Source organism: Litchfieldia alkalitelluris (genome assembly GCF_002153425.1).
In the GTDB taxonomy this organism is placed as follows: domain Bacteria; phylum Bacillota; class Bacilli; order Bacillales; family Salisediminibacteriaceae; genus Evansella; species Evansella alkalicola.
On the sequence record NZ_KZ119600.1, the window covers coordinates 2,807,291 to 2,922,633 of the forward strand.

Consider the following 115,343-nt stretch of genomic DNA (forward strand, 5'->3'; position numbering starts at 1 on the left):
CTAAATAGTAACACAATTTAGTAGCCCTTTCAATAAAGTTTACAATTTTTTCACAAAATTCTGAATTGTTCCCAATGCACGTTCAGCATGCTGTTCGTTTCTTTCTTTCTTGTTCCTAATCCTTTTTTCAAAAGGAGGTAATAAGCCGAAGTTAGCATTGATCGGTTGAAAGTTATCAGGATTTGCAGTAGTAATATAATGAGCCATTGCCCCAATAACTGTTTCCTCTGGGAATGTAACTGTATCTTGTCCACTAACAAATCTTGCTGCATTAATTCCTGCAACTAATCCAGCAGCGGCAGATTCCACGTATCCTTCAACTCCAGTCATTTGACCGGCAAAGAATAAATCGTCACGATGCTTATATTGATAAGTTGCATTCAGCAGGTTAGGAGAGTTTATGAAAGTGTTTCTATGCATCACACCGTACCTAACGATTTCAGCATTTTCAAGCCCAGGAATTAATTGAATAACCTCTTTTTGTGGACCCCACTTCATATGTGTCTGAAAACCAACAATATTATATAGCGTACCAGAACTATTGTCCTGACGCAATTGAACCACTGCAAATGGACGCTTATCTGTTTTTGGATCTTCCAGCCCAACTGGTTTTAATGGTCCAAACAGCATTGTTTTACGTCCCCGCTTTGCCATCACCTCGATCGGCATACACCCTTCAAAGAACATCTCTTTTTCAAATTCTTTTACAGGTACAGTTTCCGCCTCTATTAATGCATTGTAAAAGCGATCAAATTCCTCTTCCGTCATAGGACAATTTAAGTATGCTGCTTCCCCTTTATCATAACGGGATTTTAAATACACCTTTTCACGATCAATGGAGTCAGTTTCTATTATTGGCGCAGCAGCATCGTAAAAGTATAAGTATTCTTCACCTGTCAATGCCTTCAATTCATTGGAAAGACTTTCAGATGTTAGGGGACCTGTAGCAATGATAGTAGGTCCTTCAGGTATTCCAGTCACTTCTTCACTAAATACAGTAACAAGTTCATGATTTTTTACGGATTCAGTAACATGGGCTGCGAATTCATGGCGATCCACTGCAAGGGCACCTCCTGCAGGAACTTTACAATGATCTGCCGATTGTATAATTACTGAATCTAGCTTTCTCATCTCTTCCTTAAGTACACCTACAGCATTTGTAAGTGTATCAGCTCTTAAAGAGTTACTGCAGACAAGCTCTGCAAATTTATCTGTATGATGAGCAGGTGTTTGCTTTTTAGGTCTCATCTCATAAAGGTGAACTGGAATGCCCCTTTTCGCTAGCTGCCATGCGGCTTCACTCCCTGCCAATCCGGCACCAATGACATTTACATGTTGTTTCACAAATGAATCCTCCTATCAAGAAAGGCTTCAGCCAAGCGTACTGCTTTAGAAGCTCAAATCGTTAGAATATTTTTCTCTAAAAACTTCAATAAAGTTTAAAGAGCCAATGATATAGAAAAGTGCAGTGTCCCACTCAAATAGATGCCTCACTGTAAAATATCAGGCAACTACTGTCTTGGAAGACATTGCACTTTAGTAAATTAATACAGTCAATAAATAAATATACATGACTCTATTTAAACTTTCAACTTTTTAGTTTTGACTTTCTTTATAGTCACAGTGAACACATTGAACATTTGTCCCTTTTTTCGATTTCTTCTCCACTAGCATATGGTCACATTTCGGACAAGTTCGCGCAATCGGTTTATCCCAAGATAGAAACTCACACTCTGGATAACGATCACACCCATAAAAAATTCTTCGTTTTTTACTTCTGCGTTCTACGATATTTCCTTCTTTACATTCAGGACATTTCACACCGACTTCTTTTATGATCGCCTTCGTATTTCTACATTCTGGGAAATTAGAACATGCCATAAACTTACCGAAGCGTCCCATCTTGTAGACCATTTCATGGCCACATTTCTCACAGTCTTCTCCAGCAGGTTCATCTTTAATTTCCACTTCTTCCATCTCTTCTTCCGCTTTCTTCAAGCGTTTTTCGAAGTCACCATAAAAATGGTCTATAACTTTAATCCAATTCTCTTCCCCATCTTCAACAGAATCAAGATCATTTTCCATTTTCGCTGTGAAATCTACATTTAGAATCTCTGGAAAGAATTCCTCAATTAACTCTAATACTATTTCACCCAGTTCTGTTGGAATAAATCGTTTTTCTTCAAGGGCGACATACCCACGACGCTGAATCGTATCTAATGTCGGTGCATAGGTAGAAGGCCTTCCTATACCTAACTCCTCCATTGTTTTTACAAGTCTCGCCTCCGTATAACGTGGTGGAGGCTGGGTAAAGTGTTGATTAGGCTCAATCGTTTCAGATTTCACTAGCTCACCTTCATTCATTTCAGGTAGCAGTTTATCCTCTTCTTTTTTCCCATCATCATTACCTTCAATATAAACCTTCATAAATCCTGGGAATTTCAATTTAGAACCATTTGCCCTAAAAACAACACCATTATTGTCAATATCAACAGACATTGTATCGAGAATAGCAGGTGCCATTTGGCTAGCAACAAGTCTCTCCCATATAAGCTTATATAGTCTTAACTGATCTCGACTAAGGTAAGACTTCACTGTTTTAGGGTCCAACATAACAGAGGTTGGGCGGATAGCTTCGTGTGCATCTTGTGTTTTTGCACCCTTTTTTTCCTTTGCTTTCTCTGTATTTAAATACTCTTTACCATAGTTAGATTCAATGTATTGAGCTGTTTCTCCTTTAGCAGTGTCAGATATTCTAGTAGAGTCCGTTCTCATATAAGTAATGAGACCAACCGTACCTTCTTTACCTATATCCACCCCTTCATATAACTGTTGTGCTAGCATCATCGTTTTCTTGGCCCGGAAATTTAACTTCCTAGCTGCTTCCTGTTGTAATGACGATGTAGTAAAAGGAACAACAGGGTTTCTTTTACGTTCCTTCTTCTTTACTTGCGCAATTTTAAAGGAGTCACCAGACAATGCTTGTAAAACTTTGTCCACATCTTCTTTAGACTTTAAATCTTTCTTTTCACCGTTAATGGAAACAAATTTTGCTACAAACTCTTCCTTATCCTTATGGAGTTTGGCTTCAATCGTCCAGTATTCTTCTGGCTCAAAAGCATTAATCTCTTTCTCCCTATCAATAATCATCTTTACTGCCACAGACTGTACTCTTCCTGCACTTAAACCCTTTTTCACCTTTTTCCAAAGCAATGGGCTAATGTTGTATCCAACTAGTCGGTCAAGTACACGTCTTGCCTGTTGAGCATCTACAAGATTCATATCAATCTTTCGCGGTGTCTTAAAAGAGTCTTTTATTGCCTGTTTCGTAATTTCATTAAATACAACGCGACATTTTGAATCTTCATCAATTTTTAAGCTGTGAGCTAGATGCCAGGCGATTGCCTCCCCTTCACGATCGGGGTCGGCTGCAAGATAAATGCGTTTTGCCTTTTTAGCAGCTGCTTTTAATTCTTTGAGAATCGGTCCCTTGCCACGAATTGTTATATATTTAGGATTATATCCATCTTCCACATCAACACCCATTTGACTTTTTGGTAAATCAATTACATGTCCCATTGATGCTTTTACAGTATATTTTTTACCCAAATATTTTCCGATTGTTTTCGCTTTTGCGGGCGATTCCACGATCACTAAGTAATCGGACATACCCAAAATCCTCCCCCTTTAGAGGTTAACTTTATTCCTTTATCCTAATAAATCCTCACTAAAAAAATTGTAAAGTAAAATCTTCCCTATTATTAAACACTATTTCACGATTTGTCAAACATGTTTTGATTAATTTTTTGAAATTTTCTTTCCTACCCTCACTCATAACAAGGATTTTAATCAAAAAAATTATTTGAATTTTTAAATTTTGCGAACACTTAAATTCTTCACAACCTCCCCTTTTTTTTATACTATCTATTAAAAATATTCTTCCAAAATATCATTACCATGTAGTATCATTTTTGCACCTTCTTGTATTAACTTATTCGTCCCTATTGATTCTTCACTAAAAATACGCCCAGGAAAAGCATAAACATCTCGTCCTTGTTGAAGAGCTAAGTCACTTGTTATTAAGGAACCACTCCGTTCCTTTGCTTCAACAACTAAAGTCCCTCTTGAAAGACCGCTTATTAACCTGTTACGTTCTGGAAATTGCCATTTTTGTGGACGTACGTAAGGAGGATATTCCGACATGAGTAAATGATCTTTTTTCATAGATTGGAACAAATCTTTATTAGAAAGGGGATAGATATGGTCTAAACCATATGCTAAAACACCAATGGTATGTCCGTTGTATAGTATCGTAGTTTCATGGGCCATTTTATCAACTCCTAATGCCATACCACTAACGATAACAATATTCCGCTCTAGTACAGGTTGTAGAACTTTTTCTAGCTCGTCTTTTATGTAGTGACTTGGGTGTCTAGTGCCAACGACACTTAAATGATGAGGTAGTGAAAAAAGCTGTTTATTTCCTTGATAGTAAATGATTAGGGGGGGATCATAGATTGTTTTCAGTAAAGGTGGGTAATCAGCATCGAAGATAGAAATATAGTTGATACCTTTGTTATTGTATTCTATTTTCAGTTTTTCACAATTTACTTCTTTTAAAAGACGTATGAACTGTATCGCTTGTTTTTGTGGGAAATGACATTTTTTTATAAGATCCCACTCATCCATTTTATATACCTCGGTCAATGTCGGATCTTGTTGAAAAATATTTGTTACGATTCTACAATTACCGTAGCAGCAATAATGGATATGTAAAAGACGATCGATAATTTTATTCATTTTGTTTCGACCCTTCCTCACGATTATTTTTTTATCCAATTAAAAATCGCATTTCAAAATTAAACTCACTACAGAGACTCGCTTTTATCACAAGCACATGTAAAACATCTGCTCATTCTTCGCAGTGTTTGCTTTGCAGTTAATCCCACAGGAACCAGTGTAACTTCGACACCAATGCGAGATGTTTCTACTTTTCCTGATACTCCCACACCTAAAGGAATGGGGTTCTAGTTTACTTATATACTACTCCGATATTCTCACTAAAAGAGAATGAACTCTTCAAGTTACAACACATCAGAACTCATATATGTTCAACTAGGCTTTTACGAACAAAGAAAACTCTGTTTCTATTAGCATTCGTTTCGGTTCGTTCCTAAACCGATATTCATCTTTAAACGCCCATGCTAACGGGTGTTTTTTCTTTCAATTTCAACCGTACTATCTCTAAATCATGCATGGACCTAAATTGATCGAAACTCTGGTTACACCTATCTCTATCTATTTCGTTTAAGTTATTTTTACAGTTCATTAACAGTAATGCAGAGTATAAATCTCTTTGTATTTTGTAAAATCCAAAATCAATCCATCTTTCATGAAGACGTTTCTTTTCCTGTAAAAGTCTAAATTTGATTATTAAACGTTATTAGTGATTTGGGATTTTTATCGATAAGTTTCTAAGGAATAAAAAGAGGATTTAATTAATAGAAGGCCTAGATCCCCTAGAGACAAATCTAGGGGAGTAGGCAATGAAGAATCTTATTTATGTGTCACACATTGTTCGTAAAGGCCTGTTTCCTTCAGGACTTTGATTAATGTTTCACCCATAACTGCTGGCGTTTCTGCTACCTCCACACCACAAGACTGGAGTGTTTTAATCTTCTCAGCAGCTGTTCCTTTACCACCTGAAATAATAGCTCCAGCATGGCCCATACGTTTCCCAGGAGGTGCAGTTTGACCACCTATAAACCCGACTACTGGTTTTTTCATATTTGCTTTGATCCACTCTGCTGCTTCTTCCTCAGCTGTACCACCGATCTCACCGATCATTATCACAGCATAGGTATCAGGATCTTCATTGAATAGCTTCAATGTATCTATGAAATTAGTTCCATTAACTGGGTCCCCACCAATTCCTACAGCAGTTGATTGTCCAATCCCCTCTGTTGAGAGCTGATGAACCGCCTCATAAGTTAATGTACCAGATCTTGATACTACACCTACATGTCCTTTTTTATGAATATAACCAGGCATAATACCGATTTTACATTCTTCAGGTGTGATAACTCCAGGACAGTTTGGTCCTATTAATCGAGTATCCTTACCTTCCAAATAACGTTTAACCTTTATCATGTCAGTTACTGGAATACCTTCAGTAATTGTGATAACAAGCTCTACTCCTGCATCTGCCGCTTCCATAATTGCATCAGCTGCAAACGGAGGTGGAACGTAGATAACAGATGCATTTGCTCCAGTTTTTGCAACAGCGTCAGAAACCGTATCAAATACAGGTATTCCTTCCACTTCTGTTCCGCCTTTTCCTGGTGTTACACCGCCAACGATATTCGTTCCATATTCCACAGCCTGCTTAGTGTGAAATAGACCTGTAGCACCTGTAATCCCTTGAACAATAACTTTCGTGTCCTTATTGATTAAAATGCTCATATTTTATCCCGCCTTTCCTACGCTTTAACTAGAGAAACGATTTTTTCTGCTCCATCGGCCATTGAATCTGCCGCTGTAATATCTAGTCCTGATTCTTTTAAAATTTTCTTTCCTAGATCAACGTTCGTTCCTTCTAAACGTACAACGAGAGGAATATTTAATCCCACTTCCTTCGTCGCCGCTACAACACCTTCTGCGATAACATCACATTTCATAATTCCACCAAAAATGTTGACATATATTCCTTTAACATCTTCATCAGAAAGTATGATTTTGAATGCTTCTGTTACCTTTTCTTTTGTTGCGCCGCCACCAACATCAAGGAAGTTGGCAGGATCACCATTATAATGTTTGATGATATCCATCGTTGCCATTGCAAGTCCTGCACCATTTACCATACATCCGATATTACCGTCTAATGAAATATAACTTAAGTCAAACTTAGAAGCTTCTATTTCTTTAGGATCTTCTTCATCTAAATCACGATATTCTAATACAGCCTTTTGTCTGAATAAAGCATTAGAGTCAAAATTAAGTTTTGCATCCAGTGCCATTACTTTACCATCTCCTGTTGTTACAAGAGGGTTAATTTCAGCAATAGAACAATCTTTATCAACAAACACTTGGTATAGACCCATCATAAATTTAACCGCTTCCCTGACTAACTCTTTAGGAATGTTAATGTTAAATGCTAGTCTTCTAGCCTGGTATGGCATGAGTCCAACAACTGGATCTACTACTTCCTTAAATATTTTCTCAGGAGTTTTCTCAGCAACTTCTTCAATTTCAGTACCACCTTCTTCTGATCCCATCATTACAACACGATCAGTGGCACGGTCAACTACAAGTCCAATGTAATATTCACTTTTAATATCACATCCTTCTTCGATAAGCAGTCTCTTAACTTCCTTACCTTCAGGACCCGTCTGATGTGTGACTAATGTCTTCCCAAGGATGTCATCAGCGTATGTACGTACCTCCTCTAAGCTTTTAGCTACCTTAACCCCTCCGGCTTTACCTCTTCCACCTGCATGGATTTGTGCCTTTACAACGGTTACATCAGTCCCTAAAGATTTTGCAGCCTCTACTGCTTCTTCAACAGAATAAGCAACTTTACCATTCGGAACTGCCACGCCGTAGCTTCTTAGAATTTCTTTACCTTGATACTCATGGATATTCATAGCCATCCTCCTTACTGAGTAATTAATGTGAATGTTCATTCACATCACTGGTTTTGAATCATACACTTCATATTTGTATGATCTGTTCCATACATGGATTCGCTAAATTGATCACAAATCCCTTTATCAAACTATTATGCTCGGGCGAAAATCATGTGAAAATAATATGAAACACCCATTTATCACACAATGCTTATTTTACTATACTTTTCGACAATTTTGTGAATAATAAGCTCACTTTTGCATTAATACGGAATAATCTAAATAATTAAAATATTACAAATTCTAAGTTATAGGCTATATTGAAAAAAATTTGTGGAGGATTGCGGTTCGCCCGCGGCAAAGAAGACACTGCGAAGAATGAGCAGAAGTCGCACTTGTACCTTGCGTGAAAACGAGTAGACTGTAGTTTAACTTATTTTAGGGTAGCTATCTGATACTCCCACTAAAAGGAGTGGGCTTTCACGTTCGGGAAGATGTAAAAAAGCTGGGACATAAATGTATTCCATTTTACTTGTCCCAGCCTCATTCTATTGTCTTGAATTATTTCATTTTACTCTTTATCATTCCATTTTTTTTCACCAACTTGGTGTGTTGGGTGCATAAACCTTTCACCAGGCATTCCACGATAAGGCATATGTGTCTCTAACTCCATCTTTGTACTATTATCATCATTCAATAAGGGGGCTTCTTCTTCCTCCACCCAATGATCTCCAGACATGATCGCAGGGTCAATAGTATCGTCCCAATGGTCTAATGGAGTCTCTGGGTTGGGTTCGAATTCTCTCTTTTTCTTCATCCTTATCGCTTCTCTTCATTCTTTTGCTTTACTATTTTTTTTGTGACACTATTCATATGTGCTTTCTGGTCCGTTTGAAGCGTTGATTGAAACACACCAAATTCTTGTGCGATTTCTTCTCTATGACTGTTAATAAAGTCATCCATTCCATCAACAACTAATTTTGATCGTTCTTTTGCCATGGTCATCATCCCTCCTTTTTTTCTTATGATGACCTAAAAATAGTAAAAGAAACTTAGGAATGTTTTCCTTTCTTTGACTGATCAAGTTTATATATAAAAGAAAAAATTTCTGCTACAACTTCATAAAGTGCAGGAGGGATACGTTGATTCATTTCGAGCTGAGACAAGAGTTCTACGAGGGAAGCGTCCTCCTGAATTGGAATATTTGCTTCTTCTGCCCTTTTAACAATTTCAGCTGCTCTATAGCCTTTCCCCTTTGCTTTGACAACGGGGGCTGCATCAATCTCCTTCTCATAACCTAGTGCAACTGCCTTTTGATGTCTAATGGAGCTTTGACCTTTAGTCATATTCGTATATCAACTCCTTGCGTGGAGTAATCGTGAGTTGTGGTCACTTTTTTAAGTGTCGACTTCTCTTCTGGATTTTTCCATTGAATGGAAGACAATGTATAGTCGTGTACTGCTAAATTTCTTTTTAGAAGCATATGCCAATAGGCTTGAAGCTCTAGTGGTTTTTGTTGCTCATTATATATAATTAATGAGACTATTTTAGTTTGAATTTGCACATCTATAACCGTTTCCTGTAAAAATTCTAGATCGAGAAAGAAAATGATACGACAGTGTTCCTCATCGATTTCACCATTTTTCTTTCTTTTGCCAACCCATTGAATTGTCCAGTCACGATATTCCCCTCCAAGCATAATTGGAATTTGAAATATCGTATGTAATATAGGACCTTCTTCATTAGAAAGCAACTGCAGTGCTGTTAGTCTATTTAAAATGAATGCTGCATGGTTCTGTAACCATCCGTGTTGCGGTGAACTGTTTTGGAGATATTGTAATAACAATGATTTCAAGTTAGGTTGAAATGCTTTTTCCACAATATCACGTTCATGTTGAAGCCCCATTTGAATAAACAGATCACTAATGAGTGATCCTTTAAAAGGTAGGTTATGAGTGCTCCCCTTTCCTAAACCAATTTGCACCAATTGCTGCAGTATTTCTTTCAGTTGTATGTGTGACTCATCATCTGATTGAGCTAAACCTTTTTGCAATGCATACACTGACTGAGCTAGTGTACTATCGTTGTGCAAACCACTTAGGCTCAAGAAAACCTCCTTTGTTAAAGGGAGGTTATGTTTTAACATTTGCAATAGTATCTGATAGGAATCCTCTATAGACTTTGCAAATGAAGCATGTAACAATGCACCACCATCTACTATGTTCTGCTTAGTAAATGGAATGTTATCTTGAATCAATCGTTGTACCAACTGCTCATAAGGACCACCAGTATTTGAAGGAGATAAGCCAAGCTTAGTTAAAAGGGGCTTAATGGTTTCAAATCCTTTATTATTATGTAGGGGTATATCTTCCAGAACCTTCAGCTTTGGAACTCCTTCCATTCCAACTACACGAAACCAATAATCCTTCCCTTTTTCTAGCTGTGCTTCTAATCTTGCAGTTAATGTAATAGTACCAAGTTTCATCTGTGCTAATTGATTAGGGTACCAATGTGTCACCCTTCCAGTAAATAATTGCCCAGTTCTCAACTGAAGCTTCTTCTCAGCAGCAGTTGGTATGGTCTGCATGATTTGATTAATCTGATTTAACATGAAACCACCCCTTAACTGTTAATAACTAAATAAATTATTTGAGTATTCCTTTACTGGAGCAAATGATTGCCGATGCTCATTTGTTATACCGAAGTTTTTTAGCGCCTCAAGATGCTCTTTCGTCCCATAGCCCATATTGCTTTCAAACCCGTATTGCGGATGGGTGACAGCCAGTTCCTCCATATAGCTATCTCTCGTGACCTTTGCAATTACAGACGCTGCTGCAATACTCACACTTTTAGAATCGCCCTTAATGAGTGAAGTTTGAGGTACTATAACAGGTAACTTCATAGCATCTAGGAGTAAATAGTCTAAAGGTACCTCTATTTGCCTAATTGCCCGTTCCATAGCAAGTTTCGTAGCTTGATAGATATTATGTTGATCAATTTCTTCTGCGCTAGCTGTACCAATGCCAATAGCTAAAGCTTCGGACTGTATGATTTCAAAAATTTCTTCTCTCTTTTGTTTCGTTAATTTTTTTGAATCCGTTAGTCCAGGCAAGAAAAAATCTTTAGAAATAACGACACACGAAGCGATCACAGGACCTGCAAGTGGGCCTCTCCCCACTTCATCAACTCCTCCTATAAACTGATATCCTTGTTCCCAATACATCTCCTCATAATATCTCATATCCATAAATTGTTGCTTTAAATTTTCAGTTCTTTCATAATTTTTTTCCCATACTTTTAACAGTTTCTGCACACCTTTTCTATCGTCTTCCTGTAAAACCTTCAAAAATTCATCTTCTTTACTAGTAATTTCCCCTAATCTATTTTTCACTTCTTTTATTGATAAATCAGTCATCTTACACCTCTCTAATTACATAAAGTTACAGCTAGTCTCTATAATATTACTATCGGATTGCTCCAGTTATTTTTTAAATGGATGATCTATGTTTAAAGAACACTTTCGTAAAAGTTTTGTCAACGTAGCCAAATTGAAAAAGACACGCATAGCATGCGTGTCTTTTATGACTCAGTAGGAATTTCCAAAGAGATTTGTCCTAACATTCCTGAACGAAATTCTCTAAATAAGATTTCCGCCACACGATCATAATCAACGAGACCTCCAGACATAAGGCACCCTCTCTTCTTTCCTATCTCATCATAAATTTCCACCACATCATCTGAAATCTCAGTTAATCCATATCTTTTTTTGAGCCGTTCTGGGTATTGCTCTTTAAGGTAGCGCAAAAGAAAAACAGTTGTATCTTGTAAATCAAGAATTTCCTCTTTTATAGCACCTGTTAACGCTAATCGATACCCGACCGCTTGGTCTTCAAATTTAGGCCATAAAATACCTGGCGTATCTAATAATTCCATTTCTTTTCCTACTTTAATCCACTGCTGTGCCTTTGTAATACCTGGTCTATCACCTATCTTAGCAATTTTCTTTCCTGCTAGACGATTTATTATTGTAGATTTACCTACGTTAGGTATTCCAAGGATAAGAGCACGAATAGCTCTTGGATTCATCCCTTTAGCCCTCATTTTATCTGTTAATGGCTTGGCTAATAACTGAACCTCTTGAGAAATCGCCTTCACCCCTGTACCTTTTTGAGCATCTATTTGTAAAACAGCATTACCTTTTTTTTCAAAGTAGACTTTCCAATTCTTTGTATGATTTGGATCTGCTAAATCGGATTTATTTAACAGAATAAGCCTTGGTTTTCCTTGTGCTAATTCATCTATCACCGGGTTCCTAGAAGACAGGGGAATCCGTGCATCTACTAACTCAATTACAACATCGATTAATTTTAACTTTTCTTTCGCTTCACGCCTCGCCTTTGCCATGTGGCCAGGGTACCATTGAATTGTCATAGTAACACTCCTACTCTACAATACGAACATCATTTAGGGGCCAGAAAACAAAGTTAGCCTTACCAACTACTTCATCATATGGAACGACACCTATATCACGACTATCCTTACTATGCTGCCGATTATCTCCTAATACGAAAATATGTCCTTCTGGAACACGTTCGTACGGCGTAACTTCACTTAAGTGGAAATTACCTGTGTATGGAAATCTTGTAGCATTTCGTTTATATTCATCTAAATAAGGCTCTTCTACAGGAACATCATTAATGTATAACACATCATCTTTATAATATAATGTGTCCCCTGGCAAACCAATTACTCGTTTAATATAGTCTTTATTTTGAGGTGCATGGAATACGACAATATCAAATCTGTCTGGCTCTCCGAGTGTATAACCAATTTTATTTACAATCATGCGATCATTATGTTCTAATGTGGGCATCATTGATTGTCCATCTACAACAATTGGGGCAAAAAAGAAATACCTTATTACAATTGCCAATAATAGGGCTATTGCAATGGCCTTGACCCACTCCCACGATTCAGATGTTGCCATATACCGTCATCCTCCAGACATTGCTTTTATGTAAGGTTATTTATAAATGTTTCTATTATTTTATTTAAATATTTTATCATACAAAGTAAGATGTTTACTAATCATGAAGATGCAAAAGAAAAAAGAGAGCTTTATAAGCCCCCTTTTTTTGCGATTTATCTTTCTTTAATACGAGCTGCTTTACCGCGAAGTGCACGCAAGTAATATAGCTTCGCACGGCGTACTTTACCACGACGAGATACTTCGATCTTGTCAAGACGTGGTGAGTGAACTGGGAATGTACGTTCAACACCAACACCGTAAGATACCTTACGAACAGTGAATGTTTCGCTGATTCCTGTACCGCGGCGCTTAATTACAACACCTTCGAATACCTGAATTCTTTCACGAGTACCCTCAACAACTTTAACGTGTGCACGCACTGTGTCTCCAGGACGGAAATCAGGAAGATCAGACTTCAATTGTTCTTGTGTAATATCACGAATGATTTGTTCCATTTCTGTTCGCCTCCTTCCCTCCAGACATTCATGCCTACAATTGGGCAGCGGAACATCTTGATCAAATGGCTAAAAGCCACAAGTGTTATAATACCACAGCCTGAGACGGATCTCAACTGTTATTATGACTTTCTCTTTAACTCTTTTAAAAAAATTTTATCTTCCTCTGTCAACTCTATGTTATCCAATAAATCAGGACGCCTATCAAACGTTCGCTTTAATGACTGTTCTCGACGCCAACGTTCGATATTTGCATGGTGACCAGATAGAAGAATTTCAGGAACCTCAAAGTCCTTAAACTTCGCGGGGCGTGTGTAATGAGGGTATTCAAGTAAACCTGTGCTGTACGAGTCGGTTACTGCTGAAGTCTCATTCCCTAGTGCACCAGGTAAGAGCCTAGTAACGCTGTCAGCGATTACCATTGCACCTATTTCCCCACCAGTAAGGACATAGTCTCCAATAGAGATTTCATCTGTTACAAGATGTTCGCGAATCCTCTCATCATAGCCTTCATAATGACCACAAATAAGAACGAGATGATCTTCAGCTGCAAACTCCTCAGCTTTTTTCTGATCATACCGCTCCCCTTGAGGGCAAAGGAGAACTACTCGTGTAGGTTTCTTCGCCTTTAAACTATCTTTCGTGCTTTCTACTGCATCAAAGATTGGTTGAGGCGTTAAAACCATTCCTCCGCCACCACCATAGGGGTAATCGTCAACCTTGCTATGCTTATGAGTAGAATATTCCCTAAAATTAATTACATCGTATTCAACAATTCCTTTTTCTTGAGCTTGGTTTAAAATAGATTGTTGAAAAACACCTGTAAACATATCTGGGAACAACGTCAATATGGAGATCTTCATTCTAGCAACCCTTCCATTAATTCAACCACTATCTTTTTATCTTCTACGTCAATTTCTTTAACAACTTGTTCAATATAAGGTAATAGAATATCCTTCCCATTCCCTTTACGTTGAACAACCCATACGTCATTTGCTCCAGGTGAAAGAATTTCCTTTACTTTACCTAGTTCTTCTCCAGCTTCTGTAAAAACATTGCACCCTACTATTTCATGATAATAGTATTCTCCTTCTAGAAGTTCATCATCTATATTTTCAGGATCAACTTGAAGGATTTTCCCTTTGAATTGTTCCACTTCATTTACATTGTCATATCCTTCAAAGGTTAACAAATCAAACTGTTTATGTTTTCGCCATGAGGAGACTTGTAATGGGGTTCGGTCCCCCTTTTCATCAGTCGCGTAAAGGGTGTTTCCTGCCGCATATCGCTCTTCAGGGAAATCCGTTCGTGAGATCACTCGAACTTCACCACGGATACCGTGAGTATTTACGATTTTCCCCACATTAAGCCAATCAGTCATCTTCCATGCCTCCTTGGCGGATTTCATATACAACACCATCTTTAATTACAATTTCTGTACCTTTCATTATTTCTTCCCAATTATCCCCTTCTTCAACCTGTTCGATCATTTGAATTGTTCCTTCACGGACTTCTGAACCTAACTCAAGTTCGTCCAGTTGTCCTAGTTTCAATTCAAGCTGACGGAGACGGTCTTTCCTCCTCCCCATCTCTCGTTTAAAGCTATCTTTTAATGAAGTTTGATAGTTAAGATTGTTTTTATTAGCCTTTAGTTTTTTATGTAATACGAATTCAAGCTGCTGAATTTCTTTATTTAATTGATACTGTCTGCTTAAAAACTGTTCTTTGAGCCTCGTTTTGCTTTTTTCTGTAAGAATTTGCTTCACTACTACCTTTTTTATAATTTCCATTCACGCCACCTCCAATTAGTTATTTTAGTTAGTTTACCGTGAATATATAAAAATACGGAAAAAGGGAGAGGACACACCTCACCCTTTAACCGATTTCTAAATTAATACGTTTGTTTTGATTCGTACCAGCTGCATTCACAACTGATCGAATCGCTTTTGCGATGCGGCCTTGCTTGCCAATCACTTTCCCCATGTCGTCCGCGTGAACTTCTAACTTCAGTGTGAGTGATCTACCGTTTTCAACCTCTGTAACACGAACATCATCAGGGTGATCAACAAGGGCCTTTGCAATTGATTCAACGAGTTCTTTCATGTCACTCACCTTTAACGAATATTTTCACACGAAGGACATTATTTTACGTTCTTCGCATTGTGAAGCTTTTCCATTAAGCCAACGTTTGAGAACAAGTTACGAACTGTATCGGAAGGCTTTGCGCCATCTAACATCCATTTCAACGCTTTTTCCTCATCAACGTTAAATTCAACTGGGTTTTTCAATGGATTGTAAGTTCCCAGTTCTTCAATAAAACGACCATCACGTGGAGAACGAGAATTTGCAACAACTACGCGATAGAACGGAGATTTTTTTGCTCCCATTCGCTTTAAACGAATTTTTACTGCCATGTGTTTCACCTCCAAATATCATTCACACAATTAAGTATATTATCATAAACTTTCGAGTTGGACAACCCCTAGTAAAGTAAAAAAACTTTACAGAGCTCTGTTTTGAATATTTTGGCATACAATGAGGCGGAAAATCATACTTTTTTTACATAAATGGAAGTTTGAAACCACCTTTTTTCTTGCCTTTCCCCTGCATTCCTGCCATTTGTTTCATCATTTTCTTCATTTCTCCAAATTGCTTTATGAGACGGTTTACTTCCTGGATGGTCGTGCCGCTTCCCTTGGCAATTCTCCTACGGCGACTTGCATTAAGAATAGATGGGTCTTCTTTCTCAGCCTTAGTCATGGACTTAACGATGGCTTCTATATGTCCAAGTTGCTTATCATCCACTTGGATATTTTTCATACCTTTCATTTTTCCAGCACCAGGCATCATGTTTAATAATTCATCTAAAGGCCCCATACTTTTCACTTGCTCTAACTGTTCAAGAAAGTCATCAAACGTCAATTCGTTTGATCTCATTTTCCGTTCCAGTTCTTTCGCCTTTTCTTCATCAACATTTGTTTGGGCTTTTTCAATAAGTGTTAAAACATCACCCATTCCAAGAATTCTGGAAGCCATTCTTTCTGGATGGAAAGCCTCAAGGGCATCGATTTTCTCTCCCATACCAGCGAACTTAATTGGGGTATCTGTAACAGCTTTAATTGACAACGCAGCCCCACCACGAGTGTCCCCATCTAATTTGGTTAAGACAACTCCAGTGATACCTAAACGCTCATTAAAGCTTTCAGCAACATTCACTGCATCTTGACCTGTCATGGCATCGACAACGAGCAATATCTCATCAGGAGAGGTAAGTTCTTTTATCTCTTCTAATTCGTTCATTAGCTCTTCATCCACATGCAATCGACCTGCCGTATCAATAAGGACATAATCATGGTGGTCCTCTTTTGCCTTTTCCATTGCATTTTTTGCAATTTCAACCGGACTCACTTGATCTCCCATGGAAAACACTGGCATATTAAGTTGTTTCCCTAATGTTTCTAACTGTTTAATCGCCGCAGGCCTATATATATCCGCTGCAACCATCAGAGGATTACGATTATGCTTTTTTCTGAGGTGATTAGCAAGTTTTCCAGTTGTCGTCGTCTTACCAGCACCTTGTAAACCTACCATCATCACAACTGTAGGAGGTTTTGATGCGACAGCAATCTTACTTTGCTCCCCACCCATGAGATTTGTCAGTTCCTCATTAACTACTTTAATAACCTGTTGGCCAGGGGTTAAGCTTTTTAACACCTCTTGACCAATGGCACGTTCTTTCACAGTGGAAATAAACTGCTTCACTACTTTAAAATTAACATCCGCTTCTAATAGGGCAAGACGAACCTCACGCATCATTTCTTTCACATCAGTTTCGGTTACTTTCCCTTTTCCACGGAGTTTGCTAATCGTACCTTGCAGCCTTTCCGCTAATCCTTCAAAAGCCATACATTTTGCCCCCTATTCCAGTTTCTCGAGTGCCTCTACGATCTCGATCATTGTATCGGGACTTCCTTGTTCCATAATTGCTGTTTTCAGTCTTTGAATTAAAGCTTGACGTTCTTCATATCTACGAAGAAGCATGAGCTTCGTTTCATATTCCTCTAACAAAGCTTCTGTCCGTTTAATATTGTCATAAACGGCCTGACGACTTACATCAAACTGTTCAGCAATCTCACCTAATGACAAATCATCTAAATAGTACATTGTCATATATTGATTTTGCTTTTCTGTTAGAAGAGCCTGATAAAAATCATATAAATAATTCATGCGGATTGTCTTTTCTATCAAGAGTCTCACCGCCTCGTTAAGGAAATTCACTTTACAACATACAATACTACAAGAGATCCCAAACTGTGTCAAGTTTTTATCTTGACGTAATATAAAATATAAGAATCATGCATTTGCAGGAGTCTAATTAGTTCTCAGCTGCTTCTTCAGCCTGTTCTAATACATCTGCAAACAAGCCATGAACATATTGATCAGCCTGAAACTCTTGTAAATCGTCCATTCCCTCACCAAGACCAACAAACTTCACTGGGATATCAAGTTCATGACGGATAGCAAGTACGATCCCACCTTTTGCAGTTCCATCGAGCTTTGTAAGGACGATACCAGAAACATCTGTTGCTTTACCGAACGTTTTCGCTTGACTCATAGCATTCTGACCTGTTGTTGCATCTAGTACAAGTAGTACTTCATGTGGTGCATCAGGAATTTCACGAGTGATCACTCGTTTAACCTTTTCTAATTCATTCATAAGATTAACTTTATTTTGAAGTCTTCCTGCTGTATCACATAGAAGGATATCTGCATTTCGAGACTTAGCAGCTTGAACGGCATCATACATTACTGCAGCTGGATCAGAGCCTGCCTGTTGTTTAATAACATCTACACCAACACGCTCTCCCCAAACTTCTAGCTGTTCTATGGCACCTGCTCGGAAAGTATCGCCAGCAGCTAACACTACATTTTTGCCATCCTCTTTGAACTTGTGTGCAAGCTTTCCAATCGTCGTGGTCTTCCCCACGCCGTTAACTCCTACCATCAAGATAACAGTTAGGCTATCTTCCTGGATATTCAATTCTGTTTCCTCTTCAGACTTTTGCAACAGTTCTGCTAGTTTTTCCGAGATAACAGGTTGAATATCTACTGCTTCTTTGATGTTCCTTGTTCTAGCTTCATCCTTTAAATCATCAATTAAGTCCATCACTGTATGAACACCAACATCAGCAGATATTAAAATTTCTTCAAGTTCTTCAAAAAATTCTTCATCTACTTTTCTATAGTTTTTTACAAGGTCATTCATTTTTCCTACAAAAGAGTCTCTCGTTTTTGAAAGACCGCCCTTAAACTTTTCAGTAACTGTCTCTGTCTGACCTGTAATCTTTTCTTTTAGTTTCTTAAAAAAACTCACTTGATACCCTCCGCTTCTTTCATAGGTACTTATTTTACTCCAACTAACTCTTTACTCTCTTCCAATCTTACGGACATGAGTTTAGATACACCAGATTCTTGCATGGTTACACCATAAAGAACGTCTGCTTCTTCCATCGTGCCTTTTCTGTGTGTAACGACAATGAATTGCGTTTCATGACTAAAATCCTTCAAGTACTGGGCGAATCGAACGACATTTGCCTCATCTAAAGCTGCTTCCACCTCATCAAGGACACAGAAAGGTACTGGGCGAACTTTTAATATGGAAAACAATAAGGCAATAGCAGTTAAAGCGCGCTCTCCCCCTGATAATAGTGCAAGATGCTGCAACTTCTTACCTGGAGGCTGAGCCACAATTTCAACTCCTGTATTTAGGAGGTCTTCAGGGTTTGATAAAATAAGGTCAGCCTGGCCACCACCAAATAGCTCTTTAAATACTTCGTGAAAGTGCGATTGGATCTGTTCAAAAGTTTCTTTAAAACGTTTTGTCATCTCCTCATCCATTTCAGAAATGACCTGATGTAAGGTTGCCTTCGCGTCCTCTAAATCTTGTTTTTGTTCTGTTAAAAACTCGAAGCGTTCCTTCACTCTGTCATATTCTTCTATGGCGCCGACATTGACAGACCCTAACTCATCAATTGCCATTTTTATGAGCTTTACTTTTTTCCTACCTTCCTCTAGTTCAACATGAAGAGGGTATTGAGACTTTGCTGCTTCGAATGATAATTCATATTCTCCTTCTAGCTTGTTTAATCGATTGTCTAAATCTACATCTAAACGATTAACCCTCACTTCTGTCTCATGAAGAGAGGAGGAAACAAATTTAAGCTGTCTCTTATGCTCTTTGAGCTCCCTTTCCCCATCATCATGCTCCTGCTGAATAGCAAGTCGCTCTGAACGACGTTTGGAAATAAGGTTTATTGTTTGATCCTTCTCAGTGCGACGCCTCTCAATAACCGTATCAATCGTATCCGCGTCCTCTGATTGAGAAGACATTTCCCGCTCCAACTGGAAGTATTCATTTTCTTTTAACTCTAATGTTTTCGATACATTCTCTAAAGACTTCTCTATTCGTCTATAGTTTTCTTGTGAGTAATGTAACTGTTCCTCTTCCTTGGCTAATTGAATTTTAGTTTCAGTTATTTGGGAAGAAAGTGTTTCTTTTGTTGTTTTTTCATCTTCCTGTTGTCTCGAAAGCTTTTTAATTTTATCGTCCAAGGCTACTATTTTTTCTTCACACAGCTTAATTGAATCAGCTAAAACCTTTAATCTGTTTTCTTTTTCGTGAAGCTCAGCTACAAACTCATTTTTCTCCATATCATATAACTTCAAACGTTCGTTGACATTTCCTGCCGCAAGCTCAAGCTCATTTAACCTTGACTTCTTTAACTGTTCTTCCTCTCGTATCTGCTCTCCCTCTTGCTGTAAAACACGAATTTGCTCTTGCAATAACCTTATTTGATCTTTAGAAGATGAAACATCACCTTGTAATGTATCAGAATCACGCTCAAGTTGAACAAGTTTACTTGTCACTCGTTCTAGTTCCTGTTGTCTGCCCAAAATTTGACTCTGCTTTTGCTTCATACTTCCACCTGTCATAGCACCACCAGGATTAATAACATCCCCATCTAAGGTTACTACTCTAAAACGGTACCTTGCTGCTCTTGCCAGATCATTCGCTGACTTCATATCTTTTGCAATGATAATGTTTCCAAGGAGGTGTGACATTACTTGATCAAATTGACCATCAAACTTCACTAAATCCTTTGCCATTCCAATAAAGCCATTCTGTTGTCGCACTAGATTTAAATCAGCAGAAGGGATATTTCTAGGCTTTATTACGTCCATTGGAAGGAAAGTCGCACGACCTAACTTTCGTTGTTTTAAAAACTGAATAGCTTTTCTTCCAGTTTGTTCATTCTCTACAACAACGTGCTGTTGTGCCGCTCCTAAAGCAATATCGATTGCATTTTCATATTCCTTCGGTACGTGTACTAACTCCGCAACTGCCCCTTTTATCTCTTTGAACTGGCGGTCACGCTCTTTTAATATTTCTTTAACCCCTTGAAAAAAGCCAGAATACTCATTTTGCATTTCTTCTAGTACTTCTTTTCGAGATTTTAGTTGTTGCACATGACGATACGCTTCATAAAGTAAAGTCTCTTTTTTCTGGGCTTGTCCCTCTTCTTTTTCTAATAACCTTTTTTTGTCTTGATATGCTTGAAGCTTATCATTTATTAATTGCTTCGCATCAGTCCATTCCTCACGTGCAACTGCAAGACTTTCATTGATATCATCTCTTTTTTCAATTACCTCTCTGTTATCACGCTCAAGACGTTGCCGCTTTTCTCGTTGCTTCGATAATTGTTCTTCAATATATCTTGACTCATTTTGCTGCGTTGCCTTTTCATTTAGCCACTCGATATAATCAGACTTTAACTGCTCTAATCTGTCTACAGTATTCTGCTCTAATTCTTCAAGCTTACTTTGATGATCAACCAGTTGTTGGCGTGTAGACCTCGTCTTCTCTTTAAAGATTCTCAGCTGCTCCATTTGTTCCTGTAGTTCCTCGGATAACTGTTCCTTTTGCTGTTTCAACTCTGTAATTTCCTCTAGGTATTGCTCTTTGTGCTGTGAAAAGTTCTTCTTCCGTTCTTTCCAAACTTCCTTCTGACCTTCCTGCTTTTCTAATTCTTCACTAGTTTTTAGCAAGATGTCTTGTAAATCATTAATTGATTCATCAATTAGATTCATATCAGACCTTAGTCTTTCAAGCTCAGCTTCCCTTTTTTTCACTGTAGCTTGATAACCACTTTCTTTATCCTGAAGTAATTCCAATTGTTCTTTTTCTTCGCTCCATTTTACATGAAGTTGTTCAATCTCCTTTGCAAGAACACCTACTTCAAACTCCTTCAACTCACTCTTTTTTTCTAAATACTCCTTCGCCACTGAAGCCTGTTCCTTAAGTGGCTCTACTTGTGTTTCCAATTCATATAGAATGTCTTTTACTCTATTTAAGTTATCCTGCGTATCATCCAACTTTTTTTCAGATTTCAACTTACGATGCTTATATTTTAAAACACCTGCTGCCTCCTCAAAAATAGAACGGCGCTCCTCAGATTTACTGCTTAAGATCTCTTCTACACGACCTTGTCCAATAATGGAAAAAGCTTCTTTTCCTAAGCCTGAATCCATGAACAAATCTACAATGTCTTTTAAGCGACATGGCTGTTTATTAATTAGATATTCACTATCACCAGATCTGTAAACCCTTCGTGTCACAGCAACTTCACTGTAATCAATGGATAGATGCTGATCTTCATTGTCTAACACAAGGGTTATTTCAGCCATGTTTAAAGGAGCACGGGATTCACTCCCAGAAAAAATAATGTCCTCCATCTTTGCTCCGCGGAGGTTCTTAGCTGATTGCTCACCAAGTACCCATCGTATTGCATCTGAAATATTACTTTTACCACTGCCATTAGGACCTACTACTGCGGTTACTCCAGATACAAAGTCAATGGACAGCCTGTCTGCAAAGGATTTAAAGCCTACGAGGTCCAGTCGTTTAAGGAACAATATCATTCACCTCTATTAATATCTTTCAAAAAATATTATACATTTTTTCTTAACTTGTTCATTTTACCATAAAGGTGTTGTCATATTAAACGGGATTATGACAGGACTGGTGTTTTTCTTTCGACGTGTTACAATAAATAGTAACTATTTGCTGTTTTCATGATTTATAATTACATCTATATTAATTATTCATCATTAGAAAATAGCCAAAGAAGGGGTGTTTCAATGGGTACACAGGAAAAATCACGAGAAAATCTAAACGCAATGATTGAAGAAATAAAAACAAAACTTCGCATTGTAAATGGTGGGGCAATGAAAGCTGACCATTATTCCCTTGATCGTTTTGACGATGTGGAGGAACTTCATTCTATGGTAATGAAAAAGTCTAACTTCAGCGTAAGTGAGATGGACGCTATTGTCTCAGAGCTAGGTAGCTTACGAGACCGAGTGGAATAATATTTGACTAAGAGACTGGAGCAATTAATACATTGTCCCAGTCCTTTTTTTCTTTAATAAAAATGAAGAATATTTCAAAGAAATAATGAATTATTTCCTCGGTAAGCGCATAAGTCGACAAAAGTTAGCTAAATACGGAGATTCTTGTAGACAAATTCGCGGTATTTTACAAATCCTTGTTTCTTATAAAAATCCTGCGCCTCGACATTTCCAATCCAGTAATCTAATTCTATTAGGTCTATTCCCTTACTTATTGCAATCTCATAAATTTTTTTCATTAAACTTGTTCCATATCCTTTACCCTGATGCTGTTTAATGATGCTAATTTGATGCACATATACAGCCTGATGGGCTTTTGTAAAAGGAGTTCCAGGATGGTTAAGTAATTCAATCCATGCATAACCGATACTGACGCCGTTTTCCATTACAATCAAGAAAAGATAGTTAGGGTTGTGAATCATTTGTTTAAAGAAACCCCTAATTTCCTTCTCGTTATATTCCTTAAAACGATTAGGATATAACTTCACATGTAATTCTTGAACACTTTTATTTAATGAAGCAATTGTATCCCAATCTGTTGTAACCTGAATTTGATCTTTCATCATTCTCCCCCCATTTTCATGGTCGTATTGTCAAAACTTTTTATAGAAAATAGGCTATTAATCTTAATATGTGAGGGTTTTTGAGCAAAAAAATTGCCACCCCCTGATTTCTGTAGATAATTGAGGTTACCACACACCCAATTCCAGAAAAGGAAGTGACAAAAGTTGTACCCTCAAATTATAACCTATTTACTTACATTTATAAAATATCAAGAAGAAATAATTAAGACTTTACTCACTCTACTTATTGGTAAAAGCATGTTTGATAAGCCAAAGTCTACAGAGACTCCTGTAAATAAACCTTATCGGAAACTTCAGGTAGACGACCTTCCGATCGTCGAAACCTTTGAAAAGCTAAACTATAAGGTACTGTTACAAGAGCATAAAATAGCTAAAGGTAAAGTACTAAAACCGGTGAGAAGACATGTGAATTCTACACCTGTTCCTACAACGATAAAATGTCCAAAGTGTGGTGCTCCATCTGAGTATTTATACGCAAATAATGGAGCGAAAGGACAATATCAATGTAAGGTGTGTACGTGCCTTTTCAGTGAAAAGAACCGGTATCTGAAAGAAGCTGTCCTCAAGTGTCCCCACTGTTCTTTTTCACTAGAAAAAGTGAAGGAAAGAAAAGACTTTGATGTTTACAAGTGTAAAAATGATAACTGTACTTACTATCAAAGGAACTTGAAAGGCTTATCTAAAAGAGAGAAAAAGCAATTTGAGCAGGACCCACAAGCTTTCAAGATGCGCTATATCTTCCGTCAATTTCGAATAGATTATCAACCTTTAGCTAAACACTCGCCACAAAAGCCTAAAGTAGATTTAACCAGGCTGTATGTGTCTCCACATACATTAGGACTTATTTTAACTTATCACGTTAACTATGGGCTTTCTGCTCGCAGGACGGCAGCCATCATGAAAGATATACATGGAGTATCTATTTCCCATCAAACCATTTTAAATTACGAGAACAGTGCTGCTTTGTACCTTAAGCCTTTTGTAGATCATTATCCTTATGAGCTATCAGACCAATTTTGCGGTGATGAAACATACATCCGCGTCAATGGTCGTTGGCATTATATCTTTTTCTTTTTTGATGCGGTGAAGAAGATCATCCTGTCTTATCCTGTCTCACCTAATCGAGATACACCATCGGCTATACGAGCTATCGATGAAGTACTCATTAAACTAAAAGAAATACCTAAAGACTTAACCTTTGTCGTTGATGGAAACCCTATCTATCTGTTGGCTCAACACTTCTTTGCCCAACACAACATCTCATTTGATGTGAAGCAGGTCATTGGTTTGACCAACGAAGATGACGTATCCAGGGAATTCAGGCCACTTAAACAAATTATTGAGAGACTCAATAGGACATTCAAAGGGAACTATCGTTCCACGCATGGTTTTGGTTCCAATCAAGGATCTGTTTCCTATGTGACTCTATTCGTGGCGTACTTTAACTTTCTAAGACCACACTCCTCAATTGAAGGTAGAGTCCCTGTGATGATCCCTGAGCTAGAGAAGCTTCCCCACATGCCAGCAAGGTGGACAAGGCTAATATATATGGCACAAGAATGGCTAGCAGAGCAACAAGACTAACTTTTGTTTAGCAGAGCCCTGGAACTAGCGATCGGCGAAGCGAACTCTTGACAAACCGAACTTACCAATGGTTTAAAATGGAAACACCAAGGGCTTATTTGGCATGCCTTCTTTTGTCCCCTTCGCCCTTGATAAGCAACTCTCAAACCATTGGTGTGTTTGTCAAGAGCGATTGCGGCAGCCTCCCTCTCAAAAAAATAATAACCATCTCATGTTGGTCTATTTTTTCATAGAACTTTTGACACTACCCTAATGGTAGCTAATTTAGAAAAGTATGAAAAAATCAAGTGTTTTAGAACCCCCAAATAATGTATTCACAAATATTTCACTTTTTGTTCAATAAACGCTCACAACTTCACAAAATATGAGTGAAAACACCTATAATCATTTTTAAAAATAATTATTACTATAGAAACAGTGTAAAATATTATAGTTCTTTTACTTACTTGCGGTGACTATATTTCACTTTGTTATATAGATATGCCTTTTTTATTTCTCTAAAAAGTAGAATTACTCTACTAGATATTGAACAATACAAAAAATAACTCGCAATTGAATAGGAGGAACATCATGTTTTTTGAATACGATCCGGTCATTTATAGTCGTATCCTAACAGGTCTAACACTTGGTTTTCATGTTATTTTTGCGACCATCGGTGTCGGAATTCCATTAATGATTGCCATTGCAGAATGGATGGGGATCAAACGAAATGATCCCCATTATACTTTGATGGCAAGACGCTGGGCAAGGGGCTTTGTAGTTACGGTTGCCGTTGGTGTAGTAACTGGTACGGCCATCGGTCTACAGTTAAGTCTATTGTGGCCAAACTTCATGCAAGCTGCAGGTCACACGATAGGTTTACCCATGTTTATGGAAACTTTTGCGTTTTTCTTTGAAGCTATCTTTCTAGGAATCTACCTGTATACATGGGATCGCTGGAAGAGCAAAATGAAGCACTTCCTATTAGTAATACCAATTGTAATTGGGGCAACTGCAAGTGCATTCTTCATAACTTCAGTAAATTCATTTATGAACTTCCCACAAGGTTTTACTATGATCGATGGAATCTTAACTGACGTAAGTCCGTTGGCTGCCATGTTTAACCCTGCAACTCCAACGAAAATATCTCACGTAATCATCACGTGTTACTTAACATCTGCATTTATTCTTGGAGCGATTGCTGCTTACAAGCTGTTAAAAGGCAATAATCACATCTATTACAAAAAAGCATTACACTTAACAATGGTATCAGCAGCCGTTTTTGCTATAGGTACAGCAATAATTGGAGACCTGTCTGGAAAATACCTACATGAATATCAACCTGAGAAATTAGCAGCCGCCGAATGGCACTTTGAAACAGAAAGTGAAGCACCATTAATTTTAGGTGGAATCCTTACTGATGATAACGAAGTCAGATATGCCTTAAAAATACCATTTGCACTAAGTATATTAGCTGGTGGCACACCAGATACAATAGTCATTGGACTAAATGATTTCCCTGCTGAGGAACTTCCTCCACTATGGATCCACTATGCCTTTGACTTAATGGTCTTTATTGGAATGTATTTAGCCTTCGTTTCTGTCCTGTTTGTGTTTATGAATTGGAAGAAAAATTGGAACGCTTTTAATCGACCTTTATTATGGAGTGTCTTAGCGGGAGGACCATTAGCCATGCTTGCTATTGAAGCTGGTTGGTTCTTTACAGAAGTCGGTAGACAACCATGGATACTAAATCAGGTTATGACCGTAGCTGAGGGTGCAACGACATCACAACATGTGGATATCATGCTTTATGTATTCATCATTTTATATGCAGTACTTGGAATTACTTGTGTTCGAGTACTTTCACGAATGTTTAAAAATAACCCTGTTGAACGAGAGCTAGAAAAACGTGGTCTTACCCACACGGACGATCGTAAAGCCAACTAAAGGAGGGGTAGGAAAAGATGAGTTACGAAATTTTAGGGATAACTGTACTATGGATCTTTTTATACGGCTATTTGATCGTGGCCTCTGTCGACTTTGGCGCAGGATTCTTTAGCTACTATACGAAACGAACAAAGCAAAATCACATTACTCACAATATTATTCAACGTTACCTATCGCCTGTTTGGGAAGTTACTAACGTTTTCCTCGTGTTCTTCTTTATTGGAATCGTTGGATTCTTCCCAGATACAGCCTATTATTATGGAACAGCTCTTCTCATTCCAGGAAGTGTTGCTATCATTTTATTGGCAATTCGAGGGTCTTACTATGCCTTTGCAACCTATGGTGCAAAGGAAAGTCCACTATATAATTTTTTGTATGGAGCAACTGGACTTCTCATTCCATCTTCCCTTTCTACTGTCTTGACGATTTCAGAAGGGGGATATGTAGTCGTTGAAGATGGGAACGTAAGGTTATTATATGGTGAACTATTCGGAAGCCTCTATTCTTGGGGTGTTGTAGTTTTAGCAATTGTCAGTGTTCTCTTTATTTCAGCTAGTTTCCTTACCTATTATTCATCAAGGGCAAAGGATGAAGGGGCACTAAAATTGCTTCGTAAATATGCACTGACATGGTCTCTCCCTGCTATAGGTATGGGAATCATCGTATTTTTCCTATTAGGAAAACGAAATCCTCTACACTATCAAAATATGGTTGACATATGGTGGGTATTTGGAATCTCTTTTATTGCTTTTATCATTGCAACGTATTTAATTTGGAAGCGCCGTAACTATGGAACGGCATTTATATTAGTAATGATCCAATATTTCGCTGCCTTCTTTGGATATGGAGCAGCACATCTACCTTATTTACTTTATCCGTATTTAACAATATATGATGGTTTCACGAATGAGTCTATGGCACTTGCTCTAGTGATTGCATTTATTGCTGGGCTTCTATTATTGATTCCTTCCTTATACTTGCTCATGCGTACATTCTTGTTTGACGCAGATTATGTGCAAGGGAAAAAATGATGTCCGGCCTCGTAACATGAACAGATTTGATTGAAAAATTAAGTATCCTAATTTATTGAAAAAAGGAGGAGTTACAAATGGATATTACACAATTTCTAATTATGATTGCCCCACCGTTAGTTATGGTGGCATGTGTGGCCCTCGTTTTCCTTTGGGCGACTTACGGAAAAACTCCTAATTATATAAATGAAGATAAAGACAAGGATAATAACGAGCCAGTCCAAAAGGTAGCGAATCAATAAAACGTTAAGAGGGTGCCCCATAATTTTTGGGACACCCTCTTAACATTTATAAAATACTTGCTTCAATCTGTTTCATCTCGTAAAAATAGCCACGTTTTCTCATCAATTCATCAAACGTACCTGTTTCAACAATTCCCCCGTTTTCCATGACTATAATTTGATCCATTTTTTCAAGACCCTTCAAACGATGACTGATGAGGACAAAAGTATCCTCGTCCTCCATAAATAATTGATCATAAATAAATTGCTCCGTTAGGGAATCTACTGAAGAAGTAGGTTCATCTAATAACCATAAATGGGAAGCCTTTAACATAGCCCTAGCAATTGCCAATCGTTGTTTTTCTCCTCCAGAAAGGTTTTCCCCCTTCTCAAGTACTGGATCATCAAGAGAAAAATCTTCGAGTTTGACCGCTTCTAAGGCCTTCTTCAATTGTCCATCTGACAAGTCGTCACTAGCCAACAATAAGTTTTCTCTAATAGTTCCATAGAAAAAATGATTGCTTTGAAGGACAACATTCGTGCCTTCCCAGATGTTTTCTGCTTTTAGTTGATGGGTAGACTTGCCGTTTAGTATTATATCTCCTCTGAATTCTGGATAAGCCTTTAATAGTAAATATAAGAGTGTAGATTTACCGCTTCCACTTGGTCCCACAATGGCAGTTTTAGTCCCTGCTGGTATTTTCAATGAAACGTTTTTCAATGCTAAGCGTGGTTCATCTGGAAAACCAAATGAAAGATTTTTAACTTCTAATGACCATGCTTGATCCACATTTAATGCACCTAATTCACCGTCTTCATTATCTGCATTTCCTGGAGACAACGTCGATTCATTTTCTTTTTGATCCACAACAGAAAATAACCTTCCTGCGGCTCTACGACTATCTTCAAAATGATTCGGAAAAGAAGCCATTGGCGTCGAGTTTTCAAAAACGGTTAAAGATATCATTACGAGCATTGCTAAAAATACCCCATCTAACTGCCCTTCCACAACAAACAGTGCACCAATTGTTAGTATAAGCCAAGATATCATAAGCGAAAGGGTTTGATTAATCGATTGACTATAAATAGCCTGAAGCCCGTACTTTTCCTGCTCATTAACATACGATTGAGATGCCTTCAATAGTTGTTCCTCTTGAGAATCTAGCTTTTGGTGCAGTTTGAGATCCCTAAATCCATAGTGGTATTCTGTTACTTCTGTAGAAAGGGCACCACGAACCTCCCTTAACTGATGCTGAATCCCCCGCTGCTTCATGGCGAACCATAAAGGTACAACAAAGCCTGTTAATATTAAGCCAAAAACTAGTATAAGGGCTATGGGTACAGAGAAGAAGGAGGTAAATACAATCGTACTTAGAAAAACAATTACCATTACAATTGGGGGATAATAAACCCGCAAGAAAAAGTTTTGCAAGCTTTCCACATCTCCGACTATCCTAGATAATAGATCACCGCTTCTGTATCGATTGAATATCCTCGGTGCCAGTGGCTCAAGTTTTTCAAAGAAATGGACCCTTAGATTACTAAGTTTAGTAAATGTAGCTCGATGAGAATAGAATCGTTCTCCATATTTACTCAACGCTCGAGTAAAGCTAAATAGCTTAAGAAGGGCAATACTTACAGTCAAAATATATAAAGGTGGATTTACAGCTGCCTTTGATATTAAATAACCGCTATTTGCAAATAAAGCCACAGCTGCAGTTCCTGCTAAATACCCAAATAATATAGACAGTAAAACGTCCTTTTTTTCTGCCATCATCAGCTTTATCACTAATCGTAAATCCTTCATCCCACATCACCTCGCTGTAATGAAACCATATCACGATAATCCGAGTTTGAATTGGTCAGCTCATCATGAGTACCTTGTGCTACTAACTCTCCATTAGATATAAAGAGAATACTGTCTGAATTTTTTATCGTATGTAATCGATGGGCGACGGTAATCACCGTAGATGATTGACTTAACTCATAGATGGATTCTTGCAAGATTTTTTCAGTTTGGAGATCTAGTCCAACAGTAGGTTCATCAAACAGAATGACTGATGGTTTTTTTAGAAATGCTCTAGCTATTGCCATACGTTGTTTTTCACCACCAGAAAGACCTCTTCCCCCTTCTCCAATGGTGGTGTCGTAGCCATGCTCAAGCTCTTGAATCATAGAAGCAATTCCAGCCTTTTCAGCAGCTGCTTCCAATTCTATTTGAGAAGTTTCACCTTTCACACCAATGGAAATATTCTCTCTTATCGTTCCAGAAAAGAGATACGGATCTTGTGAAATATAGCTTAATTGGTCCATCCAGCTACTTTCCTTATACTCTAATAAATCGGATCCATTAATGTTAACTCTTCCTCTAGAAGGTTGAAGAAGACCCGAGATAACCTGCAATAATGTTGACTTACCAGAACCGCTTTTGCCAACAATAGCAATTTGGGCAAATGGAGAGATCTCAGCAGAAACATTCTGTAGGGAAAAACCAGTTTCCCCATATTGAAATTGAATATTTTCTAGTCTAATGGTTGGAGGTTGTGCACCACCATTAAGTATCTTATCTCCCCAAATAACTGGTTGCTCTTCCATTTCCAGTTCTTCAATAATTTTTTTCGCAGCCCCCATACTCCCTCTCCCTGCATGAAAGGCACTTCCAAGTTCCTTAAGAGAGTTGTAGAATTCTGGAGCAAGTATCAGCACAAAAAATGCTGTATAGAAATTTAGATGCTGATATACAACGAGACGAAGCCCCACTTCTAATGCGATAAGGCCTATGCTAAGCATAGAAATAAATTCTAAGGCAAGGGAAGATAAAAATGCCACCTTTAAAACATCCATCGTAGCATCACGATATTGTAAACTACTCTGCCGAATAACTTCTTGTTTATCCTTTGCCCTACCAAAGAACTTTAGAGTTGTTAAGCCTTGTAAAATATCTAGGAATCTTCCTGAAAAAGCTGCCAATTTCTCTAACTGAGCTTCAGATTTCTTTTGCGTTGCGCCTCCAATTATAATCATAAAAATAGGAATGAACGGAGCTGTCACAATCATGATTAGCCCAGACACCCAATTTAAATAAAATGCAGTTCCAAGAATAATTAATGGAACTACACTCGTTTGGATCATTTGTGGGTAGTATTTACTATAATAACTATCCACTTCATCCACCGCATCCATCATAATACTAACTTTCTCACCTGATTGTCCTTTTAGTGAGGCTTGGATCGGATTTTTTGTATATTTACTGAGTAACTTCTGTCTAAACTGCAGTTTTGCTTTAGAAGCCATTTTCATACCAATTCGTCCATTTAAGTATGTAAATAAGGCCCTGGCTAGTAAAACCATTAATAGGCCTACGATAGATGGCAATACGTCACTCATGTTAGCTGATTTTAAAAACACACCATCTACAATGGACACAATAAAGTAAGTTTGTCCAATAACAATAACTCCAATTGACAACGCTAAGACATATAGGAGATACATTTGTTTTTTTTGTGCCCGTGCGATTTCTTTTAGTTGCTTCATAATTATATTATCTCCATTTCAACAAAGTAAAAATTAAATAGTGACCAAAAAAATTGGTTGAAAGTACCTACATCATGTTTAGTTTCTGTGCCCATTCATACCACTCACTACTTTTAACAATTAGGAGTTTATTCTTTATATTACGACGATGATTCTCTACGGTTTTGGGCGAGATGTTCAAAAGTTTTGCTGTGTCTTTAACAGTATAGCCCCGTACTTTTAAGTGAAATACTTCTTTTTCCCGATTCGACAATGAACTGTTCACATTCAGAAATAATTCGTCTTCTGATTTTTTATCCTTATTTAAAATAACCTTTTCTCCAGCCATGATTTTCTGAAATGTATCCATAAGATCTTCTAATGTGGACTTTTCATGAAAAACACCAAATAAATTCCTATTTTCCATATGAAAGATATCCTCTACCACGTCATGATCATTATACATAAACACAGTTTTCGTTGAATTAGGCAACTCGTTTAAAGCTAACAAAATGCTCTTTGTACCTCCAGCCCCACGAAGTCCTACATCTACAATTGTAAGGTCAAACTCGTACTCCCTTAGTGCCTCAATGAATTCCTCTGTCGTTGCTACCATGACCATAGATTCGATCGGTTGTATATCCTTTAGTAATTGAATGAGACCATATCTAACTAATTCATGATTAATCCCAATTAATACTTTCATAATTCCCGCCTCATTTATAAGTGAAGTGTTTCTGTGATGTATTGAACTTACTATCTCCTGAAACACTATCTTACCTTTTTTACGTGTGAAAAACAAAGGATTCACACACGGTACGCGAAAAAACGCAGTGGATTCATAAAATTAATAGGCTATGCTTTAGGGAAGTCACAGTAACAATCTTTAATCTACTTGATTAATCATTTCTACAATACTTGTTATGTGAAAATCTTCGATCGCTCCGTCAGTCACCTTAGCACTTGAAAACTCTATACTTAACGGCACACGTAATGCATAAAAACTAGGTACAGTTACTTCAAAAAGCACACTATCATTTGCAGGTATGCTATCAAACATGCCATCTAGAATTCTCACCGGAAGTGGCCTTTCTTCCTCCCTAAGACCTTCCTCACTAAATAACAATAAGTTTATTTCATTTATCTCTAAAGAGAAATTACTATTGTTTTTCACCTCAGCTGTTAATAAAACAGAACCATCGCTTAGTTCTTCCTGATTAAGTATGTTGAAATCTACATTGTCTTTATTAGTGTATTGTGTAGTTATAAATTCAAACATATCACCAGAACTATTAGAACATCCTGTTAAAGAATACTCTGATCTGTACTCTGAACCATTCACAATGAAATCGCTGCAATAGGAAACTTGTAAACCTGGTGTCCCTGCATATCCATCTCCTCGATTATCGTATTTATATATAATTTGGCGACCATCATATGATAAATCATGGAAGATTGCACCTGCTTCTAATGTAAACTCTGTAATCCTCATGTTATCCTTAATACCAACGTTCATGTTATCTATAAAACTCTCGAAAACATCGAGATTGCTTATTCCATTATCATAAGGAACGACATCTCCATTTTTTATAGCATCTTCACGTGTGTATCCTGTTCCCTCAAATCCAGATTGACTATCGCACCCTATTAATACTAGAAATAATAATGTAACGGAAAAATATTTAATGAATGAGTTCATTAGCGCAGCCCTCCAAAGATATATCGATAACTTAAATTAATCATACCACTTAAGTTACTGAGTTTTTGACCAAAACTGGAATATTTTGTGATTATATGTAGGTAACTGAATCCTAGTTGAATTAAAATGATATATTATATGAGCCAATAATCTTTCGATATAACATAAAGTGGTTAATAACTCGAAAGGAAATCTTGAAGCAACCCTTGCTTCTTCAGGTTATTAATGATCTTCTGATTCTAAAAAGGTTATTTTCACATTAATAAAACGTGTTGAAAATAACTTCCAACACGTTCTGAGTATCTAACCTATTATTCACCTAAATCAACGTTGTGATAAACCTGTTGCACATCCTCCAGGTCTTCCAATGCATCTACCATTTTTTCAAATTGTGCCTGAGATTCATTGTCCAATTTTATATCAGTTTGGGCCAACATTGAAATTTCAGCCACATTAAAGTCTGTTACTCCTGCATTCTTAAAAGCTTCTTGGACGGCATGAAATTGATCTGGTTCAGTATAGATAATAATCGTTCCATCTTCATCAATAATGTCGCGGGCATCTAAATCCGCTTCCATTAAAATCTCTAGAACTTCATCTTCCGTTTTTCCTTCAAGACCAATGACTGCCGTTTCATCAAACATATAAGATACAGATCCACTGACTCCCATATTTCCACCATTTTTCCCAAAAGCAGCACGTACATCAGAAGCCGTACGGTTCACGTTATTTGTCAATGTATCTACGATAACCATGGAACCGTTTGGACCGAACCCTTCATATCTCAATTCATCATAATTCTCTTCAGATCCACCTTTTGCCTTTTCGATTGCACGATCTATAATAGATTTTGGTACATTATACGTTTTTGCTCTTTCAAGGACAAACTTCAATGCCTGATTAAGTTCAGGATCAGGTTCACCCTGCCTTGCAACTACATAAATTTCTCGACCAAACTTAGCGTAGATTCGGCTAGTGTTTTTATCTTTCGCCGCTTTTTTCTCTTTAATATTATTCCATTTACGTCCCATAAAATTTCACTCTCTTTCCCCATACTATGAAATTTAATTTAATCACTGTAATTGAAAAAAATCACTAGAATTATTATACCGTAACAAAAGGCATGTTACGAGTTTATTCAAGGTAAAGAGCATCACCCAAAATAACAACATTTATTAATGTTTGTAAATGAGTAAACAAAGATATATAATGTTTATGTATTAATAAATTATTATAAGAGGTGTTTACTGTGAGTGGAGATGAAATTTTTTGGACCGCCTCCATTGATGAATTATCTAGAGGCTATATATATGATAATGATAATGACAAGTTTATATGTTTAATATGCTACAAAGACTATGAAAATGGCGTTATTTTTAAACGAGGCGAAGAATTGCTAGAAGCAAAAAAAGCGATCGTTCATCATATTACCGATATGCATGGTTCCATGTTCAATTATTTATTGAATATGGGCAAAAAACATACTGGATTGTCAGATCACCAAAGGGAACTAATGAGTTTATTTGAAAAAAGTTTATCTGATAAGGAAATTGAAAAGAAGCTTGATATTAGCCCTTCGACGATTAGAAATCACCGATTTAAATTAAGGGAAAAGGAAAAACAGGCAAAAATATTCTTAACAATCATGTCTTTATTAAATGAAGATAAAGGAAAATCAAACGAGAAAGAGCTCATTCATATTCATAAGGAGGCAACAATGGTGGACGAAAGATATGCGATTACAAAGGAAGAGAAGGAAAAGGTATTAGCAACATATTTTAAGCATGGCCTTGATGGACCAATAACGTCGTTTCCAAGTAAAGAGAAAAGAAAAATAATTATATTGCAAGAGATAGTCAAACGTTTTGATAAAAATAGGGGATATTCTGAAAAAGAAGTAAACGAAATATTAAAATCTATTTACAGCGATTTCGTAACGATAAGAAGATATATGATTGAGTATGGATTTATGGATCGTAATAAAGATGGAAGTGAATACTGGATTAAATAAAAAATTGCGTTAGCCGATAAAATTTAATGACAGCACACCACATGCTGCATAAGTGTTGTGCTGTCATTACCTATTTTTCTCGCCTATCTTGAAGCTTGTTTTTGTTCCAACAAATTATTTGTATCAATTATCATAATCCAAGGTCTTAGCTTAATTGTCTCTGTTATAGGATAATGTTGACAATTAACACTGTTGTGAAAGGTTCGCTTCTTCCTTTTTAATATGACTTACAACCCCTTACTACTTGTACGAGTACCATCTACAATATTAATTTGAATTCCTTGATCAATCCTTTTGGCACTAAGCCATAAAAACAAGTAAGTGACACCAACAGAAACAATGACCAGCATTAATACACCTACCCCTAAACTTAAGCTACCTAAAAGTATTTTTGCAGATATCATCAAATTTATTAAGGAAGCCATTAAACCAACTAATCCAAAGGCCCCTTCTGAAAATTGGCTAATATAAGGTTGAAATTCCACTGGAAAGAAGAGAAATATAGCTACCATGAACATTAACAGCATATATGGAATATTAATTAGCATTAATAAAAACCCTGTACCTGTTTCAATTCTCTGCTGTGGATTATTTGGATTATATTTACCACCAATCGTGCCTGCCCATAAGCCAATACCACTCATTCCAAGTGCAATGAAACCAAAGGCAATAAATCCTGCGATCCCCATATACCATTCCCAACCAATAAAAATGGTCAATCCAATTTCAATGAGGAGAACAAATATTAACGGAATGAGCCAATGCACCCATAGTTTCCCTAAAGCAATTTGCATTCCCGATAATGGTAATGTCCTCAATATCCACACCGCTTTTTCTTCTCGACCAATACTAGATGCTGAAAAATTACCCATAAGCATCGTTAAGAAAAAGATTAGCAAACCATGTGCGACCAACCAACTTGTCATTGTATTTTCTATTATACTCTCTAAAGCCCCTTCATTTGTAAGAATGGGAAAAAGTGGGACAACCATAATTATAAGGACTGGAAGGAAAGTTAGCCATTCTCTTGGATCTCGTTGAACTGCACGGAGTTCTTTTAGTCCAATAGATATAACAGGACTTCTTAAGAGATGGAATTTTCCTTTTTTTCTTTTCTTTCTCTTTTTCCTACGAGCACCTTCACTCATTCGGATCCAACCTGTACGGAAGCCACGGTCAACAACAACCTGTGTCAACAGAGTGATAATGCTAACAGCTATAACCATTGCAGCCATCCAAAGTAAACCTCTTAAAATATATCCTTGACTAAAGAAGCTCAGAGCCATTGCCGCCCAATGTGTTGGAAGCAATGTTAAGGCTGGCAATTCCGCACTCATCCCCTCTACCATATTATCAATGCCCATAAGGTTAGGAATTTGTACAAGTAAAAATATGATTAAACCAGCCATTCCAGTCATTAATGTCATTAACTCTTTTACACGACTCTTTGGTATGATTTGAATAAGTAATAGATTAAACAAATAAGCGATTGATAAACCAACTAAAACAACAGTAAGACTAATAATTGGAACTATGAAAAAATAAATCCACGCTACACTAGCCCCGAGACCATATGATAAGAAAAACAATACTAAAAATACCCAAACAAATGCAGCAGTGGAGAAAAAGCTTTGCCCAAACTTCACCCAATAAATGTGCTTCGTTGCAATAGGAAGTGTGAATAGCATTTCCACATCTTTAGAAGAAAACAAATTCTTAAATACTTGTGGAATGGTAAAAAGAACCGTAATTATCATTCCACCGAAAGTAATGATGGAATAAAAATTTGTCCTATCTTCAGCTGGCATAACTGAGCCAAGAGCGCTGCCGCCAAACAAGATTATTGGTACTAATATGACAGCAAAGACCCCAATAGCAATAAGGGGAATTATTTGTCCAGTTCGCATAGATGAGACGGTTCGTTTAAATTGCTGCCAGTATAATCTAGCTAGTAATCTAGTCATCGATGACCACCCTCATGCTCTAAACTCTTAATAAGCTCCGCTGCATCATCTCCACCAGTTAGTTCGAGGAAGATATCCTCTAGGGAAGCATTGTTATTTCCACCTTGCTTTCGAAGCTCTTCCATCGTTCCAATTGCAAGTAATGATCCTTCTGTAATTATCCCAACACGGTCACACATTGTTTCTGCTATTTCAAGAATATGGGTAGACATAAAGACTGTAGTCCCTTGGTCACAAAGGTTCCTAAGTAATTGCTTTAATTTTCTCGCACTTCCTGGATCTAATCCGACAGTTGGTTCATCTAGAAAAATAACTTTTGGATCATGTACTAAAGCACCTACTAAAGCAATTTTTTGCTTCATTCCATGGGAATAGCTCTCTAACAATTCATCAACACTATCCGTAAGGTTAAACATATGTAAATATTTTTCTGCACGTGCTTGAAACGTTTCTTCTGATACTTTGAATACTGAAGCAATAAATTTAAGATACTCCCAACCTGTTAGCTTAGGATACAAATTTGGTTGATCTGGAAGGTACGCAATGTTCCTCTTTGCTTTGAGAGGCTTCTTCCACATATCTACACCTGCAATTTCAACGGTTCCTTCTGTAGGCTCTAGTAATCCAGTCATCATTTTTATCGTTGTTGTCTTGCCAGCACCATTCGGACCGAGAAAACCAAATAGTTCCCCTTCGTTAATTGTTAAATTTAAAGGTTGGACGGCTTCTGCTTTTCCATATGTCTTTTTTAAATTCGATAGCTTTATTGTGGTCATTTTCAAACCCTTCCTATAAAAATGTCATTAATTTTGTTGCGAATAAAATTCGTTACTTTATAACCGGGCGCTCTATGTCTGAAAAGTAATCATTAAAAAATTGTTTGTGGTCCGTGAATAACTCCTTCGGTAATTCATTAAGCTTAAAAAAATCATTTTGAATGGATTCAGAGTTTTCCCTAACTAACTCCCCTGAGAATTCTTTACATGTAAAGATAATTTGTACTTTGGCTACTTCGTCTCCATTTGGAAATATTTTTTCGTGGTCCTTACCTGAATAAATACCAAATAACTCAAGTTTTCCTAAATAAAGACCAGTTTCTTCAAAAACCTCTCGTCTTGCTGTATCTTGAACTGTCTCATCGAACTCCATAAATCCCCCAGGCAACCCCCACTGTCCTGTGTCCGATCGTTGTTGAAGTAATAAGCGGTTATCTTCATCAAAAACAAAAGCTCCTGCAACTACCATCATTACCTTACTTTTCCCTACCATGCTTCGTAAATATTGAATATAATCCATATTAATACCTTCTGTCTTCACTTTTATAATCTTCTTTAGTTAATCCATAAACATAGTGGTCCACGTATTTATCGTACAACTTTTCTGACTGCTTTAAGCACCCTTCTCTTGGAAAGTTGAGTTTCTCTGGAATTTTCGCACTTTTCAAGTTCTCTGTTGCAGCCCTTATTTCTACTCTTTGAAGATTTAATTCTTCAAAGCAATAGTCTACTACTTCAGCACAAGCTTGTGTCATGATGCCTTTTCCTTGATCCCCTTCCCCTAACCAATACCCAATGGAAGTTGAGTGATTTGACCAATTAATGCTATGTAAGCCAATAACTCCTGCCAAATGACCTTTATACCAGATTCCAGCTTGAAAACCATTGTTTTGGCTAAACTGCTTTAGTGTACTATCAATGAAATTATTTGAGTCGTTGATAGACTTGGTGAAATCTACCCACGGAAGCCATTCACGAAGATAATCTCGAGACTGATCAGTAAGTTGGAAAAGGGCTTCTGCGTGTCTTGGTTCTAGTAATCTTAAATCTAGTTCTTCAGTGATTACATATTTAAACATCATTCATTCCTCCCTTTTACATGATGTATCAACTAAAATGACTCTGTATTTTCAACTTTAATGAGGAAACTTCTTCCTCTCCATCTCTTTATTGATAAACTGATATCGGAAAACAACTATATTATAAAAGCATTCACAATCGACGAACCGTAATAGCTAATGTACCCCATTTCCGTTCTTGCTCAGGTGTATAAATATCATATGTTCCATCAATCATATCCTTCATGGACCAACCTTCACAATCAAAATCTCTTAAAGGAATATCTTTGTACATCTCTTCGAAAGTTCCATATGTTCTGAGTTCGGTGACCTGTACTTTTAATAATCCATTTTGTCCTGGTAATTTAATAAACTCAATAGTATCAGCAACGTTGATTTTCCTTCTCTTTTCATCGTTTAAGCGTACTTCTACCTTCTTATCTCCTTTTTCCATAGCATGAAAATAATCTTCATATAACCCCATTCTATGAACCATAAGTTCCCCCTATCGTTTTCTATGTTTGTATAGACATAAGTTTACTACATTTTTCCATATATTCAGTAAATAAGGAGTTGTTTTTTCAACTCAATATAAAAACCTATTTATCAAAACGATACGTAAAAGTAATCCAACCAATTAGGAGAATAGGTTTATCTTCTTTAGATACGGCCTCCTCTTTGAAGGTTAAGGTTCGAATTCCATTCGAATTACGATTAATTAGCCCTACACGGCCTCCATCTTTATATATTTCAATATCAGATCGAATACTTCTTGCTCGGAATTCATAAACACGTTTATCAATTTTTAAGTTTATATTCTCTATTAATTTTTTTATGTTTTTCACACGCATATCTGTAATCATTTCTGCAATAGGTATATTTTCATCAAAGATCACGAATAGAGTATTTTGTTTCTTCTTATCTTCACTTTTTACGAAATATGAATTTCCATTTTCAAAATTGAACTGTAGTTTCAAAAACCAAAGGCCTGGCGTGTTCATTAAGTCAGCAATAACCTTATGATAAGTTTTTTCATATACTCGATTAAAAGTAGCAACTAGATTATATCCATAATATAGCTTTTTACTTCCCGTAAGCCATTTGTCTTTTAATGATGTGGACCACTCGTTATTAGGGTGTAAAGGTTTATATACTTCATCTTTCTTCTTTTGTACTAAGCTAATTAATAGAATAAAGGGTGCTGCAGCTAATAATATAAAAGCCAATTGTAACTGAGTGGGATTATATTCACCTATTATTAACCACCTTAATGTAATCCCTAAAAGTGCCACGAAAAAGAATGCTATTAATTTTGTCATGATATCCCTCACTAGTATAAAAATTACGGTTATTGTCACTTCTAAGACTACTAAGTTCTATTTTAACATCGATAAGATAGTATTAAATTAAATTTTCAAAAGATTTCGCTTGTGTGAGTATCTTTGGAAAGAGAAAAGATCGCGGTGACTTCACTTTGTGACATGATTTATGGGCGGGAAAATGCTTGATTACATTTCACTTGCGTGAAATGGCTGAGGGATAGTATAGTTCGTGTTGATTTCACTTACGTGAAAGGGTGTAAGGAGATAATTGTTCATGCTGATTTCACTTTCGTGAAATGGTTTGTAGTGCAGAAAATGTTTAATTTTATTTCACTTTCGTGAAATGATTTATATTGCATAGCCTGACTTTATTTCACTTGCGTGAAATGGCTGAAGGGTAGTATAGTTTGTGTTGATTTCGCTTACGTGAAAGGGTTTTTAGTGCGAAGGATTGATTTAGTTGATTTCACTTCGTGAAATTTTCTATTACCTTTTAAATTAAATAGTGATCTCCATTGAATTTGGGTGAGTTTCTTAGCAGGTCCTTTGCTCCTGCGGGGCTCCGCCTCCTCGTCGCAAATGGGGGAGGCGCATTAGATTCCTCCTAATTTTGTCATAAAAAAACGATCCTACCTGCGCGGCTAAAGCCGCATTTCGCTTACGCGAAATTACGGAAGGAACGAAAATGCTCGGAGGACAAAGTAAACTTTGTCCTCCTATGCTTTCCGATCCTTCCTAGCAGGTGGGATCGTTTTTTTATTTGGTTTTGAGTTTTTCTAATGCTTTTTGGGCGGCCATTTGCTCTGCTTCTTTCTTCGACTTTCCGGTTCCTTTGCCTAATTGGTTTGTTTCTAGCCAGACTTCGGATACGAATTCTCGGCAGTGGGCTGGGCCTTTTTCTTGGACGATTTTGTATTGGATGTTGCCTTGTCCTTCTCGTTGGATTAGTTCTTGGAGCTGGCTTTTGTAATCCATCATATGGGAGAAGGCTCCTCCTTCTATTTTTGGATATACGTGCTCTTTTAGGAATTGATATACTGCTTCCATTCCAACGTCTAGGTAGAGTGCGCCAATGAAGGATTCGAATACGTCGGCCAGTAGGGCTGGGCGTTTTCTGCCTCCTGTCATTTCTTCTCCTTTACCTAATAATACGTAATCACCAAAATGTAGTTCGTCTGCTATTTTTGCCAAGGATGGCTCGCATACGATGGCAGCTCTGAGTTTGGTCATCTCTCCTTCACTCATGTTTTCATAGTTCTTAAACAGGTATTGTGAGATGGCCAATTCCAAAACCGCATCCCCTAGAAATTCGAGCCTTTCATTATCATCGTGTGGTCGAATTCGATGCTCGTTTACATACGATGAGTGGGTAAATGCTTGGATGAATAGTTCATCATTTTGGTAATCAATATGAATGCTTGATAAAAATTTACGGTACTTATCCTTTTGGGCTTTTGTTAATTGCATCTTCTTCGGTGGACGCTTAACCCTTCTTTGTATCTTGCGAGATTGTTGTTGCATGAGAACCCCCATCGCTTCTTTCTAATTTTGAAATCCCAAGCCCCTAATTATAAGGGGCTTGGGTTTAAAAACTATTGATGACGTTCTATGTACTGGATAACATCACCTACAGTTGATATCTTTTCAGCATCTTCATCGGAAATTTCTAGATCGAACTCATCTTCTAATTCCATAACAAGTTCAACTACATCCAAGGAGTCTGCACCTAAATCATCTTTAAAAGTTGCTTCAGGCTTTACTTCTGACTCATCTACACCAAGACGGTCTGAAACGATTTTTGCAATGCGATCAATGACTGCTGCCATATTGCTCACCTCCTCTCAGTAATTATAGGACAATCTGTAAAAAAAAACTAGTTTTTTTCAGAACATAATATTACATTACCATTCCACCATCAACGTGTAATGTTTGTCCAGTCATGTAGGAGGCTGCCTCGCTAGCTAAGAAGGTTACTACTGCAGCAACTTGCTCCGGTGAACCTAACTTTCCAAGTGGAATCTGTTTCAGCATTTCTTCAGTCAATTCATCAGATAATGCATCTGTCATATCCGTTTCAATAAAGCCAGGAGCAATCGCATTGACTAAAATGTTACGATTTGCAAGTTCTCTAGCCATTGATTTCGTCAAGCCGATTACACCAGCTTTGCTGGCTACATAATTTGCCTGACCTGCATTCCCTAAAACACCAACTACAGAAGAGATATTAATAATTCTTCCATACCTTTGTTTCATCATAGGTCGAGTTACTGCCTTTGAACAATTAAAAACTCCTTTTAGATTCGTGTCAATCACAGCATCAAAATCTTCTTCTTTCATTCTCATGATAAGATTGTCTTTTGTAATCCCTGCATTATTCACTAATATTTCCAATGAACCAAACTCACCTATTACGGTTTTCACCATCGTTCCAACAGCATCACCATCAGCTACGTTTGCTTGTATTGCCATCGCCTTTACTCCTAAGCTCTCACATTCAGCAGCAACTGCTTCAGCTTTATCTTTGCTACCTGAATAGTTCACTGCCACATTAATCCCTTGTTTGGCTAAAGCTAAACAAATCGACCTTCCGATGCCTCGTGATCCGCCTGTCACTAATGCGTTTTGACCTTGCATACACTCCACTCCTTATGCTTTAATCGTCTGTACTGCTTTCTCTAACGTCTCTATATCATAAACAGGTAACACCGTTGCTCTTCGGTTCACTTTCTTTACTAGTCCACTCAATACCTTGCCTGGCCCAAGCTCTAGAAAGGTATCTACTCCTTCATCCACTAATTTACGAACAGAATCTTCCCATAATACTGGTGAATAAATTTGTTCATAGAGAAGTTGACGAATTGATTCTGGGTCTGTTACTTTTTCTCCGGTCACATTTGCAATAACTGTCATTTGAGGCTCTTGAATCTTGACATTCTTTAAGTGATCTTTCATATTTTCTGCTGCCGGCTCCATTAAAGAGGAATGAAATGGTCCACTAACAGAAAGGGGGATCACACGTTTAGCCCCTCGCTCTTTCGCAAGATTTGAAGCAGCTTTAACACCTTCAACTGTGCCAGAGATAACGATTTGGCCAGGTGAGTTGAAGTTTGCTGGTTGAACAGCCCCTGCTGTTTCAGATGCTTCCTTCGTAACAGAAACGAGGTCTTCACGTTCCATACCTAAAACTGCTGCCATCGTACCTTTCCCAGCTGGTACCGCTTCTTCCATCCATTGACCTCGTTTACGAACAGCTAAACATGCATCTGCAAAAGAGATAGATCCACTTGCAACTAGAGCAGAATACTCCCCTAGACTATGACCAGCTGCATACTGTGCTTCTACACCATGCCCCTTCAAAATCTCCCATATTGAAATACTTGTCGTTAAAAGTGCTGGTTGAGTATTTTCTGTCCGCTTTAAAGTTTCATCTTCACCAGAAAAAATCAATTCTGAAAATGATTCACCTAATACCTTGTCTGCCTCACGATAGATTTGCATGCTCTCATCGTATGCCTCTGCAAGTTCTTTTCCCATCCCCACTTGCTGTGATCCTTGGCCTGGAAAGAGTAATGCTATTTTCCCCATAATTATGACTCCTTTTGTCCATTTTTTTCCTGTAGTTCCTGCTGGATTGTTGATACTACCTGCTCTTCAAACATTGTATTTGCTTGCTTAATGGCACTGAAGAAACCTCTTGCATCGGACGAACCATGTGCTTTAATTACTGGAGCGCCTAGTCCAAATAACCCTGCTCCTCCATACTCGGAGTAATCCATTTTGAGCTTTACTTTTTTAAACGCTGGCTTTAAGACTCCTGCAGCCAGTTTATTTTTGAAGGAAGAAGTTAACTCTCCTTTTAATAATGAAAACAGAGATAATGCTGTACCCTCAATTGTCTTTAGTACGAGATTTCCTGAAAAGCCATCGCAAACAACAACATCTGCAACACCTTCGAGAAGGTCTCTTGACTCTATATTTCCAACGAAATTCATGGAGCTATTCTCAAGAAGTTCATAAACTTCCTTCGTAAGCTCTGTTCCTTTTCCAGCTTCTGTACCAACATTCAATAACCCAATGCGCGGTTGGTCAACTTTTCGAACCTTTTTCATATATACATCGCCCATGAGTGCGTACTGTAGGAGATGAGATGCTTTTGCATCCATATTTGCACCTACATCAAGAAGAAGGAAACCATCTCCCCCTAACGTTGGAAGCATTGGTGATAAAGCAGGTCTCTCAATCCCTTTGATACGTCCTACGATCAGAAGGCCTGCAGCCATTAAAGCACCTGTATTCCCTGCAGAAATAGCAGCATCTGCTTTTCCTTCCTTAACCTGCTGTACCGCTAAAACCATAGAGGAGTCCCTCTTCCTCCTCACTGCTTTAACAGGTGAATCATCATTATCTATCGTGACATCAGTATGTATTATTTCTACACGGTCGGAGGGAGTAATAAATTTCTTAATCTCCTCTTCCTTCCCGACTAAAGATATCTTTAAATCGGAATATGTTTCGAGGGCTAATTCACAACCCTTTATAATGCTTTCTGGGGCATTGTCTCCCCCCATTGCATCTACAGCCAATCTCATGCTATACGGCCTCCCTTAATTTATTGTTCCTGACGAAACATAGAAAATTGTCCTTGAAAGACAACCTCTTGATCTACATAACTTATAACTTCAACAGTTGTACGTTCTTCACCAATTTCTGTTACATGTGCTTTCGCTACAACACGCTCTCCTTCTTTAACCCGACGCTTAAAGGAAACTGTTGATTTTACCGTTAATGCAAGCTCATCATCTATGATAGCCACAGCCAATGAATTTGCCTGAGCAAATAGATGATGACCTCTTGCTATTCTTGTACGTGAAAAAACATGCTCTTCCCGTATATCTAATAAAGAAATGGCCTGCTTGTCTAGCTGTAAGTCAATAACTTCTCCAATAACCTCATCAAGTGGCAGTGCTTTCACCGTATCATATTGTTGTTTTGCCACATGTTTAATACGTTCCCTTACTTCAGGAATATTTAGTTCCAAGCGGTCTAGCCGTACTGTTTGTACACTTACTTCAAAAAATTCTGCTAACGCTTCATCTGTTATAAATGGATCCTCGTTTATCTTTTCTTTTAACATAGGCTGACGTTGTTTTTTCGGTAATTTCATTTAATCACATCCATACTTATATGACTAGGTACTAATAGTAGTATATAGTTCGATTTCTATATTTTCAACCATGAATATTAAATCAATCTAATTTTTCCCCTTGAAATGCTCCTTGCTCTCTTAATCTATCCCTTAGTTTTCCGTAATCTTCAGACTTCCAGAAGGCTTCTGAATTAACTAATTTATTTGCATCCTGCCTCGCCACTTCTAACACTCGAAAGTCCTCCACTATATCTGCGACCTTAAAGTTTGGTAAACCACTTTGCTTTGCTCCGAAAAAATCTCCAGGTCCCCTTAATTCCAAGTCCCTTTCTGATAACTCAAAACCATCATTCGTATCTGTCATAATTTTCATACGCTCTTTACCTACATCAGATTTCGGATCTGCAAGTAAAATACAATAGGACTGAGCTTGTCCACGACCTACCCGGCCCCTCAGTTGATGCAGTTGAGCAAGGCCAAAGCGTTCTGCATCATAAATAACCATTACCGTTGCATTAGGAACATTAACGCCAACTTCAACTACAGTAGTTGAAACAAGGAGATTCACACTGTTTTCGGCAAATTGATTCATAACATCGTCCTTTTCTTCAGAGGAAAGTCGCCCATGCATGAGCCCCACACGATATTCTGGCATTGCCTGTGTTAACTGTTGATGAACGTCTATTGCGTTTTGAACGTCTAGCTTCTCCGATTCTTCTATCAGTGGACAAATAACGTACCCTTGATAGCCTTTCCCAAGCTCTCGCTTCATAAAATCTATTACCCTCGGAAGCATATCTGGCTTTCCCCAACGCGTCTCTACTGGTTTTCGTCCTTTTGGCATTTCATTAATGACAGATACATCCATATCTCCAAAAGCAGATATGGCTAATGTTCTTGGAATTGGAGTAGCCGTCATAAAAAGAACATCTGGTCGTAGCCCTTTTTTGCGCAAAATTCGCCGTTGTTCAACTCCAAAACGATGCTGCTCATCGGTGATAACAAGTCCTAGTTTCTTAAAATCCACTCCCTCTTGAATAAGGGCATGGGTACCAATTAGAACATCTATTTCACCATTTACTAATCCAGCTAAAATTTCTCTCCTTTCCTTAACTCGAGCCGACCCTGACAGTAATTCAACCCTTAATTGTAAAGGCGCCAAAAGGTCTTGTAGAGATGCTTTATGCTGCTCTGCTAAAATTTCAGTTGGTACCATTAACGCACCTTGAAACCCCGCTAATGCATTTGCATACAATGCACACCCAGCAACCACGGTTTTTCCTGATCCTACATCACCTTGAAGTAAGCGATTCATTCTATGAGGTCCTTGAAGGTCATCTAGTATCTCCTTTAGCACCTTTTTTTGCGCTTGTGTAAGTTCAAATGGAAGGTCTTGAACAAATCCCTTTACCTTATCAATAGAAAAGACCTTTTGCTGTCCTTCGTCACCTTGTCTTTCCCACTTCCGAAACATTTGCATTTTTAATTGAAAAAGGAGTAGTTCTTCATAAATCATTCTTCTTTTCGCTTGAACTAATTGTGTGGCTGAAGTAGGAAAATGAAGTTGGCGAAAAGTTTCTTGCCGATTCATTAAACGATACATATTGATTAATTGTTCAGGTAAGGTTTCTTCTATTTGATCTCCATATTGTTGAAAAGCATTGTTAATAAATTTTCTTAAGGTGGTCATTTTCAGGTTTCCACGGATAGAATAAACTGGTTCTAGTTCTCCAGCTTGACTATTTTTTGCTGTCTTAATCGTTCCCCCGGAAATCATAAGTCGGTTACGGTCAAACTTACCGTTAATCGTTATTGTATCTCCTAGGTTAATCTGTTTTTTTAAATAGGATTGATTAAAGAAAACCGCTTGAACTAAGAGACCGTCCACGAGTACGCGAACGGTCAAGCGTGCTTTATTTTTCCCATAAAAACGAAGGGTCGGTTCACTATGAACTATACCCCTAATAGTCACTCGTTCATCATGCTGTGCTTCATGAATTGGTCGTATTGCATAATCTTCGTAACGAAAAGGAAAATGCTCTAGTAGTTGCTCCACAGTTTTTATTCCCATCGCTTCTAACTGTTCTACCGCCCTCGGACCAACACTTTGAATTTGTGATACGTCATCCTTCATGATCTTCACACCTTTTTCTTTGAAGAACCAAATATTTTCTCCTGATATTTCCGTCCAGTTGGTGTAGCTGCTAATCCACCTTCTCCAGTTTCCCTTAATGTAAAAGGCATCGTTTCACCAATGCGATACATGGCATCAATTACTTCATCACATGGAATTCTACTCTCTATTCCAGCTAACGCCATATCTGCAGCTACCATTGCATTTGACGCACCAAAAGCATTTCGCTTTACACATGGCACTTCCACAAGACCTGCTACTGGATCACAAACTAATCCAAGCATACCTTTTAATGCCATGGCCATCGCCTGGGATGACTGCCTAGGTGTACCTCCTGCCATTTCAACGATTGCAGCTGCTGCCATGCCAGTTGCTGATCCTACCTCTGCTTGACATCCACCTGCCGCGCCTGAAATGGAAGCATTATTAGCAACTATAAAGCCAAATGCTCCACTTGTAAAAAGAAAGCGTACCATTTGTTCTCGAGTAGGATTTAATTTATCTTTCACTGCAAAAAGAGTCCCTGGTACAACGCCTGCTGACCCTGCTGTAGGGGTTGCACAAATTGTACCCATTGCAGCGTTCACTTCATTTGTTGCCATCGCTTTTGCTACTGCCTCTAATATAAAAGGACCAGATATCGTATTATTTTTTTGGATATATTCAAACAGTTTTTTCCCATCTCCTCCAGTTAAGCCAGAAACGGATTTCACCTGTTCCTTTATACCTCTCTCCACTGCTTTTTCCATTACAGCCAAGTTTCTTTCCATTTGTGCCATTATATCTTCCTTGGACCTTTCATGGTGCTCCATCTCTTGTCTTATCATGACTTCCGAAATGGATATCCCTTCATTTTCAGCAAAGGTTACTAATTCTTCTGCATTCCTAAACATAGCATTCATGTTGTTCCCCCCTTGATGCCTTCCATGGTATTTTATTCATGTATCTTGGTGACTTGTGTGACGAGATCTAGAGCTGATATTTCGTCTAGAATATTTTTTTCTATATTCTGGTCCACTTCTATTACCATTAAAGCCTCTTTCCCCATTTCTTTTCTAGACACTTCCATATGCCCAATATTAATCTCATATTGGGCTAACGCAGCAGAAACAGACGCAATCGCGCCATAACGATCATTATGAACTACTAATATTGCAGGATGATTACCACTTAATCGCAGTTGAAATCCATTTAGCTCTTTAATTTCAACTTTTCCCCCACCAATTGAAATACCCACTAATTCCATTTCACTCTCGTCGTCCCCTAGGTGTATTTTAACCGTATTAGGATGTTCAACTTGTGCTTCTTCCTCATGGAACGAAACAGTGAGCCCTATATCATTAGCAATACTTAATGCTTTCGTTATGCGGGTATCACTCGTATCGAATCCCATAACACCTCCAACAAGGGCCACATCTGTTCCATGGCCTAAATATGTTTTTGCAAAGGAGCCATACAGATGGAAATTAACCCATTTCGGTTCCTTACGAAAAAGCTGTCTTGCTACAAGACCAATACGTGCTGCACCTGCAGTATGTGAACTAGAAGGTCCGATCATAACTGGGCCAATAATATCAAACACGCTGCGATATTTCATTATTTCTGCCTCCCCATGGTGTTACAACAACAGAATATATATATTGGAGTTGTTGTATTTATAAAATCAATTTTATGAATGCGCTTTATTTTTTTATGCCCATTAATCGAATAAAACAATCTCATCAAGTATATAGTAACAAAATGTTTGTAAAACGGCTATTATCTTTTGTCATGATAGAGAATTGGATATCTTTGTAAGCACGTAAATAGTTACGAAGCTTACTTCCACTGGGATTTTTTTATCCTTTTTTATCCTTTTTTATCCTCATCAAAAAGTGTCCCTAAACATTTATAAAAACGTTTAGGGACACTTTTTAATAGTCTTAAAATTTTATTCTGCCGTAGATGTAAATGTAATGGAAATTGTTCCTGGTCCAACATGAGTACCAATAACTGGACCAATATCAGTTATAACTGATTGCTTCACATTGAACTGTTCTTTTAGCTTATCCATAAGTGACTCTGCTTCTTCGTTAGCTTGTGCATGGGAAATCCCCACATGTACAGGGTTTTTGCCATAACGGCTTTCGAACTCTTGAATAATACGTGAAACTGCCTTTTTTTGACCTCTAACTTTTTCGAACGGAAAAACTTCACCATCATCATTTAATGATAGAATTGGCTTGATCTTTAATAAGGAGCCTAATACAGCTGATGCTTTACCAATCCTGCCATTTTTCTCCAAGTATTCTAACGTATCTACCATAAAGAACACTGAAGTATCATTTAGAAGTGTATCAAGGCGTTTCATGCATTCTTCCTTCGTTGCACCCTTATTTGCTAGTTGTGCGATTTCCACCACTATCACTCCGATAGCATAAGATGCTTTCTTTGAGTCAACAACAGTCACAGAAGCATCGTCACCAAGCGTTTGAGATGCAATATAAGCAGATTGGAATGTTCCGCTTAACTTGGAAGATAGATGAATGGAAATAATTTCGTTTTCAGGATTCTCTTCTGCAAGGCGACGATACTCCACTTCAAATTGATGTGGGGTAGGCTGTGATGTGGTTGGAATCTCACCTGCCGATTTTAGCTTTTCATAAAATTGAGCTGACGTTAAGTCTACCCCATCTTCAAACGTTTCTTGTCCAAAATGAACTTTTAACGGTACCACGGTAAGACCTAACTCTTCCTGCATTGATTTTGGAATATCTGCTGTTGAGTCCGTAACTACTTTTACGTTCCCCATAAACACAACCCCCTTTTAATTAAACCATTTACTCAACTGATAAAATATACGAGTAAAGTGGTTGGTTTCCAACATGTACTTCAACTTCCACATCTTCGTATTTCTCTTCTAGATATTTGACCAACTCATCGGTCTCATCCTCTGTACGGTCTTCTCCACGGATGATCGTTACAATTTCACTATCTTCATCTAACATCTTGTCCAATAGTTCTTTTGCAACATTTTGGACTACAGGGCCAGTGGATAAAATATCTTTTTCGTATATACCCATAAAGTCCCCTTTTTTAATTTGAACACCATTTAGGCTAGTATCCCTAACGGCATATGTAACTTCACCCGTTTTAACAGACTGGAGAGCTTCACTCATTTGACTTTGATTGTCCTCCAATGAATCCACAGGATTAAAAGCAAGTAGTGCAGCTAAACCTTGTGGAACAGATTTAGATGAGACAACCACAACATCTCCTTCTGTTACAGATGCAGCCTGCTGTGCTGCCATAATAATATTACTGTTATTTGGAAGAAGAATGATCTTTTCAGCATTACAATCTTCAATAGCTTTAACGAAGTCTTCCGTTGATGGATTCATTGTTTGTCCACCCTCAATAACTCGTTTAGCACCTAAGCCTTTAAATAAATCTGAAATTCCTCCACCCATAGCAACTGTAATGATCCCATACTCTGTTTTCTCGTCCTTTTTAGGCTTATCGTGTGGGACTTTTACACCAGTACTTTCCTGCTCTAAAATAGAAGTATGCTGTTCGCGCATATTTTCTATTTTTACATTCACTAAAGAACCAAATTTCTGTGCTTCAGAAATGACATTCCCAGGATATTCAGCATGAATGTGAATTTTTAATAAATCCTCATCCGAAACAACAAGTAAAGAATCTCCATGTTCACTTAATTTGTTTCTAAAGGCAGATTCATCATAAGGGTTTTGGGTCGTTTTTTCGTCCTCAAATTTAACCATAACCTCTGTACAATAACCAAACTCAATATCCTCTGTGGACATGTGACTTTGGGCAGATTGATGATGCTCCACCTGAACTAGTTCAGTCATACTTGGTTCATTTTGTACAAGGTCGACGATTTTTTCACCTTTAAGCACTGCAAGAAAGCCTTCGTAAATTGTCAACAACCCTTGTCCACCTGAATCAACTACGCCAACCTCCTTTAGTACAGGAAGTAAATCTGGGGTCCGATCCAAGGACGCTTTTGCTTCTTTAACAACGGCTTCCATCAATGCAATTGTGTCATCATTCTTTTTGGAGAAATCAACAGCTTTTTTGGCAGAATCTTTTGCAACAGTTAGAATTGTACCTTCAACTGGCTTCATGACTGCTTTATATGCCATATCGACCCCATATTCGAATGCTTTACTTAGTTCTTTTGCATTAATCGTTTCTTTTCCTTCAACCGACTTTGAGAAACCACGGAATAATTGAGATAAAATCACTCCTGAATTACCTCGTGCTCCCATTAACAAGCCCTTTGCAAAGGATCCTGCTATTTTACCTACATGTTCTGTCTTATGACCCTTTACCTCTTTAACACCAGAAGTAATCGTCAAATTCATATTTGTTCCTGTATCCCCATCTGGAACTGGGAATACGTTTAATGCATCAATCGTTTTTGAATTATTGGATAGATTGTTTGCCCCTTCAATAAGCATATGAGCAAACTTTTCTCCTTCAATAATTTTGATTGTCACGAAATGCTCCTCCTAACTATACCTATGGGTTTGTAACACGAACTCCCTGAACAAAAATATTAACAGAGTCCACATTGAGTCCCAGCATCTGTTCTAATTGATATTTCACTTTTGACTGAACATTATGCGCTACTTCGGAAATTTTTGTTCCATAACTAACAATAATGTACATGTCGATGTGAATTTCCTCTTCTCCGTCTTCACGGATTACAACGCCTCGACCCATATTTTCTCGCCCCAAGAGGTCAGTAATACCGTCTTTCAACTGTTTTTGTGAAGCCATTCCAACGATGCCGTAGCAGTCGATGGCTGCACCACCTGCTATTACAGCAACCACTTCTTTTGAAACGTCAATTTTACCATAATTGGTTTTCATTTCGATGGTCATGCAAAATCCTCCTTTGGCTGTTTGCCTGCATGGCTACCGCCATTTTACTATAAACGAAACTAATTTAAAAGAAAACATGGTATAAGTTTAATAATTACCCTATTTTTTTCTTCTGTCAAGGTTAATTACTTGAAACTTTACTCAAAATTACTTGAAAATTAATTTTCTCTATGCTAAACTAACTTAGTGTTTTAATTGACAACGTTAAAAAAAGATAGAATGAACATCTTTTCTGTTACTGCAAGAAGGAGGGATATTATGTCACGCAAATGTGTAATTACAGGTAAAGGACCTAGATCCGGTAATAGCCGTTCTCACGCTTTAAATGCAACGAAACGACGCTGGGGTGCGAATGTACAAAAGGTTCGTATTTTAGTAGATGGTAAACCAAAAAGAGTATACGTTTCTGCAAGAGCACTTAAATCTGGTAAAGTAGAACGTGTTTAATTACATGAACTAAGCTATACTACTAAAAAACGGCGCATGATGCGCCGTTTTTTTACGTTGATGGTCAGAAGTAATATTCAACTGACCTGGTATGATGTTATAAAAACAGGTTGATTTTATACGGCCTATTCCTTACGAAATGCGCCTAAACACGCTTTTACAAAGCCGCCGATGAACTTAGGTAATTTAATCGTATAAAATTTCATATTTCCCCCTCCTCGAATGAGCTGCCCTTGCTCCATAGGACATGATGAGTTAAAAAAACGTGCTTCGTTATTACCCATTATATTCACCCAGTCGGAAATAGTACCCTTTTTTCTAAAGAAAAATGCAAGTTATTCACGAAAAAAATGGGACAACACGAAAACACTACACTAAGACTACCTTCTTACACCTAAACCTTTTCCATTTATCACCTCTAGGTGACTACACACTTCTTAGCATATGTATCAGCTTTTAACCTGTTCCTATTTACTAGTATTTTTTATATGCTGTATCAAATAAAAACATGCAACTTAGAGACGGATAATATAAATGCTCATTCCTGAAGGATAGAAGACAGAGATAAGACTCCGCAGATGCAGGAGGCAGGACTCCGACATTAGGCCGTTGCCCACAGGACGTGGGCAAGTTCTTAGGCGGAATTTGGTGGAGGCTCACCAGAGCCCCACAGCAAAGAATACACTATGTAGAATAAGGCAGATGTCACACTAGCCACGTGCTTGAAAGGAAATGACTGTAACGATCATCAACAAAATATACTTTCAGGATAGCCTTTCATTCCAATAGCAAAAGCCATCGCGAGAAAAGCAATGGCCTTTGTTGTTCTAGGTCCTGATCATATTCTTTTGAATGCCATAAAGATTACGGGCTCTTGAAACCTTTACCGTATTCTTTCAAATAACCAAAATGAAGACTCAAATCGCTCCGCTTCCTCATTTCAGTCCCCATTCTGTAAAAATGAAGACTCAAATCGCTCCGCTTCCTCATTTCAGTCTCCATTCTGAGAAAATGAAGACTCAAATCGCTTCGCATCCTCATTTCAGTCTCCATTCTGAAAAAATGAAGACTCAAATCGCTTCGCTTACTCATTTCAGTCTCCATTCTGAGAAAATGAAGACTCAAATCGCTCCGCCTCCTCATTTCAGTCTCCATTCTGAATTCGAAGCCGTTATAAACTCCATAAAAACTGCAGAATTATATAAGTTCTTATCTTTTAAAAAAGCCATCGCAAGAAATGCAATGGCCTTCGAACTATAGTGATCCTTTTATCATATCAATGGCATTTTGCCGATTACGACTATTGTATATAGCAGAGCCTGCAACTAAAACATTTGCCCCTGCTTCTACCACTTGCTTTGCTGTGTCTGGGTTGATACCACCATCCACTTCCACATCGATAGTTTTACCAGTTTGATTGACAAGGGAGCGAACTTCTGTAATCTTTGGAAGAACAGAAGGAATAAATGCCTGACCTCCAAATCCAGGGTTAACTGTCATCAATAAAACAAGTTCAACATCTTCAATGACATGTTGGATCGTTGAAACAGGAGTAGCTGGATTTATTACGACACCAGGCTTTACACCTAATTCCCTTATTAACTGAATACTTCGGTGTAAATGAGGAGTCGCCTCAACATGAACGCTTATAATATCTGCACCTGCTTTTGCAAAAGAAGGGATATATTGATCAGGATTTTCAATCATTAAATGGACATCTAAAGGTAATTTCGTAACGGGCCTAATCGCATCAACTACTAATGAACCTATTGTAATGTTAGGTACAAAGTGACCGTCCATAACGTCCACATGGATATAGTCCGCTCCTCCTTTTTCAACATCCAGTACCTCTTCCCCTAGTTTAGAAAAATCCGCTGATAGGATGGATGGAGCAATTTTCACCATTTATTAGTACCTCCGTTTTTGTGATTTAATCTCATCTAAAAACTGTTTATAATTATCGTAACGATGTTCTGCTATATCACCTGATTGTACTGCATCTCTTACAGCACATTTCGGTTCATTTATGTGCATACACCCACGAAATTTACAATCATTGATACGGGTGCGCATCTCTGGAAAATACATACTTAAATCCTCTACTTCCATCCCTTGAAAATCCAACGAACTAAATCCTGGTGTATCTGCAACATAACCTCCACCATCTATTGGAATAAGTTCAACATGGCGAGTTGTGTGTTTTCCGCGGCCTAAGCTTTTAGAAATCTCATTCGTTTCTAAATTCAAGTTTGGATTTAACGCATTTAGGAGGGAGGATTTCCCTACACCTGACTGACCAGCAAATACAGATACTTTTTGTACCAAATAGGGTCTCAAAGATTCAATAGTTTCTTGAAGATAGATGGAAGTATTTATTACTTCATAACCAAGATTTCTGTATATATCCTCATACCTTTTTATCTCTTCTGTATCACTCAATAAATCAATCTTTGACAGGCATATAATTGGTTCTATATGATTTGCTTCCACATGCACGAGAAATTTGTCTAATAAAATTGGGCTAAATGACGGTTCATCTGTGGAAAATACAAGAATGGCCTGCTCAACATTCGAAATAGGAGGTCTCACTAACTCATTCTTTCTATCATGAACTTCCAAAACATAGCCATCTGTTCTGTTTTCCGCTTCAAATTCCACCCAATCGCCTACTAAAGGTGTAATTTTTCTTTTCCGAAAGTTTCCCCGCCCTCGGCATTGAAAAATACCATTCTCATTTTCAACGTAGTAATACCCACTCAATGCTTTCACGATCCTACCTTCGCCCATCCGTACCTCCAATATACACCAAAAAAACTCCTCCTTTTTTATTGATAACCTTTTAATTCCTCGTAAGTATACTCGTATGCAGAATCTTCATATTCCTCCCCATTAATATATACTAATAAATAACCAGAATCACCAGGAGCAACAGTCAATGGAATTCTAAAGCTTTCTGTCTCTCTAATTTCTTTGTCAATCACTACGCTCGGTACGGTGTGCATCATATCAATCACTTGAATGACAACATGGAAAGGATCACTTTCTTCACCATTAGATCCTGTATCCTCCACTTCTACCCGGAAAGGTACATGTACGGTGATTGGAACCTCTTCAGGTTCTTCTTCCTCTGGTTCAGGTCCTAAAGAAAACACAACCGTTACTTCCGTCCTCTCACGAATTTCAGTTCCCCTAGGAGGGTCCTGTGAGATTACTCTCCCCTCTTCAATCGTTGGGTGATGCTCATCTTCTAATTTCATATCTAATAACGTATTTTCTGATAGGATACTGATTACTTCATCTCTAGTCATTCCATAAAGGTTAGTTATCGTATACGTCGGTCTTTTACTTAAAGTTAATGTAACGACTGTCTCATTTGGAAAAATTAATTCCCCTGGCTCAGGAGATTGTTCTAATACGATGTCATCTTCGTATTCTGTTGTTTCCTCATAATCAAACTCAATACCTTCATATTGTTCTAACAATCTCTCCGCATGACTTTTTGCTTCTCCTATTACATCGATCATCCCTATTGGGTCTGGACCTTCACTAACAACTAGTGTAATTTCTGTTCCTACTTTTACAGTTTGTCCTGCAAGTGGGCGGTGACTAATAACCAGGCCCTCTTCCACCTCATCGTCTGGACGAAGATCTTGTTCCACAATTAGTCCAAGCTCTGTCAACTCTTCATATGCAATTTCATATTCTTTTCCAATTAGATCATCTGGGATCACTACGTCTTCAACATGTAACCACCTAGGAATCATTGAAAAAGCAACAAAAAATACTGCAAATATAAAGAATAGGGATGCAAAGATAGTGATAAACCAAAATTTCTTACCCTTTTTCTTCTTTTCTGGAGGCTCAACCCATTTCGTTTGATCCGCTTCTCCACGCACGATTGTTTGATTCAGATCTTCTCCTTGCTGCTGCTTAATTATTGGAACAGCCTTTGTAGCTTCTTCATCAATATTATTAATCTCTACACGTTTTTCATTTTTCCTAATCGGATCAAACACTGTAACCAAATCTTCTAACATATTATCAGCTGTAGCAAAACGCTCCAGTGGGTCTTTGGCAGTTGATTTTAAAACAACGTTTTCCACACTTTGAGGAATAGTCGGATCCACATCAGTTAAGAATGGCAATGGCTCCTGCAAATGTTTGATTGCAACTGAAACAGCAGTATCCCCATTAAATGGAACTTTCCCAGTTAACATTTCGTACATGACTATACCAAGGGAGTATATATCTGATTTATATGTTACATTCCCTCCACGAGCTTGTTCTGGAGACAAGTAATGAACAGAGCCTAAAATAGAATTCGTATGAGTAATAGTTGCTTCACTAATAGCTCGAGCAATCCCGAAGTCCGTTACCTTCGCCTTTCCATCCTCACTAATTAAAATATTGTGAGGCTTTATATCACGGTGTATGATGTGATTTTCATGTGCATGCTCAATTGCAGAAGTGATTTGCTCCATAATTTTTACAGCTTCATGGACGTGGAGTTTACCCTTTTGTTGTATAAAATCTTTTAAGGTGCTCCCTTTTATATACTCCATTACAATGAAATATAGATTATCTTCTTCACCAACGTCAAAAATATTAACTACGTTAGGGTGAGATAAACTCGTAGCAGCCTGAGCTTCACGACGAAATCGCTTAATAAAATCTTCATCTTCAGAAAACTGTGGTTTCAAAACTTTTACTGCTACGTCCCTATCTAAAATGATATCATGGGCTAAATAAACATCCGCCATCCCACCGCCACCAATTGGTCGTAAGAGCTGGTATCGGTCGTTAATGCGTTTCTGCTTCATTCGTCACTCACTTCCTTTTGGGTTGAATGACGTAACAAAGTAATCGTAACATTATCTTCTCCACCACGTTCGTTTGCAATCTCAATGAGTCTATCCACTATTTCTTCTAATGATTCGCTTTTATCAAGCTCCTCGTTAATATCTTGATCATTTAATTTATCCGTAAGTCCATCTGAACAGAGAAGGAGGTAAGATCCAGGATCCCAGTCAATCGTATTAACATCTACTTTGATAGACTCTTCCGTTCCTAATGCTCGTAGAATAACATTTTTCCTTGGATGATGCATCGCCTCAGTCTCTGTAATCTGACCAGAACGTACTAATTCTCCAACAAGTGAGTGGTCTGCTGTCATTTGCTTCATACCCTCTGTTGTTTTCAAGTAAATTCTTGAATCTCCAACATGTGCAACCGTTACAAATTGCTCATTACAAATGGCAACTACTAGTGTTGTCCCCATTCCTTCACATTGTATATTTTCCTTTGCGTGATTAAATAAATGAGCATTTACTTCTTGAATGGACTCCGTTAACCACTCTTCTGCTTCTTTAGGAGAAAAAATAGTAGTGTTATCCTCCCACTTCTGCAGTAAGAAGTCTTTTGTCATTTTACTAGCTACATCCCCTGCTTGGTGTCCACCCATTCCATCTGCAACTAGAGCCAATACTTGTCCATATTGATCGATGGAAAAAGCTCCATCATCTTCATTATGAGGCCTAATCTGGCCCGTATCTGTTCGAAAAACCGCGTCCATATGCTTATCCCCTCGTTTCTTCTTTCCGCTCCTTCGCTCGAAGTTGTCCACAAGCAGCATCAATATCATGGCCTTGTTCCCTTCGAATCGTTACATTTATCCCTCTATTTTTAAGTGTCCTCTCAAATTCAAATATTTGGTCCACAGGTGTGCGGACATAATCCCTTTCCAAAACATCATTAACCGGTATTAAGTTAACATGACATTTAAGCCCTTTAATAAGATCAGCTAATTTCTCTGCATCTTCAACCGTATCATTGACACCTCCAAACAAACCGTATTCAAAAGTAATTCTTCGACCTGTTTTTTCCACGTAATAACGAATAGATTTCATTAACTTATCAACTGGATACGCCCTATTAATTGGCATTAACCTTGACCTTGTTTCTGTATCTGCTGCATGGAGTGAAATTGCAAAATTAATTTGAAGCTGCTCCTCTGCAAATTGATAGATTTTAGGTACTACTCCACTCGTAGATACTGTAATATGTCTCGCACCAATATTAAGACCATTATCATGATTGACAGTACGAAGAAATCTCATAAGTTCATCATAGTTGTCAAACGGCTCACCAATTCCCATTACAACAATAGAATCTACCCTTGCACCTTCGTCATCAAGAAACTTTTGGGCCTGTAGGACTTGTGCAACTATTTCTCCTGCTTCTAAATTACGCTTCAAACCACCTAAAGTAGAAGCACAAAACGTACACCCAAGACGACACCCAACTTGAGTTGTAACACAAACACTATTTCCATAGTCATGGCGCATTACAACCGTTTCAATAGAGTATCCATCTCGAAGTTCAAAGAGAAATTTGATTGTTCCATCCTTTGAAGTTTGAGAAGTAATTGTTTTTAAAGTCGTTAGTGAATATTGATTCGACAGCTTTTCCCTTAAATCCTTTGATAAATTTGTCATTTTTTCAAATGTTGAAACACGTTTTACGTACAACCAATCATAGATTTGTTTTGCACGAAATACTGGCTCTCCATTCTCCTTTAACCAATTTGATAATTCATCAAATGTTAAGGAGTATAATGAAGGTTTTACTTCTTCATTAGTTTCTGCTTTTCCTTCTAATTCTAACATCATGACCCACCTTTAATTGTTTTACATACAGATGAAATAAAAAATCCATCCGTCCCCTTTTCTCCTGGGAAGAGTTGGAGCATTCCTGGTTTTAAACCTGAACAGTTCAGAAAGGCATCAGGAAGCCTTTTATACATATCCTTGTCTAATTTAGAATCATCATTATTATTTATAAAAGTTGATATTACTTCGTGATTTTCTTCCATATCAACTGTACATGTACTATAGACCAATCTGCCTCCTTGTTTGAGGAGTGGCCAAACAGCATCTAAAATAGCTAGTTGAATTTGTGATAGTCGTTTCACATCGTCTGCTGACTTCGTCCATTTCAAATCAGGTTTACGTTGAATGACACCAAGACCCGAGCAAGGTGCATCTATTAAAATACGATCAAAACTTTCTGCTTCAAATTTTTTACCTGCATGGCGAGCGTCCATTACTTCTGTATGAATATTTTTTAAACCTAATCTTTTCACCTGTTGATCAATTAGCCCCACCTTATGTTTATGGATATCTAAGGAAACAACTTCCCCCGTATTCTCCATCATCTCAGCGATGTGTGTCGATTTTCCACCTGGTGCAGCACATGCATCTAAAATTGTTTCTCCTTTTTGTGGAGACATGATATGGGCTACCAGCATAGAACCTTCATCTTGAATCGTTATAAGACCATCGCTAAAAGCAGATGTCCCGGCGAGAGAACCTTTTGAAATAGTGATACTTTCAGGGACTTGTTTACTTTTTTCAGCATCAATTCCAGCCTGTTCTAAGGACTGAAGCACCTCATCAACGGTGGTCTTTGTCCTATTAACCCTCGCACTATGTATTGGATGGGTTAGATTTGCTTTTGCAATTGCCTCAGTTTTTTCTTTACCAAATTGCTTGATCCAACGGGAAATCATCCAATCAGGGTGACTTGTTTCTATTGCTAGTCTCTCATCAGCATCTTTTATTTTTTCCGTTTTAGGTATTCCCTCACGTTGAATAGAACGTAAAATACCATTTATCATACCTGATATACCCTGGTGTCCCCGTTTTTTGGAAATTTGTACTGCTTCGTGTATTGCTGCCCTATCTGGAATCCTATCTAAATATACCATTTGGTATAGGGTGAAGCGTAATAGAATATGAACCCATGTGTCCAGTTTTCCTAATGGGCGTTTAGAAAAGTGCTGTAAATAAAAATCCAATGTGCGTTGATGCTGTAATGTCCCGTATACTAATTCAGTTAGTAAAGGGATGTCCTTTGGATTTAGTTGAGATTTTTTTATCGTATCATTAATAAGAAGATTGCTATAAGCCTGGTTTTTCTCAATTTTTAATAGCAAATCAAGTACTGCTTCCCTTACATTACCTTGTTTCATCATTCTCTCCTAACATTTTTCCTTCAGTCCAACCTTTTCCTGCTCCGAGTAAAAACGTCTTTACGTCCATTCTTTTTTTACCAGAAGGTTGGATCTCTGTGAGCTTTAATACGGTGTTATCCCCACAGGCAACGTGCAACCCATTATCCTCAATTTGAATAACTGTTCCTGGCTTTTCGTCCGTATCATTATCAGTTTTTTCTGTCCACCAGATTTTCATACGTTTTTCTCCAACCATTGTATATGCAACTGGCCAAGGATTTAATCCGCGGACTTGATTATATATATATCCAGCAGTTCGTGACCAATCTATTTTCTCTTTGTCCTTCGTTATATTTGGGGCATAAGTGACATCTGCCTCATCCTGCTCCTCAGCCATAATCGTACCAGCTTCTAATTCAGGTAAAGTGTCTAGTAACAACTCAGCCCCAACCTTACTTAGTTTATCATGCATTGTACCTGTAGTATCAGTGTCTTCTATAGGAATAGTACGTTGGGATAAAATATCACCTGCATCTAATTTTTCTACCATATACATAATCGTAATACCAGTCTCCTTCTCACCATCTATTACAGCCTGATGGATCGGTGCTCCACCACGGTATTTAGGTAGTAAAGATGCATGGACATTAACACACCCAAGTGGGGGCACATCCAATAACCCCTTTGGCAATATTTGTCCAAAGGCACAAGTAATGATAATATCAGGGGATTCTTTTTCCACACGTTTCCATTCTTCTTCATGCTTAATCTTCTCAGGTTGAAAGACCGGAATACCATGCTTGATAGCTGCAACCTTAACTGGGGGCGGAGTTAATTCTTGTTTTCTCCCTTTTGGACGGTCTGGTTGGGTAACTACTAAGCTTATTTCATACCCTTTTTCAACTAAACCATCTAAAACAGGCACAGCAAAATCAGGTGTACCCATAAACACTGCTTTCATACAAATTCCTCTCTTTCTTTAACGAAATTGCCTTATAGCATCATATAAGGATTGGAATCAATGACGATCGATAGATTACTTCGGCTCATTTCTCCTTGATATGTTTTTATAATCTCTTGTAAAGTTTGCGTCAACTTCGGTTCAACTTTGTATTTTATCATGCATTGATACCTATATCTATCTTTGATTCGAGGTATAGCTGAAGCCACTGGTCCATAGACCATCGTATCTTCAGAAAGCTCCCCCTTTAAAAAGTTCGTTATTTTTTCTGTAACAGCAACAACATTTGTTAAATCCACGTCACTAACGTGAATTAAGGTTAAGTAATAATACGGTGGATAGCCGCCTTGTTTCCTAACCATCATTTCCTTTTGAAAAAACGAAACAAAATCATGCTGTTTTACATCTTGTATACTATAATGGTCTGGCGTATAGGTTTGAATAATAACTTCACCAGGTTTTTCATGCCTTCCTGCTCGGCCACTAACTTGGGTAAGGAGTTGAAAGGTTCGTTCTGCTGACCTAAAATCCGGCAAATGTAACATGGAATCAGCCGCCAAAACGCCTACAAGGGTGATGTTAGGGAAATCAAGCCCTTTCGCAATCATCTGCGTACCTAACAAGACGTCCCCTTCCCCTTTACCAAATTTCTCTAGTAGCTTCTCATGTGAACCTTTTTTTCTCGTAGTATCTACGTCCATCCGAATGACACGTATATTAGGAAGAACCTTTATTAGCTCTTCCTCTACCTTCTGAGTCCCTGATCCAAAAAAACGGATAGATTCCCCTTCACAATCAGGACAACGAGATGGTACAGTTTCAACATGTCCACAATAATGACATTGGAGGGATTGGTTTGCCCTGTGATAAGTTAAAGAAATATCACAATGTGGACATTCTGCTACGTACCCACAGTCTCGACACATTATAAAGGTAGAATACCCTCTACGGTTTAAAAAAAGAACGATTTGCTCCCTTCTTTCTAATCGCACTTTCATGGCATCAAGAAGACCATTGGAAAACATCGATCTATTCCCTTGGCGCAACTCTTCCCTCATATCAGTGATTGTCACAACAGGCATTCTCACATCATTGACCCTTTTTTCCATAGTCACAAGTTGGTAAACACCTTTTTTTGCCCTGGCATAGCTTTCCAACGAAGGTGTCGCACTTCCTAATATCACTGGGCATTGATAATATTCGCCACGTTTTATAGCAACATCCCTTGCATGATAACGTGGGGACTCTTCCTGTTTATAACTTGTCTCATGCTCTTCATCGATGATGATCATACCTAAATTCTCAAATGGCGCAAAAATAGCAGAACGTGCCCCTACTGCCACACTCACTTCCTTATCACTGATTCTCTTCCACTCATCATATTTCTCTCCCTTAGATAATGCACTATGGAGAACGGCAACAGCTGACCCAAACCTTTCCTTAAATCTCGTTACCATTTGGGGCGTTAATGATATTTCTGGAACCAATACAATCGCTTCTTTCCCCAACGACAAAGCCTTTTCAATTGCTTGTAGATAAACTTCAGTTTTCCCGCTACCTGTCACCCCTCGTAACAAGAATGTACGATGTATTTCATTATTTAATGATTCACTAATTGACTGAAGAACTATTCCCTGTTCCTCTGTTAATGGCAGTGGCTTACTTTTCGTAAATTCCCTGCCTTCATATGGATCCCGCCTTAACTCCATCTCTTCTTCAACAAGTATTCCTTTTTCGACAAGAGATTTTATCGTACTTCTTGATGTCTTTACTTCACTAATGAGATCTACTACTGGTATCGGATTGCTATTATTATTTATAAAAAACTGTATTAGCTCGCGCTGCTTTTTAGCCCCTTTATTCAAAGTTTCGAGTAAATCATGCAACTGTGCCTTCGTATAAGCTGATTTAACGGCCACCCTCTTTTTCTTCGTTTCATGTGTGCCCACAATAGGTTGAACTGTAACCTCATTATTTTTAATAAAAGTGGCCATCATTTTCCGTTCCATTGTTTTGGCTTTCTTTTGAAATTCATCCCAGTCAATGGGAGCGTCCTTTTTACGGAAAAAAGAGGCTGATTCCTCTGTAGCAATTGATGTATTAAGCCATAGTTGCTTTTTGTATTTTGCCCGCATTGCAGCTGGGAGCATTACCTTTAGCACAGAAATATGATGTGATAAAGTTTCATTTTTAAGCCATTCAGATAATGACAACAATTCTTTAGTTATTGGTGGTTTAACATCTACTAACTCTTGAATAGGCTTTAATTTATCAAGTGGATATTCACTTGTCTCGGAAATTTCAATAACAAAGCCTTGCACTTTCCGTGGACCAAATGGAACGACAACACGTAATCCAGGTACAACAGTATCCATATATTCATCCAGTATGAGATAATCGAATAACCTGTCTGTCTGATTAGTTGACACATCCACAATAACCTTAGCAATCATTTTAGACGCTCCATATGAATACTCATTGCAGCATCTAATATTCTCTTAGCTGCTTCGACTTTCGTTGTCATAGGCACATCATCTACTTCGCCGTTTCTTTTAAATAACGTAACCTCATTTGTATCTCCTTGAAATCCAGAACCAGGGCTAGTAATAGAATTAGCTACAATCATATCTACATTTTTAGATTCCATTTTCTTCTTAGCATAGACTTCCATATCATGTGACTCTGCAGCAAAGCCTACTAGAGTCTGACGAGGTTGACGGTTTGCACCAAGTTCCTTTAATATATCCTGAGTTCGTTCCATTTCAATTTCCCATTCCCCATCTTTCTTCTTTATCTTTTGATTAAACGTATTTTTTGGCCGATAATCTGCTACTGCAGCACATTTAATAATCATTTCATTATCCTTAGCACAAGCAGTTACAGTTTGATACATTTCTTCTGCTGATTCTACGGAAATAAGATTGACACCGTGTGGTACCGACAAGCTAGTTGGCCCTGACACAAGTGTTACATTAGCACCTCTCGCAGCCGCTTCCTCGGCGATTGCATATCCCATCTTCCCAGACGATCGATTTGTAAAAAAACGTACTGGATCTATCGTTTCCCTAGTAGGTCCTGCTGTAACTAATACTTTCCTACCATGCCAGGAGGGGTTGTCCCTTTTTACAAAATGATTTTGTACAACCTTTACTAATTCTTCAGGTTCTGCCATGCGACCTTTCCCTTCGTATCCACAAGCTAAATACCCTTCATTAGGCTCAACAAATTCATAACCATAGCTAGATAATGTGTTCATATTCTTTGTTACAGCTGGATGCTGATACATATGTACATTCATTGCTGGAGCAATTAAAACTGGTGCAGTTGTGGCTAAAAGTGTTGTAGATACCATATCATCTGCAATACCATTAGCTAGCTTAGCTATGATATTTGCAGTTGCTGGAGCAATCAACACTAAATCAGCCCAGTCCGCAATATCTATATGTGCAATTTTAGCGGGGTCCTTTTCGTCAAATGTATTTGTATATACATAATCCCTAGATAATGCTTGAAATGTCATGGGTGTCACGAATTCCGTAGCAGACTCAGTCATAGCTACCTTAACACTAAAACCTGCTTGAACTAATTTGCTAGTTAACGCCGCCGCCTTAAAAACTGCAATTCCGCCTGAAACACAAAGTAATATCTTTCTCTTCTCCAATTTCCCTCAACCTCCAGCATATTTTCCGTGTTAGTTTACTATTTACTACGATACTAAAACATTCGTAAAAACAAAAGAAAAAACAACCTTTCTACAGGTTGCTTTTATACTTTAGTCCTTTTGCCTATATGATAATTTTTCTGCATCAATTTCTTCTAAAGCCATCCCAACGAAGTTTACTGATTTAGACTTTGCAGTTTTCTGATATACTTCAGGTGTTTCCCTAAGTTGTCGAGCACGGTGTGCGGAAACAGTAACAAGGGTATACTTTGAATCAATTTTTGTCATTAAAGAGTCTATAGATGGGTTTAACATGTTATCACTCCTTGACTAGTTGTTTGTATTTGTCAATTAATCGTTCTTTTCTGCAATTCTCAGCAGTTACGATGGATTTTATACGCTCCACAGCTGCCTCTACTTCATCATTTTCCACTACGTAGTCATATTTGTCCATTAATTCAATTTCTTCCTGAGCAACAGTCATGCGGCTATCAATGAGATCCTTCGTCTCGGTCCCTCTATTTTCAATACGGCTACGAAGCTCCTTCAAGCTTGGTGGCATCAGGAAAATAAAGACACCTTCCGGGAAAGTTTCCCTGACTTGTAATGCCCCTTGTACTTCAATTTCAAGAATAACATCATGGCCTAAAGCAATTGTATCCTCTACATACTTTCGAGGAGTCCCATAATAATTATCAACATATTTTGCCCATTCTAAAAGCTGATTATTTTCAATCATATGTTCAAATTCTTCTTTTGACTTAAAAAAGTAATTAACACCATCCACTTCACCTTGACGTGGCTTTCGTGTTGTTGCTGATACTGAATATCGAATATGTGTATCATGCTGCCTTAACGCTCCACAAACCGTTCCTTTTCCTACACCAGAAGGGCCGGAGAGAACGATTAGTAATCCTTTATCTCTTTTCATATATACAGTTACCTCCACTAAGACAAGTGTCTCTCCATGTTTTATCATTATTTTAACTAATGTTCAAGAGAATTAACAAAAAAATGTGTTTAAAATGATGATTCGTTAAAAATTGAAGTTACTTCTATTTCCAGGGAGGCTACCATTAACAAAGCCTTCAATGAATATATTAGTGGAATTTCATAATAAAACCATCGGATAAATCCGATGGTATCATACTATTCTTCAGCTAACTCATCTTTATTAAATACGCGCTGTGCTACAGTTTCAGGTTGAACTGCTGAAAGAATTACGTGATCACTATCAGCAATAATTACTGCCCTAGTCCTTCTCCCATATGTAGCATCAACTAACATGTTGCGGTCCCTTGCTTCTGTGATGATTCGTTTAATTGGTGCTGATTCTGGACTTACGATTGAAATAATTCTGTTTGCTGAAACAATATTCCCAAAGCCAATATTTATTAGTCGAATATCCATGTGTCCATTTCCCCTAACTTCTATTAAATTAATAATCTACAGTATGAATAATTAATACTTACAATTATTATTAGTTAATGTGAGACGTTATTCTACATTCTGAACTTGTTCACGTATTTTTTCTAGCTCAGATTTCATTTGAACGACCGTTTGACTTATGGAAATATCATTTGCTTTGGAACCTATTGTATTAGACTCACGGTTTAGTTCCTGAACAATAAAGTCAAGCTTTCTTCCCACAACGTCATCTTCTTCCAATATTTGTCCAAACTGCTTTACGTGACTTTCAATTCTAGTTAACTCTTCTTGAATATCAGACTTATCTGCATAAATTGCAACCTCTGTTAGGATTCGAGTCTCGTCAATATTAAGACTCCCATCAATAAATTCTCTCACACGTTTTGAGAGTCGTTCACGATAACTGTTTTGAACAGTAGGAGCATACTCTTTAAGTTCTTTTGCCCAATTATTCATTTTATTGATTCGATTCTTCAAATCCTCATAAAGTTCCTGTCCTTCCCTTTTACGCATGCTTACCAATTGCTGACAAGCTTCCTCCGTAGCTAATAGGGTCAGATTTTGTAAATCCTCAGAAACATCGGTTGCTTCCTTTATTTCAACTACATTTTCATTAAGCAGTAGTTGGTCAACAGGAAATGCTTTTGAAGTAACATATGATTCTGCCATTCTTTCAAAGGTTTTATGGTACTGATGAAAGAGTTCCCAATCTACCATCAATGTACGGTTTGCTGTCCCTTCTCCATTTAAATTAATAAAAACGTCCACTTTTCCCCGTCTAACATATCGGGTAATAAGCTTCTTTATCTGATCCTCCATAAAGAATAATTGTTTTGGCATCCTCACGTTTATTTCGCAAAAACGATGATTTACTGCCCTCATTTCCACTGTAAGCTGAGAATCCCCATTTTCCTTTAAAGAACGACCATATCCTGTCATACTTGTAATCATTTCTATCACATCCACATTTATATTCTAAACAATTTTATAGATTACAACAAGTCTAAGTGTCATTTCAGATAATATTTTTTTATAATTTAGCCTTATTATAGATAAATAAGCAGTTTTTTATTAATTACATTTGGAAAACTTCAGATTACTTCAAATTTCTAGCAGAGTCTGATATTCCCCTCATCATTCTTTCACAATTTAAAGATGAGACTAGCTTTGGTATAATAGGTAGGTATCCCGTCTGACAATTAGGGATTATTGCTAACAAGATAATAAATATTATATTGCCTTTAGGAGGTGTACATATATGTCATTTGATGGAATTGTCACTCGGGCAGTTACCCACGATTTACAAAATAAAATCATAACTGGCCGCATCACTAAAATACATCAACCATATAAAACAGACTTAGTTATTACAGTTCGTGCAAACGGAAGAAACCATTCCCTTTTCCTATCTGTTAATCCATCTTTTTCGAGGTTTCATCTAACCAATGAAAAATATGAAAATCCGAAAGAACCACCAATGTTTTGCATGCTATTACGAAAGCATTTAGAAGGTAGTATCTTGCAAGGAATTGAACAGCAGGGATTGGAAAGAATTGTAACATTCTCCTTTAAAGGGAGAAATGAACTAGGGGATGTGTCTTACAAAAAGTTAATCATAGAATTAATGGGACGTCATAGTAATATTCTATTTGTAGATACGGATAGTTCCACAATAATAGATAGTATTAAGCATATTCCACCGTCCGTATCATCCTATCGAACAGTATTACCTGGTCAAGCATATAAAGAACCACCTCATCTAGATAAGCTGAATCCATTGGAAGCAACGGAAGATGATTTAAAGAGAAAATTACGATTTAATATGGGGAAGGTGGATCAACAGCTAATTGATACGTTCAGTGGCTTCTCTCCACAAGTAATTAAAGAGATTATGTATAGGGCAAAATTCTCTAATCAGGAGACGATTCCCCCTGCCTTTTTTGAAGTACTTCAACCAATTAAAGGTCATCAATACACCCCTCAAATGGTGATTGGTGATAAAGAATATTTTTCTGTTATTCATTTATCCCATTTAAATGGACAAAAAAAGGAATTTGACTCTGTACATGAATTACTTGATCGGTACTTTCATGGTAAGGCAGAACGTGATCGTGTAAAACAACAAGCAAATGATTTAGAGAAATTTTTAAGAAACGAATATAACAAAAATAAGAAAAAAATTAAGAAGCTAGAGAAAACCTTAACAGACGCAGAAAAAGCACAAAAACAGCAGCACTTTGGTGAGCTCTTAACTGCTCATATGCATTTAATAAAGGGGGGCGAAAAAGAGATTACGGTTACGGACTATTATGACCCTGACCAGAAGGAAGTCACTATTCCCCTTGATATTCAAAAGTCTCCTTCAGAAAACGCGCAATTGTATTTTAAACGTTATCACAAGCTAAAAAATTCAGTTGCTGTTGTGGAAGAGCAAATTGAAAAAGCAATCGAAGAGATGGAATACCTTGATCAAATCATTCAACAGGTGGAGACAGCCGCGCCTAAGGACATTGAAGATATTAGGGATGAGCTTGCTGAAGAGGGTTACTTAAAGAAACGGGCCCAAAAGAAACAAAAGAAAAAAAATGAAAAACCTGTTCTCGAACACTACGTATCTTCAGAAGGTATTGATGTATTTGTTGGAAAAAACAACAAGCAAAATGAGTATTTGACAAACCGACTAGCACGACAAAATGATACATGGCTTCACACAAAAGATATTCCTGGATCTCATGTAGTCATACGCAGTGAGGAATTCGGTAATGATACCTTGATGGAAGCAGCTAATCTTGCAGCCTACTTTAGTAAAGCGCGTAGTTCTAGTCAAGTTCCTGTAGACTACACTCTAATAAGGCATGTAAAAAAACCAAACGGATCTAAGCCTGGGTATGTGATTTATGATAATCAAACTACGGTATATGTAACACCAGATGAAGAGGTAGTTAGAAAGCTAAAAAAATAATTTTCACGTCAGCTAAATAAAAAAGAAGAGGCGGAACTTCATATATGATATGAGTCCCAGCCTCTTCTAGTTTTTTATCCAGCATCCAGAACTTTAAATTGTGCTTTTACAAGGGAATAATACTCCCCTTTTTGTTCCATTAACTCTTCATGATTCCCTTGCTCGATTATATTACCTTGTTCCAAAACGATGATATTATCAGCTTCGCGAATCGTAGATAGACGATGGGCGATCATGATTGCTGTACGTCCTTTAAGGAGACGTTTTAATGCTTCTTGAATGACTTGCTCAGTCTCTGTATCAATAGAGGCTGTCGCTTCATCTAAGATTAAAATTTGTGGATCAGCTAATAAGGCACGGGCGAAGGATAACAGTTGTCTCTCTCCAACTGAAAGGACGTTACCCCTTTCTTCCACTTCTGTATCATAGCCGTTTTTTAGCTGAGTTATAAATTTATCAGCACCTACCGTTTTAGCAGCCTCAATTACTTCCTCATCCGTTGCACTAGGGTTTCCAAATCTAATATTATCCATGATCGTACCAGAGAAGATAAATGTATCTTGAAGCACGATACTTACTTTTTCACGAAGACTTTCAAGGGAGATGTCCCTCAAATCGTGACCATCTAAAGTAACTCTACCCTTAGTCGGATCATAGAAACGCGTAATTAGATTAACAATCGTTGTTTTACCGCTTCCCGTATGGCCAACGAGGGCAACTGTAGAACCAGGATCCATCGTCAAGCTAATATTATTTAGTGCTTTTCGCTCTTCATTATAAGCAAATTCAACGTTTTCAAATTGAATTTTCCCATCAATTTCTTTCAGTTTCTTCGCTTTTGCTTTTTCAGGAACAGATGGTTTTTCATCTAAAAACTCAAATATTCTTTCTGAAGACGCCATTCCGACTAACAATTGATTATAGACTTGACCTAATCGAGATATTGGCTCCCAGAACATTCCAATGTAAATAGCGAATGACATGAAGTCCCCAATTGTGATGGAACCATTTTGAATCAAGAATACCCCATACCAAAGTAAGACTGCTGTCCCAATGGCACCACTCATTTCAACAAATGGACGGAACATCGCATTTTTTTGAGTAGCATTTCTCCATGCTTGGAAATTTTCATGATTCATTTTATTAAAGAATCCAATATTTTCTTTTTCTTGTGTATACGATTGCGTAACTCTTATCCCTTGAATACTTTCATTCAAGTGGGAGTTAATTATTGCCTGCTTAATCCTTACATCTTGCCAAGATCGGCGAATTTTCCTTCTTAGCTTCGTTGAGATTAAGAACATGATTGGTAAAATAACCATTATGGCTAAAGTTAGTTCTGGACTAATAACAAATAGTAAGAAAATAATCCCGAACAGCATAATTAAGTCCATCAATAGATTAATAACCCCGTTTGTAAACAAATCTTGAAGTGAGTTAACATCGTTAGTCACCCTAACAAGGATAGAACCAGCTGAACGTTGATCAAAAAAGCGGTGTGATAACCGTTGAATGTGATCAAATAGACTTTTTCTCAAATCAAAAATAACATGCTGTCCCACTTTGTTCATATAAAATATTCTAAGGGCGTTCCCAATCCATTGAAGTAAATAAAGGACAACTAAAATACCAACCATTAACCATAAAAAGTTAAGATCTTGATACTCTATAATGTTGTGCAAGGCATAACTACCAATTAACATTGGTGCTGCGAGTCTAACAGCAGTAGCCAAAAACATCCCTAAAATTGCTAAGGGCAGTAATTTCTTTGTGTAGGGCTTTAAATAACCAAGTAAACGGTACATTTGCTTCCAGTTGAAAGGCTTCTCTATTGCTGTATCCGTAGAATAATGGAAACGTTTAAGGGTCCTGTCTTCTGTGCTTTCTTTTTCTTCATTTACGTATGTTTTGTTTTCTTCTTTATTTGACAAAACTGTTCACCTCCCTACGCTTCTTGTAAAAATGATTTCCTATCTTTAAATTGAATTTCATAGATATGTTGATAATGTCCGTTATTTTTTAATAACTCTTCATGTTTTCCTCGCTCTACAATCTCCCCGTTATCTAATACAATGATTTCATCTGCATGCATAAGGGAAGAAATTCGATGTGCAATAATGAACGTTGTTCGTCCTTTCATTACTTCTTTAAATGCAGCTTGAATTTTTCCTTCTGTTTCCATATCTACTGCACTTGTTGCATCATCTAAGATTAAAATACTAGGGTCAATACAAATTGCCCTTGCAATGGCGATACGTTGTTTTTGACCACCTGAAAGGCCCATTCCCCTTTCACCTAAGATCGTGTCGTATCCATTTGGTAAGTCCATAATAAAATCATGAGCTTGTGCCCGTTTAGCTGCATCAATGATTCTATCCATTGAAACCTCTGGTGAACCATAAGATATATTATCTTTAATGGAGGAGGAGAATAAGAATGACTCTTGCAGTACAACACCGATATTATGTCGGACTGACTTTAATGTATAATCTGTTAATGGGTGTCCATCAATTAATATCTCCCCACGGTTCGGTTCATAGAATCGAGATATAAGTTGCGTAATTGATGTTTTACCGGAACCTGTTGCCCCAATTAAGCCAATTGTTTTCCCTGGTGGTGCATCAAAAGTAATGTTTTTCAAGGCTAACTCATCTTCACTGTCATATCGATGAGAAACATTATTAAATTGAACATGACCTTCTAATCGCTCCACTTCAATAGCGCCATCATTGTCAAAAATATCCTCTTCCTCATCTAATACTTGCAACAATCTTTCCCCCGAAGCTTTTGACTGAGAAAACATGTTTACAATAAATCCTAAGCCCATTAATGGTCCAATAATGTACCAAACTAGACTAAAGAAAGCTCCGAGTACACCTGGTGTGATCTGTCCATTAATAACAAGCCAACCACCATATCCTAATAAAACAACGACACAAATGTTACCGATAAGCTCCATAACTGGGAAGAACTTCGCCCAGATACTTGAAGTGTAAATAAACTTATCTTTGTAATCTGAGTTTTTCTCATCAAATCGACCGATCTCAAAATCTTCTTTTGATAATGACTTAACTGTATTCATCCCACTGATGTTTTCCTGTACTTTCGTGTTCATATTTGCAAGTGACTTACGAATGTTTCTAAAAGCTGGATGTACTTTTTTGTCAAAACGATAGACCGTAATAACTAAAAATGGCATTGCACCTAAAGTTAGAAAGGCTAGGCTAGGGCTAAAATAGAACATAATGCCTAAACTTAAACCTACTAGCATTACTAAGTTAATTAATTGTGCGAACCCAGCAGACAAAAAGAAACGGAATCCCTCCACATCTGCAGTCAAGCGTGACATGAGGTCCCCCGTTCTAGCGTTATCGTAATAGCGAAAAGGTAAAAATTGCAATTTACGATATAGGGCGTTTCTCAGTTCGTATACTGAGCGGATTCCAAAGAGTTCCCCAAGAAATTGATGATAATAAACTGCAACGCCTTTAAGTGCAGTTATTAATAGAAATCCAAGAGATACGTATGGGACCAAATGATATTGTTGATCAAGCACAATATGGTCAATCGTGACCTGCAGAATTATTGGATAAATAACTGTAAACCCTGTCACTAACAACAAAAGAAGAATAGAAATAAAGAAATACCGCTTATACGGCCAATAAAACTCCTTTAAGCGCTTAAATGTATCCAAACAATACACCTCCTAGTTTTACTTGATACTTTTAGGTAACTACAAATCTCTTAAACATTGTTCCTTAAATTGAAAGATTGTGATAATAATAAGTTCCAACAAGAAATCTACAAAATTTTTAAAAGAGACAGTATTAATAATATATCGGTTTCCGAAATATTTTTCTACATCATAAAACCATCTTATTTGAGCATTTTAAAGGTTTATATTTCATTTTCGTTAGAATAGTGCCAATTTTATCACATTTACTCTTGTTTTCATATTATCAACAATTGGCATTGGCTAATGGGGAAAGAAGAAGATAGATGAAGGTGATATTTTTCCGTACTTCACAACTATATTGATAAAAATCCATGTTTAGAACAAAAAAAAAGGGGCAGGGGCAGACTTTGTCGATGAGACTGAAGTCGAGCCCTGCCTATTTTTTCAATTATTTAACTGCGTATGATATGAGTGCAATATCGTCAAGGCACTTGTACTGCCTAATTGCTGAAAAACCAGCTTCGGTAAAAAGTGATTTCATATCTTCTTCTCGTATATGGCGTCTGCGCGAAATCCTTCCCCATTGTAATAAGCTATCTGATTCCGGTTTATTCAATCCCCATTGAGTGGCTTTTTCTTTTGCCACATATTCATCTAGATGCTCGCTAGGATTTAACAATCCAATTCTTCCACCTTGCTTTAAAGTGCGGTGCATTTCATTTAGGGCTTTGCTTGGATCTGGTAATAAGAATACAACACATGTAGAAAAAACGAAGTGAAAAGTATGTTCATCATATGGTAGCTCCTCCGCATCTCCGACGAGAAAACTAGGAGTATGATGAAATGTATAAGAGTGAGACAGCATCTTAGCTCGTTCAATCATACCTTTAGAAATATCTATACCGAAAATATTAGTGCTTGGAGTAGCTCCCCTATATAAAAATCGACCAGTCCCACATCCCACGTCAAGGACATTACATCCACTCCAGCTACCTGTATCATCAATTAACTTATTGTGGAGCTTAGAAAGCCAAGTGCTTTGGGCCATTTGATCAAAAAAGTCAACTCGCTGATCAAATTCTTCAGATGGTATTTTTCTCAAGAGAAAGCCTCCTCATTATTAAATGGACCAGTTTTGTGGGTCTTCTCGCCATCTTTCAAGCAGCTTTAGTCCACTGTGATCTATACCACCATTTTTTAATGCTTCTTCTAATAGAACGGAGAAGGTTGTTAAAGAATGGTATGTTAATTTTTCCGCTTCAAATGCTTGCTTCCCTTTATTTAATTCATATGTGAAGATGGCGCTTATACCTAAAACATTTCCACCAGATTCTGTAACAGCATTTGCTGCTTGAATGGAAGAGCCACCTGTTGAGATTAAGTCCTCAATAACTACAACTTTCTTTCCTTCTTCTAGTAATCCTTCAATCATATTTCCTTTTCCGTGACCTTTTGCTTTAGAACGCACGTAAATCATTGGTAAGTCTAATCGGTCTGCCACCCACGCTGCATGTGGGATCCCGGCAGTAGCAGTTCCTGCAATTATTTCTACTTCAGGGTATTCCCTCTTAATGAGTTCAACAAATTGGTCAATAATTTCGTTTCTAATTTCAGGATAGGACATAGTTAATCGATTATCGCAATATATTGGTGATTTTAAACCTGAGCTCCATCTAAACGGGTCCTGTGGTCTTAATGATACTGCTCCTATTGATAGTAGTGCTGATGCAATCTTTGCTGAACTCATATTATACACTCCATTCCCTTTTATATTGTAAATATGCTTCTATTGGATCGTTAGCCCGGGTGATTCCCCTTCCTACGACGATGGCACTTGAACCCATCTCAGCAGCCATTCCAGGAGTTACTACCCGATGTTGGTCGTTCACTGCATCTGTTTCCCTACGAATTCCAGGTGTAACTGTGTAAAAATCATCACCAATGTTCTCACGAATAGCAGGTACTTCCTGTGCAGAACAAACAACACCATCTAGCCCCGCCTCTCGAACACTATGACAAAGATGTAATACGGAATCCTTTAGTGTGGACTGAATATTAAGCTCTTTCTTCATTTCTTCCTCAGACATACTAGTTAACTGAGTTACAGCAATACACATAGGTACTTTTTCAGGTGATTTCGCACCTTCCTTCAATCCCTCTATTGCAGCTTTCATCATTTCAATACCACCCATAGCGTGTACATTAACTAAATCAACCTCTAATGCTGCTAACTGTTTCATAGCTCGCTTTACTGTAGTTGGGATATCGTGGAGTTTCAAATCTAGAAAAATTTCATGTCCCATTTCTTTCAATGTTTTAATAAGTGGAGCTCCTTCTCGGTAAAACAGCTCCATACCTACCTTTACAAAGAGTGATTCCCCTTTAAATTGCTCTAAAAAATGAAGAGCCTCCTCCTTCGTAGGAAAGTCCAAAGCAATAATTAACGGTTGCTGTTGCATAATGCACTGCTCCTTCCAACAATCGAACTGAGGGTATCAATACCTAGTTCATCCATACGTGTTTCTAATCCATCTATCAGATTCGGACATGCAAATGGATCAACGAAGTTTGCTGTTCCTACTGCAACAGCACTGGCACCTGCCATCATAAATTCTAAAATATCATCTACTTCAAAAATACCGCCCATACCAATGATAGGAATATTAACAACTTGACTAACATCGTGGATCATTCGAATTGCCACAGGCTTTATTCCGGCCCCTGAAAGTCCACCAGTTCGATTAGCTAGTATAGGTTGACCCGTTTTAAGATCGATTCGCATTCCGAGCAACGTGTTAATCATACTAAGACCATCTGCCCCAGCACCTTCAACTGCTTTCGCAATCTCAACAATATCTGTTACATTGGGAGAAAGCTTTACGTATACTGGTACATTTGACACTGCTTTCACTTGCTCTGTTAAATTCGCTGCAGTGGAAGCACTAGTACCAAATGCAATTCCCCCCTCTTTCACATTAGGGCAAGATATATTTAATTCGATAGCATTTACATTTTTCACTTTCGAGATTTGCCTTGCTACTTCTTTATAATCTTCTGGTACATTACCAGCTATATTAACTACAATTGGAGTATCAAATTTCTCAAGCCACGGTAGTTCATGCTCTAGGACGTGCTCCAAACCAGGGTTTTGCAAACCAATGGCGTTAAGCATTCCACCTGGAGTTTCTGCTACTCTTGGTGTAGGATTACCTGCGCGCTGTTCTACTGTAACAGCTTTTACGCAAATTGCACCTAAACGATTTAAGTCGTAGAACTTCGCATATTCTTGTCCAAAGCCAAAACACCCTGAAGCTGGCATCACTGGATTTTTCATTAATAAACCTGGTAGTTTTACTTCTAAACGACTCATATTCTCACCTCTCCAGCCTTGAAAACAGGACCATCACTACAGATTTTCGCATATGTTTTCCCAGTTTCAGTATTTGGTTCTGTGTAATCACATACACATGCTAAACATGCACCAACACCGCAGCCCATTCTTTCTTCTAAGGAGATAAATCCAGCAGTTACTGCTTCTGATTCAACTGCACGGAGCATTCCTTTAGGGCCACATGTGTAAAACACATCATAGGATAGACCTTTAAATGCATTTGTAACGAATCCCTTTATCCCTTTTGATCCGTCCTCTGTTGTGATAATTACTTCGCCTAACTGCGCAAACTCTTCCTCTAGGAAAATATCGCCTGCATTCCTAAAGCCAAGTATCGTGATTACCTTTGCACCTTTATTAGTAAGTTTTTTCGCAAGGTAATAGAGGGGAGGAATCCCTACCCCTCCACCTACTAATAAACAAGTATCATTTTCTTTTACATTCTCAATGGGAAATCCTTCACCAAGTGGTCCTAGTACGTTGACCGAATCGCCAATATTTTTTTCACTAAGTAGCTTTGTGCCTTTCCCTTCAACACGATAAATCAAAGTTAATTCTTCTTTCTCAAGATTCACATCACAAATACTTAATGGCCTTCGTAGCATAGGATCAATTCCCTTATCCACCTGGACATGAATAAATTGTCCAGGGGATTTTAATGCTATTGCTAACTCTCCGGAAAGTGTCACTTTAAATATTTTTGGTGCCACTTCTTTCTGTTCAGTAATTTTCATATCTTCCGTTCTCATCGTCATACTTTGGCCAACTCCTTTTTCGCAGGCTGACCAATCGCCTCTGCTGAAAATGTGATTGTTTCAATGACTCTAAGTAGTGCTTCAGCTGTATCCATGGACGTCAAACATACAATCCCTCGTTCTACTGCCTCCCGACGAATTCTGAATCCATCCCTTGCCGGCTGCTTCCCTTTAGTGAGGGTATTAATGATAAATTGTACATGGCCACCTTCTATAACATCGAGCATATCTGGTGTTTCTCCACCAATTTTTGAAACAACTGTTACTGGAATATTTTCTTCTTGTATTCTTCTCGCCGTTCCTTCTGTAGCAAGTAGTTTATAGCCGATACGGTGGAATCTCCTAGCAAGGGCCATTGCTTCCTCTTTATCTTTGTCCGCTAATGTAAATAAGACAGATCCGTGAGTAGGTATTTTCATACCTGAAGCGATGAGTCCCTTAAATAATGCTTTTTCAAGGGTGTAATCACGTCCCATTACTTCACCTGTAGATTTCATTTCTGGTCCTAGTGTTATATCAACACTTCTTAACTTTGCAAAAGAGAATACAGGCACTTTCACTGAAACAATATCTGGTTCAGGGAGACACCCTGTCTTATAGCCTTGATCCTTTAAGCTTTGACCAAGAATGGCTCTTGTAGCCAAATTAGCCATATTTAGACCCGTTATTTTACTCAAAAATGGTACTGTTCTACTTGAGCGAGGATTTACCTCGAGTACGTAGAGCTCATCTCGGTGGATAACAAATTGAATGTTTAGTAATCCTATAATTTGAAAGCCTCTTGCCATTCGAATCGTGTAATCTATTAACTGCTTTTTTAACTTTTTACTGATATTTTGTGGCGGATAAACGGCGATGGAGTCTCCAGAGTGAACACCAGCTCTCTCAATATGCTCCATGATTCCAGGTATTACCACTGTTTCGCCATCAGAGATTGCATCTACTTCAATTTCTTTCCCAATCAAGTAACGGTCAATTAATACTGGGTGCTTTTCATTAACTTTTACTGCCCGTTCCATATACTTTAAGAGATCTGTCTCGTTATAAACAATTTCCATAGCACGTCCCCCGAGGACATACGATGGTCGAACTAAAACAGGGTATCCTATACCGTTGGCAATATCGATAGCTTCAGCTACTGATGTTGCTGTTTTCCCCTTTGGTTGAGGGATTTCAAGTTGCATTAATGTTTGCTCGAACTTATCACGGTCTTCAGCACGGTCCATGTTCTCCAGTGACGTACCAAGAAGCTTTACTCCCCTTACTTCTAAGTCTGCTGCAAGGTTAAGGGCTGTTTGTCCGCCAAATTGGACGATTACGCCTTCAGGTTTTTCATGTTCAATAACATGCATAACATCTTCAACTGTTAAAGGTTCAAAGTATAGCTTATCTGAAATCTGGAAATCAGTTGATACTGTCTCTGGATTGTTATTAATGATAATCGCTTCATAGCCTGCTTCCTGAATCGCTTTTACGGTATGCACTGTTGCATAGTCAAACTCAATTCCCTGACCAATTCGGATTGGGCCAGATCCAAGTACTAATACGGAAGGCTTAGCAGTTAGTACTGATTCATTTTCTTCCTCATAAGTTCCGTAATAATATGGCGTTTCAGATGCAAATTCTGCAGCACAAGTGTCCACCATTTTATAGACAGGTTTTATGTTATGCTCTCGTCTAAATGCTTCCAGTTCTTCTACTGATGCTTGAAGGAGATGAGCAAGTTCCGTATCTGAAAAACCGTATTTCTTTGCTGTTTCTATGATTTCAACATTCCAAGGTTGATTGATAATTTCCTTTTCAAGTTCAATAATCCGTTGAATTTCATAAAGGAAAAATCGATCAATTTTTGTCATTGAATGTAGTTCTTCAATATCATAACCAAGTCGGAATGCTTCGGCTACATAGATAATTCTCTCATCATCAGCATCAACAAGAAGTTTTCTCAGCTCTTCGTGGGAAACTACTTTATTAGTTGTAAAACGTAAGTGGTTAAGATCAACCTCTGTAGACCTAATTGCTTTTAATAATGACTCTGGAAGGTTCCTACCAATTGCCATTACCTCTCCAGTTGCCTTCATTTGTGTACCAAGCTTCCGGTTAGCTGCGTCAAACTTATCAAAAGGCCAGCGTGGAATCTTTGTAACCACATAGTCTAAAGCTGGCTCAAAGCTTGCATATGTTGTTAAAGTAATTGGGTTTTTACATTCATCTAAATGGTATCCAACGGCAATTTTTGCAGATAGTTTAGCAATTGGATAGCCTGTTGCTTTCGATGCAAGGGCCGACGAACGACTTACCCTTGGGTTAACTTCGATAATATAGTAATTTTCACTGTGTGGGTCCAGGGCAAACTGAACGTTACATCCCCCTTCAATTCCTAGAGCACGAATGATTTTTAAGGACGAATTTCTTAATATTTGATATTCACGATCTGTCATGGTTTGACTTGGAGCAACTACGATCGAATCCCCCGTATGAATGCCTACTGGATCAATGTTTTCCATGTTACATACTACGATAGCTTGGTCATTTCCATCACGCATAACTTCGTATTCTATTTCCTTAAAACCTGCAATACTCTTTTCTATTAAGCATTGATTTACAGGGCTTTGATGAAGTCCCCCTGTAACAATTTCCTTCAATTGTTCTTCATTATATACAAGTCCGCCACCAGTTCCCCCTAAAGTATAAGCTGGTCTTACAATGACAGGGTAACCGATTTCTTCAACAAATTTTTGTGCTTCTCCTAATGTATGGATAATATCACTAGGTGGCACTGGCTCATTCAAATCATTCATAAGCGTTCTAAATTGTTCACGATCCTCCGCTTTTTGAATCGCATCAAGATTCGTTCCAAGAAACTGCACACCATACTCATCTAATATACCTGATTCAGATAATTCAACAGCTAAGTTTAAACCAGTCTGGCCACCTAAAGTTGCCAATAGCCCATCAGGCTGCTCCTGGCGTATGATTCTACTAACAAACTCTAATGTTAATGGTTCAATATAGACACGGTCTGCCACTGTTTCATCTGTCATGATTGTAGCAGGGTTAGAGTTTACTAGAACAACTTCGAATCCTTCCTCCATTAATGCTTGACATGCTTGAGTTCCTGCATAATCAAATTCCGCTGCTTGACCGATAATAATCGGACCTGAACCAATTACTAGTATTTTCTTAACATCTTGTCGTTTAGGCATGTGTGATCTCCTTTCTAGCTGCGTGAGCTTGTAGCATTGACTTAAACTCTTTAAAAAGACCCTTCGCATCTTCTGGTCCAGGAGATGCCTCTGGGTGGTACTGCACACTAAAAATGAGTTCTTCACTATGACGGAAACCTTCAACGGAGCCATCGTTAACATTGATATGTGTAATTTCCAATTCCGTTTCGATTAAACTATCTGCATCAACGGTATAGCCGTGATTTTGTGACGTCATTGTTATCTGTCCCGTACGTAAATCCTTTACAGGGTGATTACTACCTCGGTGTCCAAATTTCATTTTTACCGTTTTCCCCCCATTAGCTAGTGCTAGAAGCTGGTGGCCGAGGCAAATACCAAACAGTGGTACCTCCCCGATAAGATCCTTTACCGTTTCAATTGCTTCCGGTACATCAGTTGGATCCCCAGGACCATTACTTAATACAACTCCGTCTGGCTGCATAGATAGAATGTCAGTTGCTGATGTGTTATATGGTACAACGATCACTTCGTATCCTTCAGAAACAAGATCCTTTAAGATTCCCTTCTTCACACCGAAATCCATAAGTACAACCCTTTCCTTATGTCCAGGGTTAATAAAACGATTTTTAATAGAGACACGTGATACTTGATCTTTCATTAAATCCATTCCTTGAAGCTCTTCTACTACACTTGAAACATCTATGTCCATGGAGCATATACGCCCTTTTAACGTACCGTTATCACGGATCATTCTTGTGAGTTTTCGAGTATCAATTCCTTCAATTCCTGGTATATCATGAAGCTTTAACCATTCATGGATAGAAAGATTTGCACGAAAATGACTCGGGTAAGCTGCTGCTTCCTTGACGATTAACCCATGAATACTAGGGGTAATGCTCTCAAAGTCATCACGATTTACCCCATAGTTACCAATTAAAGGATAAGTCATTGTTATTATTTGTCCGCAATATGAAGGGTCTGACATAATTTCTTGATAACCTGTCATACCTGTATTAAAAACTACCTCACCCGTTTTCTCTTGTTCACTTCCGATAGCTTTTCCTATAAAGATTTCTCCGTTTTCCAGTACTAATTGACGTTTCATGCTTTAGCTCCCTCCATTTTCCAAGCAATTTCTCCTGATGCTATTGTCATCGTTGGCCAACCTGTTAAAGCAAGGCCTGCAAATGGGGTATTTTTACCCTTTGATAAAAAGTTTGTTGGGTCTACTGTATCTTTTTTCTCTATATCTATCACTGTAAAATCTGCAAAGCTCCCTTTTTCTAAAACTCCATATGGCAGCTTAAATGCATCTGCTGGCTTCTTCGTTATCCACTGAATCAATTCATACAATTCTATAATTCCAGTTTTCACAAGTTTCGTATATAAAAGTGGAAATGCAATTTCTAGGCCTACGATACCAAAAGGGGCTTCCTCCATTGAAAGTGCCTTATCCTCTGCAGTATGAGGTGCATGATCTGTTGCTATAAAATCTATTGTTCCGTCCCTCAAGCCATCAATCAATGCCTGACGATCATCGGCCGCCCTAAGAGGCGGGTTCATCTTATAATTTGTATCTCTTCCTGGAATGTCTTCATCACAAAGGATCAAATGGTGCGGAGTGACTTCCGCTGTTACGTTAATCCCTGCTCGCTTCGCATCTCTTATTACCCTCACTGATTCCTTTGTACTCACATGACAGACGTGGTAATGGGCACCAGCTGCTTCTGCTAATAGAACATCTCGAGCAATGTGTACGGACTCGGAGGCAGATAGAATTCCTGGTACACCACTCTTTTCTGAAAAACTTCCTTTATGAACCGCACCCCCATATAATAAGGAGTTATCTTCACAATGAGCAACGATGGCTCTACCTAACTTTGAAGCCTTTACCATTGCTTCGTACATTTTTCCTGCTTCTTGCACACCAACCCCGTCATCAGTGAAAGCAAATGCTCCCAATTCAACTAACTGCTCCATATCTGTTATTGTTTTGCCTAATTGCCTTTCTGTGATAGATGCATATGGTAAGACTCGGACATGACCTTTCGCTCTCATAGCTTCATTGATTTGAGAAAAATGCTCAGGTGTATCTGGAACTGGGCGTGTGTTAGGCATTGCTGCAATGGTAGTGAATCCCCCTCTTGCCGCAGCTAATGTCCCTGTCTCAATTGTTTCCTTTTTTTCTCCACCTGGTTCACGAAGATGAACGTGTAAATCAACAAATCCTGGTGAAACAAGCTGATTGTTTAAGTCAATGATTTCATCAAAGCTATCTTCTATAACAGGCGAATGATGTATTTCTTCAATTCTTCCTGTATGAGAATTAACTTGGATGTGAATTTCTTGTTTTTCCCCAGACTCCTTTAGTGTGTATCCGTTCTTATACAATACGTTCATATGATTTCTCCTCCTCAACGTCTATGTTTAGTGCATATGCCAGAACTTCTTTTCTAACTTTCACACCATTTTCCATCTGTTTAAAAATTCTAGAACGTTCACATTCTACTAGGTCACTTGCTAGTTCCACATCTCTGTTTACTGGTGCTGGGTGAAGAATGATCGCATTTTCCTTCATTTTCTTTTCTCTTTCCAAAGTTAATCCGAATTCCTGATGATAAGCTTCCTTCGTCCATATATCTTCTTCGTTATGTCGTTCAGTTTGGATCCTAAGCATCATCATGACATCAGCCAGTTCAACAGCTTCATCCATCGAAAGGACTTTTCCTCGCGTGATTTTGTCGTCCATCCAAGCCTTTGGTCCCGAGAAAGAAACCTTTGCCCCAAGCTTACGAAGGATATTTGCGTTTGTTCGAGCTACCCTACTATGCCGTATGTCTCCACAAATCACTACGTTAACACCTTGAAAAATGAGAAACTCTTGTTGAATGGTTAATAAGTCTAAAAGAGACTGGGTTGGGTGATTTCCTGAACCATCTCCTGCATTAATAATTGGAATATTAATTCCTTCTAATTGTTTATAGTAAGCATCCATTGGATGTCGAATGACAACTGCTTTACAACCGATTGATTCTAATGTTTTAACTGTGTCATAAAGAGTTTCCCCTTTTTGCACACTTGAATGTTCCACATCAAAATGTAAGGAGTGGAGGCCAAGCTCCTTCTGGGCCATCTCAAAACTGCATTTCGTTCTCGTACTTGGTTCAAAAAATAAATTTGCAACGGTTTGAGGTGGTGTTTCCCTTGTAATATATGAGCCCTGGCTATCTGCTCTTACCAGCAATCTTTCAATCTGATCAACTGTTAAATCATCTAATGTTCGTAAGTGTCTCACTACTACCCTCTCCTTTTATAAAATGATGGAATATAGGGCAAAAAAACAGCACCCTATATATTCAGATAGGGTGCTCACGTCCATTAGCCATTTATATTGGTAATGGTGGGTATTCGTAATGTAGGCAAACCAACCGATCAGCCTACCTACTTACACATACCCTTGTGCCACCCTTTCAAGTCTCACGGGACTTAGTTAAAGGATGTTTCTATTTATCATTGTCCTTTAATTCAACGCTATCTAAGCTTTGGAACATTTCTTCTGCATTTTTGATGTAAGGTCTGCCAGGTAAAACAAGATTTAAGATAATCCCGACGATGGACGCTAAGGCCATTCCTGGTATTTGAACGGTATCAGTAATTTGGATAAATGCTCCTCCAATACCGATTACTAAAATAACAGAGGAGATGATAAGATTACGCTTTTCACCAATATCCACTTTGTTATCAATTAACATGCGAAGACCATTTGAAGCGATGATCCCGAAAAGTAAGATGGACACCCCACCCATAACTGCATCTGGAACGGTGGAAATTAATGCTGGTATCTTCCCAATAAAACCGAATACGATTGCGATAACTGCTGCACCACCGATAACAAAGACGCTGAAAACTCTTGTTAAAGCTACAACACCGATGTTTTCTCCGTAAGTCGTATTAGGTGGCCCTCCTAAGAAGGAGCTAATCATTGTTGCAACACCATCACCAAAGATAGAACGGTGCAGACCTGGTTTTTCCACAAAGTTCTTTGACACGATTTTACTTAATACCATCTGATCACCAATATGTTCTGACAATGTTACGACAGCGATAGGAACCATGATGAACAAGATTTCCCACGAGATAGATGGTGAATAAGTCACAAAAGGTACGATAAAATCTGGAACTTGGAACCATTTTGCATCTAGCACTGGTTGAAAATTAACTAAACCTTGAATACTGGCTACGATATATCCTCCCACAATCCCAATCAATATTGGAATGAGACCGAAGAATCCTCGGAAGAATACAGCACCTACTACAGTTATTAATAAAGTTATAATTGCTACTGAAAAGTGTGCACCACTGTAACTTTCTGTTACTGGATCGATCATGGCCATATCGATAGCGACTGGCGCTAATCCGAGACCAATTACCATGATGATTGGCCCAACGACTATTGGTGGTAATAAATTAAGTAGCCAACGTACTCCTGTTGCTTTGATAAACAATGCTACTATTCCGTATACAACTCCGGCAAAAAAGCTTCCTACCATTACACCCTCAGGGCCACCGATACTTATTCCTGCAATAATCGGTGTTATAAATGCAAAGGAAGATCCTAAATATGCTGGGATTTGTCCTCTTGTAATAATCAAGTAAGCTAATGTTCCAAGACCACTTGAAACTAATGCTACTGCTGGACTTAATTCAACGATCATCGGTACAAGGATTGTTGCACCAAACATGGCAAACAAATGTTGTAAGCTAAGTACTAACCATTTATGCAATTTTGGGACTTCGTTTATTCCTACTGTTGTTTGTTCTTTACTCATTTTTTCTCCTCCTTGTATTGAGGGGTAATTGTATTCGCTTATCTCTTTCTTTTTGCGCTTACCGCCTCATACAAAAAACCTCTTTGCTGTTCAAAGAGGTATCTTCGTTAACCTACACTATTTTTCCATAGTTAGGTTAGGAGTATACCCCTTGTCAGTCTCACAGTACTGATTTAAAGGGAGGTTTTTTGTTTAATAATTACTTCATCATTTCCATCAACTTCTACAAGCTTTGCTACTACTACTTCTGATTTTGACGTTGGTACATTCTTCCCTACGAAGTCTGGTCGAATTGGAAGTTCCCGATGGCCTCTGTCAATCAAAACGGCCAATTGAATTTGTGATGGGCGTCCTAGGTCAATAAGTGCATCTAGAGCAGCCCTGACTGTCCTTCCTGTGAATAATACATCATCTACAAGAATTACTTTCCTGTCCGTAATATTCACATGGATATCAGTTCCTTTTAGTTCAGGTTCATTATCTTTTGTTTTCTTTGATAAGTCATCTCTGTATAAAGTGATATCCACTTCTCCTACAGCAATGCTCTGTCCTTCAATCTGTTCAATACGTTCCGCTAAACGTTGAGCGATGTAAATTCCCCTTGTTTTAATCCCAACTAAGATGCAGTCACTTACACCTTTGTTTCTCTCAATGATTTCATGGGCAATGCGTGTTAATGCTCGGCGAATGGCTTGTTCATCTAAGATAGCTTTTGTCATCTTTTCCCCTCCTTTTGCATTGTGGAGGATCCCTTTATGGTACAAATGGTATTTTGGGTAATTTGTAGGGCGGATAAGTATTATACCCATGCCTCCATACAAAAATCCCCCCTTGCCAATAAGACAAGGGGGGCATAAATACACAGTTGTATCCTAGGTAGACATATCATATGTCTGTGCCCTTCCCAGCCTCACGGGACTGATGTTAAAGGTATCCGTATTAAACTCTTTTGTTATTATGTCATTCTTGTCGTAGTTTGTCAACGATCAATTTTTCTAAGTTCTTCTATACACGCTTCCATATCATTAGGAATAGGCGTATGGAAAATGACCTCTTCATTAGTCCGCGGGTGTATAAAACCAAGTGTTTCAGCATGAAGGGCCTGACCTTCAATCGGAAATTTATGGTGTTTTCTCTTTGGACCATATTTTGGATCGCCAACAATTGGGAAACCAATGTACTTCATATGGACACGAATTTGATGTGTTCTACCAGTTTCTAGTTCACAAGAAACAAATGTATGATTGTTAAATCGCTCAATTACTTGAAAGTGTGTAACAGCTTCACGACTGTTTTGATCTGTTACTGCCATGCTTTGACGGTCCTCAGGGTTTCTACCAATCGGGGCATCCACTGTGCCTTTATCATGAGGAATCACTCCCGCAACGATGGCATAGTACCTACGTTTAGTAGTCTTATTTTTCAATTGTTCAACTAAGGATTCATGTGCCATGTCATTTTTTGCAACCATAAGTAGACCGGATGTATCCTTATCAATTCTATGAACAATACCTGGGCGTAATACACCATTTATTCCAGATAAATCTTTACAATGGGCCATTAATCCATTAACTAATGTACCTTTGTAATGTCCTGGAGCAGGATGAACAACCATTCCCCGTGGCTTATTCACAACAAGCACATCTGAATCTTCAAAGACAATATCTAGGTTTAATTCTTCTGGTTCCACATTTAAAGGTTCTAACTCGGGCTCTGTGATTTCTATTTCGTCTCCAATGGCGATTTTATAATTGTTCCTAACGTTTTCTCCATTTACCATTACGTTGCCGTCCTTTATCCATTGTTGAATCAAAGAGCGAGACCATTGCGGGAACTGGTCTGTAATGTATTTATCAATCCTGATGCCTTTTTCTTCTGTTTTCAATGTGTATGTTTCCATTATTATGACTTCCTTTGTTGTTTTTCTTCTAAGATTACATAAATGATTAGCATGATGACACCAGTGACTAGGGCCATATCTGCTACGTTAAAAATAGGATAGTTATACGTAAAAATATATACATCTAAAAAGTCTACTACTTCACCATGAAATAACCTATCAATAAAGTTCCCAATTGCCCCACCAAGGACTAGTCCGAGGGACGTACCAAACCAACGGTTCCCTTTTACCTGTGTTTGTACATAGTATATGATAACAGCCGTAACAATAAATGTTGCAATGAAAAATAACCACATCTGTCCTTGTAAAATCCCAAAGGCTGCTCCTGAATTCCTATGTGATGTTAAATGAAAAACACCTTCGATAATAGGAATACTTTCCCTCAATTCCATATTTTCTACAACTAACCACTTTGTTAGTTGATCTATTGCAATAACAATCACGGCTAAAATGTAATAAAACACACCGTCTCCCCCATTCATTCTCTATGTAATATCAATTTTTGTTACTTTTATTTCCTTTATGCATTTTAGCATAGCCTATATATAAAAAAAAGGACATGTTATAAGAAAAGCGTAACCGCCTATGATTACGAGCGTAGGGCAATGGAGAAAAAAAGGCCGCCAGGGGTAGGGCATAATACCCCACCGCTCCGAGACGGCCATCTACATATTAGTATTTTTATTGATAATGGTTTTCCACAATGTCAGTACAACTATCACATAACCCAGGATGTGCTTCACTTTTTCCGAGTGAAGGTGCCACAACCCAACAACGCTCACATTTTTCCCCTTCAGCAAAATCAATCTCTACTGTTAAGAAATCATAAGCTTTTGCTGTGTCAGGAGCCTGTGACCTTTCTCCGGCAACAGAAGCTTTTGATGCAATGAAAAGTTTATGAAGGTTAGAAATAGCTTCTAACATATTTTTATCCTCACCATCAGCGTAAATAGTAACATTTGCCTCTAATGATTTTTTTATTCCTTTTTCATTGCGTGCTTCTTCTAGTGCCTTTAAAACATCATCTCTTAATTTCATAAAACGATCCCATTTTTCAAGTAACGCTTCAGATTCCCTAAGATCCTTAACACCCGGCATATCTGTTAACTGAACACTCTCATCAGTAACACCAGGAATAAATGTCCAAACCTCATCAGCAGTATGAGATAGGATCGGCGACATAAGCTTCGTTAATGCGACGAGTGTTTCATACATGACCGTTTGAATGCCACGACGTTCTGGATGATCAGCATGCTGAATATAAAGCGTATCCTTTGCAATATCCATATAGAATGAGCTTAGTTCAATAGTACAGTAATTGTGCACTTTATTATAGACAGAAGCAAATTGGTATTCCTCATAGCCTGCTTTTGCTTCTTTCACTAAGTTGTTCAATTTCACTAACATATACTGGTCTAACTCCGACATATCCTCAAATGCTACTGCATTTTTTGCTGGATCAAAGTCTGCTAAGTTTCCAAGCATAAATCTGAATGTGTTTCTAATCTTACGGTAAACTTCAGCCACTTGCTTTAAGATATTGTCAGAAACACGAACATCTGCTTGATAATCTACAGATGCTACCCACAGGCGTAGGATGTCAGCTCCTAACTGCTTCATCACTTTATCTGGAATTACAACATTCCCGATGGATTTACTCATTTTTCTTCCTTCACCATCGAGGGTGAAACCATGGCTTAAAACACCTTTATATGGCGCTTTTCCTGTAACTGCTACTGCAGTTGACAGTGAGGAGTTAAACCACCCTCTATATTGGTCAGAGCCTTCTAGATATAGGTCAGCTGGACGTTGAAGGTCATCTCGTTCTTCCAATACGGATTGATGGGAGGAACCTGAATCAAACCAAACATCCATAATATCCATCTCTTTTGTAAAAGTTCCGTTTGGACTATGTTCTGAAGTAAATCCTTCCGGAAGGAGGTCTTTCGTTTCCCACTCGAACCAAATATTTGAACCATGTTGACGGAATAAATCAGACACATGATCGATTGTTTCATCATTAATGATTGGCTCCCCATCTTCCCCGTAAAAAATAGGGATCGGAACACCCCATGCACGTTGTCGAGAAATACACCAATCACCACGATCACGTACCATGTTGAAGAGTCTAGTTTCTCCCCATTTTGGAACCCACTTTACTTCGTTAATTTCACGTAACAAATCATCTCTGAAATCTTTAATTGAAGCAAACCACTGTGCTGTTGCACGGAAAATAACCGGTTTTTTTGTTCTCCAGTCATGTGGATAAGAGTGAGTCATAAAGTTTAAGTGAAGCAGTGCCCCAGCTTCCTTTAGTTTTTCAGTAATCGGCTTATTTGCATTATCGTAAAATAATCCTTCAAACATTGGGGCTTCCTCAGTCATAACACCTTTGTCATCAACAGGACATAATACGTCTAAGTTATATTTTTGACCGATAATATAGTCATCTTCCCCGTGTCCTGGTGCAGTATGAACACAACCAGTTCCTGCTTCAAGAGTTACATGATCACCATTCATTACTAATGATTCACGATCATATAATGGGTGTTTCGCAACTGTGTATTCAAGTTCAGACCCTTTCACAGTTTTTAAAACTTCAAAAGATGACCAATCCAATTCTTTTTCAAGCTGCTCAATAAGACCTTGGGCAACAATATATTTTTCATCATTTACTTTTACCACAGCGTAGTCTAATTCTGGGTGAACAGAAATCCCTAAGTTAGCAGGAATTGTCCATGGTGTTGTCGTCCAAATAACATATTTTTCATCACCATCGAGAACTCCTTTACCATCAACAACATCGAATGCAACATATATAGATGGTGATCGCTTGTCATGATATTCAATTTCTGCTTCAGCAAGGGCAGACTCAGAAGATGGAGACCAGTACACTGGCTTTTTCCCTTTATAAATATAGCCCTTCTTGGCCATGTCACCAAATACTCTAATCTGTTGCGCTTCGTACTCATGAGTTAAAGTAACATACGGATTGTCCCAGTCACCACGGACACCAAGTCGCTTAAATTGCTCTCTTTGGTTGTCGATCTGTTGAAGAGCATATTCCTCACATTTTTTACGGAATTCAGCTACCGTCAATTTCTTACGGTCTACCTTCCCTTTTTTCGTTAGTGCAGTTTCGATTGGTAGACCATGCGTATCCCAACCAGGCACATAAGGAGCATTATAACCTGTCATTGACTTATAGCGAACGATAAAGTCTTTTAATATCTTGTTTAGTGCATGCCCCATATGGATATCTCCATTAGCATATGGAGGCCCGTCATGAAGAACAAACATTGGTCTTCCAGCAGTTCTTTCTTGCACTTTTTCGTAAATTTTCTTGTTTTCCCATTCTTCCTGCATTTTTGGTTCACGATTTGGTAAGTTTCCTCTCATTGGAAACTCCGTTTTCGGCATTAGTAGCGTGTCTTTATAATCCATCGACCGCTCCTCCTTTAATATTTAATTTTGGTATTTGTTTTGGTTAACAGTAACCTTACAATGTTTTGGTCAGACCATCTTGCAATTCAATTGCACCATGGACGATGAGAAAGTTTGATTTCTATATTTTGTTAGAACAAACGGAGGTCTACTAGGTAACTGTCTCTTCCTCTTCTAGCAAATGCTATGAAGCAAAAGAAAATAAAAAAACCCTCTCATCCGAAAGGGACGAGAAGGATTACCCGCGGTACCACCCTAATAAGTAAAAGAATTCTTCACCTTTACTCACTTAAGTATTCCGTAACGTGGAATAATACGGCACATCCTAGTAATAATTGTTCAGTGTGCAACTCCAGGGTGATTTTCCATGAGTACTCTGCATCAGGCTCTCACCATCCCTGATTCGCTTTAGCTTCCATACAAATGTACTTTCCCTATCCTTGTTGTTATAATATTTAAAACCATTATAGCCATTAATAAATATGATTAGACAAGATAATGTCAGAAAATCTTATTAAAGTATATGATAATTACAAATAAAGCGTCAAGCTAATTTATGCATTTTCGTATTCATTATCAGAATAATGTCTGTCTGAGTCTTCCTCTGGCTTACTGATATCGTCCCATTCCTCTGTATTAAGAAGTTCTAATTGAGCCTCTATCAACATTTTAAAACGTGTACGGTAAACAGATGCCTGTTTTTTCAGTTCTTCTACTTCCATGGCTACTTTTCTTGATTTTGCCAAAGCTTCGTTTATAATTCTGTCTGCGTTCTTCTCAGATTCTTTAATGATTAGTTTTGCTTCTTTTTCTGCGTTACGTTTCACATCTTCAGCAGTTTCCTGTGCGATTAAAATGGATTTATTTAAAGTAGTTTCAATGTTTGAGAAATGACCAAGTTTTTCTTCTAATTCATTTACTCGATCAAATAGTTCTTTTTTCTCTCGAATTACCATTTCATAATCTTTAATTACTTGATCTAAAAACTCGTTTACTTCATCTTCATCATATCCACGGAAGCCTCTTGTAAATTCTTTATTATGAATATCTAACGGCGTTAACGGCATTAGAACCACCTCCACATTATTGTAAATTCATTAATTAGGTAAGTATATTTTCGACATAAGATTGGTATATACCTTCTTATGTGACATTTTATTTTGGAGCGCGTATTTGAATCCGCCATTTATCTTTTCGAGTCTTACCTTCAATAGCATCGATTTCACATCTTCCTTTTCCACGTACAGATACAACATCCTTTTCCTGTAGTGAAAAACTGGGATCAACCACAACCTTCCAGTTCACTTTTACCAAGTTTGATTCAATGAAAGGCTTTACCTTAGATCTGGATAGCTTGTATACCTCAGATATAATTGTGTCTAGTCGAAGTGAAGAAACAGTGACATCTTGATAAGTATATTCGTCACTTGGACGTATGATTTCTTCTATTTTTATTGGTTCAAGAGATATTTTAGCTTTACCAACAGAAGTTAAATTCCATTCTGTAAAATCGGCTATCTCATTTGCAACTATAATTTGAAAACGTTCACCATCGGTTATAATATCACCGAACTTTTCACGCTTTAGCCCGATATTCATGAGTGCACCTAATATATGTCTATGTTCAATAGTGACAAATTTAGTTGGATAGTTGAGCTCAAAAGGTACGATCTCAAAATCAGAATTTTCTGGTTCATAATAGGAAGGATATAATAAACATCGCTTTCGTTCCGAGAGGTCATGCCCGCCCCAAAAGGAAACTTTCATTTCATCATGTTGTCCAATAATGGATCGGACGATTTCCTGCTGTCTAGGATCTAAAAAATCCGTAAGCTTTGGACGATATTGATCAAGGACTATCGTTTTCCACTCTAGCACTTGATCAACGAAGGGATGCTCTTCCTTTCTAAAGTGCATATATAAACTCATTCAAGTACACTCCGATTTTATTGTAGTAAACTGAAAATGAAGTTTACCCCATTTGTTGAGAATCTTAATACTAAAATAGCTACAATAGGCGAAATATCTAACATCCCAATGGGAGGTATTATCTGCCTAAATGGCGCTAAATACGGTTCAACTAACTTCGCAACAATCTGTCCAAAAGAGGATTCCCTTGCATTGGGGAACCAGGACATAAATATGTAAACGAGGCAAAGTAGTGAATATAAAATAATGATTTGATTGATAGCATAATTTAAAGTGCTAAGCATTACATTTCATTCCTTCCATTTTTTCGTCTAGTCATGAAGCATTTCTGAAATGGAACCAGTCACATCCACGTTATCAGGGGTACATAAAAAGATATTGCTACCTAGCTTTTGTATGTTACCCCCGACAGCATACACTGTACCACTTATAAAATCAACAATCCTCTTGGCTTGATCGTGGGGGAGGCGCTGTAAATTAATAACGACAGATTTACGATTCTTTAGGTGATCGGCTATTTCCTGCACTTCATCATAACTGTGAGGTTCAATCAACATCACCTTAGCTTGTGTTTGAATGCTTGTAAGACTTACAACATTATTTTTATCCCGCTCACCTTTATAATCGTGGGATTGATCAACTCCTCGGTGATCTTCCATTTCAACTTCTGTATATTCATCTTCTAATTCAAAAAAACGTTTGAATTTGCCCTTTAGTCCCATTAATATCACCCCACTAGGTTATTCATACATATAATTAGTTTTTTCCCACTAAAGCGGATCCAACACGAATGTATGTGGCTCCTTCTTCAACAGCTACCACGTAATCATTCGACATTCCCATGGATAATTCATGGCATGGAGCATGTGTCCACTCTTTACTAACAATATCATCTCTTAATTCTCTTAATCTCCTGAAGTATGGACGAACTGTTTCAGGGTCCTCTACAAATGGTGCCATCGTCATAAGCCCTACTACTTCAATAGACGGATAACTACCTAGTTTCTCTATAAATTCAATCGTTTCTTCAGGAGACAAACCAGATTTACTTCCTTCCCCTGAAACATTTACCTGGACAAAGCACTTAATTCTCTTATCTTCAGGGGCCCTTTTATTTATTTCCTTTGCTAGAGATAATCGGTCAAGGGAGTGTATGTACTGGAATTTATCAATCATTTGTTTTACTTTTTTGGACTGTAAATTACCAATGAAGTGCCAAGTGCCTCGACTACCAAGGGCTTCCCACTTATCTACCCCTTCCTCTACACGATTTTCCCCAATATGTTCTATTCCTGCATCCAACACTTGTTCTGTCGTACTAGTGTCTACATATTTTGTAACGGCAACTACATGAACGTGTTCTGCTGCTGCATCACAACGTTTTTGTGCAGCAACAATAGTTGCTCTAATATCATTCATTCGATGCATAATTGACACTGCAAGTTCTCCTTCCAATCTTTACGATATTTCAACAAACTTTTTACCTATATCATTATCATAATGAATCTTTCACCATCAATCAATGATTATCCATAATACGACACATTTTTTTATTTTAGATCTACCGTGAATATAGTTATCATATGTTGGTGTTCGCTACAGTCCATTCCCTTTCACGCAAGGTACAAGTGCGACATCTGCTCATTCTTCGCAGTGTCTTCTTTGCCGTGGGGGGCTGGTTGAGGTAATAAACAAACCTCAGCCGCCATGGGTGAGGTTGTTTAACTATTAATCATCATCGTCACTCGGTTGTCCTGGTCCTTGATATCTTACGAGTACTACATCTGACCCTATTTTTACAATATTTTTCCAAGGAATGATCACTTCTTCCTCTGTCCGATTGAATAAGCTTTTCATCCTGCCGCCACCTAGAACGATTGCCTCAACTTTTCCCGTCTCTAAATTAATATCTAAATCTGATATATGACCTAGTAGCCTACCGTCTGACAAGCTTACAATATCCTTTGATTGGATATCCGATATTTTTAGCATTCCCATTTCCCCCTTCCCATTCAATACAGTCTATGCACAACTTGTTTCTCTTATTTCCTTCTATTTTCGAAATCTTCCTATAAGTAGGGTTGTTGGCTTGAAATCTTGTCTTCTCACTATCCACGGACAGGGTGCCTCCTCCAAATTTCCTCGACGCTATATATTCCGAAGCATATGCTAAAGAACAAGAGTAAGAAACTCGCGTGAGATAGGAGCTCGATCGAACGCGAAATTGAACAAAATCATGAATCTCGCGTGAGATTGACCGTTAATCGAACGCGAAATTGAACAAAATCATGAAACTCGCGTGAGATCGACTGCTTATCGAACGCGAAATTGAGCAAAAGTAAGAATCTCGCGTGAGATTAACTGCTTATCGAACGCGAAATTGAACAAAATCATGAATCTCGCGTGAGATTAACTGCTCATCGAACGCGAAATTGAGCAAAAGTAAGAATCTCGCGTGAGATTAACTGCTTATCGAACGCGAAATTGAACAAAATCATGAATCTCGCGTGAGATTAACTGCTCATCGAACGCGAAATTGAGCAAAAGTAAGAATCTCGCGTGAGATTAACTGCTTATCGAACGCGAAATTGAACAAAATCATGAATCTCGCGTGAGATTAACTGCTCATCGAACGCGAAATTGAGCAAAAGTAAGAATCTCGCGTGAGATTAACTGCTTATCGAACGCGAAATTGAACAAAATCATGAATCTCGCGTGAGATTAACTGCTCATCGAACGCGAAATTGAGCAAAAGTAAGAATCTCGCGTGAGATTAACTGCTTATCGAACGCGAAATTGAACAAAATCATGAATCTCGCGTGAGATTAACTGCTCATCGAACGCGAAATTGAGCAAAAGTAAGAATCTCGCGTGAGATTAACTGCTTATCGAACGCGAAATTGAACAAAATCATGAATCTCGCGTGAGATTAACTGCTCATCGAACGCGAAATTGAGCAAAAGTAAGAATCTCGCGTGAGATTAACTGCTTATCGAACGCGAAATTGAACAAAATCATGAATCTCGCGTGAGATTAACTGCTCATCGAACGCGAAATTGAGCAAAAGTAAGAATCTCGCGTGAGATTAACTGCTTATCGAACGCGAAATTGAACAAAATCATGAATCTCGCGTGAGATTAACTGCTCATCGAACGCGAAATTGAGCAAAAGTAAGAATCTCGCGTGAGATTAACTGCTTATCGAACGCGAAATTGAACAAAATCATGAATCTCGCGTGAGATTAACTGCTCATCGAACGCGAAATTGAGCAAAAGTAAGAATCTCGCGTGAGATTAACTGCTTATCGAACGCGAAATTGAACAAAATCATGAATCTCGCGTGAGATTAACTGCTCATCGAACGCGAAATTGAGCAAAAGTAAGAATCTCGCGTGAGATTAACTGCTTATCGAACGCGAAATTGAACAAAATCATGAATCTCGCGTGAGATTAACTGCTTATCGAACGCGAAATTGAACAAAATCATGAAACTCGCGTGAGATCGACTGCTTATCGAACGCGAAATTGAGCAAAATCAAGAAACTCGCGTGAGATTAACTGCTTATCGAACGCGAAATTGAACAAAATCATGAAACTCGCGTGAGATTAACTGCTTATCGAACGCGAAAATGAACAAAATCATGAATCTCGCGTGAGATTAACTGCTTATCGAACGCGAAATTGAGCAAAAGTAAGAATCTCGCGTGAAATTGACTGCTTATCGAACGCAAAAATGAACAAGAGTATGAATCTCGCGTAAGATACCAAGCTAGTAAATATATTTAATCACTCCACTACTATGCTTCACCACCATAACCCCCTACACATATATTAATCCACGAGTTACCCACAATTCGATTAATTTATAATTTACGGCTAAACAATAAAAAAAGAGGCAATCCTGGCCACATATGATGTGACTAGGACTGCCTCTATGTAAAAGTCATTCTTTTGCGTGTTTATTCATTTGTTGAATTGCCGCTTTCTCCAGACGGGATACCTGTGCTTGAGATATACCAATCTCATCGGCCACTTCCATTTGTGTTTTCCCTTGGAAAAACCTCATGTCTAAGATCATCTTTTCCCTATCGTTTAAGCGTATCATCGCTTCTTTTAATGCTATTTCCTCAATCCATTGAATATCTTTTTGCTTGTCATCACTAATTTGATCCATTACATAAATCGGGTCTCCCCCATCATTGTAGATTGGCTCAAATAAGGAAACAGGATCTTGAATAGCATCTAATGCAAAAACGATATCTTCTTTTGGAACATCCAGCACCTTGGCGATTTCCTGTACTGTCGGCTCCCGTTCACGACTTTTTTCACTCATTAAATTGTCTCTTACTTGAAGTGCTTTGTAAGCAATATCTCGAAGTGACCTAGAAACACGAATCGGGTTATTGTCCCTCAGGTACCTTCGAATTTCACCAATAATCATTGGTACTGCATATGTGGAAAACTTAACGTTTTGGCTTAAATCAAAATTATCAATGGATTTCATTAATCCAATACAGCCGACTTGAAATAAGTCATCCACATATTCACCGCGATTATTAAACCGCTGAATTACGCTTAAAACGAGACGTAGATTTCCATTAACGAGTTTTTCCCTCGCATCTTCATCCCCGTTTTGCATTTGTTCAAAGAGAATTCTCATCTCTTTGTTTTTTAACACTGGTAATTTTGATGTGTCTACTCCACAAATTTCTACTTTATTGCGAGTCAATGTCTTCCCTCCCAACAGGAGCTGATGTACAAGATTAAGTATCTCCTTGAGAGGGAAATTTATGCAGAGCTTCCTCATCATAAAAAGGCTTGAAAATCCTTCAAGCCTTGTCATGACTAGTAAAAAGCACTACAACATTTTATTAAATTCTTTTCTTAGTCTTTTTATTATCCTTTTCTCCAGTCGCGAAATATATGATTGGGATATTCCAAGCATATCAGCTACATCCTTTTGTGTCTTCTCTTCATCACCAGCAAGCCCAAATCGAAGTTCCATAATTTGTTTTTCCCTATCGTTCAAGGTCTCAAGGGACTTTATAAGGAGCTTACGGTCCACCTTGTCCTCAATTCCCTTTGTAATGATATCTTCTTCCGTACCGAGTACATCTGATAATAATAACTCATTACCATCCCAATCAATGTTTAGTGGCTCGTCAAATGACACTTCTGAACGTATCTTATTGTTTCTCCTTAAATACATTAAAATTTCATTTTCAATACAACGAGATGCATAAGTTGCTAATTTAATTTTCTTTTCTGGATCGAATGTATTAACAGCTTTAATTAAACCTATTGTGCCTATACTAATTAAATCTTCAATGTTTATACCAGTATTCTCGAACTTTCTTGCTATATAGACAACGAGTCGCAGGTTTCTTTCTATCAGAACTGAACGTACAGAATCATCTCCATTCGGGAGCTTCTTAAGCAAATAAGCCTCCTCTTCTTTTGAGAGAGGTGGTGGAAGTGCTTCACTTCCGCCTATGTAATATACTTCATCAGATTTAATTCCAAGCTTTGCTAATAATTTATACCACCATATTTTCATTCTTAACTTCCATGTTTTCACGTATGTTTCCCCCTTATTGAAATTGAGTATTCCACCTTTAGTAGTTATGAAGATTGCCTTTTCTGCTGCATCATCTTAGGGTTCAATAAACAGTTGTAATCATTTCGATCTGATAAAGCTGTATAACTTAAACCCACTAGTACATGGGAACATATATGTGGTAATTCATTCTCGTAAACGACTACCTCATCGGGTTTAATTGCCCACAAATAACGTTGCTTTTCTCCCACAGTCCGAAATGGCACCATTGTCATTTTTCCTTCGAAGCCATCAGGAATTTGTTCATCTGCAACAAGGGACTTTTTAGTTAAATTAACGATAGAATCTGGGAATTGATTTCCCACGTCTGTCATATCTATAATCATGACAGAACGTCTTGTTAATGGGTCCTCTAATCGATTGCCACTATCAACAAACCCTTTCAGAAATAGCTCAATACCAGCTACTTTTATTCGAACTGGGTATATTTGATCGTATCGAATCTTTTCCGTTTCTATTGATTCAAAACGTTGTCTTGAATAATAGTAAATTATCGGAAAACCGATGACGACAAATAACCAGCTAATGGGGCTTCCAAATCCACTTGTATGTGTGGCAAATGTACCTTGAATAAAGCTTGTATCTGTTTTTAAGAAAAAGTGTAGTCCTAGTAGACCACCTCCTACAGCGAAATTAACAAAATAGAATGTCAACCAGGCTTGGAAAAATAGTTTAAAACGTTTAAATCCAAAGCTGGCGAGTATTATTATTATGGAGTACATTGTCTTGATAACTGGGTGCATTGCGTAAGGCTCTATAGGTGTAAATAAAAAAAGAACATAGAGGGACGCAATAAAACCACCTAATAAGAGACGAAGTCTACTAACTCTTCTTTTTAAAACTATGGCTGTCAGTGAAATAAGTAATACATCAACTAAAAAGTTTAATAGCCAAATAATATCTAAATAGATTTGCAAGGTAGCCACCGTCCGAATGGAATTTGAACCTAGTATATCTTATGAGGTAAGTTAAGTGTGTCACTATTTGCCATGAAAAAGGGACTTATTTTGACTATTTTTCAAAATTATTGTCATTGGAAGTAAAAGGGGAGTGAAAAAAATTTATTTATGAAAGTATTCCAAGATTAAATAGATGTAGGAGAGAAAAATAGTTAGTTATTGAAAAGCATAAAAAAAGCCCCTGATTTATTCAGAGACTTTTAATAATCATCTTTTAACTATATTAAGTTCTTTTACGACGGTTTCTTAAAAATGTAGGGATATCTAAAGTATCCACTTCATCATCATTAGTTGACTTTTTAGCTGTACGTGTTTCCGTTTCTTGGTTCTTACTTTCTGGTCTACCTGTCGAGACAGGTTTGGTTCTATTAATGGCTGTTGGGCGACTTGCTGAAGGCTTTTCAGCACCCTGTACTTCGTCAAATCCAGTTGCAATTACAGTAACGACAATTTCATCTTTAAGATCTTCATTAATGACAGATCCAAAAATCATATTGACTTCGCTATCTGATGCAGATGAAACAATTTCCGCTGCTTCATGTACTTCAAATAAACTCAAGTTTGATCCTCCAGTGATATTCATAAGAACCCCTTGAGCCCCTTCAATTGAAGTTTCAAGTAAAGGAGAAGAAATGGCTTTCTTTGCAGCTTCTGCAGCACGACTTTCACCTGTAGCTACACCTATCCCCATTAAAGCTGAACCTTTTTCACTCATAATAGTTTTCACATCTGCAAAGTCTAAGTTAATTAGACCTGGAACTGCTATTAAGTCTGAAATACCTTGTACACCCTGTCTTAAAACATTGTCCGCTTCCCTAAACGCTTCTAACATCGGAGTGTTCTTATCTACAATTTCAAGGAGACGATCGTTCGGAATTACGATTAATGTATCTACTTTTTCCTTCAGAGAGGAAATCCCACCGCCTGCTTGCATCATTCGCTTACGACCTTCGAATGTAAATGGTCTAGTCACTACACCTACCGTTAGTGCACCAGCATCCTTTGCTATTTCAGCTATTACAGGGGCTGCACCTGTTCCAGTACCTCCGCCCATACCAGCAGTAATAAATACCATATCAGAGCCATGCAGTATCTCCTCAAGCTGTTCACGGCTTTCTTCTGCTGCCTTTTTTCCAACTTCCGGATTTGCACCTGCACCTAAACCTCGAGTCAATTTACCGCCTAGTTGCAGTTTTGTCTCCGCTTTTGATAAATGTAGAGCTTGCGCATCTGTGTTCACTGCTATGAATTCTACACCTTGTAAGCCGTTTTCAATCATTCGGTTAACAGCGTTACTACCGCCGCCACCTACACCGATAACCTTTATAGTTGCTAATTGATCCATGTCCATTTCAAATTCCAACATTTCCGATCCCCCAATCCTTCCTTGGTTCAAACATTATTCAAAAAACACCTTAAATAAACTCTTAACCTTCTTTTTCACGTCTGGTCCTTCTTTTGGCTGCCTTACTTTAGAAGGCTTGTCTTTCTTTTCAGTTCTCTCATTAGGTCCTTCAGATAGGGGAGCCACACCAGCAGCTATCTCTTTCCCCTGAATTCTAGAATTTCTGTGGGCAAAAGTGATTAAGCCTACTCCATTTGTATATTGAGGTTCTCTTACCCCAATATAATCTGGAATTGCTATGCGGACATTTTTTTGAAGTACCTCTCTTGCTAATTCTAAAACACCTGGTATCTTTACTGTACCACCTGTTAAAACGTATCCACCTGGTACATCATGATAACCTAAACGCTGAATTTCTTTTAATGATAGCAAAAACATTTCTTCCATCCTAGGTTCAATGATGTTTGCTAATTGCCATTGAGAGAATTCTTGTTTTTGATCACTACCAATCTCCGAAACTTCGAATGTTTCATCATCGGAGGCATGATCTATAAAAGCATGTCCAAAGTCTTGCTTCACCTTTTCCGCTTCATCTGTGGAGGTACGAAGTCCAACTGATATATCATTTGTAATATGGTCTCCACCTATAGGTATTTGCCTTGTACCTTGTAGTGTACCATTTTCAAACACAGAAACGGTAGTGGAACCTCCACCCATATCTATCATAACGACTCCAAGGCTCTTTTCATCCTTCGACAAGGCAATTGTTCCAGCTGCTAAAGGCTGTAGGGCTATATCTGCAACATTTAATCCTGCTTTACCTACGCAGCGCAATACGTTATGTAGCATTGTCCTTGAACCAGTTATAATTGTACCTTCCATTTCCAGGCGAACGCCAATCATTCCACGGGGATCATTTATTTCATCTAACCCATCAACGATAAATTGTTTTGGAATGATATCAATAATCTCCCTTTCAGGAGGAATTGATACAACTTGTGCAGCGTCAAATACTCTGTTTACATCCTCATCACCAATTTCGCGATCTTCACTAGAAACTGCTACGACACCGTGACAAGGCTGTAATTGCACATGGTTTCCTGTCACGCCTACAATTACATTTTCGATGGAGAGTCCAATCATTCTTTCCGCTTTCTCCACAGCAGTTCGAATAGAATTTACTGTTTTATCTATATCGACGATGGAACCTTTCTTAATTCCCTCTGATTCTGTTTCCCCAACTCCAATGATATTTAGCGTTCCGTTCGTCATTTCACCAATTACAACACGAACAGACGATGTGCCGATATCTAGTGTTACGTAAATGTCATGGTTGTTCATTGGTTGGCACCTCCTTCAATCCTGCTCCCTTAAACTTTTTTAAATTTGATAATTTTTAAATTTAATTCAAATATAGCAAATAAAATTGTTTCATCTTCCATGGTGAAAATTTCCACATGGATGTCTACCATGAAAATAGCAATTTTCATTTCACTATAATAAAAATACCTTATAATTTCTAATTCTTAAATAGGTCTTCTATGTCATTGTGAAAGCTTTATGAAGAATATTCAACATATACCACCTATTCACCTTCTTTTTCAATGGATTTTAAAGGAAAAAGGAAAGGAAATTCTAGATTTATTGAGTTTCCTTTCTATCTTTTCCCTTTGAAAACCATGAATCAAGCAGAATTCGTCGAATTAAGGCGATATTGTGAAATAATCTAACCCCAAAAGCAAAAACTGCTGCTAAATATAAGTCTACACCAAGATGGACACCTAGAAAAGCTAAACCCGCAGCTAAAGCAATATTTGTAAAAAATCCTGTTAAAAATACTTTTTCATTAAAGACATTTTCAAGGTGTGCTCGAACCCCTCCAAATAAAGTATCTAGTGCTGCTAATACTGCTATCGATAAGTAACTAGAGTACGCATCTGGGATTCTAAATTCTGTAAATAAACCTAGAAAAATTCCTATTAGTAGTCCTAATATCGGAAGCCACATTCCTACGAATCCTCCTTTATGGGATTCATATACCTGACCCTTAATGTATTTCCATAAGGAGGTAGTTTAACATAATTGATTGGCGTTACTTCTAAATTAAAATTTTCATAAGAAAAGAATTCCCTTGATTGAGAAGCCATCACAGCATGATGTAAATCCTCAGGAGCATTAGTAAGAACTTTAATGGTTAGGGGAAACTGAGTCATTCTACTACCATTAATTAATGTAACCCCATTTACTTCACGAATAGGGGTAGTGGTAATTATTCTTTCATTGCCAACAGCAACCTCAATTGCTCCAGACATATTTAATTCATTTAACAACATTCTTAATAAATATGGAGGTACAGTACGTATCGCTCCTCCTTCATAACTTTCATCAAATATGGGCTTCACTTCAATAATGATCCCCGGACCACCCATTTCTGTTAGTCCAGCTTGTTCTCTTAATTCCTCAATTGCATCAAGCATTACATCTTCCACATCCTCAGTTTGCTGCAACTGATACAATAACTCTAATTGTCGATCGATCTCCCGATTCAATTCAGCCTGTCTTTCTTTTTCTGTCGTAAGAGCTTGTCTCAATTCAAATAGGCTTCTTGTATCTCGTTCAGGTTCATTCGTTGTTTGAAATTGAACTGCTATCATAAAACCTATAATGAATGTAACAATAGTAAAGATGACTATTATTCTGTTTTTCATTAGCTTTCCCCTCTTTCGGAGAAATAAGGCTCTAGTACAATCTCATTTTTCTTTTCAATTCTAACTTCAATATTATCACTTAATAACCTATCCTTTACACCACCTACCATGTTAATAGCTTCATTTAATGTTTCACTATCACCCAAAGCTGTTATTTCAAACGGTGCAAAAGATATATGACCATCCACCTCTATTACTGGGCCAATACATTGGATATAAGATTGACTATTAATTCTGTGACCATTTATAGCAATCGCTTCAGCCCCTGTAACAAGTAACTCATCAATTAACATTCGAATATGCTGTTCGTGAACGATGTAATTATTTGGGTTTTCCCCTTCGACATATTCAGAGTCATTAAGGGTGACAGATAATCCTTCTCCCACGACTCCTACGTTTCCAGTTATCATCCTTAAACGGTCTAGGTCTTCCACTAGGTTGAAATACCTTGTCTGCTGATTTACAATTTCCTCTTCAAATTCTGTAAGTTGGTTTTGTATATCACGTAACTCTTCAGTTAAACTTCTATTGACCATCTGCTCCATTAAAATTTGATCTCGCAGCTCATCCTCTTCTCGCCATTGTGAGCCATTTGTTTGGTTTGCTGCAGAATTTAGATTTGTAAATTGGTAACTTAATGCAACGATAAAGCCACTAACAAGTAAAACAAGGGAAAGGATCACGTGACTACCCTTCACTTTCACCTTCTTCTTCCTCCTCAACTTTAGTGCTTTCAAAATATGGATTCATTCGCATATGTACAATACCTTCTTCACCTGGTTCCAATTGCTCAACAACGGATGGGTATGGTGCAAGCCTTTCTGAGAAACGACGGATTGTTGAATGCACAACAAATCCATCATTCATAAATAGTACTAGCCTTGATGCATCGTTCTCAACTGGTGCATGATATATCTCAGAAATGCGCTCCCTTAATGATATGGGCATTAGAGATAATTCCTTTGCAATTTCCTTTTTACTATCTTCATCATGAAAATCAAAAAGTAATGGTGCATCATGTGGTGCTGAAACAACATGGTCTATTTCAGATAAAATATGGCCTGTCTCTAACAAAGGAAAATAAGTACCTTCAGAAGCTAAATAACCTATTCTTTCATACTCAGATAAATTAATGATGACTGTATTCGGCCACCTTCTATTTATTTCCAATGAAGCGATTTCTGGACGTGTTAATTTTTCTATGATTGCCTCTTCATTTATGCGCCACATGCTTACTTCAGGTATTAATTCTGAATTAGTTATGATCCAATTTGTACTGATGTATTCATTGCCTTCCACTTCCACTGTTTTCACATGACTAAAGGAAGATTGAAAATACATGACTATAGTCATTAAGAGAAAGAAAACAGATATATATAGTATTAGACGACGATTTGCCCGTTGGCGTCTCCGTTCCTTAAATGTAGGGATCCGCTCATCAAGTTCCACAACCTTCTTATTCTTCATTGGTCTTTCCTCCATTGTATAGCAAGGGAATAAGTAATGAAAACTGCATTTTATCAAAAAACGCCAAAAAGAGACAAAATGCCTGTATATCCTCCTATTTTACTAGTCATATATACCTTATATAATTATACGAGCATGCGCCTTGCTTCGAATATTACAAATTATATGTATAAATGTACAATCAAATATAGGTCCTTCCACAGTGTTACTTTAAGTGGGAAGGACCTATTGTTCATCAATTCCCGATACGTTCCACTTCTGTCTCAAGTGTAACCTGATATTTTTCATAAATAGTTTGTTGAATATGTTGAATTAAATCAATAACGTTCTGTGCTGTTGCCTCTCCTTTATTTACAATAAAGTTAGCATGCATCTCCGATATCTGTGCATCACCTATTGAGAATCCTTTTAAACCTGATTCCTCAATAAGTTTTCCTGCATGCTGGGGAAGGGGATTTCGAAATACACTACCACAACAAGGATAATTCCATGGCTGAGTGTTCCTTCTATATTCCTTATTCGCCTGTAACTCTTGTTTTATGGTATCTTTATCTCCAGTAGTTAGCTTAAATATTGCTTCCACACAAACCCCCCCATCATTCTGAAGACGGGAAGTTCGATAGGAGAAGTCCATGTCATCTTTACTCAACCATTTCAACGTACCGTCAGGCATAAGCACATGGGCCTTTACAAGGATATTTGAAATATCTGAACCATGTGCCCCTGCGTTCATAAACACTGCTCCACCAACTGAACCTGGGATTCCACCAGCAAATTCCAGACCAGATAATCCCTTTTTACTCATTATAGTTGCTAATTTAATTAATGAGTAACCAGCTCCAACAGTAATTGTTTCTCCATCTTCCTCAAGGTGTGTTAGATTGTCTCCCATTTTTATGACGACACCTTCTAATCCTTTATCGGAAATAAGTAAATTAGAACCTTTACCTAAAACAAACCAAGGAACATCAGCATCTGCAATAGCACTCATACCTTTTTTTAATCCCTCAATTGAATCTGGCTCAAAGAAAATCTGTGCAGGTCCACCAATTTTCCAAGTTGTGTGGTTTTTTAACGGCTCATTTTCCGTTATTCTACCTACATTAAGGTCTTGTAGCTTCTTCTTTAAATCAATCATTTGTAACCTCCATCAAGTTTGTTTCAAATGCTTTACGATTAGATGATAGAGCTCATCACCTGCATCTTGCTTACCAATTTTCAAAGCTCCTTCTCGCATTTTCGTCCAAACACCTTCATTGCCTAATATATGATCTATCTCTGACATTAATTTTTCCGCTGACATTTCTTTTTCTAGTATTAGTTTAGCAGCCCCTACGTCTACTAAAGATCTTGCATTTTTTTCTTGATGGTTATTCGTAACATATGGGCTAGGGATTAAAATCGACGGAAGACCAAGGGCTGTAATTTCTGCTAAAGTTGTTGCCCCAGCCCTTGCTACAATAAGATCCACTTCTTTTAATACAAGTGGCATATCATGAATATAAGGAACACAGACTATATTTTCAACTTTCCCACTTTCACCAATTTCCTTTTGTATGTTCTCAAAATGCACTTCTCCAGTTACATAAAGACATTGATATTCCTTACTTGACCATTTATTTAACGTTTGTAGTACGGCATCGTTAATTGGTTTTGCACCTCTGCTACCACCAACAACTAACACCGTTTTCTTCTTGTCAGAAAGCCCGAGACAAGAGATTTTACTTTTCCCTTCTTTCTTTGAAGCTTGAACGACCTCTTGGGCCCTTGGATTACCAGTTAATACTACTTTTTCCTTAGGGAAGAACTTTGCTGAATCTTCGAATGAAATAGCTATATTGTCAACGTATTTACTTAAAAATTTATTGGTTAATCCTGGCACACTATTTTGTTCATGTACAATTGTTGGTATTCCTTTTTTCGCTGCAGCATAGACTACTGGTCCACAGACATAGCCACCTGTCCCAATAACAACATCTGGTTTAAACTCTTTTATATAGTTCGTTGCTTTCTTTACTCCACTTAAAAATCGATAAATGGTTTTTACATTTTCAAATGAAAGTTTTCTCCTAAAACCCGAAATATTGATGGTTTTAAAAGGAATTTGCTCATTAGGTACAATTTTGGACTCCAACCCATTCTCCGTACCTATATATAAAAACTCAGAATTTTCATCATGTTTTTTTATTGTTCTTATTAAAGCCAATGCTGGATAAATATGTCCTCCAGTACCGCCACCTGAAACTAAAACCTTCATAGTTTCCCTCCAACATGTAATTAGATTTTTAACAGTACACATCCTATATTATAGCTTAAAAAAGTTTGTCTTGAAGAGTGTCAGAAAAATATTTTCACTCCATTTCTGAACAATGAAAAAGCATTCACTCCCTATGGAAGCAAATGCCATTATACCATATTTAAAGGGTATTACATACATGTTTAAAGCAGTCTTTCTTTACCGCATATGTCTACTAATATTTAATAACACCCCAATAGCTGTCAGCATAAGCGTTAAAGAGGAACCTCCATAACTCAGAAGGGGTAATGTTATACCAGTTACAGGCATTAGTCCTATTACTACACTAATATTTATCATTACCTGAATTGCAAACATACCAATAATACCAGTGGCCATTAAAGTACCGTATAAATCTGGAGCATATAAGGCTATTCGGAGACCTCGCCATAATAAGATAGCGAAGCAGGTTATTACAAATGCCCCTCCAATGAATCCAAGTTCCTCAGATAAAATAGCGAATATAAAATCCGTTTGGGGCTCTGGTAAATAAAAGTATTTCTGCCTACTAGCTCCTAATCCAAGTCCTAAAAATCCACCAGGTCCAATGGCATATAGTGACTGGATTATTTGAAATCCATGCCCAAGTGGATCTTGCCAAGGGTCTAAAAAAGAAACGATTCTTTGTAGCCGATAAGGTGCGGAAATAATTAATCCTACAAAACCAAGTAAACCAACTACTCCCAGGAAAACAAAATGTTTGATTCTTGCCCCTGCAACAAAAATCATAACTACACTAGTTAATACCATTACCGCACCTGTTCCTAAATCAGGTTGTAGCATAATGAGTGCAAATGCAACCATAACTAGCCCTAGAGTTGGAAACAATCCATATTTAACCGTGGTAATGTGTTTCTGTTTTTCAGATAAATATTTCGCTAAAAATAAAATCATTGCAAGTTTCATAAATTCAGATGGCTGTATAGAAAACGCACCAACACCCAACCAACTTTGCGCTCCACCTCGAACAAGGCCTACACCTGGAATAAGTACAATTACTAAAAGGAAGAAACAGATGATTAAAGTAATCTTTGTCATACTTCTCCAAGTCCAGTAGTCCACATTCATCATAAAAAGCATGGCAATGACACCTAAAACTGCGAAAAACATTTGTCGCTTTAGGAAAAAGAATGTGTCGTCAAAATTATACTCAGCCCATACAGCACTTGCACTATAAACCATTACTAATCCTATTACTAATAGACAAATTGTAGCTGCTATTAGTAAGATATCTGGTGCAGATTTAGATTTTGGCAATAGAGAACACCTCAGTTTCATTTCATTTATCTCTATTACCTATGTTTATGTCCAATTTGGACAAACATGACTTTTTACTGGCCAATCTTTTTAACTGCATTTACAAAATGGTCTCCACGCTCTTCAAATGTCTTAAATTGGTCCCAAGAAGCACACGCAGGTGATAGTAGTATCACGTCTCCTTCTTTAGATTGCTCAAAGGCCATTGGTACAGCTTGATCTAAGGTTTTAGTAAGATGAATGTTTTCTATACCCGCCTTCTTTGCCGTTTCCCCTATTTTTTCAGCCGTTTCCCCATATGCAACCACTGATTTAACACCGTTAAAATAAGGTATAAGACCATCGAAGGATAAGCCACGGTCTAATCCACCAGCAATAAGCACAATTGGTTGCTCAAATGCCTTTAGTGCAGTAATAGTAGCTGGAACGTTAGTGGCTTTAGAATTATTGTAAAACTTTCTGCCATCATGAGTAGCAACATATTGCAGCCTGTGCTCAACACCACGAAAGCTTTTTAGAACTTCAATAACTCTCTCTCTTTTTGCACCGCTAAGAAGGGCTGCAGCCGCTGCCGCTAACCCGTTTGCTATGTTATGCTCACCTGGTAAGGACATCTCCTCCACATGTAATAAAGGCTCTCCAAACACCTCAAGCTGATTATTATGAATACAAGCTCCACCACTAACATATTTCGTTGTTGAGAAAGGGATTAATTTGGCCGAAGCTTGTCCCGAGGTTACAAGCTCAGAAACGTCCACATCGTCTGCATTATAAATTAAATAATCCTCTTGCGTCTGATTTTTAAAAATATTCCCTTTCGCATGTATGTAATTGATTAAATCACCATGATAATCTAAATGAGCTTCTACGATATTTAAGAGTAGTGCTACCTTTGGTCGAAAGGCTTGAATACCCATTAACTGAAAACTGGACAGCTCAGTTACCATCACATTTTCTTCAGTTACCTGTTGGGCAACCTCGCATGATACCTCTCCAATATTCCCTGCAACAAAGGGTTCCTTTTCTCCCCCTTTTAACATTTCGTATATATAAGTTGTCGTAGTAGTCTTACCATTCGAACCAGTAATGCCAATAATATCAGCTTCACTGATCTGGTAGGCTAATTCCACTTCAGTAATGACAGGAACATTCAATGATACTGCTTTTTCAACCAATGGATTGTCATAACGAATTCCTGGATTTTTCACCAATAGACTCAATTCTGTATGGATTAAGTCGAGAGGGTGGGATCCACAAACAACCTCCGCACCTAAAGAAGATAATTTCTGTGCTTCCTCGTTTTCTTCAAAGGGCTTTTGATCATTTACAGTTACGATCGCCCCCTGTTTTATGAGTAATTCTGCTGCTGCAGACCCACTTTTCGCTAATCCTAATACAAGTACATGTTTTCCTTCATAAGCATTTGTTCTTCTCATTTACATCCACACCTCTAAATAGACTCCAATAGTGGCTAACAGTAACCCTACCAGCCAGAACGTAACAACGACACGCCATTCGCTCCACCCAGATAATTCATAATGATGATGAAGAGGGCTCATTTTAAATACTCGCTTACCTGTCGTCTTAAAAGAAATGACTTGAATAATAACAGAAAGTGTTTCAATAACAAATACACCACCAATGATGATGAGGACTAATTCCATTTTAGTTAATATGGCTATCATAGCTAGTGCCCCACCAAGAGCCAATGACCCCGTATCACCCATGAAGACTTTTGCTGGGTGGGAGTTGAAAACAAGGAATCCTAATACAGCACCTACAACAGCTACTGAAAATAGGGAAACATTATATAAAGAAAGATCGTACGCAATGATAGCAAAAGCTCCAAAGGCAATAGCTGATGAACCAGCTACTAGACCATCTAGTCCGTCAGTTAAGTTCACTGCATTGGATGTACCTACTAGCATAAAAATAATAAGTGGAAAGTATAACCAACCTATATCAAGTGATAGTGTCGTGCCTGGAATGGTAATTGCAGTAGATAATCCTGTTTGAAGTAAGACGATATAAACAATTGCAGAAATGACTACCTGACCTAAAAACTTCTGTTTCGATGTAAGTCCTAGGTTGCGCTTTTTAACTACTTTTATGAAATCATCTAAAAAGCCTAACAATCCAAATCCAACAGTTACAAATACTAATAACCAAATTTCAACATTAACAGAATGGAACTGACTGCTCATGATAAATGTAGATACAATAATTGCCAGTAAAATCATCAGTCCACCCATCGTAGGAGTACCACTCTTTTTCTGATGTGATTGCGGTCCTTCTACCCTGATACTTTGGCCAAACTTCAGCCTTCTTAAGAATGGGATAAAAATTGGTGACATAAGTACACATATTAAGAATGATAAAATTAAAGTAAACAACAAGCCCTGTTCCAGCATATAGGGAACTCCTTTCTAACATACAGCTCAACGAATTGAGTAAAATCCAGTACTATAAATTGTATATATTTTTTATTGTATTTCAATTTCGTTACATAATAGCTTTATACATTTTATCGTATTACATGCTATTTCATGCATCAATAAACTAAAAAGAGAGAATTACATCCGGTTCGGAAAGGGAATGGACTGAAGCGAACACCATCACACCGAAATTTTTTCAAATACTTTGTTCATATCATCGGGTAATAAACCAAGATGAACCGCAACTGCAATTGCAAACACTACATTTTTCACCGCATCTTTATCTATACTTATTTGAAAAGGTATCCGTATACCTTCCACTTGAAAATGAGTGGTTTCCTCTTGTACTGCCACTTCCTGAATCTTAAAAAGACAGCCCTCATCGTATCCACACGTAATGACATCCGATTGCCATTCACTTTGAAAAGAAGTTGCGTCCCCATCTATAACCAAAACATCACTTGCTTTCATCCCTGCTTCTATTTTCGAATAAGCTTCTTTATATATGTCCATAGACAAGTTTTCAAAATGATTGTCTTCCGTACGAACGTTCGTAATAACAGAATAGTTTGGACTGACTAGCTTACTTTTCAGTTCAATATCATCAATATTTGTGTCTATTGTAAAATCACAAACATACATATCTGTTTTTTTGTCCATTTTTAAAATAGAGGTTAGAAGATCTATTTCGTCACCTTGTCCCACATTATAGTGGACATTAAATTGCATGTTTAAAATATTGATTATCGCTTCTTTTGTAATCTCTCTACCTTGTGAACCAGTAACGGCAATAACTGTTGGATCTACATCATGGAGGTGTAAAATAGCCATTTTTCTTATTAGACCCTTTACATTTTCAGCAGTAAATGTAACAAGCTGCTCTGGCATTTGCTCTGGTAAAGATATGGAATCCTCCACAAGAATTGCACTCACCTCTCGTTCAATTGCAATCTTGATGAGCATCTTAGTATCTATATCTTTGTGAAAAATGGGAACAAACAACTCTCCTCCATGAAGATTATTCATATCTGTACTTAAACCAGTGATCTGAAAATTTTCATGTATGTTACCATTTATTTTCTTACATTCGGATTTTAATAATTCAAGAATTACTCCTTCTCCTGCTCCCATTTACGACACTCCTCTACTGCATCCTTGGCTACAAGCCTGTCATCGAAATGATGATTAACTGTGCCTATAGTTTGATATGTTTCATGTCCTTTTCCAGCAATTAATATGATTTCGTCACGCTCTGCCCTTCGAACCGCTTCAAAGATTGCATCACGTCTACTTTCAATTACTGTGTAATTACTACCTTCCATGCCCTCTTCCATTTGCTTCAATATCTCGATAGGGTCTTCTGTACGTGGGTTATCAGAGGTTAAATAAACATAGTCAGATAGTTTTTCAGCAATGTTTGCCATAATTGGTCTTTTTGTTTTATCGCGATCACCACCACAACCAACCACTACAGATATTTTCCCCTTTGCAAATTCCTTAATCGTATTTAGCACATTTTCAAGACTATCTGGTGTATGAGCGTAGTCAACAATGATGTGAAATGGTTGATTAATTTCAACGCGTTCAAAACGGCCAGAAACGCCTTCAAGTGTCTCTAAACTTTTAGCTATACTTTCTAGTGGTACGTCAGATGCATAACATGCTGCAGCTGCCGCTAAAGCATTATATACAGAAAATGTACCAGTTAATTTCATTGTAACTGGAACAGACTGGTTACCCATCGTCATTGTGAAACTAGTTCCTTGTTCATTTATTGAAACATGTTCAGCTCTAATATCAGCATTCTTTTTAATACCGAAAGTAATAATTGGTGCCGCCGTCATGATTTCAATTTCGTTAAAATATGGATCATCTATGTTTATAACAGCTACTGGTTGCTTACCTTCCCCATACCCATTACCAAGTTGGGCAAACAGCAAGCCTTTTGCATGGGCATAACGTTCCATTGTCCCATGATAATCTAAATGGTCTTGTGATAAATTAGTGAACACAGCCACGTCAAAATCAGTCCCGTGCACTCTTCCCATTTCTAGTGCATGAGATGATACCTCCATCGCAACTGTGTCAACTCCGCTTTTCGCCATCTCTGAAAAACCTTTTTGTAGAACGAGGGATTCAGGGGTAGTATTTTGCACGGGAATTTCTTTACCATCGTATTTCATATACATCGTACCAATTATCCCAGGTTTCCTATTATTATCTAGTAATATTTTTTCGATTAAGTGTGTTGTAGTTGTTTTTCCATTGGTACCAGTTACACCTATTAACTGAAGCTTATTTGTTGGATAGTCATAGAAACATGCAGATATCAATGCCATCGCTCGCTTAGAACTACGAACGATGATAACTGGTATATTAATATATTTCAATTCTCTTTCGGCTATAATTGCTGCTGCTCCACTGTTTGCTGCCTGATCAGCAAAATCATGCCCATCCACTGTAAAACCAGAAATACAAAAGAATAAACTTCCTTCTGACACTTCCCTAGAGTCCATATGTAAATCTTTTATTAGGGGATTCTCATTCGATTCATTTTTATAAGACGGTAAACAACTTATTAGTGATTGAAGTCGTTTCAATTAAATCAACCCTCTTTCTATTAGAAAAGCGTTTACGCCCGTTGAAACGGGCGACGCTAAAACTAGTCCCTTGATGATAATACTATTTGTAAGCCATCATGTCCATAATCCATTTTACTGTTCATCGTCTTCTTTGTCACCCATATGCACACGGATTTTAGAACCTGTCTTTACTTTCACACCTGGATCTGGAGACTGCAGTACCACTTCTTTCCCACTACCGGACACATCTAGCTCAAGCTCATAATACGCCTCATTAATTTCCCTCATTGTAAGCCCAATTAAATCTGGGGTTTCAATCAAAGGTGTATCGTTCCAGGAAAGTTCTTTTTCTACTTGTTCTGATCGCTTCTCTACTCCAAGGGAATGAAGGCTATCTTCCATAATATTTCCTACTATAGGTGCAGCTACAACCCCACCAAACTGAACTGTATCCTTTGGATTATCAATCGCAACATATACTACTATCTCAGGATCATCGGCAGGTGCAAAGCCAATAAAGGAAACAATATGATTATTTTCCAAGTATCGTCCATCCTTTGCTTTTTGAGCAGTACCCGTTTTCCCACCAACACGGTATCCATCTACAAATGCTCCACCACCAGACCCTTTGGCTACGACATGCTCTAGTGCTCTACGAATTTCCCTAGAAGTTTCTTCAGAAATAATTTGTCGCTTCATTATTGGATCTTGTCTTGAAACTACTTCCTCCGTTTGTGGATCTACCCATTCTTTTGCTAAAAATGGTTGATATAAATATCCACCATTTATCGCTGCTGATACTGCTACTACCTGTTGAATCGGTGTAACAGAAACCCCTTGACCAAACGAAGTAGTAGCTAACTCCAACGCTTCAACAGCATCTAAATCAAATAAAATCCCTGTTCCTTCTCCTTGCAAATCAATACCTGTCTTTTTACCAAAGCCAAAATCATGTATATAGTCAAACAAAGTTTCTTTGCCTAATTCCTGTCCTAATGCAACGAAGCCTGGGTTACATGAATTCTGAACTACTTCTAAGTATGTTTGGGAGCCATGTCCCCCTTTTTTCCAACATTTAATATTGCGTCCTGCAACCTCAATATAGCCTGGATCATGAAATTCATCTTCATCTAAATCAACGATTCCTTCTTCAAGTGATGCAGCAAGGGTGATGATTTTAAAAGTGGAACCAGGCTCATATTGACTCCATACTGGTTTATTTTGATTATAAATTTCTGGTGGGACTTCCCTAAAATTCTCTGGGTCGTAATCAGGTCTAGATGACATCCCAAGTACCTCACCAGTATTAGGATCCATTGCAATAGCAATCGCACCATCAGGGTTATATTTTGCTTCTGCGTTGTCTAATTCCCTCTCAATAATCGTTTGTATTTCTGAATTAATCGTCAATTTTAAGTGTTGGCCATTAACAGGAGCAGTATACTCATCTGCCAAATTGGGCATTCTTCTACCCTTTGCATCGGAATAAAATGATACGTGCCCACTCTGACCAGACAACTTTTCATCATAATATAACTCTAATCCTGTTAATCCTTGGTTATCAATGCCTGCAAAACCCAGTACATGTGATAAGTATTTCCCTTTAGGATAGTGTCTTTTATTATCTTCAGCTATATATACCCCATCTAATTTT

The 115,343-nt window shown here is 37.8% G+C and carries 108 protein-coding genes and 1 other annotated feature (1 of these 109 cut by a window edge); of the genes, 9 read left to right on the top strand and 99 right to left on the bottom strand.

Annotation, left to right across the window (positions count from 1 at the left end):
* Positions 1 to 39: 39 nt before the first annotated feature.
* The 22 genes from trmFO to smc all read right to left on the bottom strand — a co-directional run bounded on the left by trmFO (position 40) and on the right by smc (position 22,082).
* Positions 40 to 1,344: an FADH(2)-oxidizing methylenetetrahydrofolate--tRNA-(uracil(54)-C(5))-methyltransferase TrmFO gene (trmFO, locus tag BW724_RS13445; RefSeq protein ID WP_088075704.1), complete on the bottom strand. Its 1,305-nt coding sequence runs from the start codon at positions 1,342 to 1,344 to the stop codon at positions 40 to 42.
* 252 nt (positions 1,345 to 1,596) lie between these two features.
* Positions 1,597 to 3,669: a type I DNA topoisomerase gene (topA, locus tag BW724_RS13450; RefSeq protein ID WP_088075705.1), complete on the bottom strand. Its 2,073-nt coding sequence runs from the start codon at positions 3,667 to 3,669 to the stop codon at positions 1,597 to 1,599.
* Positions 3,670 to 3,927: 258 nt separating this feature from the next.
* Positions 3,928 to 4,800: a DNA-processing protein DprA gene (gene dprA / locus BW724_RS13455; RefSeq protein WP_088075706.1), complete on the bottom strand. Its 873-nt coding sequence runs from the start codon at positions 4,798 to 4,800 to the stop codon at positions 3,928 to 3,930.
* A 756-nt stretch (positions 4,801 to 5,556) separates the two neighbouring features.
* Complete coding sequence (sucD, locus tag BW724_RS13460) at positions 5,557 to 6,462, bottom strand: succinate--CoA ligase subunit alpha (protein WP_088075707.1); 906 nt, start codon at positions 6,460 to 6,462, stop codon at positions 5,557 to 5,559.
* A gap of 17 nt (positions 6,463 to 6,479) precedes the next feature.
* Positions 6,480 to 7,643 carry an ADP-forming succinate--CoA ligase subunit beta gene (sucC, locus tag BW724_RS13465; protein ID WP_088075708.1) on the bottom strand — a complete coding sequence of 388 codons (1,164 nt, stop codon included), beginning with the start codon at positions 7,641 to 7,643 and terminating at the stop codon, positions 6,480 to 6,482.
* A gap of 553 nt (positions 7,644 to 8,196) precedes the next feature.
* The gene (locus tag BW724_RS13470) at positions 8,197 to 8,442 is read right to left on the bottom strand and encodes a DUF3905 domain-containing protein (RefSeq protein WP_088075709.1); all 246 of its coding nucleotides are present in this window, start codon (positions 8,440 to 8,442) and stop codon (positions 8,197 to 8,199) included.
* A 2-nt stretch (positions 8,443 to 8,444) separates the two neighbouring features.
* Positions 8,445 to 8,624 (bottom strand): hypothetical protein, encoded by a 180-nt coding sequence (locus BW724_RS13475; RefSeq protein ID WP_088075710.1) that lies wholly within the window; start codon positions 8,622 to 8,624, stop codon positions 8,445 to 8,447.
* A 53-nt stretch (positions 8,625 to 8,677) separates the two neighbouring features.
* Positions 8,678 to 8,971 carry an EscU/YscU/HrcU family type III secretion system export apparatus switch protein gene (locus tag BW724_RS13480; protein ID WP_088075711.1) on the bottom strand — a complete coding sequence of 98 codons (294 nt, stop codon included), beginning with the start codon at positions 8,969 to 8,971 and terminating at the stop codon, positions 8,678 to 8,680.
* Positions 8,968 to 10,236: a hypothetical protein gene (locus BW724_RS13485; RefSeq protein WP_088075712.1), complete on the bottom strand. Its 1,269-nt coding sequence runs from the start codon at positions 10,234 to 10,236 to the stop codon at positions 8,968 to 8,970. Before BW724_RS13485 ends, BW724_RS13480 begins: the two co-directional genes overlap by 4 nt.
* Before the next feature lie 18 nt (positions 10,237 to 10,254).
* On the bottom strand, positions 10,255 to 11,040 hold the full coding sequence (locus BW724_RS13490; protein WP_088075713.1) for a ribonuclease HII: 786 nt from the start codon (positions 11,038 to 11,040) through the stop codon (positions 10,255 to 10,257).
* A gap of 164 nt (positions 11,041 to 11,204) precedes the next feature.
* Complete coding sequence (ylqF, locus tag BW724_RS13495) at positions 11,205 to 12,056, bottom strand: ribosome biogenesis GTPase YlqF (protein ID WP_088075714.1); 852 nt, start codon at positions 12,054 to 12,056, stop codon at positions 11,205 to 11,207.
* 10 nt (positions 12,057 to 12,066) lie between these two features.
* Positions 12,067 to 12,612: a signal peptidase I gene (gene lepB, locus BW724_RS13500; protein WP_088075715.1), complete on the bottom strand. Its 546-nt coding sequence runs from the start codon at positions 12,610 to 12,612 to the stop codon at positions 12,067 to 12,069.
* Positions 12,613 to 12,767: 155 nt separating this feature from the next.
* Positions 12,768 to 13,109 (bottom strand): 50S ribosomal protein L19, encoded by a 342-nt coding sequence (rplS, locus tag BW724_RS13505; RefSeq protein ID WP_088075716.1) that lies wholly within the window; start codon positions 13,107 to 13,109, stop codon positions 12,768 to 12,770.
* A 122-nt stretch (positions 13,110 to 13,231) separates the two neighbouring features.
* Entirely contained in the window at positions 13,232 to 13,972 is a 741-nt protein-coding gene (gene trmD / locus BW724_RS13510) for a tRNA (guanosine(37)-N1)-methyltransferase TrmD (protein ID WP_088075717.1), read from the bottom strand.
* Complete coding sequence (gene rimM, locus BW724_RS13515; RefSeq protein WP_088075718.1) at positions 13,969 to 14,490, bottom strand: ribosome maturation factor RimM; 522 nt, start codon at positions 14,488 to 14,490, stop codon at positions 13,969 to 13,971. The genes trmD and rimM overlap by 4 nt, the downstream gene beginning before the upstream one ends.
* Positions 14,483 to 14,899: a YlqD family protein gene (locus BW724_RS13520; protein WP_088075719.1), complete on the bottom strand. Its 417-nt coding sequence runs from the start codon at positions 14,897 to 14,899 to the stop codon at positions 14,483 to 14,485. The genes rimM and BW724_RS13520 overlap by 8 nt, the downstream gene beginning before the upstream one ends.
* Before the next feature lie 85 nt (positions 14,900 to 14,984).
* Positions 14,985 to 15,212, bottom strand: a complete 228-nt coding sequence (locus BW724_RS13525) for a KH domain-containing protein (protein WP_013489117.1) — start codon at positions 15,210 to 15,212, stop codon at positions 14,985 to 14,987.
* Between the two features lie 38 nt (positions 15,213 to 15,250).
* On the bottom strand, positions 15,251 to 15,523 hold the full coding sequence (rpsP, locus tag BW724_RS13530; protein ID WP_088075720.1) for a 30S ribosomal protein S16: 273 nt from the start codon (positions 15,521 to 15,523) through the stop codon (positions 15,251 to 15,253).
* A gap of 145 nt (positions 15,524 to 15,668) precedes the next feature.
* A complete protein-coding gene (gene ffh, locus BW724_RS13535) occupies positions 15,669 to 17,015 on the bottom strand; it encodes a signal recognition particle protein (protein WP_088075721.1) in 1,347 nt (448 codons plus the stop codon).
* 12 nt (positions 17,016 to 17,027) lie between these two features.
* Positions 17,028 to 17,357 (bottom strand): putative DNA-binding protein, encoded by a 330-nt coding sequence (locus BW724_RS13540; RefSeq protein ID WP_088075722.1) that lies wholly within the window; start codon positions 17,355 to 17,357, stop codon positions 17,028 to 17,030.
* A gap of 127 nt (positions 17,358 to 17,484) precedes the next feature.
* Positions 17,485 to 18,483: a signal recognition particle-docking protein FtsY gene (gene ftsY / locus BW724_RS13545; protein ID WP_088075723.1), complete on the bottom strand. Its 999-nt coding sequence runs from the start codon at positions 18,481 to 18,483 to the stop codon at positions 17,485 to 17,487.
* Positions 18,484 to 18,512: 29 nt separating this feature from the next.
* Complete coding sequence (gene smc / locus BW724_RS13550) at positions 18,513 to 22,082, bottom strand: chromosome segregation protein SMC (protein WP_088075724.1); 3,570 nt, start codon at positions 22,080 to 22,082, stop codon at positions 18,513 to 18,515.
* A 225-nt stretch (positions 22,083 to 22,307) separates the two neighbouring features.
* Here smc and BW724_RS13555 point away from each other — a divergent pair, with 225 nt between their 5' ends.
* Positions 22,308 to 22,538, top strand: a complete 231-nt coding sequence (locus tag BW724_RS13555) for a DUF1128 domain-containing protein (RefSeq protein ID WP_088075725.1) — start codon at positions 22,308 to 22,310, stop codon at positions 22,536 to 22,538.
* 128 nt (positions 22,539 to 22,666) lie between these two features.
* Here the strand turns inward: BW724_RS13555 and BW724_RS13560 are convergent, their stop codons facing one another.
* On the bottom strand, positions 22,667 to 23,140 hold the full coding sequence (locus BW724_RS13560) for a GNAT family N-acetyltransferase (protein ID WP_088075726.1): 474 nt from the start codon (positions 23,138 to 23,140) through the stop codon (positions 22,667 to 22,669).
* Positions 23,141 to 23,305: 165 nt separating this feature from the next.
* Between BW724_RS13560 and BW724_RS13565 the strand changes: the two genes are divergently transcribed.
* From BW724_RS13565 to cydS, 4 genes are all read left to right on the top strand, one after another.
* Complete coding sequence (locus tag BW724_RS13565) at positions 23,306 to 24,745, top strand: DDE-type integrase/transposase/recombinase (protein WP_088075727.1); 1,440 nt, start codon at positions 23,306 to 23,308, stop codon at positions 24,743 to 24,745.
* 570 nt (positions 24,746 to 25,315) lie between these two features.
* A complete protein-coding gene (locus tag BW724_RS13570) occupies positions 25,316 to 26,674 on the top strand; it encodes a cytochrome ubiquinol oxidase subunit I (protein WP_088075728.1) in 1,359 nt (452 codons plus the stop codon).
* A 17-nt stretch (positions 26,675 to 26,691) separates the two neighbouring features.
* Positions 26,692 to 27,705 carry a cytochrome d ubiquinol oxidase subunit II gene (locus BW724_RS13575; protein ID WP_088075729.1) on the top strand — a complete coding sequence of 338 codons (1,014 nt, stop codon included), beginning with the start codon at positions 26,692 to 26,694 and terminating at the stop codon, positions 27,703 to 27,705.
* A gap of 77 nt (positions 27,706 to 27,782) precedes the next feature.
* On the top strand, positions 27,783 to 27,947 hold the full coding sequence (gene cydS / locus BW724_RS23660; RefSeq protein ID WP_176371413.1) for a cytochrome bd oxidase small subunit CydS family protein: 165 nt from the start codon (positions 27,783 to 27,785) through the stop codon (positions 27,945 to 27,947).
* 46 nt (positions 27,948 to 27,993) lie between these two features.
* On the opposite strand, the gene cydC is transcribed toward cydS, so the two are convergent.
* The 5 genes from cydC to BW724_RS13600 all read right to left on the bottom strand — a co-directional run bounded on the left by cydC (position 27,994) and on the right by BW724_RS13600 (position 34,169).
* Entirely contained in the window at positions 27,994 to 29,733 is a 1,740-nt protein-coding gene (gene cydC / locus BW724_RS13580) for a thiol reductant ABC exporter subunit CydC (RefSeq protein ID WP_088075730.1), read from the bottom strand.
* Positions 29,730 to 31,460, bottom strand: coding sequence for a thiol reductant ABC exporter subunit CydD (cydD, locus tag BW724_RS13585; RefSeq protein ID WP_088075731.1), 1,731 nt, complete (start codon positions 31,458 to 31,460; stop codon positions 29,730 to 29,732). The genes cydC and cydD overlap by 4 nt, the downstream gene beginning before the upstream one ends.
* A 67-nt stretch (positions 31,461 to 31,527) precedes the next feature.
* Positions 31,528 to 32,145 (bottom strand): response regulator transcription factor, encoded by a 618-nt coding sequence (locus tag BW724_RS13590; protein ID WP_088075732.1) that lies wholly within the window; start codon positions 32,143 to 32,145, stop codon positions 31,528 to 31,530.
* Between the two features lie 180 nt (positions 32,146 to 32,325).
* The gene (locus tag BW724_RS13595; protein WP_088075733.1) at positions 32,326 to 33,138 is read right to left on the bottom strand and encodes a DUF4362 domain-containing protein; all 813 of its coding nucleotides are present in this window, start codon (positions 33,136 to 33,138) and stop codon (positions 32,326 to 32,328) included.
* Between the two features lie 311 nt (positions 33,139 to 33,449).
* Entirely contained in the window at positions 33,450 to 34,169 is a 720-nt protein-coding gene (locus BW724_RS13600) for a YebC/PmpR family DNA-binding transcriptional regulator (RefSeq protein WP_088075734.1), read from the bottom strand.
* Between the two features lie 218 nt (positions 34,170 to 34,387).
* On the opposite strand from BW724_RS13600, the gene BW724_RS13605 reads away from it, so the two are divergent.
* Positions 34,388 to 35,149, top strand: a complete 762-nt coding sequence (locus BW724_RS13605) for a DUF2087 domain-containing protein (RefSeq protein WP_088075735.1) — start codon at positions 34,388 to 34,390, stop codon at positions 35,147 to 35,149.
* A 227-nt stretch (positions 35,150 to 35,376) separates the two neighbouring features.
* On the opposite strand, the gene BW724_RS13610 is transcribed toward BW724_RS13605, so the two are convergent.
* The 18 genes from BW724_RS13610 to BW724_RS13695 all read right to left on the bottom strand — a co-directional run bounded on the left by BW724_RS13610 (position 35,377) and on the right by BW724_RS13695 (position 52,442).
* Entirely contained in the window at positions 35,377 to 37,113 is a 1,737-nt protein-coding gene (locus BW724_RS13610; RefSeq protein ID WP_088075736.1) for a putative ABC transporter permease subunit, read from the bottom strand.
* Positions 37,110 to 37,889, bottom strand: a complete 780-nt coding sequence (locus BW724_RS13615) for an ABC transporter ATP-binding protein (RefSeq protein WP_088075737.1) — start codon at positions 37,887 to 37,889, stop codon at positions 37,110 to 37,112. Before BW724_RS13615 ends, BW724_RS13610 begins: the two co-directional genes overlap by 4 nt.
* 52 nt (positions 37,890 to 37,941) lie before the next feature.
* Positions 37,942 to 38,409: an NUDIX hydrolase gene (locus BW724_RS13620; RefSeq protein WP_088075738.1), complete on the bottom strand. Its 468-nt coding sequence runs from the start codon at positions 38,407 to 38,409 to the stop codon at positions 37,942 to 37,944.
* Between the two features lies 1 nt (position 38,410).
* The gene (locus tag BW724_RS13625; protein WP_088075739.1) at positions 38,411 to 38,968 is read right to left on the bottom strand and encodes a GNAT family N-acetyltransferase; all 558 of its coding nucleotides are present in this window, start codon (positions 38,966 to 38,968) and stop codon (positions 38,411 to 38,413) included.
* Positions 38,969 to 39,101: 133 nt separating this feature from the next.
* Positions 39,102 to 39,443, bottom strand: coding sequence for an ASCH domain-containing protein (locus BW724_RS13630; RefSeq protein WP_088075740.1), 342 nt, complete (start codon positions 39,441 to 39,443; stop codon positions 39,102 to 39,104).
* Positions 39,444 to 39,546: 103 nt separating this feature from the next.
* On the bottom strand, positions 39,547 to 40,266 hold the full coding sequence (locus tag BW724_RS13635) for a hypothetical protein (protein WP_088075741.1): 720 nt from the start codon (positions 40,264 to 40,266) through the stop codon (positions 39,547 to 39,549).
* 759 nt (positions 40,267 to 41,025) lie between these two features.
* Complete coding sequence (gene rnc, locus BW724_RS13640) at positions 41,026 to 41,736, bottom strand: ribonuclease III (protein WP_088077923.1); 711 nt, start codon at positions 41,734 to 41,736, stop codon at positions 41,026 to 41,028.
* Positions 41,737 to 41,861: 125 nt separating this feature from the next.
* Positions 41,862 to 42,095 carry an acyl carrier protein gene (gene acpP, locus BW724_RS13645; protein WP_088075742.1) on the bottom strand — a complete coding sequence of 78 codons (234 nt, stop codon included), beginning with the start codon at positions 42,093 to 42,095 and terminating at the stop codon, positions 41,862 to 41,864.
* 70 nt (positions 42,096 to 42,165) lie between these two features.
* Positions 42,166 to 42,903 (bottom strand): 3-oxoacyl-[acyl-carrier-protein] reductase, encoded by a 738-nt coding sequence (fabG, locus tag BW724_RS13650; protein WP_088075743.1) that lies wholly within the window; start codon positions 42,901 to 42,903, stop codon positions 42,166 to 42,168.
* Positions 42,904 to 42,915: 12 nt separating this feature from the next.
* Positions 42,916 to 43,854 (bottom strand): ACP S-malonyltransferase, encoded by a 939-nt coding sequence (gene fabD / locus BW724_RS13655; protein ID WP_088075744.1) that lies wholly within the window; start codon positions 43,852 to 43,854, stop codon positions 42,916 to 42,918.
* A 2-nt stretch (positions 43,855 to 43,856) separates the two neighbouring features.
* Positions 43,857 to 44,858 (bottom strand): phosphate acyltransferase PlsX, encoded by a 1,002-nt coding sequence (gene plsX / locus BW724_RS13660; RefSeq protein WP_088075745.1) that lies wholly within the window; start codon positions 44,856 to 44,858, stop codon positions 43,857 to 43,859.
* 20 nt (positions 44,859 to 44,878) lie between these two features.
* On the bottom strand, positions 44,879 to 45,433 hold the full coding sequence (gene fapR, locus BW724_RS13665) for a transcription factor FapR (RefSeq protein ID WP_088075746.1): 555 nt from the start codon (positions 45,431 to 45,433) through the stop codon (positions 44,879 to 44,881).
* A gap of 82 nt (positions 45,434 to 45,515) precedes the next feature.
* Positions 45,516 to 47,549, bottom strand: a complete 2,034-nt coding sequence (recG, locus tag BW724_RS13670) for an ATP-dependent DNA helicase RecG (RefSeq protein ID WP_088075747.1) — start codon at positions 47,547 to 47,549, stop codon at positions 45,516 to 45,518.
* 5 nt (positions 47,550 to 47,554) lie between these two features.
* A complete protein-coding gene (sdaAA, locus tag BW724_RS13675; protein ID WP_088077925.1) occupies positions 47,555 to 48,442 on the bottom strand; it encodes an L-serine ammonia-lyase, iron-sulfur-dependent, subunit alpha in 888 nt (295 codons plus the stop codon).
* Positions 48,443 to 48,483: 41 nt separating this feature from the next.
* Positions 48,484 to 49,146: an L-serine ammonia-lyase, iron-sulfur-dependent subunit beta gene (sdaAB, locus tag BW724_RS13680; protein WP_088075748.1), complete on the bottom strand. Its 663-nt coding sequence runs from the start codon at positions 49,144 to 49,146 to the stop codon at positions 48,484 to 48,486.
* A gap of 333 nt (positions 49,147 to 49,479) precedes the next feature.
* Positions 49,480 to 50,340 (bottom strand): DegV family protein, encoded by an 861-nt coding sequence (locus tag BW724_RS13685; protein WP_088075749.1) that lies wholly within the window; start codon positions 50,338 to 50,340, stop codon positions 49,480 to 49,482.
* 28 nt (positions 50,341 to 50,368) lie between these two features.
* The gene (locus tag BW724_RS13690) at positions 50,369 to 52,054 is read right to left on the bottom strand and encodes a DAK2 domain-containing protein (RefSeq protein ID WP_088075750.1); all 1,686 of its coding nucleotides are present in this window, start codon (positions 52,052 to 52,054) and stop codon (positions 50,369 to 50,371) included.
* 22 nt (positions 52,055 to 52,076) lie between these two features.
* A complete protein-coding gene (locus BW724_RS13695) occupies positions 52,077 to 52,442 on the bottom strand; it encodes an Asp23/Gls24 family envelope stress response protein (protein WP_088075751.1) in 366 nt (121 codons plus the stop codon).
* A 258-nt stretch (positions 52,443 to 52,700) separates the two neighbouring features.
* On the opposite strand from BW724_RS13695, the gene rpmB reads away from it, so the two are divergent.
* Positions 52,701 to 52,889, top strand: a complete 189-nt coding sequence (gene rpmB, locus BW724_RS13700) for a 50S ribosomal protein L28 (protein WP_088075752.1) — start codon at positions 52,701 to 52,703, stop codon at positions 52,887 to 52,889.
* 125 nt (positions 52,890 to 53,014) lie between these two features.
* Here the strand turns inward: rpmB and spoVM are convergent, their stop codons facing one another.
* Positions 53,015 to 53,095, bottom strand: a complete 81-nt coding sequence (gene spoVM, locus BW724_RS13705; protein ID WP_088077927.1) for a stage V sporulation protein SpoVM — start codon at positions 53,093 to 53,095, stop codon at positions 53,015 to 53,017.
* A gap of 703 nt (positions 53,096 to 53,798) precedes the next feature.
* On the opposite strand from spoVM, the gene BW724_RS23975 reads away from it, so the two are divergent.
* Entirely contained in the window at positions 53,799 to 54,149 is a 351-nt protein-coding gene (locus BW724_RS23975) for a hypothetical protein (RefSeq protein WP_140354973.1), read from the top strand.
* On the opposite strand, the gene rpe is transcribed toward BW724_RS23975, so the two are convergent.
* From rpe to BW724_RS13775, 13 genes are all read right to left on the bottom strand, one after another.
* Positions 54,144 to 54,794 carry a ribulose-phosphate 3-epimerase gene (gene rpe / locus BW724_RS13715; RefSeq protein WP_088075754.1) on the bottom strand — a complete coding sequence of 217 codons (651 nt, stop codon included), beginning with the start codon at positions 54,792 to 54,794 and terminating at the stop codon, positions 54,144 to 54,146. The two genes, BW724_RS23975 and rpe, sit on opposite strands and share 6 nt — an antisense overlap.
* Positions 54,795 to 54,797: 3 nt before the next feature.
* The gene (gene rsgA, locus BW724_RS13720; protein ID WP_088075755.1) at positions 54,798 to 55,676 is read right to left on the bottom strand and encodes a ribosome small subunit-dependent GTPase A; all 879 of its coding nucleotides are present in this window, start codon (positions 55,674 to 55,676) and stop codon (positions 54,798 to 54,800) included.
* Positions 55,677 to 55,714: 38 nt separating this feature from the next.
* A complete protein-coding gene (gene pknB, locus BW724_RS13725; RefSeq protein ID WP_088075756.1) occupies positions 55,715 to 57,709 on the bottom strand; it encodes a Stk1 family PASTA domain-containing Ser/Thr kinase in 1,995 nt (664 codons plus the stop codon).
* Complete coding sequence (locus BW724_RS13730; protein ID WP_088075757.1) at positions 57,706 to 58,461, bottom strand: Stp1/IreP family PP2C-type Ser/Thr phosphatase; 756 nt, start codon at positions 58,459 to 58,461, stop codon at positions 57,706 to 57,708. Before BW724_RS13730 ends, pknB begins: the two co-directional genes overlap by 4 nt.
* A gap of 4 nt (positions 58,462 to 58,465) precedes the next feature.
* The gene (gene rlmN / locus BW724_RS13735) at positions 58,466 to 59,557 is read right to left on the bottom strand and encodes a dual-specificity RNA methyltransferase RlmN (RefSeq protein WP_417891362.1); all 1,092 of its coding nucleotides are present in this window, start codon (positions 59,555 to 59,557) and stop codon (positions 58,466 to 58,468) included.
* Positions 59,554 to 60,918, bottom strand: coding sequence for a 16S rRNA (cytosine(967)-C(5))-methyltransferase RsmB (gene rsmB / locus BW724_RS13740; RefSeq protein ID WP_176371414.1), 1,365 nt, complete (start codon positions 60,916 to 60,918; stop codon positions 59,554 to 59,556). Before rsmB ends, rlmN begins: the two co-directional genes overlap by 4 nt.
* Complete coding sequence (fmt, locus tag BW724_RS13745; RefSeq protein ID WP_088075760.1) at positions 60,905 to 61,861, bottom strand: methionyl-tRNA formyltransferase; 957 nt, start codon at positions 61,859 to 61,861, stop codon at positions 60,905 to 60,907. Before fmt ends, rsmB begins: the two co-directional genes overlap by 14 nt.
* 32 nt (positions 61,862 to 61,893) lie before the next feature.
* Complete coding sequence (priA, locus tag BW724_RS13750; RefSeq protein WP_088075761.1) at positions 61,894 to 64,314, bottom strand: primosomal protein N'; 2,421 nt, start codon at positions 64,312 to 64,314, stop codon at positions 61,894 to 61,896.
* Positions 64,311 to 65,522, bottom strand: a complete 1,212-nt coding sequence (gene coaBC, locus BW724_RS13755; RefSeq protein WP_088075762.1) for a bifunctional phosphopantothenoylcysteine decarboxylase/phosphopantothenate--cysteine ligase CoaBC — start codon at positions 65,520 to 65,522, stop codon at positions 64,311 to 64,313. Before coaBC ends, priA begins: the two co-directional genes overlap by 4 nt.
* 111 nt (positions 65,523 to 65,633) lie before the next feature.
* Positions 65,634 to 65,837, bottom strand: a complete 204-nt coding sequence (gene rpoZ, locus BW724_RS13760; protein WP_088075763.1) for a DNA-directed RNA polymerase subunit omega — start codon at positions 65,835 to 65,837, stop codon at positions 65,634 to 65,636.
* 4 nt (positions 65,838 to 65,841) lie between these two features.
* Positions 65,842 to 66,453 carry a guanylate kinase gene (gmk, locus tag BW724_RS13765; protein WP_088075764.1) on the bottom strand — a complete coding sequence of 204 codons (612 nt, stop codon included), beginning with the start codon at positions 66,451 to 66,453 and terminating at the stop codon, positions 65,842 to 65,844.
* A gap of 218 nt (positions 66,454 to 66,671) precedes the next feature.
* Complete coding sequence (gene remA / locus BW724_RS13770) at positions 66,672 to 66,932, bottom strand: extracellular matrix/biofilm regulator RemA (RefSeq protein WP_088075765.1); 261 nt, start codon at positions 66,930 to 66,932, stop codon at positions 66,672 to 66,674.
* 87 nt (positions 66,933 to 67,019) lie between these two features.
* Positions 67,020 to 67,901 (bottom strand): YicC/YloC family endoribonuclease, encoded by an 882-nt coding sequence (locus tag BW724_RS13775; RefSeq protein ID WP_088075766.1) that lies wholly within the window; start codon positions 67,899 to 67,901, stop codon positions 67,020 to 67,022.
* 307 nt (positions 67,902 to 68,208) lie between these two features.
* On the opposite strand from BW724_RS13775, the gene BW724_RS13780 reads away from it, so the two are divergent.
* Positions 68,209 to 69,912: an Rqc2 family fibronectin-binding protein gene (locus BW724_RS13780; protein ID WP_088075767.1), complete on the top strand. Its 1,704-nt coding sequence runs from the start codon at positions 68,209 to 68,211 to the stop codon at positions 69,910 to 69,912.
* Between the two features lie 74 nt (positions 69,913 to 69,986).
* On the opposite strand, the gene BW724_RS13785 is transcribed toward BW724_RS13780, so the two are convergent.
* The 39 genes from BW724_RS13785 to BW724_RS13975 all read right to left on the bottom strand — a co-directional run.
* On the bottom strand, positions 69,987 to 71,843 hold the full coding sequence (locus BW724_RS13785) for an ABC transporter ATP-binding protein (RefSeq protein WP_088075768.1): 1,857 nt from the start codon (positions 71,841 to 71,843) through the stop codon (positions 69,987 to 69,989).
* Between the two features lie 14 nt (positions 71,844 to 71,857).
* Complete coding sequence (locus BW724_RS13790; RefSeq protein ID WP_088075769.1) at positions 71,858 to 73,606, bottom strand: ABC transporter ATP-binding protein; 1,749 nt, start codon at positions 73,604 to 73,606, stop codon at positions 71,858 to 71,860.
* A 430-nt stretch (positions 73,607 to 74,036) separates the two neighbouring features.
* The gene (locus BW724_RS13795) at positions 74,037 to 74,690 is read right to left on the bottom strand and encodes a class I SAM-dependent methyltransferase (RefSeq protein ID WP_088075770.1); all 654 of its coding nucleotides are present in this window, start codon (positions 74,688 to 74,690) and stop codon (positions 74,037 to 74,039) included.
* Between the two features lie 18 nt (positions 74,691 to 74,708).
* A complete protein-coding gene (gene pyrE, locus BW724_RS13800) occupies positions 74,709 to 75,335 on the bottom strand; it encodes an orotate phosphoribosyltransferase (RefSeq protein WP_088075771.1) in 627 nt (208 codons plus the stop codon).
* Between the two features lies 1 nt (position 75,336).
* Positions 75,337 to 76,047 carry an orotidine-5'-phosphate decarboxylase gene (gene pyrF / locus BW724_RS13805; protein ID WP_088075772.1) on the bottom strand — a complete coding sequence of 237 codons (711 nt, stop codon included), beginning with the start codon at positions 76,045 to 76,047 and terminating at the stop codon, positions 75,337 to 75,339.
* On the bottom strand, positions 76,029 to 76,958 hold the full coding sequence (locus BW724_RS13810; RefSeq protein WP_088075773.1) for a dihydroorotate dehydrogenase: 930 nt from the start codon (positions 76,956 to 76,958) through the stop codon (positions 76,029 to 76,031). Before BW724_RS13810 ends, pyrF begins: the two co-directional genes overlap by 19 nt.
* Positions 76,955 to 77,728: a dihydroorotate dehydrogenase electron transfer subunit gene (locus BW724_RS13815; protein ID WP_088077929.1), complete on the bottom strand. Its 774-nt coding sequence runs from the start codon at positions 77,726 to 77,728 to the stop codon at positions 76,955 to 76,957. The genes BW724_RS13810 and BW724_RS13815 overlap by 4 nt, the downstream gene beginning before the upstream one ends.
* A gap of 2 nt (positions 77,729 to 77,730) precedes the next feature.
* Positions 77,731 to 80,940 (bottom strand): carbamoyl-phosphate synthase large subunit, encoded by a 3,210-nt coding sequence (carB, locus tag BW724_RS13820; RefSeq protein ID WP_088075774.1) that lies wholly within the window; start codon positions 80,938 to 80,940, stop codon positions 77,731 to 77,733.
* A complete protein-coding gene (gene carA, locus BW724_RS13825; RefSeq protein ID WP_088075775.1) occupies positions 80,933 to 82,027 on the bottom strand; it encodes a glutamine-hydrolyzing carbamoyl-phosphate synthase small subunit in 1,095 nt (364 codons plus the stop codon). Before carA ends, carB begins: the two co-directional genes overlap by 8 nt.
* The gene (locus BW724_RS13830; RefSeq protein ID WP_088075776.1) at positions 82,024 to 83,322 is read right to left on the bottom strand and encodes a dihydroorotase; all 1,299 of its coding nucleotides are present in this window, start codon (positions 83,320 to 83,322) and stop codon (positions 82,024 to 82,026) included. Before BW724_RS13830 ends, carA begins: the two co-directional genes overlap by 4 nt.
* Entirely contained in the window at positions 83,306 to 84,217 is a 912-nt protein-coding gene (locus BW724_RS13835) for an aspartate carbamoyltransferase catalytic subunit (protein ID WP_088075777.1), read from the bottom strand. Before BW724_RS13835 ends, BW724_RS13830 begins: the two co-directional genes overlap by 17 nt.
* Positions 84,218 to 84,425: 208 nt before the next feature.
* Positions 84,426 to 85,751 (bottom strand): solute carrier family 23 protein, encoded by a 1,326-nt coding sequence (locus BW724_RS13840; protein ID WP_088075778.1) that lies wholly within the window; start codon positions 85,749 to 85,751, stop codon positions 84,426 to 84,428.
* Positions 85,752 to 85,924: 173 nt separating this feature from the next.
* Positions 85,925 to 86,470 carry a bifunctional pyr operon transcriptional regulator/uracil phosphoribosyltransferase PyrR gene (pyrR, locus tag BW724_RS13845; protein ID WP_088075779.1) on the bottom strand — a complete coding sequence of 182 codons (546 nt, stop codon included), beginning with the start codon at positions 86,468 to 86,470 and terminating at the stop codon, positions 85,925 to 85,927.
* A 260-nt stretch (positions 86,471 to 86,730) separates the two neighbouring features.
* Positions 86,731 to 87,651, bottom strand: coding sequence for an RluA family pseudouridine synthase (locus tag BW724_RS13850; protein ID WP_088075780.1), 921 nt, complete (start codon positions 87,649 to 87,651; stop codon positions 86,731 to 86,733).
* 2 nt (positions 87,652 to 87,653) lie between these two features.
* Positions 87,654 to 88,115: a signal peptidase II gene (gene lspA, locus BW724_RS13855; protein ID WP_088075781.1), complete on the bottom strand. Its 462-nt coding sequence runs from the start codon at positions 88,113 to 88,115 to the stop codon at positions 87,654 to 87,656.
* 217 nt (positions 88,116 to 88,332) lie between these two features.
* A complete protein-coding gene (gene ileS, locus BW724_RS13860) occupies positions 88,333 to 91,095 on the bottom strand; it encodes an isoleucine--tRNA ligase (protein ID WP_088075782.1) in 2,763 nt (920 codons plus the stop codon).
* Positions 91,096 to 91,316: 221 nt separating this feature from the next.
* Positions 91,317 to 91,545 (bottom strand) — a binding site (T-box leader).
* Between the two features lie 104 nt (positions 91,546 to 91,649).
* Entirely contained in the window at positions 91,650 to 92,162 is a 513-nt protein-coding gene (locus BW724_RS13865) for a DivIVA domain-containing protein (RefSeq protein WP_088075783.1), read from the bottom strand.
* Between the two features lie 88 nt (positions 92,163 to 92,250).
* On the bottom strand, positions 92,251 to 93,024 hold the full coding sequence (locus tag BW724_RS13870; protein WP_088075784.1) for a YlmH family RNA-binding protein: 774 nt from the start codon (positions 93,022 to 93,024) through the stop codon (positions 92,251 to 92,253).
* 17 nt (positions 93,025 to 93,041) lie between these two features.
* Positions 93,042 to 93,308 carry a YggT family protein gene (locus BW724_RS13875; protein ID WP_088075785.1) on the bottom strand — a complete coding sequence of 89 codons (267 nt, stop codon included), beginning with the start codon at positions 93,306 to 93,308 and terminating at the stop codon, positions 93,042 to 93,044.
* A 27-nt stretch (positions 93,309 to 93,335) separates the two neighbouring features.
* Positions 93,336 to 93,746: a cell division protein SepF gene (locus tag BW724_RS13880; RefSeq protein WP_088075786.1), complete on the bottom strand. Its 411-nt coding sequence runs from the start codon at positions 93,744 to 93,746 to the stop codon at positions 93,336 to 93,338.
* A gap of 34 nt (positions 93,747 to 93,780) precedes the next feature.
* Positions 93,781 to 94,461, bottom strand: a complete 681-nt coding sequence (locus tag BW724_RS13885; protein ID WP_268876152.1) for a YggS family pyridoxal phosphate-dependent enzyme — start codon at positions 94,459 to 94,461, stop codon at positions 93,781 to 93,783.
* A gap of 291 nt (positions 94,462 to 94,752) precedes the next feature.
* Positions 94,753 to 95,016, bottom strand: coding sequence for a YlmC/YmxH family sporulation protein (locus BW724_RS13890; protein ID WP_088075787.1), 264 nt, complete (start codon positions 95,014 to 95,016; stop codon positions 94,753 to 94,755).
* 1,950 nt (positions 95,017 to 96,966) lie between these two features.
* Entirely contained in the window at positions 96,967 to 97,830 is an 864-nt protein-coding gene (gene sigG, locus BW724_RS13895) for an RNA polymerase sporulation sigma factor SigG (protein ID WP_205160391.1), read from the bottom strand.
* A gap of 51 nt (positions 97,831 to 97,881) precedes the next feature.
* Complete coding sequence (gene sigE, locus BW724_RS13900; protein WP_088075789.1) at positions 97,882 to 98,601, bottom strand: RNA polymerase sporulation sigma factor SigE; 720 nt, start codon at positions 98,599 to 98,601, stop codon at positions 97,882 to 97,884.
* Positions 98,602 to 98,645: 44 nt separating this feature from the next.
* Positions 98,646 to 99,557, bottom strand: coding sequence for a sigma-E processing peptidase SpoIIGA (spoIIGA, locus tag BW724_RS13905; RefSeq protein WP_176371415.1), 912 nt, complete (start codon positions 99,555 to 99,557; stop codon positions 98,646 to 98,648).
* 265 nt (positions 99,558 to 99,822) lie between these two features.
* Positions 99,823 to 100,965, bottom strand: a complete 1,143-nt coding sequence (gene ftsZ / locus BW724_RS13910; RefSeq protein WP_088075791.1) for a cell division protein FtsZ — start codon at positions 100,963 to 100,965, stop codon at positions 99,823 to 99,825.
* A gap of 33 nt (positions 100,966 to 100,998) precedes the next feature.
* Positions 100,999 to 102,285 carry a cell division protein FtsA gene (gene ftsA, locus BW724_RS13915; protein WP_088075792.1) on the bottom strand — a complete coding sequence of 429 codons (1,287 nt, stop codon included), beginning with the start codon at positions 102,283 to 102,285 and terminating at the stop codon, positions 100,999 to 101,001.
* A gap of 300 nt (positions 102,286 to 102,585) precedes the next feature.
* Complete coding sequence (locus BW724_RS13920; RefSeq protein WP_088075793.1) at positions 102,586 to 102,951, bottom strand: small basic family protein; 366 nt, start codon at positions 102,949 to 102,951, stop codon at positions 102,586 to 102,588.
* A gap of 2 nt (positions 102,952 to 102,953) precedes the next feature.
* Positions 102,954 to 103,652 carry a DUF881 domain-containing protein gene (locus tag BW724_RS13925; protein ID WP_088075794.1) on the bottom strand — a complete coding sequence of 233 codons (699 nt, stop codon included), beginning with the start codon at positions 103,650 to 103,652 and terminating at the stop codon, positions 102,954 to 102,956.
* Positions 103,652 to 104,356 carry a DUF881 domain-containing protein gene (locus tag BW724_RS13930; RefSeq protein WP_088075795.1) on the bottom strand — a complete coding sequence of 235 codons (705 nt, stop codon included), beginning with the start codon at positions 104,354 to 104,356 and terminating at the stop codon, positions 103,652 to 103,654. The genes BW724_RS13925 and BW724_RS13930 overlap by 1 nt, the downstream gene beginning before the upstream one ends.
* The gene (locus BW724_RS13935) at positions 104,340 to 105,119 is read right to left on the bottom strand and encodes a cell division protein FtsQ/DivIB (protein ID WP_088075796.1); all 780 of its coding nucleotides are present in this window, start codon (positions 105,117 to 105,119) and stop codon (positions 104,340 to 104,342) included. The genes BW724_RS13930 and BW724_RS13935 overlap by 17 nt, the downstream gene beginning before the upstream one ends.
* A 235-nt stretch (positions 105,120 to 105,354) precedes the next feature.
* Positions 105,355 to 106,257: a UDP-N-acetylmuramate dehydrogenase gene (gene murB, locus BW724_RS13940; protein ID WP_088075797.1), complete on the bottom strand. Its 903-nt coding sequence runs from the start codon at positions 106,255 to 106,257 to the stop codon at positions 105,355 to 105,357.
* Between the two features lie 12 nt (positions 106,258 to 106,269).
* The gene (gene murG / locus BW724_RS13945) at positions 106,270 to 107,376 is read right to left on the bottom strand and encodes an undecaprenyldiphospho-muramoylpentapeptide beta-N-acetylglucosaminyltransferase (RefSeq protein ID WP_088075798.1); all 1,107 of its coding nucleotides are present in this window, start codon (positions 107,374 to 107,376) and stop codon (positions 106,270 to 106,272) included.
* A 198-nt stretch (positions 107,377 to 107,574) separates the two neighbouring features.
* A complete protein-coding gene (gene spoVE / locus BW724_RS13950; RefSeq protein ID WP_417891379.1) occupies positions 107,575 to 108,693 on the bottom strand; it encodes a stage V sporulation protein E in 1,119 nt (372 codons plus the stop codon).
* Between the two features lie 53 nt (positions 108,694 to 108,746).
* A complete protein-coding gene (gene murD, locus BW724_RS13955) occupies positions 108,747 to 110,108 on the bottom strand; it encodes a UDP-N-acetylmuramoyl-L-alanine--D-glutamate ligase (protein WP_088075800.1) in 1,362 nt (453 codons plus the stop codon).
* Positions 110,109 to 111,083, bottom strand: coding sequence for a phospho-N-acetylmuramoyl-pentapeptide-transferase (mraY, locus tag BW724_RS13960; RefSeq protein WP_088075801.1), 975 nt, complete (start codon positions 111,081 to 111,083; stop codon positions 110,109 to 110,111). It lies immediately after the preceding gene.
* A 204-nt stretch (positions 111,084 to 111,287) separates the two neighbouring features.
* The gene (locus BW724_RS13965) at positions 111,288 to 112,238 is read right to left on the bottom strand and encodes a Mur ligase family protein (RefSeq protein WP_088075802.1); all 951 of its coding nucleotides are present in this window, start codon (positions 112,236 to 112,238) and stop codon (positions 111,288 to 111,290) included.
* The gene (locus BW724_RS13970; RefSeq protein ID WP_088075803.1) at positions 112,217 to 113,707 is read right to left on the bottom strand and encodes a UDP-N-acetylmuramoyl-L-alanyl-D-glutamate--2,6-diaminopimelate ligase; all 1,491 of its coding nucleotides are present in this window, start codon (positions 113,705 to 113,707) and stop codon (positions 112,217 to 112,219) included. The genes BW724_RS13965 and BW724_RS13970 overlap by 22 nt, the downstream gene beginning before the upstream one ends.
* 114 nt (positions 113,708 to 113,821) lie before the next feature.
* Positions 113,822 to 115,343: the 3' portion of a stage V sporulation protein D gene (locus tag BW724_RS13975; RefSeq protein WP_088075804.1), read on the bottom strand. Its footprint extends 416 nt past the window's final position; 1,522 of the gene's 1,938 nt are visible here — the last part of the coding sequence; its start codon lies beyond the right edge, outside the window — the gene reads right to left on this strand; its stop codon occupies positions 113,822 to 113,824.

Coding starts and splice junctions, on each gene's coding strand:
- BW724_RS13695 (WP_088075751.1), bottom strand. CDS start 52,442: ATGACCATCGAAATGAAAACCAATTATGGTAAAATTGACGTTTCAAAA.
- BW724_RS13475 (WP_088075710.1), bottom strand. CDS start 8,624: ATGGCAAAAGAACGATCAAAATTAGTTGTTGATGGAATGGATGACTTT.
- recG (WP_088075747.1), bottom strand. CDS start 47,549: ATGAAGGATGACGTATCACAAATTCAAAGTGTTGGTCCGAGGGCGGTA.
- rsgA (WP_088075755.1), bottom strand. CDS start 55,676: ATGGGCGAAGGTAGGATCGTGAAAGCATTGAGTGGGTATTACTACGTT.
- spoVM (WP_088077927.1), bottom strand. CDS start 53,095: ATGAAATTTTATACGATTAAATTACCTAAGTTCATCGGCGGCTTTGTA.
- BW724_RS13870 (WP_088075784.1), bottom strand. CDS start 93,024: ATGAGTTTATATATGCACTTTAGAAAGGAAGAGCATCCCTTCGTTGAT.
- pyrF (WP_088075772.1), bottom strand. CDS start 76,047: ATGCAACAGCAACCGTTAATTATTGCTTTGGACTTTCCTACGAAGGAG.
- acpP (WP_088075742.1), bottom strand. CDS start 42,095: ATGGCAGCAGTCATTGATCGCATTGCAAAAATCGTTTCAGACCGTCTT.
- lepB (WP_088075715.1), bottom strand. CDS start 12,612: ATGGCAACATCTGAATCGTGGGAGTGGGTCAAGGCCATTGCAATAGCC.
- BW724_RS13815 (WP_088077929.1), bottom strand. CDS start 77,728: ATGAGAACGGAAGATATGAAAATTACTGAACAGAAAGAAGTGGCACCA.
- BW724_RS13525 (WP_013489117.1), bottom strand. CDS start 15,212: ATGAAAGAACTCGTTGAATCAATTGCAAAGGCCCTTGTTGATCACCCT.
- remA (WP_088075765.1), bottom strand. CDS start 66,932: ATGGATATTCGACTAATAAATATTGGCTTTGGGAATATTGTTTCAGCA.
- BW724_RS13685 (WP_088075749.1), bottom strand. CDS start 50,340: ATGGGGAACGTAAAAGTAGTTACGGACTCAACAGCAGATATTCCAAAA.
- BW724_RS23975 (WP_140354973.1), top strand. CDS start 53,799: ATGAAGACTCAAATCGCTCCGCTTCCTCATTTCAGTCCCCATTCTGTA.
- BW724_RS13610 (WP_088075736.1), bottom strand. CDS start 37,113: ATGACTAGATTACTAGCTAGATTATACTGGCAGCAATTTAAACGAACC.
- BW724_RS13575 (WP_088075729.1), top strand. CDS start 26,692: ATGAGTTACGAAATTTTAGGGATAACTGTACTATGGATCTTTTTATAC.
- rimM (WP_088075718.1), bottom strand. CDS start 14,490: ATGACTGATTGGCTTAATGTGGGGAAAATCGTAAATACTCACGGTATC.
- BW724_RS13595 (WP_088075733.1), bottom strand. CDS start 33,138: ATGAACTCATTCATTAAATATTTTTCCGTTACATTATTATTTCTAGTA.
- priA (WP_088075761.1), bottom strand. CDS start 64,314: ATGATTGCTAAGGTTATTGTGGATGTGTCAACTAATCAGACAGACAGG.
- fmt (WP_088075760.1), bottom strand. CDS start 61,861: ATGAAAGCAGTGTTTATGGGTACACCTGATTTTGCTGTGCCTGTTTTA.
- BW724_RS13730 (WP_088075757.1), bottom strand. CDS start 58,461: ATGGACGCGGTTTTTCGAACAGATACGGGCCAGATTAGGCCTCATAAT.
- plsX (WP_088075745.1), bottom strand. CDS start 44,858: ATGAGATTGGCTGTAGATGCAATGGGGGGAGACAATGCCCCAGAAAGC.
- BW724_RS13865 (WP_088075783.1), bottom strand. CDS start 92,162: ATGCCGTTAACGCCGTTAGATATTCATAATAAAGAATTTACAAGAGGC.
- BW724_RS13880 (WP_088075786.1), bottom strand. CDS start 93,746: ATGGGACTAAAGGGCAAATTCAAACGTTTTTTTGAATTAGAAGATGAA.
- murG (WP_088075798.1), bottom strand. CDS start 107,376: ATGAAGGTTTTAGTTTCAGGTGGCGGTACTGGAGGACATATTTATCCA.
- fabG (WP_088075743.1), bottom strand. CDS start 42,903: ATGCAAGGTCAAAACGCATTAGTGACAGGCGGATCACGAGGCATCGGA.
- carB (WP_088075774.1), bottom strand. CDS start 80,940: ATGCCTAAACGACAAGATGTTAAGAAAATACTAGTAATTGGTTCAGGT.
- BW724_RS13875 (WP_088075785.1), bottom strand. CDS start 93,308: ATGCTTAGCACTTTAAATTATGCTATCAATCAAATCATTATTTTATAT.
- BW724_RS13600 (WP_088075734.1), bottom strand. CDS start 34,169: ATGGGACGTAAATGGAATAATATTAAAGAGAAAAAAGCGGCGAAAGAT.
- mraY (WP_088075801.1), bottom strand. CDS start 111,083: ATGCTGGAACAGGGCTTGTTGTTTACTTTAATTTTATCATTCTTAATA.
- ileS (WP_088075782.1), bottom strand. CDS start 91,095: ATGGATTATAAAGACACGCTACTAATGCCGAAAACGGAGTTTCCAATG.
- BW724_RS13520 (WP_088075719.1), bottom strand. CDS start 14,899: ATGGAAATTATAAAAAAGGTAGTAGTGAAGCAAATTCTTACAGAAAAA.
- ffh (WP_088075721.1), bottom strand. CDS start 17,015: ATGGCTTTTGAAGGATTAGCGGAAAGGCTGCAAGGTACGATTAGCAAA.
- trmD (WP_088075717.1), bottom strand. CDS start 13,972: ATGAAGATCTCCATATTGACGTTGTTCCCAGATATGTTTACAGGTGTT.
- rpsP (WP_088075720.1), bottom strand. CDS start 15,523: ATGGCAGTAAAAATTCGTTTAAAGCGAATGGGAGCAAAAAAATCTCCG.
- BW724_RS13470 (WP_088075709.1), bottom strand. CDS start 8,442: ATGAAGAAAAAGAGAGAATTCGAACCCAACCCAGAGACTCCATTAGAC.
- ftsA (WP_088075792.1), bottom strand. CDS start 102,285: ATGAACAACCATGACATTTACGTAACACTAGATATCGGCACATCGTCT.
- sdaAB (WP_088075748.1), bottom strand. CDS start 49,146: ATGAAATATCGCAGCGTGTTTGATATTATTGGCCCAGTTATGATCGGA.
- BW724_RS13625 (WP_088075739.1), bottom strand. CDS start 38,968: ATGTTTAAATATGTAATCACTGAAGAACTAGATTTAAGATTACTAGAA.
- BW724_RS13630 (WP_088075740.1), bottom strand. CDS start 39,443: ATGGTTCATAGAATGGGGTTATATGAAGATTATTTTCATGCTATGGAA.
- BW724_RS13830 (WP_088075776.1), bottom strand. CDS start 83,322: ATGAACGTATTGTATAAGAACGGATACACACTAAAGGAGTCTGGGGAA.
- sdaAA (WP_088077925.1), bottom strand. CDS start 48,442: ATGTTTAGGAATGCAGAAGAATTAGTAACCTTTGCTGAAAATGAAGGG.
- BW724_RS13485 (WP_088075712.1), bottom strand. CDS start 10,236: ATGTTAAATCAGATTAATCAAATCATGCAGACCATACCAACTGCTGCT.
- BW724_RS13810 (WP_088075773.1), bottom strand. CDS start 76,958: ATGAGTCGTTTAGAAGTAAAACTACCAGGTTTATTAATGAAAAATCCA.
- rnc (WP_088077923.1), bottom strand. CDS start 41,736: ATGCAATTAACAAAAGCCCAAAAGGATAAGTACCGTAAATTTTTATCA.
- BW724_RS13935 (WP_088075796.1), bottom strand. CDS start 105,119: ATGAAGAATAAGAAGGTTGTGGAACTTGATGAGCGGATCCCTACATTT.
- BW724_RS13635 (WP_088075741.1), bottom strand. CDS start 40,266: ATGACAAAATTAATAGCATTCTTTTTCGTGGCACTTTTAGGGATTACA.
- sigG (WP_205160391.1), bottom strand. CDS start 97,830: ATGAGGAAGCTCTGCATAAATTTCCCTCTCAAGGAGATACTTAATCTT.
- ylqF (WP_088075714.1), bottom strand. CDS start 12,056: ATGACAATTCAATGGTACCCTGGCCACATGGCAAAGGCGAGGCGTGAA.
- dprA (WP_088075706.1), bottom strand. CDS start 4,800: ATGAATAAAATTATCGATCGTCTTTTACATATCCATTATTGCTGCTAC.
- carA (WP_088075775.1), bottom strand. CDS start 82,027: ATGAAACGTCAATTAGTACTGGAAAACGGAGAAATCTTTATAGGAAAA.
- BW724_RS13775 (WP_088075766.1), bottom strand. CDS start 67,901: ATGATTACAAGTATGACAGGATATGGTCGTTCTTTAAAGGAAAATGGG.
- spoVE (WP_417891379.1), bottom strand. CDS start 108,693: ATGAAACTGAGGTGTTCTCTATTGCCAAAATCTAAATCTGCACCAGAT.
- BW724_RS13480 (WP_088075711.1), bottom strand. CDS start 8,971: ATGACTAAAGGTCAAAGCTCCATTAGACATCAAAAGGCAGTTGCACTA.
- sucD (WP_088075707.1), bottom strand. CDS start 6,462: ATGAGCATTTTAATCAATAAGGACACGAAAGTTATTGTTCAAGGGATT.
- murB (WP_088075797.1), bottom strand. CDS start 106,257: ATGATTGATTTAAAGAAGAAGCTACAAGACCTTAATGTAGGTAGAATA.
- cydD (WP_088075731.1), bottom strand. CDS start 31,460: ATGAAGCAACTAAAAGAAATCGCACGGGCACAAAAAAAACAAATGTAT.
- murD (WP_088075800.1), bottom strand. CDS start 110,108: ATGAGAAGAACAAATGCTTATGAAGGAAAACATGTACTTGTATTAGGA.
- BW724_RS13890 (WP_088075787.1), bottom strand. CDS start 95,016: ATGCTAAAAATATCGGATATCCAATCAAAGGATATTGTAAGCTTGTCA.
- BW724_RS13555 (WP_088075725.1), top strand. CDS start 22,308: ATGGGTACACAGGAAAAATCACGAGAAAATCTAAACGCAATGATTGAA.
- cydC (WP_088075730.1), bottom strand. CDS start 29,733: ATGAAGGATTTACGATTAGTGATAAAGCTGATGATGGCAGAAAAAAAG.
- BW724_RS13780 (WP_088075767.1), top strand. CDS start 68,209: ATGTCATTTGATGGAATTGTCACTCGGGCAGTTACCCACGATTTACAA.
- pyrE (WP_088075771.1), bottom strand. CDS start 75,335: ATGAGTTCAGCAAAGATTGCATCAGCACTACTATCAATAGGAGCAGTA.
- BW724_RS13850 (WP_088075780.1), bottom strand. CDS start 87,651: ATGGAAACATACACATTGAAAACAGAAGAAAAAGGCATCAGGATTGAT.
- rpe (WP_088075754.1), bottom strand. CDS start 54,794: ATGGTGAAAATTGCTCCATCCATCCTATCAGCGGATTTTTCTAAACTA.
- BW724_RS13570 (WP_088075728.1), top strand. CDS start 25,316: ATGTTTTTTGAATACGATCCGGTCATTTATAGTCGTATCCTAACAGGT.
- rsmB (WP_176371414.1), bottom strand. CDS start 60,918: ATGAAACAAGGTAATGTAAGGGAAGCAGTACTTGATTTGCTATTAAAA.
- BW724_RS13840 (WP_088075778.1), bottom strand. CDS start 85,751: ATGAGTAAAGAACAAACAACAGTAGGAATAAACGAAGTCCCAAAATTG.
- fabD (WP_088075744.1), bottom strand. CDS start 43,854: ATGGGGAAAATAGCATTACTCTTTCCAGGCCAAGGATCACAGCAAGTG.
- rpoZ (WP_088075763.1), bottom strand. CDS start 65,837: ATGTTAAACCCATCTATAGACTCTTTAATGACAAAAATTGATTCAAAG.
- topA (WP_088075705.1), bottom strand. CDS start 3,669: ATGTCCGATTACTTAGTGATCGTGGAATCGCCCGCAAAAGCGAAAACA.
- gmk (WP_088075764.1), bottom strand. CDS start 66,453: ATGAAAAGAGATAAAGGATTACTAATCGTTCTCTCCGGCCCTTCTGGT.
- BW724_RS13925 (WP_088075794.1), bottom strand. CDS start 103,652: ATGAAAAACAGAATAATAGTCATCTTTACTATTGTTACATTCATTATA.
- BW724_RS13920 (WP_088075793.1), bottom strand. CDS start 102,951: ATGTGGCTTCCGATATTAGGACTACTAATAGGAATTTTTCTAGGTTTA.
- fapR (WP_088075746.1), bottom strand. CDS start 45,433: ATGAAATTACCGAAAAAACAACGTCAGCCTATGTTAAAAGAAAAGATA.
- BW724_RS13490 (WP_088075713.1), bottom strand. CDS start 11,040: ATGACTGATTTATCAATAAAAGAAGTGAAAAATAGATTAGGGGAAATT.
- rplS (WP_088075716.1), bottom strand. CDS start 13,109: ATGGAACAAATCATTCGTGATATTACACAAGAACAATTGAAGTCTGAT.
- cydS (WP_176371413.1), top strand. CDS start 27,783: ATGGATATTACACAATTTCTAATTATGATTGCCCCACCGTTAGTTATG.
- pknB (WP_088075756.1), bottom strand. CDS start 57,709: ATGAAGCAGAAACGCATTAACGACCGATACCAGCTCTTACGACCAATT.
- BW724_RS13560 (WP_088075726.1), bottom strand. CDS start 23,140: ATGAAAGATCAAATTCAGGTTACAACAGATTGGGATACAATTGCTTCA.
- sucC (WP_088075708.1), bottom strand. CDS start 7,643: ATGAATATCCATGAGTATCAAGGTAAAGAAATTCTAAGAAGCTACGGC.
- rlmN (WP_417891362.1), bottom strand. CDS start 59,557: ATGATGTTAGAATTAGAAGGAAAAGCAGAAACTAATGAAGAAGTAAAA.
- BW724_RS13965 (WP_088075802.1), bottom strand. CDS start 112,238: ATGGGAGCAGGAGAAGGAGTAATTCTTGAATTATTAAAATCCGAATGT.
- rpmB (WP_088075752.1), top strand. CDS start 52,701: ATGTCACGCAAATGTGTAATTACAGGTAAAGGACCTAGATCCGGTAAT.
- BW724_RS13620 (WP_088075738.1), bottom strand. CDS start 38,409: ATGGATTATATTCAATATTTACGAAGCATGGTAGGGAAAAGTAAGGTA.
- ftsZ (WP_088075791.1), bottom strand. CDS start 100,965: ATGTTGGAATTTGAAATGGACATGGATCAATTAGCAACTATAAAGGTT.
- pyrR (WP_088075779.1), bottom strand. CDS start 86,470: ATGACAAAAGCTATCTTAGATGAACAAGCCATTCGCCGAGCATTAACA.
- BW724_RS13615 (WP_088075737.1), bottom strand. CDS start 37,889: ATGACCACAATAAAGCTATCGAATTTAAAAAAGACATATGGAAAAGCA.
- BW724_RS13590 (WP_088075732.1), bottom strand. CDS start 32,145: ATGAAAGTATTAATTGGGATTAATCATGAATTAGTTAGATATGGTCTC.